General features: G+C 67.1%; 95 protein-coding genes, 1 tRNA gene and 1 riboswitch (2 of these 97 only partly in view). Of the genes, 57 read left to right on the forward strand and 39 right to left on the reverse strand.

All coding sequences use genetic code 11. From position 1 onward, the window contains the following. Positions 1-681, forward strand: partial view of an ion transporter gene (locus tag H7H34_RS04895; RefSeq protein ID WP_185924433.1) — the 3' portion only. Its footprint begins 114 nt before the window's first position; 681 of the gene's 795 nt are visible here — the last part of the coding sequence; its start codon lies beyond the left edge, outside the window; it ends in the stop codon at positions 679-681. Positions 682-690: 9 nt separating this feature from the next. On the opposite strand, the gene H7H34_RS04900 is transcribed toward H7H34_RS04895, so the two are convergent. The 4 genes from H7H34_RS04900 to H7H34_RS04915 all read right to left on the reverse strand — a co-directional run bounded on the left by H7H34_RS04900 (position 691) and on the right by H7H34_RS04915 (position 7,192). Next, the gene (locus tag H7H34_RS04900; RefSeq protein ID WP_371811356.1) at positions 691-2,664 is read right to left on the reverse strand and encodes an adenylate/guanylate cyclase domain-containing protein; all 1,974 of its coding nucleotides are present in this window, start codon (positions 2,662-2,664) and stop codon (positions 691-693) included. A 126-nt stretch (positions 2,665-2,790) separates the two neighbouring features. Further along, the gene (locus H7H34_RS04905; RefSeq protein WP_185924434.1) at positions 2,791-6,009 is read right to left on the reverse strand and encodes an efflux RND transporter permease subunit; all 3,219 of its coding nucleotides are present in this window, start codon (positions 6,007-6,009) and stop codon (positions 2,791-2,793) included. Continuing rightward, on the reverse strand, positions 6,006-6,980 hold the full coding sequence (locus H7H34_RS04910; RefSeq protein ID WP_371811357.1) for an efflux RND transporter periplasmic adaptor subunit: 975 nt from the start codon (positions 6,978-6,980) through the stop codon (positions 6,006-6,008). The genes H7H34_RS04905 and H7H34_RS04910 overlap by 4 nt, the downstream gene beginning before the upstream one ends. Positions 6,981-6,991: 11 nt before the next feature. Next, a complete protein-coding gene (locus H7H34_RS04915) occupies positions 6,992-7,192 on the reverse strand; it encodes a YgaP family membrane protein (RefSeq protein WP_067220985.1) in 201 nt (66 codons plus the stop codon). Between the two features lie 191 nt (positions 7,193-7,383). Between H7H34_RS04915 and H7H34_RS04920 the strand changes: the two genes are divergently transcribed. From H7H34_RS04920 to H7H34_RS04935, 4 genes are all read left to right on the forward strand, one after another. Further along, positions 7,384-8,475, forward strand: a complete 1,092-nt coding sequence (locus H7H34_RS04920) for a 2'-deoxycytidine 5'-triphosphate deaminase (RefSeq protein WP_120268796.1) — start codon at positions 7,384-7,386, stop codon at positions 8,473-8,475. A 119-nt stretch (positions 8,476-8,594) separates the two neighbouring features. Then, entirely contained in the window at positions 8,595-9,026 is a 432-nt protein-coding gene (locus tag H7H34_RS04925) for a MarR family winged helix-turn-helix transcriptional regulator (protein ID WP_120268797.1), read from the forward strand. A 308-nt stretch (positions 9,027-9,334) separates the two neighbouring features. Beyond that, the gene (locus H7H34_RS04930) at positions 9,335-9,721 is read left to right on the forward strand and encodes a hypothetical protein (RefSeq protein WP_185924436.1); all 387 of its coding nucleotides are present in this window, start codon (positions 9,335-9,337) and stop codon (positions 9,719-9,721) included. Between the two features lie 149 nt (positions 9,722-9,870). Beyond that, positions 9,871-9,950, forward strand: a riboswitch (SAM riboswitch). A gap of 42 nt (positions 9,951-9,992) precedes the next feature. After that, the gene (locus H7H34_RS04935) at positions 9,993-11,189 is read left to right on the forward strand and encodes an O-succinylhomoserine sulfhydrylase (protein WP_185924437.1); all 1,197 of its coding nucleotides are present in this window, start codon (positions 9,993-9,995) and stop codon (positions 11,187-11,189) included. Positions 11,190-11,196: 7 nt separating this feature from the next. On the opposite strand, the gene H7H34_RS04940 is transcribed toward H7H34_RS04935, so the two are convergent. After that, the gene (locus H7H34_RS04940; protein WP_120268799.1) at positions 11,197-11,799 is read right to left on the reverse strand and encodes a CDP-alcohol phosphatidyltransferase family protein; all 603 of its coding nucleotides are present in this window, start codon (positions 11,797-11,799) and stop codon (positions 11,197-11,199) included. 224 nt (positions 11,800-12,023) lie between these two features. Between H7H34_RS04940 and apaG the strand changes: the two genes are divergently transcribed. The 4 genes from apaG to H7H34_RS04960 all read left to right on the forward strand — a co-directional run bounded on the left by apaG (position 12,024) and on the right by H7H34_RS04960 (position 17,663). Next, positions 12,024-12,416: a Co2+/Mg2+ efflux protein ApaG gene (gene apaG / locus H7H34_RS04945; protein WP_120268800.1), complete on the forward strand. Its 393-nt coding sequence runs from the start codon at positions 12,024-12,026 to the stop codon at positions 12,414-12,416. A 180-nt stretch (positions 12,417-12,596) separates the two neighbouring features. Further along, positions 12,597-13,028: a PACE efflux transporter gene (locus H7H34_RS04950; RefSeq protein WP_120268801.1), complete on the forward strand. Its 432-nt coding sequence runs from the start codon at positions 12,597-12,599 to the stop codon at positions 13,026-13,028. Positions 13,029-13,344: 316 nt separating this feature from the next. Further along, positions 13,345-15,381, forward strand: coding sequence for a putative bifunctional diguanylate cyclase/phosphodiesterase (locus H7H34_RS04955; RefSeq protein ID WP_185924438.1), 2,037 nt, complete (start codon positions 13,345-13,347; stop codon positions 15,379-15,381). A gap of 143 nt (positions 15,382-15,524) precedes the next feature. Next, positions 15,525-17,663, forward strand: coding sequence for a putative bifunctional diguanylate cyclase/phosphodiesterase (locus H7H34_RS04960; RefSeq protein WP_185924439.1), 2,139 nt, complete (start codon positions 15,525-15,527; stop codon positions 17,661-17,663). A 47-nt stretch (positions 17,664-17,710) separates the two neighbouring features. On the opposite strand, the gene H7H34_RS04965 is transcribed toward H7H34_RS04960, so the two are convergent. Next, positions 17,711-18,124 (reverse strand): tellurite resistance TerB family protein, encoded by a 414-nt coding sequence (locus H7H34_RS04965; protein ID WP_245164980.1) that lies wholly within the window; start codon positions 18,122-18,124, stop codon positions 17,711-17,713. A gap of 248 nt (positions 18,125-18,372) precedes the next feature. Here H7H34_RS04965 and H7H34_RS04970 point away from each other — a divergent pair, with 248 nt between their 5' ends. Further along, complete coding sequence (locus H7H34_RS04970; protein WP_185924440.1) at positions 18,373-20,037, forward strand: lysine--tRNA ligase; 1,665 nt, start codon at positions 18,373-18,375, stop codon at positions 20,035-20,037. Positions 20,038-20,118: 81 nt separating this feature from the next. Here the strand turns inward: H7H34_RS04970 and H7H34_RS04975 are convergent, their stop codons facing one another. From H7H34_RS04975 to H7H34_RS04990, 4 genes are all read right to left on the reverse strand, one after another. Then, a complete protein-coding gene (locus H7H34_RS04975) occupies positions 20,119-21,828 on the reverse strand; it encodes a methyl-accepting chemotaxis protein (RefSeq protein ID WP_185924441.1) in 1,710 nt (569 codons plus the stop codon). Positions 21,829-22,323: 495 nt separating this feature from the next. Then, positions 22,324-24,033 carry a methyl-accepting chemotaxis protein gene (locus tag H7H34_RS23275; RefSeq protein WP_120268807.1) on the reverse strand — a complete coding sequence of 570 codons (1,710 nt, stop codon included), beginning with the start codon at positions 24,031-24,033 and terminating at the stop codon, positions 22,324-22,326. Between the two features lie 598 nt (positions 24,034-24,631). Then, the gene (locus H7H34_RS04985; RefSeq protein ID WP_185924442.1) at positions 24,632-25,615 is read right to left on the reverse strand and encodes a thermonuclease family protein; all 984 of its coding nucleotides are present in this window, start codon (positions 25,613-25,615) and stop codon (positions 24,632-24,634) included. Positions 25,616-25,651: 36 nt separating this feature from the next. Beyond that, positions 25,652-26,317 carry a S24 family peptidase gene (locus H7H34_RS04990; RefSeq protein WP_120268809.1) on the reverse strand — a complete coding sequence of 222 codons (666 nt, stop codon included), beginning with the start codon at positions 26,315-26,317 and terminating at the stop codon, positions 25,652-25,654. Positions 26,318-26,611: 294 nt separating this feature from the next. Between H7H34_RS04990 and H7H34_RS04995 the strand changes: the two genes are divergently transcribed. Together H7H34_RS04995 and H7H34_RS05000 are read left to right on the forward strand one after the other, a co-directional pair. Further along, positions 26,612-26,953 carry a DUF952 domain-containing protein gene (locus tag H7H34_RS04995; protein ID WP_185924443.1) on the forward strand — a complete coding sequence of 114 codons (342 nt, stop codon included), beginning with the start codon at positions 26,612-26,614 and terminating at the stop codon, positions 26,951-26,953. Continuing rightward, positions 26,953-28,065: a quinone-dependent dihydroorotate dehydrogenase gene (locus H7H34_RS05000; RefSeq protein ID WP_185924444.1), complete on the forward strand. Its 1,113-nt coding sequence runs from the start codon at positions 26,953-26,955 to the stop codon at positions 28,063-28,065. The genes H7H34_RS04995 and H7H34_RS05000 overlap by 1 nt, the downstream gene beginning before the upstream one ends. 7 nt (positions 28,066-28,072) lie before the next feature. Here H7H34_RS05000 and betB read toward each other — a convergent pair whose 3' ends face one another. From betB to betI, 3 genes are all read right to left on the reverse strand, one after another. Next, positions 28,073-29,536 (reverse strand): betaine-aldehyde dehydrogenase, encoded by a 1,464-nt coding sequence (gene betB, locus H7H34_RS05005; protein WP_185924445.1) that lies wholly within the window; start codon positions 29,534-29,536, stop codon positions 28,073-28,075. Positions 29,537-29,599: 63 nt separating this feature from the next. Next, entirely contained in the window at positions 29,600-31,255 is a 1,656-nt protein-coding gene (gene betA, locus H7H34_RS05010) for a choline dehydrogenase (RefSeq protein WP_209006159.1), read from the reverse strand. 4 nt (positions 31,256-31,259) lie between these two features. Beyond that, on the reverse strand, positions 31,260-31,880 hold the full coding sequence (gene betI, locus H7H34_RS05015; protein WP_120268814.1) for a transcriptional regulator BetI: 621 nt from the start codon (positions 31,878-31,880) through the stop codon (positions 31,260-31,262). 650 nt (positions 31,881-32,530) lie between these two features. Between betI and H7H34_RS05020 the strand changes: the two genes are divergently transcribed. From H7H34_RS05020 to choV, 3 genes are all read left to right on the forward strand, one after another. Beyond that, a complete protein-coding gene (locus H7H34_RS05020) occupies positions 32,531-33,478 on the forward strand; it encodes a choline ABC transporter substrate-binding protein (RefSeq protein WP_185924446.1) in 948 nt (315 codons plus the stop codon). Between the two features lie 121 nt (positions 33,479-33,599). Next, on the forward strand, positions 33,600-34,448 hold the full coding sequence (gene choW, locus H7H34_RS05025; RefSeq protein ID WP_067221049.1) for a choline ABC transporter permease subunit: 849 nt from the start codon (positions 33,600-33,602) through the stop codon (positions 34,446-34,448). Beyond that, on the forward strand, positions 34,445-35,476 hold the full coding sequence (gene choV, locus H7H34_RS05030) for a choline ABC transporter ATP-binding protein (RefSeq protein ID WP_120268817.1): 1,032 nt from the start codon (positions 34,445-34,447) through the stop codon (positions 35,474-35,476). The genes choW and choV overlap by 4 nt, the downstream gene beginning before the upstream one ends. 13 nt (positions 35,477-35,489) lie before the next feature. On the opposite strand, the gene H7H34_RS05035 is transcribed toward choV, so the two are convergent. The 3 genes from H7H34_RS05035 to bla all read right to left on the reverse strand — a co-directional run bounded on the left by H7H34_RS05035 (position 35,490) and on the right by bla (position 38,539). Continuing rightward, positions 35,490-36,836, reverse strand: a complete 1,347-nt coding sequence (locus H7H34_RS05035; RefSeq protein WP_120268818.1) for an MATE family efflux transporter — start codon at positions 36,834-36,836, stop codon at positions 35,490-35,492. 324 nt (positions 36,837-37,160) lie between these two features. Then, positions 37,161-37,526, reverse strand: coding sequence for a VOC family protein (locus tag H7H34_RS05040; protein ID WP_185924447.1), 366 nt, complete (start codon positions 37,524-37,526; stop codon positions 37,161-37,163). A gap of 110 nt (positions 37,527-37,636) precedes the next feature. Then, positions 37,637-38,539 carry a class A beta-lactamase gene (gene bla, locus H7H34_RS05045; RefSeq protein WP_185924448.1) on the reverse strand — a complete coding sequence of 301 codons (903 nt, stop codon included), beginning with the start codon at positions 38,537-38,539 and terminating at the stop codon, positions 37,637-37,639. A 172-nt stretch (positions 38,540-38,711) separates the two neighbouring features. Between bla and H7H34_RS05050 the strand changes: the two genes are divergently transcribed. Further along, positions 38,712-39,578: a LysR family transcriptional regulator gene (locus tag H7H34_RS05050; RefSeq protein ID WP_185924449.1), complete on the forward strand. Its 867-nt coding sequence runs from the start codon at positions 38,712-38,714 to the stop codon at positions 39,576-39,578. A gap of 21 nt (positions 39,579-39,599) precedes the next feature. Here H7H34_RS05050 and dmeF read toward each other — a convergent pair whose 3' ends face one another. Beyond that, positions 39,600-40,589, reverse strand: coding sequence for a CDF family Co(II)/Ni(II) efflux transporter DmeF (dmeF, locus tag H7H34_RS05055; protein ID WP_185924450.1), 990 nt, complete (start codon positions 40,587-40,589; stop codon positions 39,600-39,602). A gap of 43 nt (positions 40,590-40,632) precedes the next feature. Continuing rightward, positions 40,633-40,905, reverse strand: coding sequence for a metal/formaldehyde-sensitive transcriptional repressor (locus H7H34_RS05060; protein WP_120268823.1), 273 nt, complete (start codon positions 40,903-40,905; stop codon positions 40,633-40,635). A gap of 265 nt (positions 40,906-41,170) precedes the next feature. Between H7H34_RS05060 and H7H34_RS05065 the strand changes: the two genes are divergently transcribed. Together H7H34_RS05065 and H7H34_RS05070 are read left to right on the forward strand one after the other, a co-directional pair. After that, entirely contained in the window at positions 41,171-41,617 is a 447-nt protein-coding gene (locus tag H7H34_RS05065) for a MarR family winged helix-turn-helix transcriptional regulator (protein ID WP_120268824.1), read from the forward strand. 119 nt (positions 41,618-41,736) lie between these two features. Then, complete coding sequence (locus tag H7H34_RS05070; RefSeq protein WP_185924451.1) at positions 41,737-42,639, forward strand: histone deacetylase family protein; 903 nt, start codon at positions 41,737-41,739, stop codon at positions 42,637-42,639. A 22-nt stretch (positions 42,640-42,661) separates the two neighbouring features. Here the strand turns inward: H7H34_RS05070 and H7H34_RS05075 are convergent, their stop codons facing one another. Continuing rightward, positions 42,662-42,937, reverse strand: a complete 276-nt coding sequence (locus tag H7H34_RS05075; RefSeq protein WP_120268825.1) for a DUF6460 domain-containing protein — start codon at positions 42,935-42,937, stop codon at positions 42,662-42,664. 392 nt (positions 42,938-43,329) lie between these two features. Here H7H34_RS05075 and H7H34_RS05080 point away from each other — a divergent pair, with 392 nt between their 5' ends. Further along, a complete protein-coding gene (locus H7H34_RS05080) occupies positions 43,330-43,791 on the forward strand; it encodes an META domain-containing protein (protein ID WP_158592680.1) in 462 nt (153 codons plus the stop codon). Positions 43,792-43,899: 108 nt separating this feature from the next. On the opposite strand, the gene H7H34_RS05085 is transcribed toward H7H34_RS05080, so the two are convergent. After that, positions 43,900-46,119, reverse strand: coding sequence for a 3-hydroxyacyl-CoA dehydrogenase NAD-binding domain-containing protein (locus H7H34_RS05085; protein ID WP_185924452.1), 2,220 nt, complete (start codon positions 46,117-46,119; stop codon positions 43,900-43,902). Between the two features lie 141 nt (positions 46,120-46,260). Between H7H34_RS05085 and H7H34_RS05090 the strand changes: the two genes are divergently transcribed. Further along, on the forward strand, positions 46,261-47,022 hold the full coding sequence (locus H7H34_RS05090; protein WP_185924453.1) for an EAL domain-containing protein: 762 nt from the start codon (positions 46,261-46,263) through the stop codon (positions 47,020-47,022). A gap of 29 nt (positions 47,023-47,051) precedes the next feature. Here H7H34_RS05090 and H7H34_RS05095 read toward each other — a convergent pair whose 3' ends face one another. The 4 genes from H7H34_RS05095 to H7H34_RS05110 all read right to left on the reverse strand — a co-directional run bounded on the left by H7H34_RS05095 (position 47,052) and on the right by H7H34_RS05110 (position 52,165). Next, on the reverse strand, positions 47,052-48,260 hold the full coding sequence (locus tag H7H34_RS05095; RefSeq protein WP_185924454.1) for an acetyl-CoA C-acetyltransferase: 1,209 nt from the start codon (positions 48,258-48,260) through the stop codon (positions 47,052-47,054). A 66-nt stretch (positions 48,261-48,326) separates the two neighbouring features. Continuing rightward, on the reverse strand, positions 48,327-49,451 hold the full coding sequence (locus tag H7H34_RS05100; protein ID WP_245165249.1) for an acyl-CoA dehydrogenase family protein: 1,125 nt from the start codon (positions 49,449-49,451) through the stop codon (positions 48,327-48,329). A gap of 122 nt (positions 49,452-49,573) precedes the next feature. Further along, positions 49,574-51,370, reverse strand: a complete 1,797-nt coding sequence (locus tag H7H34_RS05105) for an acyl-CoA dehydrogenase C-terminal domain-containing protein (RefSeq protein WP_185924455.1) — start codon at positions 51,368-51,370, stop codon at positions 49,574-49,576. A 345-nt stretch (positions 51,371-51,715) separates the two neighbouring features. Next, the gene (locus H7H34_RS05110) at positions 51,716-52,165 is read right to left on the reverse strand and encodes a MerR family transcriptional regulator (protein ID WP_067221086.1); all 450 of its coding nucleotides are present in this window, start codon (positions 52,163-52,165) and stop codon (positions 51,716-51,718) included. A 346-nt stretch (positions 52,166-52,511) separates the two neighbouring features. Here H7H34_RS05110 and H7H34_RS05115 point away from each other — a divergent pair, with 346 nt between their 5' ends. The 4 genes from H7H34_RS05115 to H7H34_RS05130 all read left to right on the forward strand — a co-directional run bounded on the left by H7H34_RS05115 (position 52,512) and on the right by H7H34_RS05130 (position 59,332). Then, positions 52,512-56,825 carry an SEL1-like repeat protein gene (locus tag H7H34_RS05115; protein WP_185924456.1) on the forward strand — a complete coding sequence of 1,438 codons (4,314 nt, stop codon included), beginning with the start codon at positions 52,512-52,514 and terminating at the stop codon, positions 56,823-56,825. Positions 56,826-57,059: 234 nt separating this feature from the next. Beyond that, positions 57,060-57,995, forward strand: a complete 936-nt coding sequence (locus H7H34_RS05120; RefSeq protein ID WP_120268832.1) for a sulfite exporter TauE/SafE family protein — start codon at positions 57,060-57,062, stop codon at positions 57,993-57,995. Further along, the gene (locus tag H7H34_RS05125) at positions 57,992-58,780 is read left to right on the forward strand and encodes a TIGR02186 family protein (RefSeq protein WP_185924457.1); all 789 of its coding nucleotides are present in this window, start codon (positions 57,992-57,994) and stop codon (positions 58,778-58,780) included. Before H7H34_RS05120 ends, H7H34_RS05125 begins: the two co-directional genes overlap by 4 nt. Before the next feature lie 54 nt (positions 58,781-58,834). Further along, entirely contained in the window at positions 58,835-59,332 is a 498-nt protein-coding gene (locus H7H34_RS05130; RefSeq protein WP_185924458.1) for a DUF3429 domain-containing protein, read from the forward strand. Positions 59,333-59,338: 6 nt separating this feature from the next. On the opposite strand, the gene pdeM is transcribed toward H7H34_RS05130, so the two are convergent. Both pdeM and H7H34_RS05140 read right to left on the reverse strand, forming a co-directional pair. Beyond that, a complete protein-coding gene (gene pdeM, locus H7H34_RS05135; RefSeq protein ID WP_371811358.1) occupies positions 59,339-60,064 on the reverse strand; it encodes a ligase-associated DNA damage response endonuclease PdeM in 726 nt (241 codons plus the stop codon). Then, the gene (locus tag H7H34_RS05140; protein WP_185924459.1) at positions 60,061-62,580 is read right to left on the reverse strand and encodes a ligase-associated DNA damage response DEXH box helicase; all 2,520 of its coding nucleotides are present in this window, start codon (positions 62,578-62,580) and stop codon (positions 60,061-60,063) included. The genes pdeM and H7H34_RS05140 overlap by 4 nt, the downstream gene beginning before the upstream one ends. Before the next feature lie 87 nt (positions 62,581-62,667). Here H7H34_RS05140 and H7H34_RS05145 point away from each other — a divergent pair, with 87 nt between their 5' ends. The 5 genes from H7H34_RS05145 (at position 62,668) to H7H34_RS05165 (ending at position 67,137) form a co-directional block, all read left to right on the forward strand. After that, positions 62,668-63,762: a ligase-associated DNA damage response exonuclease gene (locus tag H7H34_RS05145; protein ID WP_185924460.1), complete on the forward strand. Its 1,095-nt coding sequence runs from the start codon at positions 62,668-62,670 to the stop codon at positions 63,760-63,762. Then, on the forward strand, positions 63,759-64,181 hold the full coding sequence (locus H7H34_RS05150) for a YybH family protein (RefSeq protein ID WP_185924461.1): 423 nt from the start codon (positions 63,759-63,761) through the stop codon (positions 64,179-64,181). Before H7H34_RS05145 ends, H7H34_RS05150 begins: the two co-directional genes overlap by 4 nt. Positions 64,182-64,199: 18 nt before the next feature. Continuing rightward, a complete protein-coding gene (locus tag H7H34_RS05155; protein ID WP_185924462.1) occupies positions 64,200-65,852 on the forward strand; it encodes a cisplatin damage response ATP-dependent DNA ligase in 1,653 nt (550 codons plus the stop codon). 91 nt (positions 65,853-65,943) lie between these two features. Next, the gene (locus H7H34_RS05160; RefSeq protein WP_120268838.1) at positions 65,944-66,564 is read left to right on the forward strand and encodes a 2-hydroxychromene-2-carboxylate isomerase; all 621 of its coding nucleotides are present in this window, start codon (positions 65,944-65,946) and stop codon (positions 66,562-66,564) included. Between the two features lie 78 nt (positions 66,565-66,642). After that, positions 66,643-67,137, forward strand: coding sequence for a hypothetical protein (locus H7H34_RS05165; RefSeq protein WP_158592681.1), 495 nt, complete (start codon positions 66,643-66,645; stop codon positions 67,135-67,137). Between the two features lie 50 nt (positions 67,138-67,187). Here the strand turns inward: H7H34_RS05165 and H7H34_RS05170 are convergent, their stop codons facing one another. After that, a complete protein-coding gene (locus H7H34_RS05170; protein ID WP_120268839.1) occupies positions 67,188-68,060 on the reverse strand; it encodes an acyl-CoA thioesterase in 873 nt (290 codons plus the stop codon). Between the two features lie 52 nt (positions 68,061-68,112). After that, positions 68,113-69,081 (reverse strand): alpha/beta hydrolase, encoded by a 969-nt coding sequence (locus tag H7H34_RS05175; protein WP_185924463.1) that lies wholly within the window; start codon positions 69,079-69,081, stop codon positions 68,113-68,115. Between the two features lie 214 nt (positions 69,082-69,295). On the opposite strand from H7H34_RS05175, the gene H7H34_RS05180 reads away from it, so the two are divergent. Then, the gene (locus tag H7H34_RS05180) at positions 69,296-69,775 is read left to right on the forward strand and encodes a secondary thiamine-phosphate synthase enzyme YjbQ (RefSeq protein ID WP_371811359.1); all 480 of its coding nucleotides are present in this window, start codon (positions 69,296-69,298) and stop codon (positions 69,773-69,775) included. A gap of 3 nt (positions 69,776-69,778) precedes the next feature. Here the strand turns inward: H7H34_RS05180 and pip are convergent, their stop codons facing one another. The 3 genes from pip to H7H34_RS05195 form a co-directional block, all read right to left on the reverse strand. After that, on the reverse strand, positions 69,779-70,744 hold the full coding sequence (gene pip, locus H7H34_RS05185; RefSeq protein WP_185924464.1) for a prolyl aminopeptidase: 966 nt from the start codon (positions 70,742-70,744) through the stop codon (positions 69,779-69,781). A 127-nt stretch (positions 70,745-70,871) separates the two neighbouring features. Continuing rightward, positions 70,872-72,695, reverse strand: coding sequence for a sodium:solute symporter family protein (locus H7H34_RS05190; RefSeq protein WP_185924465.1), 1,824 nt, complete (start codon positions 72,693-72,695; stop codon positions 70,872-70,874). Next, entirely contained in the window at positions 72,692-72,994 is a 303-nt protein-coding gene (locus H7H34_RS05195; protein WP_185924466.1) for a DUF4212 domain-containing protein, read from the reverse strand. Before H7H34_RS05195 ends, H7H34_RS05190 begins: the two co-directional genes overlap by 4 nt. 322 nt (positions 72,995-73,316) lie before the next feature. Here H7H34_RS05195 and H7H34_RS05200 point away from each other — a divergent pair, with 322 nt between their 5' ends. Next, positions 73,317-73,985 (forward strand): response regulator transcription factor, encoded by a 669-nt coding sequence (locus H7H34_RS05200; RefSeq protein ID WP_120268844.1) that lies wholly within the window; start codon positions 73,317-73,319, stop codon positions 73,983-73,985. 1 nt (position 73,986) lies between these two features. Here the strand turns inward: H7H34_RS05200 and H7H34_RS05205 are convergent, their stop codons facing one another. Next, on the reverse strand, positions 73,987-74,616 hold the full coding sequence (locus H7H34_RS05205; protein ID WP_185924467.1) for a hypothetical protein: 630 nt from the start codon (positions 74,614-74,616) through the stop codon (positions 73,987-73,989). Positions 74,617-74,760: 144 nt separating this feature from the next. Beyond that, positions 74,761-78,288, reverse strand: a complete 3,528-nt coding sequence (locus tag H7H34_RS05210) for a PAS domain-containing hybrid sensor histidine kinase/response regulator (protein ID WP_185924468.1) — start codon at positions 78,286-78,288, stop codon at positions 74,761-74,763. 202 nt (positions 78,289-78,490) lie between these two features. Between H7H34_RS05210 and mscL the strand changes: the two genes are divergently transcribed. The 6 genes from mscL (at position 78,491) to H7H34_RS05240 (ending at position 83,488) form a co-directional block, all read left to right on the forward strand. Next, positions 78,491-78,919 (forward strand): large-conductance mechanosensitive channel protein MscL, encoded by a 429-nt coding sequence (gene mscL, locus H7H34_RS05215; protein WP_120268847.1) that lies wholly within the window; start codon positions 78,491-78,493, stop codon positions 78,917-78,919. A gap of 105 nt (positions 78,920-79,024) precedes the next feature. Next, positions 79,025-80,191 (forward strand): pyridoxal phosphate-dependent aminotransferase, encoded by a 1,167-nt coding sequence (locus H7H34_RS05220; RefSeq protein WP_185926448.1) that lies wholly within the window; start codon positions 79,025-79,027, stop codon positions 80,189-80,191. Between the two features lie 108 nt (positions 80,192-80,299). After that, complete coding sequence (locus H7H34_RS05225) at positions 80,300-81,484, forward strand: two-component system sensor histidine kinase NtrB (protein WP_120268848.1); 1,185 nt, start codon at positions 80,300-80,302, stop codon at positions 81,482-81,484. After that, positions 81,481-82,098, forward strand: a complete 618-nt coding sequence (locus H7H34_RS05230) for a response regulator transcription factor (protein WP_120268849.1) — start codon at positions 81,481-81,483, stop codon at positions 82,096-82,098. Before H7H34_RS05225 ends, H7H34_RS05230 begins: the two co-directional genes overlap by 4 nt. A 130-nt stretch (positions 82,099-82,228) precedes the next feature. After that, positions 82,229-82,567: a response regulator gene (locus tag H7H34_RS05235; protein ID WP_208996693.1), complete on the forward strand. Its 339-nt coding sequence runs from the start codon at positions 82,229-82,231 to the stop codon at positions 82,565-82,567. Between the two features lie 222 nt (positions 82,568-82,789). Continuing rightward, on the forward strand, positions 82,790-83,488 hold the full coding sequence (locus H7H34_RS05240) for a Crp/Fnr family transcriptional regulator (RefSeq protein ID WP_120268850.1): 699 nt from the start codon (positions 82,790-82,792) through the stop codon (positions 83,486-83,488). A 113-nt stretch (positions 83,489-83,601) separates the two neighbouring features. Here H7H34_RS05240 and hemN read toward each other — a convergent pair whose 3' ends face one another. Continuing rightward, positions 83,602-84,951 carry an oxygen-independent coproporphyrinogen III oxidase gene (gene hemN / locus H7H34_RS05245; RefSeq protein ID WP_185924470.1) on the reverse strand — a complete coding sequence of 450 codons (1,350 nt, stop codon included), beginning with the start codon at positions 84,949-84,951 and terminating at the stop codon, positions 83,602-83,604. Positions 84,952-85,124: 173 nt separating this feature from the next. On the opposite strand from hemN, the gene H7H34_RS05250 reads away from it, so the two are divergent. Next, positions 85,125-86,162 (forward strand): AbrB family transcriptional regulator, encoded by a 1,038-nt coding sequence (locus H7H34_RS05250; protein WP_185924471.1) that lies wholly within the window; start codon positions 85,125-85,127, stop codon positions 86,160-86,162. 5 nt (positions 86,163-86,167) lie between these two features. On the opposite strand, the gene H7H34_RS05255 is transcribed toward H7H34_RS05250, so the two are convergent. After that, positions 86,168-86,731: a GNAT family N-acetyltransferase gene (locus H7H34_RS05255; protein WP_185924472.1), complete on the reverse strand. Its 564-nt coding sequence runs from the start codon at positions 86,729-86,731 to the stop codon at positions 86,168-86,170. Between the two features lie 306 nt (positions 86,732-87,037). Between H7H34_RS05255 and ccoN the strand changes: the two genes are divergently transcribed. The 8 genes from ccoN to H7H34_RS05295 all read left to right on the forward strand — a co-directional run bounded on the left by ccoN (position 87,038) and on the right by H7H34_RS05295 (position 95,596). Then, positions 87,038-88,690: a cytochrome-c oxidase, cbb3-type subunit I gene (gene ccoN, locus H7H34_RS05260; RefSeq protein ID WP_120268854.1), complete on the forward strand. Its 1,653-nt coding sequence runs from the start codon at positions 87,038-87,040 to the stop codon at positions 88,688-88,690. Positions 88,691-88,702: 12 nt separating this feature from the next. After that, positions 88,703-89,437, forward strand: a complete 735-nt coding sequence (ccoO, locus tag H7H34_RS05265; protein WP_120268855.1) for a cytochrome-c oxidase, cbb3-type subunit II — start codon at positions 88,703-88,705, stop codon at positions 89,435-89,437. 10 nt (positions 89,438-89,447) lie between these two features. Then, entirely contained in the window at positions 89,448-89,603 is a 156-nt protein-coding gene (locus H7H34_RS05270; protein ID WP_067221152.1) for a cbb3-type cytochrome c oxidase subunit 3, read from the forward strand. A 3-nt stretch (positions 89,604-89,606) separates the two neighbouring features. Further along, a complete protein-coding gene (gene ccoP, locus H7H34_RS05275; protein WP_120268856.1) occupies positions 89,607-90,485 on the forward strand; it encodes a cytochrome-c oxidase, cbb3-type subunit III in 879 nt (292 codons plus the stop codon). A 211-nt stretch (positions 90,486-90,696) separates the two neighbouring features. Continuing rightward, positions 90,697-91,194 carry a hypothetical protein gene (locus tag H7H34_RS05280; RefSeq protein ID WP_185924473.1) on the forward strand — a complete coding sequence of 166 codons (498 nt, stop codon included), beginning with the start codon at positions 90,697-90,699 and terminating at the stop codon, positions 91,192-91,194. Between the two features lie 7 nt (positions 91,195-91,201). Next, positions 91,202-91,624 carry an SH3 domain-containing protein gene (locus H7H34_RS23685; protein ID WP_185924474.1) on the forward strand — a complete coding sequence of 141 codons (423 nt, stop codon included), beginning with the start codon at positions 91,202-91,204 and terminating at the stop codon, positions 91,622-91,624. Positions 91,625-91,670: 46 nt separating this feature from the next. After that, on the forward strand, positions 91,671-93,386 hold the full coding sequence (locus H7H34_RS05290) for a peptidoglycan-binding domain-containing protein (protein WP_185924475.1): 1,716 nt from the start codon (positions 91,671-91,673) through the stop codon (positions 93,384-93,386). Between the two features lie 317 nt (positions 93,387-93,703). Beyond that, positions 93,704-95,596 carry an amidohydrolase gene (locus H7H34_RS05295; RefSeq protein WP_209006161.1) on the forward strand — a complete coding sequence of 631 codons (1,893 nt, stop codon included), beginning with the start codon at positions 93,704-93,706 and terminating at the stop codon, positions 95,594-95,596. An 87-nt stretch (positions 95,597-95,683) separates the two neighbouring features. Here H7H34_RS05295 and qhpR read toward each other — a convergent pair whose 3' ends face one another. Together qhpR and H7H34_RS05305 are read right to left on the reverse strand one after the other, a co-directional pair. Further along, the gene (qhpR, locus tag H7H34_RS05300; protein WP_185924477.1) at positions 95,684-96,742 is read right to left on the reverse strand and encodes an AraC-like transcriptional regulator QhpR; all 1,059 of its coding nucleotides are present in this window, start codon (positions 96,740-96,742) and stop codon (positions 95,684-95,686) included. Between the two features lie 76 nt (positions 96,743-96,818). Further along, entirely contained in the window at positions 96,819-98,813 is a 1,995-nt protein-coding gene (locus H7H34_RS05305; protein WP_185924478.1) for a copper amine oxidase, read from the reverse strand. A gap of 387 nt (positions 98,814-99,200) precedes the next feature. On the opposite strand from H7H34_RS05305, the gene ccoG reads away from it, so the two are divergent. From ccoG to H7H34_RS05330, 5 genes are all read left to right on the forward strand, one after another. Further along, a complete protein-coding gene (ccoG, locus tag H7H34_RS05310; protein ID WP_209006162.1) occupies positions 99,201-100,658 on the forward strand; it encodes a cytochrome c oxidase accessory protein CcoG in 1,458 nt (485 codons plus the stop codon). A 108-nt stretch (positions 100,659-100,766) separates the two neighbouring features. Then, on the forward strand, positions 100,767-101,288 hold the full coding sequence (locus H7H34_RS05315) for a FixH family protein (protein ID WP_185924479.1): 522 nt from the start codon (positions 100,767-100,769) through the stop codon (positions 101,286-101,288). 29 nt (positions 101,289-101,317) lie between these two features. After that, entirely contained in the window at positions 101,318-103,588 is a 2,271-nt protein-coding gene (locus H7H34_RS05320) for a heavy metal translocating P-type ATPase (RefSeq protein WP_185924480.1), read from the forward strand. Further along, positions 103,588-103,764 carry a cbb3-type cytochrome oxidase assembly protein CcoS gene (gene ccoS / locus H7H34_RS05325; RefSeq protein ID WP_120268865.1) on the forward strand — a complete coding sequence of 59 codons (177 nt, stop codon included), beginning with the start codon at positions 103,588-103,590 and terminating at the stop codon, positions 103,762-103,764. Before H7H34_RS05320 ends, ccoS begins: the two co-directional genes overlap by 1 nt. Before the next feature lie 26 nt (positions 103,765-103,790). Continuing rightward, on the forward strand, positions 103,791-104,315 hold the full coding sequence (locus H7H34_RS05330) for a response regulator (RefSeq protein WP_067221173.1): 525 nt from the start codon (positions 103,791-103,793) through the stop codon (positions 104,313-104,315). A 98-nt stretch (positions 104,316-104,413) separates the two neighbouring features. Here H7H34_RS05330 and H7H34_RS05335 read toward each other — a convergent pair whose 3' ends face one another. Next, positions 104,414-104,605, reverse strand: coding sequence for a hypothetical protein (locus tag H7H34_RS05335; protein ID WP_185926643.1), 192 nt, complete (start codon positions 104,603-104,605; stop codon positions 104,414-104,416). A gap of 203 nt (positions 104,606-104,808) precedes the next feature. On the opposite strand from H7H34_RS05335, the gene H7H34_RS05340 reads away from it, so the two are divergent. After that, a tRNA-Thr gene (locus H7H34_RS05340) sits at positions 104,809-104,883 on the forward strand. A gap of 89 nt (positions 104,884-104,972) precedes the next feature. Continuing rightward, complete coding sequence (locus H7H34_RS23690; protein WP_371811360.1) at positions 104,973-106,601, forward strand: tyrosine-type recombinase/integrase; 1,629 nt, start codon at positions 104,973-104,975, stop codon at positions 106,599-106,601. A 286-nt stretch (positions 106,602-106,887) separates the two neighbouring features. Here the strand turns inward: H7H34_RS23690 and H7H34_RS05350 are convergent, their stop codons facing one another. Continuing rightward, on the reverse strand, positions 106,888-107,943 hold the full coding sequence (locus tag H7H34_RS05350; RefSeq protein ID WP_185924482.1) for an endonuclease NucS domain-containing protein: 1,056 nt from the start codon (positions 107,941-107,943) through the stop codon (positions 106,888-106,890). A 197-nt stretch (positions 107,944-108,140) separates the two neighbouring features. Between H7H34_RS05350 and zorA the strand changes: the two genes are divergently transcribed. From zorA to H7H34_RS05370, 4 genes are all read left to right on the forward strand, one after another. Then, complete coding sequence (zorA, locus tag H7H34_RS05355) at positions 108,141-110,276, forward strand: anti-phage ZorAB system protein ZorA (protein WP_185924483.1); 2,136 nt, start codon at positions 108,141-108,143, stop codon at positions 110,274-110,276. Between the two features lie 81 nt (positions 110,277-110,357). After that, complete coding sequence (locus tag H7H34_RS05360; RefSeq protein WP_185924484.1) at positions 110,358-111,227, forward strand: OmpA family protein; 870 nt, start codon at positions 110,358-110,360, stop codon at positions 111,225-111,227. Positions 111,228-111,256: 29 nt separating this feature from the next. Then, positions 111,257-112,603 (forward strand): EH signature domain-containing protein, encoded by a 1,347-nt coding sequence (locus H7H34_RS05365; protein ID WP_185924485.1) that lies wholly within the window; start codon positions 111,257-111,259, stop codon positions 112,601-112,603. Between the two features lie 32 nt (positions 112,604-112,635). Then, on the forward strand, positions 112,636-114,032 hold the beginning of the coding sequence (locus H7H34_RS05370; RefSeq protein WP_185924486.1) for a DEAD/DEAH box helicase. 1,603 nt of this gene lie beyond the right edge of the window; 1,397 of the gene's 3,000 nt are visible here — the first part of the coding sequence; it begins with the start codon at positions 112,636-112,638; its stop codon lies off the right edge, out of view.

The raw sequence follows: 114,032 nt of genomic DNA on the forward strand, positions 1-114,032 counted from the left end.
GCCGCCTTCGGCCCGGCGCTCGTCGCCTTCGACGCGCTGATCCTGGCGATCTTCACCATCGAGATCGCCCTGCGGATCGTGGCGCACGGGCCGTCCTTCTTCCGCGATCCGTGGAACCTCTTCGACTTCGCGGTGGTGGGCGTCGCCTTGATGCCGTCGAGCGGGGCGTTCTCGGTGCTGCGCGCGCTGCGCATCCTGCGCGTGCTGCGGCTGATCTCGGTGGTGCCTTCGCTGCGCCGGGTGGTCGGCGGCCTCGTCGCCGCGCTCCCCGGAATGGGCTCCATCGTGCTGCTGCTCGGCCTCGTCTTCTACGTCTTCGCGGTGATGACGACGAAGCTCTACGGCGCCTCCTTCCCCGAATGGTTCGGCACCATCGCCGCCTCGCTCTACACGCTGTTCCAGATCATGACGCTGGAAAGCTGGTCGATGGGCATCGTGCGGCCGGTGATGGAGGTCTATCCGCTCTCCTGGCTGCTGTTCGTGCCCTTCATCCTGTGCACCGCCTTCACCGTGCTGAACCTTTTCATCGGTGTCATCGTCTCGGCCATGCAGCAGGAGCACGAGAGCACGGCCGAGGCCGACCGCCAGGCGATCCACGACGAGACCGGCCTGGTGCTGGCCGAGGTGCGGGCGCTGCGCGAGGAAGTGCGCGAGCTGCGCGGGCGCCTCGCGGAGCGCTGAGCGGGCGGCTTACGGCGCCAGCAGCTCGTAGACGGCGATTTCCGCCGCCCGGCCCTTGGCCCGCGCGCTGCCGAGCGGGCGGAAGGCGAAGGCTTCGTCGCCGGCTGCCCGGCGTACGGCCTCGCTGGTCAGGACGGTGGTGCCGAACTCTTTGTTCATGCCCTCCAGCCGCGAGGCGACATTGATCGTGTCGCCGATGGCGGTGTACTGGCGCCGGGTCGAGGCGCCGACGCTGCCGACGACGGCAATGCCGGTATGCAACCCGAAGCGGGTGGCGAGCTCCGCCCGCCCGGCGGCGCGGTTGCGGGCGTTGAGGGCATCGACGGCCGCGACCAGCGCCAGGGTGCAGCGGCAGGCATCCGCCACGTGGTCCGGGTTGCTCTCCGGCGCGTTCCACATGGCGTAGACGGAGTCTCCCAGATACTGGACGATCACCCCGTCATGCGCCTCGACGGTGCGGTTGAGCAGCTCGAAATAGTCGGACAGCAGCGCCACCACCTCTTCCGGCGCGTGCCGCTCCGACAGGCTGGTGAAGTCGCGGATGTCGGTGAACAGCACGGTGACGTCGCGCCGCTCGGCCGAGGCCGGGTCCTGCCGCCCGGCGGCGACGACCTTGCGCACCAGCTCGCGCGGGACATAGAGCGCGAAGCTGGCGATGGCGGTGCGGGCGGTGGCCAGCGCCCCGGCCAGCGTGTTGATCTCCGCAACCAGCGAGGAGACGGCGGGGCGGGTTTCAAGGTCGAGATCGCCGATGCGCGCGGCATCGTCCGCAAGCTGCGTCAGCGAGCGGCTGACCAGCCGCGCGACGAGCAGCGCCGACAGCACGCCCATGACGATGAGGCCGAAGGAAACGGCAAGTGCCCGGGCGACGAGCAGGCGGCTTTCGGCGGTGAAGTCCGACAGCGGCGCGGCGACGGCGACGACGGTGCCGGCAAGCTCCGCCGCCCCGCGCACCGGCTCCAGCGCCAGCAGGTAGGTCTCGCCGTCGGCCTCGATCCGGTGAAGGCCCGAGACGGTGCTCGGCCCGAGCAGCGGCAGGAGGCGCGGAAGCAGCGGGTCGTCGATGGCGATGGGCGCGCGGCGCGAGCGGGCGGAGAGCTGCGGCAGCAGCGCTGCCATCTGCGCCGGGTCGGAATGCACGATCAGCCGGCCGGCCTCGTCGAACACATAGCCGCTCGCCCGGGGCGAGACCGCCTCGCGCGACAGGAGGTCGCTCAAGGTCTCCAGCAGCACGTCGGCGCCGACCACCGCGCCGGGTTCGTCCGGCGCCTCGACGGCGACGGTCAGGCCGAGCTGCCCGGTGGTCGCCATGGTGTAGGGCCCGACGGTGACCGGCCGGCCGCGCGCGGCGATCGCCGCCCGGTACCAGGGGCGGCGGCGCGGGTCGAAGCGGGTGGGGCCGTCGTCGCGGCGGGCAAGCTCGCGCCCGTCGGAGGTGAGGAAGCGCCAGACGGACTGGCGGGTGCCGTCCTCGGCCGGCAGGATGAGGCGCACCGCATGGTCGGTGCCTTCCGGCGCGCCGAGCGCCTTGCGCCAGGCCTCGGTGTCGCCGACCCCGTGCAGGAAGCCGCCGTCGCCATGGGCGGCATAGAGCCCGTCGATATGGGGCGAGGTGTCGAGAACCCGGTCGAGAAACAGCGCCTTGCCGGCCATATCGCCGGTGGGATCCTCCAGCAGCGTATCGGCCGCGGCCGCCAGCATCACCGCCGTCAGCCCGTCGTTGAACACCGCCTCGTACTGGGTTGCGACCCGCTGGCCGAGCAGGCTCATGCGCTCGCTCGCCGCCGAGGTGGACAGGCGGGTGCCCTGGTCGTGGGCGAGCCAGGTGAGCGGCAGCGAGATGCCGAGCAGCAGCGCGACGATCACCGTGCTGAGATGGACGCGCAGCGGCCGCGCCCAGTCGCGCCGCCGTGCATCGCGCGCAGACAGTTCCTGCGCTGCCTGATCCGGTTGCCGGTCCAGGATGTGCTGTTCTCCCGTCACGCTACGTCAGTCTCCCCGCCCGCTTGCCGGGCCGCCGGAATCACCGGGCGGCCGCGCGCGCGATGCTAGCATGGCGCGCGCCGGGAGAGGCGCGGCGTTTGCAGGGTTGCGGGCCCGGGCGGCGGCTCACGTGCGCAGCACCCGGTAGATCGCCGGGATCACCAGAACGGTGAGCAGGGTGGAGGAGGCGAGGCCGAACAGCAGCGAGATCGCCAGGCCCTGGAAGATCGGGTCGGTCAGGATCACCGCCGCGCCGATCATCGCCGCCAGCGCGGTCAGCAGGATCGGCTTGAACCGCACGGCGCCGGCCGCCAGCAGCACCTCGGTCAGGGGCTGGCCGGGCTGGCGCGCATGGCGGATGAAGTCGACCAGCAGGATCGAGTTGCGCACGATGATGCCGGCAAGCGCGATGAAGCCGATCATCGAGGTGGCCGAGAACGGCGCGCCGAACAGCCAGTGGCCGCCGATGATGCCGATGAAGGTCAGCGGCACCGGCGTCAGGATCACCAAGGGCACGCGGAACGAGCCGAACTGCGCCACCACCAGGATATAGATGCCGAGCAGGGCGACGGCGAAGGCTGCGCCCATGTCGCGGAAGGTCACCCAGGTCACCTCCCACTCGCCGTCCCACAGGAGCGTCACCGTGCTCTCGTCCTCCGGCTGGCCGTTGAGGCGGATGACGGGCTTTGGCAGATCGCCCCAGTCCATCGCGTCGATGGCATCGCGTACCGCCAGCATGCCGTAGAGCGGGGCCTCGAAGTCGCCGGCAAGCTCCGCCGTCACCATGTCGGCAAAGCGGCCGTTGTGGCGGAAGATCTGCGGCGAGGAGAGTTCGTCGCGCACCTCGACCACATCGCCCAGCTCCACGACGCTGGTACTGCCGGGCAGCACGTCGGCCGGGATCGGCGTTGCCAGGAACCGTTCGTCCAGCACCTTGTCGCCGCGCGCCCGCTCCAGCCGGATAGGGATGGGCGCCCGCCCCTCGCCCCGATGCGAATAGCCGAGCGTGCGCCCGCCGCCGAGGATCGCCAGCGTGTCGAACACGTCGCTTTCCTGCACCCGGAAGAAGTCGAGTTCGTCGGTGGAGACGGTCACCCGCTTGCGCGGGGCCGGCACGCCGAAACTGTCGTCGACATCGACGATGAAGGGGACCGAGGCGAAGGCCTCGCGCACCTTGTCGGCCACCGCACGGCGCGTTTGCGCGTCCGGTCCGTAGATCTCGGCAAGCAGCGTCGCCAGAACCGGCGGGCCGGGGGGCGGCTCCACCACCTTCAGCACCGTGCCGGCCGGAACGTCGAGGGCGGCAAGCTGCCGGCGCAGGTCGAGCGCCACCGCGTGGCTGGCCCGCTCGCGCTCGCCCTTGGGCGCCAGCACCAGCGCGACGTCGCCGAGCTGCGCCTGCTGGCGCAGATAGGAGTGGCGCACCAGCCCGTTGAAGTCGAAGGGCGCGGCGGTGCCGGCATGGGTGGTCGCCGAGACGACCTCCGGCAGCGCCATCGCGGTGCGGGCAACGGCCTGCGCCACCGCATCCGTCTGCTCCACGGTACTGCCCTCGGGCAGGTCGATGGCGACGGAGAGCTCGGACTTGTTGTCGAAGGGCAGCAGCTTGACGGTCACGTCCCGGGTGGCGAACAGCACCATGGAGCCGAGGGTCGCAGCGCCGACGATCAGCAGGAAGGCCCAGCTGCGCGCCTTGGACGCGAGGAGCGGGCGGGCGACCGCCAGATAGGCGCGCCCGAGTCGGCCGCCGGAATTGGCGTCATGCCCTGTATCGTGACCACCGTGGACGGGCGCCTTGCCGGCGACTTTCAGCATCAGCCAGGGCGTCACCGTCACCGCGACGAAGAAGGAGAAGATCATCGCCGCCGAGGCATTGGCCGGGATCGGGCTCATGTAGGGGCCCATCATGCCGGAGACGAACAGCATCGGCAGCAGGGCGGTGACGACGGTCAGCGTCGCGACGATGGTCGGGTTGCCGACCTCGGCCACCGCCTCGATGGCGGCGGTCCGGCGATCGCGCCCGTCCGCCATCCCCCAGTGGCGGGCGATGTTCTCGATCACCACGATGGCGTCGTCGACAAGGATGCCGATGGAGAAGATCAGCGCGAACAGCGACACCCGGTTCAGCGTGTAGCCCATCACCCAGGCGGCAAAGAGCGTCAGCAGGATCGTCACCGGGATCACCACGGCAACGACCAGCGCCTCGCGCCGGCCGATGGCGGCCATCACCAGCGCGATGATGGAGAGCGTCGCCAGCCCCAGGTGGAACAGCAGCTCGTTGGCCTTCTCGTTGGCCGTCTCGCCGTAGTCGCGCGTCACCGTCACATGCATGGAGGCGGGAACGAGCGTTCCTTCCAGCGCCTCGACGCGGGCCAGCACCGCCTCGGCGACGGTGACCGCATTGGCCCCGGCGCGCTTGGCGACCGCCAGCGTCACCGCCGGCACGCGGCTCTCTTCGCCGCTTTGGTACATCGACGAGATCGCATCGCTTTCGGAGACGAAGGCGATGTCGGCGACGTCGCGCACATAGACCGGGCGGCCGTCGCGGGTGGTCAGGACCAGATTGCCGATCTCCTGCGGGCTGGACAGGGTCTCGCCGGCGACCAGCGTCACCTGGCGCGCCTCGCCCTCCTGCAGCGCACGCACCTGCCCGCTGGGGAACGCGCGGTTGGCGCCGCCGACCTTGCCGGCGAGCTGCTGCAGCGTGACTCCGTTCAGCGCCAGCCGCTCGGGATCGGGACTGATGCGCAGTTCCTCGCCGACCGCGCCGACCAGGTAGGTGAGGCCGACATTGTCGACCTTCGACACCTCCACCTGCAGCTCGCGGGCAATGCGCGTCAGCGCGGCCGGAGTGATCGTGTCTCCCATCCCTTGCGCCGGCGTGAGCGTCAGCGAGACGATGGCGACATCGTCGATGCCGCGCCCGACGACCAGCGGCTCGGGAATGCCGACCGGGATGCGGTCCATGTTGGCGCGGATCTTGTCATGGACGCGCAGCACCGCCGCATCCGACGAGGTGCCGACCAGGAAGCGCGCGGTCACCAGCACGCCGTCGTCGCGGGTCTGCGAATAGACGTGCTCGACCCCGTCGATGCCCTTGACGATGGTCTCCAGCGGCTCGGTGACGAGCTTCACCGCGTCGGCGGCGCGCAGCCCGCTCGCCTCGACATGGATGTCGACCATCGGCACGGAGATCTGCGGCTCTTCCTCGCGCGGCAGCGTGACGAGGGCGATCAGCCCGAGCGCCAGCGAGGCGAGCAGGAACAGCGGCGTCAGGGGCGAGGCGATGAACGCGCGGGTGAGCCCGCCGGCAATACCGAGCCCGCCACCGGAAGGCGTGGTCATGGCAGGAGAACCTCGTCGCCGGGCGCAAGGCCCGAGAGAATTTCGGTGTAGGCGGTGCCGTCGAGGCGGATGGTGCCGCCGGTCAGCACGGTGCGCTCCACCGGCCCGGCGCTGCCCGCCAGCGTCACGAAGTCGAGGCCGGCGCGGGTGGTCACGGCCGCGGGGGGAAGCAGGATCGCCTGCCGCTCGGCGACCGGCACACGCACCAGCACGCGGGCATTGACGAATTGCGTGTCGAGCCGCTCGACCTCAACATCGGCGATCACCCGCCCGCCCTGGATCTGCGGGTAGACCTTGGCGAGCCGGCCTGTCGTCGTCGCACCATTGGCGCCGATCTCGATATCCGCCCCGTCCTTGAGGTTTTCCGCGTGGCGCTCGGGGATGGCAAGACGCAGGAAGGTGCCGCCGCTGCCCAGCACGGCGACGGTCTCGCCGGCCATGATCACCGCGCCCCGGGTGACCGGGACGGTGAGCACGCGCCCGTCGGCCGGGGCCAGAACCTCGCCTTCCTCGCCCTGGCGCACGACGACGGAGCGCTCGGCGCGGGCGGCGGCGATCTGGTTGCGGGTGACATCGACGGACGTGGCCAACTGCTCCAGCCGCTGGCGGGTGACGACGCCGCGCTCGACCAGGGTCTGGGCGCGGGAAAGCTCGGCCTCGGCGTTTTCCAGCTGGCTCTGCAGGGCGCGCAGGCGCGCGTCGATGGCCGCCACCTGGAAGGCGATCTTCTCGTCGGTCACGCTGGCGATGCGCTCGCCGGCGCGCACGGTGTCGCCTTCCTCCACCGCGAGTTCCGCAATGGTGCCGCCGATGCGGGCGCGGGCGGGAACCTCGTCCCGCGCCTGGACCTGGCCGAACACGGCCTTCCACTCGGTCACCGCGCGGCTTTCCACGGTCAGGGTCTCCGCCGACAGCGCCGGCCCCGCAAGGGCGAGGGCCGAAACTGCCAGCACTGCGGCACGCAGGATCATCATGCTCTCCGTCAGAACGCCGTTCCCGGCGCGATGCCGAGGCGGCGGAAGATCATCGCCGCCGGGCAGAAGCCGGTAAAGGCGGCCTGCAGCATGTTGAGGCCGATGAAGACGGTGAACCAGACGAAAAGCGGCGACACGGTGAGCGTCAGCACCACCGAAAGAAGCGTCATGGCGCCGGCAAAGGCGAGAACGGCACGGTCGAGGGTCATGGCAAAACCTCCTGGGAGCTTAATGTGTTCAAATATTAGCATCTTCTAAAATTACGTCAATACGGGTCATCCCTGACGCATGCGGCAAGGGCGCGCATCCACCGTGCGCGGCGCCGGCGGCGCAAATCCCGTTGGCCAATCCGGGCGCGCTTTGTTAATCACGGCGAAACAGGCAAACGAGGAACCTGAGAATGACCGCAGCCGACCACGGCATTTTGCCGGCGCAGGCCGTCGCCGAGATGTTCGAGCGCGGCGAGATCGGTGCGCCGCGCCGTCCGGACGACGACCAGATCCAGCCGGCGAGCCTCGATTTGCGGCTCGGGCCGCTCGCCTACCGGGTGCGCGCCAGCTTCCTGCCGGGCGCAGGCGCCAGGGTGATGGAAAAGCTCGACCGGCTGAAGCTGCATGCCTTCGACCTGACCCGCGGTGCGGTGCTGGAGACGGGCTGCGTCTACATCGTGCCCCTGATGGAAACGCTGGCGCTGCCGCAGGATGTCGCCGCGACCACCAATCCGAAGAGCTCGACCGGCCGTCTCGATGTGTTCACCCGGGTGATCACCGACGAGGGCCGCGCCTTCGACACCGTGCCGGCCGGCTATCGCGGTCCGCTCTACGCGGAGATCAGCCCGCGCACCTTCCCGGTGCTGGTGCGCGAGGGCTCGCGCCTGTCGCAGATCCGCTTTCGCCGCGGCCAGCCGACGCTGGACGATGTCGCGCTGTCGCTGGTCCATGCGAACCACGGGCTGGTTTCGGGCGGCGAGGCGACCATCGGCGGCGGCGTGCATCTGACCATCGATCTGGAAGGGGCGGGCGAGGGCAGCCTGATCGGCTATCGCGGCAAGCGCCATACCGGCGTCATCGACATGGACCTGCGCGCAGGCCAGGACCCGCTCGACTTCTGGGAGCCGATCATCAATCGCGGCGGCCGCGACATGATCCTCGATCCCAACGAGTTCTACATCCTCGTCTCGCGCGAGGCGGTGCATGTGCCGCCGCTCTATGCCGCGGAGATGGTGCCCTTCGATCCGCTGGTCGGCGAGTTCCGCGTCCATTACGCGGGCTTCTTCGATCCCGGCTTCGGCCATTCGGAGATCGGCGGCGGCGGCTCGCGCGCCGTGCTGGAGGTGCGCTCGCACGAGGTGCCGTTCATCGTCGAGCACGGCCAGACGGTCGGCCGGCTGGTCTACGAGCACATGCTCGACCGCCCGACGACGCTCTACGGCGAGGGCATCGGCTCCAACTACCAGGGCCAGGGCCTGAAGCTGTCGAAGCACTTCCGCTGAGCGCCGCGCGCGGGACCGGGTAAGGAGCAAGGGGGGCATCGCGGCTTTTCCGCGTGCCCGCCGCCGACTTGACCGCCGTAGGTTGATTTAGTATGTCATCCTGACCAAATGGAGATGCGATGACGCCGACGGAAGCGCTCGAACGGCTGCACCGGCTCGCCCACCGACAATGGTCGATGCAGGCCGCCGAGGCAGGGCTCAGCCACAGCGAATTCGAGTACTTGCGCGCGATCCGTGCGCAGGAACGCCAGAAGGTGGACGAGAACGACCACGGCCAGCACCTGCAGGACGTGGTCGAGGCGATGGGCGTGCGCAAGGCTTCGGCCAGCGCCATGGTCCTGAAACTCGAGGAAAGGGGGCTCGTGCACCGGGTTCCCTGTCAGATGGATGCGCGGGCCCAGCACATCCTGATCACCGACGAGGGCGCGCATCTGCTGCGCCAGGGCGAGGAAGTCTATCGCGGGGCGCTGCGCCATCTCTATGAGGGGCTGGAGCCCTACGAGGCGGCAGCCTTCCGCCTGGCGTTGAAAACGCTGGCCGACCTGCCCTGACGGGCAGGTGCCTTGCCGCGCCGAACCGGCCTGGCGCGGGGGCGGCCCCAGAAACCCGACCAAAGCAGCCCGACAATAGAGGATCTGCCCGACATGCGACGAAACAGGTCTTGATCATATAGTCTGTCTTGCTAACTAACTTTATGCCAAACTCGGGCAACTGGCGGGTCGATGGAACGGGCCGGCAGGCCGCCTGGTCCCCGATGTCCACGATCCGCAAGCCGGATCAACTCCCCCCGGATCCGCAAGCGGATCCATCTCCCCGATCCGGTAACCGGATCCATTTCCCTGAAGAGCGGAGACACGTCATGTCCTTCGAAGCTGCCCTGATCGGCGCCGCCATCCATATCCTGTTCTGGCAGGCCCTGCCCAAGTGGGGCACATGGTTCAACCGCGTGATCGCGGCGCTGCCCTCGCCGCTACGCACGCTCTACAAGCAGTGGAACTGCCCGTATTGCGCGGGCTTCTGGATCGCGCTCGCCCTGCATGCGGGTGCGGGCCTCACCACGCTGGACGGCCTGCCGGAGCTGCCGGCCTTCTGGGGCCAGCTCGCCGTCCCGCTCGGCTGGTTCCTCGATGCGCTGGCGACCGCCGTGCTCCTTCTCGTCATCGTCGTCGCGATCAACGCCCTGCGCCTGCCGGCGATGCGCGCGGCCATGCTGCAGAAGGAGTTCGCCGCCTCGCAGGAGGGGTGAGGCGAGGCATGGTGCGGGGCGCGCCGACCGCGCGATGCGGACAGGCGGCGCGCGTGTTCTTGCAAGATCTCGCAAGATCTCGGCAGCCGTCGGACAAGTTCCTCCTGCAAGGAATGTTGACGCGCCCTGCGCCGTGGACTATCAGGATCGTCAAATTCCGTGGTGATTTGAGCCGGCCGGCTTGCAGCCACGTTAAACAAGTCGCTAAACAGGCCGGGTTGCAAAGACCCCGGCCCATTCACGGCCGGGGTTTTTGCGTTTGGAGAACGGCATGACGACGAACAGGCACGGCTGGCACCCCGAGACGACCTTGGTGCATGGCGGAACGACCCGCTCACCCTTCGGGGAAACCTCCGAGGCGATGTTCCTGACACAGGGCTTCGTCTACGCAACGGCCGAGGCGGCCGAGGCACGTTTCAACGGCGATGATCCCGGCTTCGTCTATTCGCGCTACTCCAACCCGACCGTGGCGATGTTCGAGAACCGCATCGCCGCCCTGGAAGGGGCGGAGGCCGCCCGCGGCACCGCCAGCGGCATGGCCGCCGTCAACCTGGCGCTGATGGCCTGCTGCAAGGCGGGCGACCATGTGGTCGCCGCCAAGGCGCTGTTCGGCTCCTGCCGCTACATCGTCGAGACCCTGCTGCCGCGCTTCGGCGTCTCCTCGACACTGGTCGACGGCACGGACCTCGACGCCTGGCGCGCCGCCATCCGCCCGGAGACGGTCGCCTGCTTCCTGGAAAGCCCGACCAACCCGACGCTGGAAGTGATCGACATCGCCGCCGTCGCCGAGATGGCCCATGCGGTCGGCGCCAAGCTGATCGTCGACAATGTCTTCGCCACTCCGATCTGGCAGTCGCCGCTGGCGCTGGGCGCGGACGTGGTCGTCTATTCCGCCACCAAGCATATCGACGGACAGGGCCGCTGCCTTGGCGGCGTCGTGCTGGGAACCGAGGAGTGGATCAACGACGAGGTGATGCCCTTCACCAAGCATACCGGCCCGTCGATGAGCCCGTTCAACGCCTGGGTGATGCTGAAGGGGCTGGAGACGCTGGCCCTGCGCGTGGAGCGCCAGACCCGCACCGCCGCGCGGCTGGCCGACGTGCTGGCCGAGCATCCGGCGGTGGCCCGGCTGATCTATCCCGGCCGTGCCGACCATCCGCAGGCCGAGGTGGTCCGCCGCCAGATGAAGGGCGGTTCGACCATGCTGGCGCTGGAGCTGAAGGGCGGCAAGGAAGCGGCCTTCCGCGCCTCCAACGCGCTCAAGATCGTCAAGATGTCCAACAATCTGGGCGATGCCCGCAGCCTGATCACCCATCCGGCGACGACGACGCACCAGTCGGTTGCCGAGGAGGCGAGGGCGGAGCTGGGCATCACCGACGGGCTGCTGCGCCTGTCGGTCGGCCTGGAGCACGAGGACGATCTGGCCGCCGACCTGCTGACCGCGCTGGACGTGGCCCAGAACGCCTGACGGGCGCCTAAAGCAACCGCGACACCATGACGAGACGCGCGGTCGCCGAGACCGCGCAGACCGCCGCGAAGGCCCAGGCGATGGGCGCGAAGGCGGCCGGAAACAGGCAGAAGGCGAGGAAGACGGCGATCGTCTCGGCGCCTTCCGCCAGCCCCCCGAGATAGTAGAGCGACTTGGACCCTTGCGCGCTGGTCGAGAGCCCGCGCTTTTCCGCCATGATCGCGAAGCCGAGAAAACTCGCCCCGTTCATGTAGAAGCTGAGCAGCAGCGCGCTGGCCGCCAGCGCGTTGGCCGAAGGGTCGGCGAGGGCGAAGGCGAAGGGGATCGCCCCGTAGAAGAAGAAATCCAGCACGATGTCGAGATAGCCGCCACGATCCGTGCGGACGCGGGCGCGCGCCACCGCGCCGTCGAGCCCGTCCGCCAGCCGGTTGGCAAGGATCAGCAGCGCGCCGAGCAAAGGGGCATGCCAGCAGATGGCGAACGCCGCGGCGATGCCGCAGGCAAAGCCGGCGAGCGTCACCGCATCGGCGCTGATCCCGGCGGCCGCAAGACGCCGGCCGGCTGCATTGAGCGGCGGATCGATGAGCGGCCTGAGGCGGGCGTCGAACATGGGCGGGTCCTTCGGACGGCGGAAAAGCCTTGGCCCAAGGCAATGCCGTGGACGGCCCCCGCGCGCAAGCGGCGCGCAGGTAAATTCGCTGTCACGGGACGGCGATCAGGCGCCCGCGCAAGGGGCTGGTAAAGCCGGCAAACCGGATTAGATTGCGGGAACATGAGCCGGAGCCGGACCCGCAGCGGGGCCGGCGGAACGGCGGGCGAGGCGGAAGGACAGGCATGTACCGGGCGGTGACGCGCGATATCCAGGTGACGGTCGAACCGCACTATCTCGCGGATGAATCCAGCCCGAACGACAATCGTTTCGTGTGGGCCTACTCCGTCGACATCGTCAATCTCGGCCTCGACACCGTGCGCCTGCGCGCCCGCCACTGGCGCATCGTCGACGCGCTTGGCCGGCTGGAGGAGGTGCGCGGCCTCGGCGTCGTCGGCGAGCAGCCGGTGCTCGCGCCCGGCGAACGCTTCGAATACACCTCCGGCTGCCCCTTGCGCACCAGCTCCGGCGTGATGCAGGGCAGCTACCAGATGGAAACCGTCGACGGCGAGCGTTTCGACGTGGCGATCCCGGCTTTCTCGCTCGACATTCCCGGCACCGCGCGCAGCATCAACTGACCGCCCGCTTCTCGTGCGAGGCCGGCGCCCGATGCAGCCCTGCCTTGCCCCGGCTGCCCTTGAACGGGGCGGGGGAGGAAGTATATCAAGGGCTCGAGGACGACCTCACCCGGCGGCGGCACGCTCCGCGACCGGGCAGATCGGCCGGGACGACCCGGTTTGCCAAACCGGGAGTTTCCCATGCGTTCGACCCTCGACCGTCTCCGCCACGCCCTTGCCTTCGAGATCCTCGGCCTTGCCATCATCACGCCGCTCGGCGCGCTTCTGTTCGGCCTTGCCATGGCCGACATGGGCGTGATCGGCGTTGCCGCGGCCACGCTCGCGACGGTGTGGACCTACATCTACAATCTCGGCTTCGACCATGCTCTGATGGCCCTGCGCGGCGACACGGCCAAGAGCCTGCGCCTGCGCGTCGGCCATGCGCTGCTGTTCGAACTCGGCCTGCTGGTGATCCTGGTGCCGCCGATCGCCTGGTATCTGGACATCGGCCTCATCGAGGCGCTGGTGATGGATGCGGCGCTGGCGCTGTTCTACGTGGTCTACGCCTTCGTCTTCAATCTGGCCTATGACGCGGTGTTTCCGGTGCCGCGGCCGGCCCTGCAGGACGGCTGACGCGCGTTCCGGGCGCGGCAGCGCCAGCATTCCCCAGTCATATATATGTATTTGTGATGGGAGGTGAGGAGCCTGTCGTCTTTTTTGTTGACAGTGGCGAGCAAAACCGCCGCCTGTAAACGACGTATAAACAGTAACAAGGTTATGTTCGGTCCCTTCCGCAGGCGAAGAGCGGCTTGTCTTTCGGGGTGAGCTATCTTTCGCGGTGTTCGGGGGGAGCTGAGGCTGCGTCGAACGGAGCGGGAACCGGTTGAGGGAAACGGGGATGCGCAACACGGTGATAGATCAAGGCACCTTGGCGCTGCCGCCATCGCAAATGCTTCTGCACGCGTACCGGTCGTCCTTCGATACCACCTCCATCCGCATCCTGGTCTGCGACCGCAATCTGACCGTTCGCGACGTCAATGCCGCCTGTCTGGAGACCGAAGGGCTCGCCAGGGCGGATTTCGTCGGCCGGCACCTGGCCGACGTCATGGGCCGCAAGGTCTACGAGCGCCGGCTGCCGCACATCGAGGCGGCGCTGGCGGGTGAAGCGCGGACCTCGGTGGAATGGGGCCTGCGTCGCGCGACCCGGGGTCAGCTGCTGCGCATCCGCCACGAGCCGGTGCGCGACGAGGCCGGCGAAGTGATCGGCATGCTGCTGACCATGGAGGACCGCACCGACCTGCACGAGCTGGAACAGCGCGTGTCGATGCAGGACGAGGTGATCAGCCAGACCTCCGACGCGCTGGCGGTGGTCGATACCGAATTCCGTTTCCTGTGGGCCAATCCCGCCTATGCGATGATCTGGAACCGCCTGCCGGAAGAGGTGGTCGGCCTGGCGGTGCCCGATGTCATCGGCATGAGCGGCTTCGAGGAGAGGGTGCTGCCGCACCTGACCCGCTGCTTTGCCGGCGAGGTGGTGCAATACGAACTGGTCAGCGCCCGCGCCGACGGCGAGGAGACCCATTTTTCCGTCCGCCTGGAGCCGCTGAAGGGCGAGGACGACGCCCTGATCGGCGCCATCGTCAACATGCGCGATGTCACCGAGACGGCGCTGCTCGACCGCCACATGCGCCGCCAGGCCCTGCTGGACACGCTGACGGAACTGGCCAATCGCCACGCGCTGGAAGGCGAAATCGCACAGCGCATCGAGATCTGCGCCAACCAGGAGGCGTGCGCGGAGGGCTGCCGAACGGCCTTGCTGCTGGTCGATCTCGACGACTTCAAGGTGGTCAACGACCTGGCCGGGCACACGGCGGGCGATGCGCTGCTGCGCCAGGTGGCGAGCCTGCTGAGGAGCCTCGATCCGAACGCTTTCGTCGCGCGCCTGGGGGGCGATGAATTCGCGCTGGTCGCCGAGGTGGTCGACGAGGCCGGGGCGGTGGCGCTGGGCGAGCGGGTGGTCCACTCGATCGAGGCGGTCGGGTTCTCGTGGAACAGCGAGTTGTTTTCGATCAGCGCCAGCGTCGGCGTCGCGTTGCTCGACCAGAAGGCCTTCGCCGCCTCGACCCCTTCGGTGCAGGATGTGCTGAACTGGGCCGACCGCGCGTGCCTCGTCGCCAAGGAGAAGGGCGGCGCCCGCCTGTCGGTTTTCCATGCCGACGACAACGAGATGCGCGCGCGCTTCGAGGAGATCGGCAATTTCCAGGTGGTGCAGAACGCGCTCCAGCATGACCGGTTCGAGTTGTTCGTGATGCCGGTCGCTCCGGTCGACGACACCGGCCGGCCCTGGCACGAAGTGCTGTTGCGGGTGCTGTCGGAAGACGGACGGCCGCTGCCGCCGGCCGGTTTCATCGCCGCAGCCGAACGCCATGGGCTGATGAACCGGGTCGACCGCTGGGTGGTGGAGACCGTGCTGCGTCGCCTGCCGGACCTGCCCGCCGATGCGTATCTTTCCATCAACCTGTCGGGCCAGTCGGTCGGCGACCCGATCTTCTGCACCTTCCTGCTGGCGGCCCTGGATGCGGCCGGTGTCGCCCCCGGCCGCCTTGCCTTCGAGATTACCGAGACCTCGGCCGTGCGCTCGATGGAGACGGCGCTGGAGCTGATCGCCGGGCTGAAGGCGCGGGGGCTCGGCGTGGTGCTCGACGATTTCGGCTCGGGGCTCTCCTCCTTCGGCTACCTGCGCCGCTTCGACGTGGACATGCTGAAGATCGACGGCAACATCATCGGCAATGTGCGCGAGGACAGGGTGCAGCAGACCATCGTCGCCGGCATCGTCGCCGTGGCGGATGTCATGGATGTGCGTGTCGTAGCGGAATATGTCGAGGACCGGGAGACGCTGGAGGTTCTGCGAGGGCTCGGCGTCAGTCTCGTCCAGGGCTTTTATATCGGAAAGCCCGTGTCATGGGGCGATGTCTTCGGCAAATGACAGTATGTCAATTCCCTCACTGCAATAGAAGTTCCCGCCGTGATAGAGGATATTAGTGTGTGCCGCGTCCGGCCGGAAGGTCATCGCGAGACATTCTCGGCCGGTGGTTGCGGAGGACTGCAATGTCGTATGGGCCCCGTGGCATGAGCGGAAGCTCTCTGGACTGTCTCGATGACGTGCCCGAGCTTCCCGCAGACACGGGGACGCCGCATCAGACCACAACGGCGAACGAGGGGTGGCCGATCCCGGTCGACCGCAGCTTCGTGCGCGCCGCGATCATCGAGCTGAATCGCGCCGGCATCTTCGTCTGCGACCGCGACTACCGGATCTGGGACGTCGATGGCGCCTTCCTCGACATGGAGAGCCTCGAGCGCGACCAGGTGATCGGCCGGCATGTCGCCGAGATCGTCGGGCCGGACGTTTTCTCCTTGCGAAAGCCCTATATCGACATGGCCTTTGCCGGCCAGTCCTGCCGCCTGCGCGTTCAGGGCGTGCGCAAGCACATGTGCGGCAGGCTGTTCGAGGTCGCCATCCAGCCGATCTCGGCGCCCGGCGCCGAGGTGGCCTGTGTCGTGGTGTCCGTGCGCGACATCAGCCAGTTCGAGGCGTTGCACGAGCGGCTGTCGCTGCACGAGGAGATCGTGCGCCAGACCACCGACCGCATCTCGGTGATCGGCACGGACTTCCGCTACAAGTTCACCAACGCGGCCAATGCCGCCTTCTACGGCATGCAGCCGGTAGAGTTCGAGGGCCTGCATGTCAGCGAACTGATCGGCAGCGAGCGGTTCGACGGGCGCGCGCGCAATCACTTCCTGAGCTGCTTTTCCGGCCAGTCGGTGGAATACGAGCACGATCTCGTCTCGACGAGCGGCGAAGTCCGGTTCCTGCGCGTGCGCATGGACCCGTATCGCGATGCCGACGGCACGATTTCCGCCGCCATCGTGGTGATGCGCGACATCACCGCGGCCAGCCTGATGGAAAAGGAACTGCGGCGACAGGCGCGCGAGGATGCGCTCACCGGGCTGGCCAATCGGCATGTGCTGCAGGCCGATCTGGAGGACGTGATCGCCCGCGCTGCCGCCGGCCGCGAGCGGGCGGCGCTCCTGACCATCGATCTCGATGACTTCAAGATCGTCAACGACATCTCCGGCCATAGCGGGGGCGATGCGCTGCTGTGCCAGATCGCCGGCCTGCTCAAGAGCCGCGAGGCGAACGAGCAGGTGCGCTGCGCGCGGCTCGGCGGCGACGAGTTCGCCGTGGTGCTGCGCGGCGCGGACGAGACGCAGGCCCTCGACTTCGGCAACCGCCTCGTCTCCGATCTGGCGACCATGCGCTTTGCCTGGGGCGGCATCACCCACGCCGTCACCGCCAGCGTCGGCATCGCGCTGGTCGATCCGCAGACGGAAGGCGGGTTGCCGCTGACCGTCTTCCAGCTGCTCAACCGGGCCGACCGCGCCTGCCTCTATGGCAAGGAGATCGGCGGCGCGCGCGCCGTGGTCTTCCGCCCCGACGCGGAAGAGATGATCGCCCGCCAGATAGATGTCGGCAATGTGCGGATCATCTCGGACGCGGCCGAGCACGAGCGGTTCCAGCTCTACACAATGCCGATCCTGCCGGTGGACGGGCGCAGCACGCCTCTCAGGGAAGTGCTGCTGCGCGTGATCGGCGAGGACGGACGGGTGCTGGCACCGGCCGCGCTGATCGGTTCGGCCGAGCGGCACGGGCTGATGCCGCGCATCGACCGCTGGGTGGTCACCACCGTTCTGGCCAATGTCGACAATGTGGAGGCCGGAACGCGGCTGTCCATCAACCTGTCGGGCCTGTCGGTCGGCGATCCGGAGTTCAAGGATTTCCTGCTTCGCGCGCTCGACCGGCACCCGGACGCGGCCTCGCGACTGTGCTTCGAGATCACCGAGACGGCGGCCGTGCGCAGCCTCGCCACCGCGCAGGCGCTGACCGGCGAGCTGCGCCGGCGCGGGTGCGGCGTCATTCTCGACGACTTCGGCTCGGGCCTGTCGTCCTTCGCCTATCTGCGGCACTTCCCCGTGGATGCACTGAAGATCGACGGCGCCATCATCGGCGACGTCGCCCATGACGGCTTCCAGCAGACGGTGGTCGCCGGCATCGTGGCCATCGCGGCGAAGCTCGGCGTCGGCGTCATCGCCGAATATGTCGAGACGGCGGAAATGCAGACCATGCTGCGCGACCTCGGGGTCTCGCAGGTGCAGGGCTTTCACGTAGGCAGGCCGACGCCGTGGGTCGGCTACGGCCTGACGGACTGAGAGCGCGGAAAGCCGAAGGGGCGAGGGGCGCGGAAGCGCCCGCCCGCTCAGGCGATGCGGTAGCGGGCCTGTGCGCCGCGCTCGATCGCCGCGACGGTCAGCTTGTCGAGGCCGAGCGCATCGCGCAGCAACTGCAGCACGCGCAGCTCTTCCTGGGCCACCGCCACGTCGGCAATGGCGATCTCCACACCCAGCGCATAGGCGGTGTCGCGGTAGTTCGGCGGGACGCTGGCGGCGATCACCGCGAAGGTGTTGGCCATGCCGTTCTCGGCCTGCAGGCGCTCGCCGCAGTCCTGCGACACGGCGACGATCTTCTCCTGGTCGAAGGTGGAGAAGACGGGCAGCGTCTTGATGATCTCGCCGATGGAATGCAGTTCCTTGTCGGTCATGCTGCTGTCGGAGGCCGACACCATCACCATCACGTAGATCAGGGCTTCCTGGAGGCTGACGCGTTCGCTCATCGGATCTGCGGACCTTTCTTGACCTTCCCTTGGCGGTTGCGTTTCCCCTAGCGGCATGAGGCGGCGAGCGCAAGACACCCATCGTCGCAGGCGGGCGGGTGCGGCGATTTTTTGCGATGCGAAGGTTCCGTTTCGCCCGGAAACGCTCTAGTGTCGCGCGCCGGCCGGCCCGTGCGCCCGCGCGCCATCCCGGCCGGTTTTGCGAATACCCCAATCCCGAAACACAAGACAAAGACAACGGTCCGCACATGACCACAGCTTCGCTGCCCGAACTCGATCTTTCCCCTGCCGTCGTCGAGGCCGCCCGGACCTCGAAGGCCTGGCCGTTCGAGGAGGCGCGCAAGCTGCTGAAACGCGTGGAGAAGGCGAAGATCGACCGCCCGGTGCTGTTCGAGACCGGCTACGGCCCCTCAGGCCTGCCGCATATCGGCACCTTCGGCGAGGTCGCCCGCACCACCATGGTGCGCACCGCCTTCCGCCTGCTGAGCGAGGACCGCATCCCGACCCGGCTGCTGTGCTTCTCCGACGACATGGACGGCATGCGCAAGATCCCGGAGAACGTGCCGGATCGCGCCGCGCTGGAGCCGTATCTGCACATGCCGCTGACGGCGGTGCCGAACCCGTTCGGCGGGGACTACGACAGCTTCGGCGCCCACAACAACGCCATGCTGCGCCGCTTCCTCGACCATTTCGGCTTCGAATACGAGTTCGCCAGCGCGACCGACTACTACAAGTCCGGCCGCTTCGACGCGATCCTCATCAAGGCCGCCGAGAAGTACCAGGACATCATGGACGTGATGCTGCCGACGCTCGGCGAGGAGCGGCAGGCGACCTACTCGCCCTTCCTGCCGATCTCGCCGATCTCGGGCCGCGTGCTCTACGTGCCGATGAGGGCGGTCGACGCCAAGGCCGGCACGATCACCTTCGAGGACGAGGACGGCACCGAGGTGACGCTCCCCGTCACCGGCGGCAACGTCAAGCTGCAGTGGAAGCCGGATTTCGGCGCCCGCTGGGCGGCGCTCGACGTCGACTTCGAGATGTTCGGCAAGGACCACCTGACCAACCAGCCGATCTACGACCGGATCTGCCAGGTTCTGGGCGGCACGCCGCCGGAGCATTTCGTCTACGAGCTGTTCCTCGACGAGGTGGGCCAGAAGATCTCCAAGTCGAAGGGCAACGGCCTGACCATCGACGAGTGGCTGACCTACGCCTCGCCGGAGAGCCTGGCGCTCTACATGTTCACCAAGCCGAAGACCGCCAAGAAGCTGTATTTCGACGTCATCCCGAAGGCGGTCGACGAGTATTTCGCCTTCGCGGAGAAATACGCCTCGATGCCGGTCGAGCAGCAGCTGGCCAACCCGGCCTGGCACATCCATTCCGGCAACCCGCCGAAGGTGGAGGTGCCGATCTCCTTCACCATGCTGCTCAACCTCGTCTCCGCCTCCAACGCGGAGAATAAGGACGTGCTGTGGGCGTTCATCTCGCGCCATGTGCCGGGCGTGACGCCGCAGAGCCACCCGAAGCTCGACGAGCTGGTCGGCTACGCGATCCGCTACTTCGAGGACTTCGTGAAGCCGGCCAAGGTCTTCCACGTGCCGGACGAGGTCGAGCTGGAGGCCTTGAGGGCGCTGGACGAAAAGCTCGCCAGCCTGCCCGAGGGCGCGGACGGTTCGGCGATCCAGGACGCGGTGCTGGACGTCGCCCGCGCCATCGAGCGCTACCAGGACCCGAACAAGAAGAGCCCGGACGGCGGACCCGGCGTCTCCGTCGTCTGGTTCTCGGCGCTCTACAAGCTGCTGCTGGGGCAGGAGAGGGGGCCGCGCTTCGGCTCCTTCGTCGCGCTCTACGGCATTCCGGAGACCCGCGCGCTGATCGCCAAGGCCATCGCCGGCGAACTCGTCTCCGCCGGCTGACCGGCCAGCACCTGCCAATGCAAGACGGGCCGCCCATCGGGCGGCCCGTTCGCGTTTGGCGGCGAGGGTTTCGTGCGAGCCTCAGGCGGCGCGCACGGTCCGCAGGAACTCGGCCATGCGCGAGCGCAGCACCTCCGACTGCTGCGCCAGCTCGCTGGCGGAGGCCAGAACCTGGGCCGAGGCGGAGCTTGCCTCCTGCGCGGCCTGGGTGACGCCGACGATGTTGGACGTCACTTCCTCCGCCCCTTGCGAGGCCTGCTGGACGTTGCGCGCAACCTCGGTCGTGGTGTTGCCCTGCTCGCCGACGGCCGAGAAGATCGCCGCCGAGATGTTGGACATGTCGTCGATGGTGCGGCCGATGCCCGAGATCGCCTCGCTCGCCTCCAGGGTCGAGCTCTGCATCGACTTGATCTGGGTCGAGATCTCGGCCGTTGCCTTGGCGGTCTGCTCGGCGAGCCCCTTGACCTCCTGCGCGACCACGGCAAAGCCGCGCCCGGCATCGCCCGCCCGCGCCGCCTCGATGGTGGCGTTGAGGGCAAGCAGGTTGGTCTTCTCGGCGATCTCGTCGATCAGGCTGATGATCGCGCCGATCTGGTCGGCATTGCTGCGCAGCTCGCCCATCCGGTCGGTGGTGCGCGTCGCCTCGCTGACGGCACGGCCGGCAACCTCGCGCGACTGCTCGGCCTGACGACCGATCTCCCCGGCCGAACTGGCAAGCTCTTCCACCGCCGAGGCGACGGTCTGCACATTCATCGCCGCCTGCTCGGCCGCCGCGGCGACGGAGGCCGACTGGGAGCTGGTTTCCTCGGCAGAGGCGGTCAGCGTGCTGGCCGCGGCCTGCAGCTCGGTCGCCGCCGACGAGACGATGTTGACGATCTCGCCGACCGCATTTTCGAAGTCGTCGGCCATCCGGTTCATCTCGGTCCGGCGCTTCTCGGCAAGCTCGCGATCGGCGACGATCTTCTCCTCCGCCTCCTGGCGCGCTTCGTCGGCCAGCTTGACCTTGAAGGCCTCGACCGCCTGGGCGATCTCGCCGACTTCGTCCTTGCGCTCGCGGCCGTCGATCTCGATGTCGAACTCGCCGCCGGCCAGGCGCTGCACCATCGCCACGAGGCGGCGCAGCGGATCGGCGATGCCGAATTTGGCAATGGCGAAGCCGACGCCGATGCCCAGGAGGATGCCGGCGAAGGTGACGATCAGCAGCAGGCGGGAACTCGCCTCATATTGCGCCGTTGCCTCGTTCTTGAGGTCGCCGACGCGGTTTTCGAGATCCTTGGAGACGTCGATCAGGGTCTGGCGCAGGGCATTGGCCTTCTGGTTGCTGAGCTCCAGCTGTTCGCGCAGATCGGCCGTGGCCCCGGTCATCTCGAAGCCCTTCACGCCCTCGGCAGCGGCGACGGTCTTGTCGACGCTGACGAGGAAGGCGTCCCATTCGCTGGCGACCTGCTCCGCACTGGCGGCGATCTCGCCGGTTGCGGCCTCGCGCACCCGGGCCAGCCGGTCGGCGAAGCGCGTGCGCTCCGTGTCGATCAGCCCACGGATGTGCTCGACGGCTTCGGGGCGGGGATCGGTGCCGAGCTGGGCTTCGGCGCGGCCGATGGCCAGCACGTTCGCCCCGAGCGAGGCAACGAGGCGCGCATTGGTGGCCGCCTGGTCCATGCGTTCGCTGGACGCGTTCATTTCGTCCATGCCGGTGATGGCGATATAGCTCAGCCCGCCGGCGATGGAGCCGAGAAACCCGATGACGATGAGGATCTTGGTGATGATCTTCAGATTCGAAAGAAAGGGCATGGATTGTCTCCGGTATTTGACACCCCGACAGGGCAGAAAATGGGCTGTCGGCGCTGACTACCTTTGGAGGGTCGCGTGGTTCTCTTCTTCCAGAGATGGCTTATGGCTATCTGGATGAGATACTTATATTTTCGGTTTTTGCTCAAATATAACGAGCGTTGTTATTGCCTTTGTTGACTCAAAGTTTTGAGTTGCGTTTATGAATCTGTGGTTAATGCTGCTCGTGCAGCGTATCTCATCGGTTGCGGCAGGCCGGTCAAAGCCTCGGAATCCCGGTAGATGCTTGGTAGTATCTACAAGTGGATGCGATTCGTTTGTGGATATTCTTGGGAAAATTTACAGTGCGGTGACCCCGTATGTAAAACTCGACGCCTGGGCGGGGTTTATTGGCGACATCTTGAAAACAAACACAAAAAGGGCCGCCCGAGGGCGGCCCTTCTCTGTCTTGTGCCCGCCGGCGCGGGCCGGGAGCGGTGGAGGCGCCTGAAAGGAGCCTCAGGAGGCGCGGACCTTGTCCAGGAACTGCGACATCTGCATGCGCAGGTTGGAGGACTGCTCGGCCAGTTCGTTGGCCGAGGACAGCACCTGCGCCGAGGCGGAGCTCGCTTCCTGCGCGGCCTGGGTGACGCCGCCGATATTGTCCGTGACTTCCTGCGTGCCCTGAGCGGTCTGCTGGATGTTGCGGGCGACCTCGGACGTGGTGCTGGTCTGCTCGCCGATGGCACCGAAAATCGCGTCGGCAATCGAGTTCATGTCGCGGATGGTCTCGCCGATGGAGACGATGGCCTCGCCCGCTTCCGTGGTCGAGCTCTGCATCGACTTGATCTGCGTGGAGATCTCGGCCGTCGCCTTTGCGGTCTGCTCGGCGAGCCCCTTGACCTCGTTGGCAACGACCGCGAACCCGCGGCCCGCTTCGCCCGCGCGCGCCGCCTCGATGGTGGCGTTGAGGGCGAGGAGGTTGGTCTTCTCGGCGATCTCGTCGATCAGGCTGATGATCGCGCCGATCTTGTCGGCGTTCTCGCGCAGGTTCCGCATCCGCACATTCGTGCGCTCGGCTTCTTCCACCGCCCGCACCGCGACGTTCTTGGACTGGTCGGCCTGGCGGCCGATTTCGGTCGCCGAACTCGACAGTTCCTCGATGGAGGCAGCGACGGTCTGCACGTTCATCGCCGCCTGCTGTGCGGCGCTGGCAACGGAGGCGGACTGGGAGCTGGTCTCCTCGGCACTGGAGGTGAGGGTGGCGGCGGCCGCCTGCAGCTCGGTCGAGGCGGAGGAGACGACGGTGACGATCTCGCCCACCGCATTCTCGAAATCGTCAGCCATGCGGATCATCTCGGCCTTGCGCTGCTCGGCGGCCTTGAGATCGCGCTCGATCTTGGCCTCGGCCTCGCGCCGGGCTTCCTCTGCGAGCTTGATCTTGAAGGCCTCGACGGCCTGGGCGATCTCGCCGACCTCGTCCTTGCGATCTCGCCCGGCCACCTCGATGTCGAAATGGCCATCGGCCAGCTGGCGGACGCTGCCCATCAGCGCGCGGATCGGATTGACGATGCCGAAGCGGGTGATCAGGAAACCGACGAAGACGCCGCCGAGAATGCCGGCGATCGCCAGCGTGATCATGCTGGTCTCGCTCTGGCGATAGGCTTCGTTGGCCTCGAGCTTCAGCCGCTCGACCTCGTCGTTCAGCTTGCCGGACAGGTCGACGAAGGACTGGCGCACGGTCAGGCTCGCCTCGAGCGTGGCATCCATCGAGTCGCTGAGGGTTGCCGATTGTTCGGGGGTGCGATCGCCGCCCATCGTGTTGACCAGGTCGACATCTTCATCGATTTCGATCTGAAACTTGTCCCAGCGGGCCTGGATCTGGTCGAGGTCGGCGGTGATCCAGCTGGAATCGCCGGCGCGCACTTCCGCCATGCCTTTTGCAAAGCTCTCGCGCTCCCGGCTGATCGACTGGTTCGCCTCCTTGAAGGTGGCAGGGCGAGGATCGGCTGCCATGCGATAGTTGGCGCGGCTGATCGCCATCAGGTTGGCGCTGAGCTGGGCGACGAGCCGCGAATTGGTGGCCTGTGCGGACATGCGCGCGCTCGCGCTGTCCATCACGGTCATGGCGGAAATCGCCTGATAGGTCAGGGCGCCGGCAATCGCGCTGAGCAAGGCGATGACCAGGAGGATCTTGTAGAGGATTCGGATGTTGGAAAGCCGCAGCATGGGGGGCTCGCAGAGTTCGAGATCGACTGGGATGGGCGCAGCGGGGGTGCGAGCTCGGCAATATTTCGAGAGATTTTATTTATGGTTCTTCGAATATTGCAGGTTTTCTGTTCTTGAAGCTCAAGTCGTGGTGCGCTGGTACGTGCAGGTTGGCCGAGATTTGCTCGGTCACAACTTGATTGCGCTCCCATTCTTAAATTTGTGTTAAAGACCCTAGAAAGCGCATGTGAGTTTCAAGAATTTGGCTTGTCTTCGAATATTGATCCACGTTTGAGGGGCAAATTTTTCGAGGATACTGCTATCGAATATTTTGGTATTTTCTTTCTGTGAGCGGTTCGTCTGGAAATGCAGCGATGGCCATGGCGGGCGGTTGAGCGGGGATTGTGGTATTTTCGTAAGGGTTTACTTGAGGGAGGCGAGACTTGCGCAGGATCCGCAACGCGCTTTTCCTCAAGGGAAAGGCGGCGGGCCATCTTTTCTAGGGTTGGCCTTGCGAGCCCTGAGGTGCCGCAACGTTCGTCCGAAGAATATCGGTTTTGGGGAAAATTTCTCCGGTCGGGCGGCTCCAGGGTCTGCGAGCCGTCGCGGCGGCCCGCCGTCAGTTCCGGTTGCCCGGATGCCAGGGCGTTTCGGTGATTTCCACCGGGGGCAGGTCCAGCGATAGGGCGCGTGCAGGATCCGCATCCGCACCGGGCTGGCGGTCCGGGTCGAGCGGCGAAGGGGCGCCGGCCGTAGCCTCCGGCGTGCCCTCGTCAGCGGGCGTGTCGTCGTCCTGCGCTTCACCGGCCGAGAGGGAGGGGAAGTGGGACAGCGGCGCCGGGCCGTCGAGTTGCCAGATGCCGCGGCGCGCCTCGCGGGCAGCCTCGGACGCGGCGACAAGGTCCTCGCCCGCGCCTTCGCCGGGCCGTGCCCATCCCTGCGCCACCATCCATGCGGCGAGGTCCGTTCCCTGCTTGCGGCACTGGGCCAGCACCACGCCGGCCGGCGTGTCCTGCATGTCGTCGCAGGTAATGGCGTGCCGGCGCACGAGCCCGCGCAGGGCCGTGCGCGCCCGCATGCCGCAGGGCCAGGTGCCGCCAAGGCGCGAGGGGCAGGTTTCCTCGAGCAGCGGTGCGTCGATGCCGGCAAGGCGGATCGTCAGCTGCTTGGTGCGGAAGCTCCCGGCATCGATCACCAGCGGCTGGTGGAAGGTGATCTCTGTCGGGATCTCGCGCTCTGGCAGCTTCGGTACCTGCGAGGCGACGCGCTTGAGAGGACCGGAGACGCGCGGCGGCGGCAGGATGTCGGACGGCGTAACATTGCGGATGCTGGAGGGGTTGGGCGCATCGGGAAGCTGCACGACCTGCGGGGGTGCTAAGGGCACGACGGGAGATGCGGCCTGCGGGAGGGGGCGGGCTGGGCTTGGGGCTCGGGCTCGGTCGCCGCGTTGGCCGTTGCGCCGGGGGCGGCGGCAGGCGCCGGGGAGGGCGCCGTCGCCGTTCTCGCTGCTCACCAAGCCCCGCAGCATGCCGCCGCTGCCATAGTCGGCCGCGACCGCGAGCGTGCCGGCGATCAGCAATGCGATGAGGAAAGTGCGTCCCATATCCGTTCCCGTTTGCCGCGCTTTTGCGGCTCGTAGCTACTGGCTCGCCCAGATGATGCGGGCCATCCAGGCGATCTCCGCCATCGCCAGCCGCTCCGGTGCGGCCTCCGCATCCAGCGCCGACAGCTCGATGCGGCCGCGCAGACGCCGGGTGAAGATGCGGGCGCGGAGTTCGCCCGAGGCAAGGCGCAGCGCCACGCGGTCGCCGCGCTGGATCGGCCGCTTCGGCGAGATGACGATGATGTCGCCCTCCCGGTAGAAGGGCAGCATGTCCCCCCCGGTGACACGGATGGCGCAGTCCTCGCAAGGAATCTCTGCAAGGGCGGTGGGGCCGCCGCCCTCCAGCACCGCCGGCAGGTCGCCGTCATGGAAGAAGCCGCCTGCAGCGGCATGGGCGCCGGTGGCGGAGCTGAGCTGCGGCAGAGGCAAGCGGTCGCTGTCGGCCATGTCGGCGGACGCGGCGTCCTGTTCCGGTCCGTTGACCAGCGCGACGAAGTCGGCAAGGTCGGAACGGGTGGCGCCGAGGATCTTGGCGATCGATTCCATCGACGGCCAGCGCGGCCGCCCGTCTGCGGCGGTGCGCTTCGACGGGTTGAAGGTGGTGGGGTCGAGCCCCGCGCGCCGGGCAAGGCCGGAGGGCGTCAGCCCGTTGCGCCGGGCAAGCAGGTCGATGGCCGACCAGACCGTCTCGTGCGAAAGCATGGTTTGGCTCCGCTGCCGCCTGCCAGGGAATGGTCCTGGCCGGGCGGCCTGTTGCTGCGGCCGCCGCCGGGACGGCCGGACGCCGGGGGTGGTCGAGGCCGCCCGTCCCGCGCTTCCTGTCCGGGTTATCCCCGTTACGGGTATATATTCCTAATGGCAGTCGAGTGCCAGTCTGGCCCGGCAACGAGGCGCCCGCTTTCCTCCCCAATTGCCTTCCTCTTGGCCTTGTGCGGCCGGCCCTCAGCCTGTAATCCGGCGCGCAAGCCTTTTTCACGCACAGGGACGGGCCGCCTCATGACGTTGATCTACAAGATTTCTCCGGGCAAGGACTGGCAACAGGCCGAGGCACGGGGGCGGTTTTCCGGTGCGCCGGTGGACCTGGCCGACGGGTTCATCCATTTTTCTGCGGCCGATCAGGTGCGCGAGACCGCGGCGAAGCACTTCGCCGGACAGGAGGGACTTGTCCTCGTCGCGATCGAGGCCGAGGCGCTGGGCGAGGGCCTGAAATGGGAGCCCTCGCGCGGCGGGGCGCTGTTCCCGCATCTTTACGGCGAGCTGGACATGTCGGCGGTGCGCTGGGTGCGCGCGTTGCCGCTGGGAGCGGACGGCGCCCACCTCTTCCCGGAGGCGCTGTGATGTTTTCCTCCGCCGTCGATGCGCTCGCCCGCAAGGCGCTCTTCTCGCTGGATGCGGAAACCGCCCACGGGCTGACCGTCAAGGCGCTGGCAAGCGGCCTGACGCCGGCCTGCAAGGTGCCGAGCGACGGCCGGCTGGCGGTGACGCTCGGCGATCTGACCTTTCCCAACCCGCTCGGCATGGCTGCCGGGTTCGACAAGAACGGCGAGGTGCCCGACGCGCTGCTGGCGCTCGGCTTCGGCTTCACCGAGGCCGGCACGGTGACGCCGCTGGCCCAGGCCGGCAATCCGCGCCCACGCGTCTTTCGCCTGCCTGCGGATCGGGGTGTCGTCAATCGCCTCGGCTTCAACAATGAAGGCCATGCGGCGCTGCGCGCGCGGCTGGCGGCGCGGCGCCATCGCGGCGGCATCGTCGGGGTGAATGTCGGGGCCAACAAGGACGCGGCCGACCGCATCGCCGACTATGTGGCCGGGATCGAGACCTTCGCCGATCTCGCGTCCTATTTCGCGGTGAACATCTCGTCGCCGAACACGCCGGGCCTGCGCGACCTGCAGGCGCGCGAGGCGCTGAAGGAGCTGCTCGGCCGGGTGATGGAGGCGCGGGAAGCGGCTGCCTCCCGCCACGGGCGTTCGGTGCCGGTGCTGCTGAAGATTGCGCCGGACGTGGACGAGGCGGGGCTCGACGACATCGCCGCCGAGGTGCTGGCCGCCGGCATCGAGGGGCTGATCGTCTCCAACACGACGCTGGCGCGAAATGGCCTCACCGACCGCAAGGGCGCGGCCGAGGCCGGCGGATTGTCGGGGCGGCCGCTGTTTCGCCGCGCGACCATCGCGCTTGCCCGCATGCGCCTGCGCGTCGGCCCGCGCCTGCCCATCGTCGGCGTCGGCGGCATCGACAGCGGCGAGGCGGCGTGGACCAAGATCACGGCCGGCGCCAACCTGCTGCAGCTCTATACGGGCCTTGTCTACGAGGGACCCGGGCTGGTCGGCCGCATCCTGACGCATCTGTCCGCCTGCCTCGACCGGCACGGCCTTGCCGACCTTAGCGAGGCGAGCGGCCGCAATGCGGAAGCCTGGGCCAAGGCCGACCCGGACGGGCAGGGGAACGTCTGAGGCGCCCTCAATAGGCGCTAGCGACGTCCCCGAGTTCCACGTAGACGGACTTCACCTGGCTGTAGTGCTCGATGGCGGCATGGCCGTTCTCGCGGCCGATGCCGGACTTCTTGTAGCCGCCGAACGGCATTTCGATCGGCGTCAGGTTGTAGGTGTTGATCCAGCAGGTGCCGGCATGCAGCGCGCCGATCACCCGGTGCGCGCGGGCGATGTCGCGGGTGAAGACGCCGGCGGCAAGGCCGAACTCGGTCGCATTGGCCCGCGCCACCGCTTCTTCCTCGCTCTCGAAGTCGAGCACGCACATGACGGGGCCGAAGATCTCTTCGCGGGCGATCGTCATGTGGTCGGCGACGTCGGCAAACACCGTCGGCTCGACGAACAGCCCGTCCGGAAAGCCCTGCACGGTGGCGCGGTTGCCGCCGCATACAAGTCGCGCGCCCTCGCGCCGTCCCGCCTCGATATAGCCGAGCACCTTGTCGAGCTGGGCTTGCGAGACCAGCGGGCCGGTGTCGACGCTCTCGTCCATCGGATCGCCGAGCCTTGCGCGGGCGGTGCGCTCGGTCAGCCTCTCGAGGAAGGCCTCCTTCAGTCCCTTCTGCACGAAGACGCGGGTGCCGTTCGAGCAGATCTGGCCGGAGGAGTAGAAATTGGCGTTGATCGCCGCCGACACTGCATTGTCGAGATGGGCATCGTCGAAGACGATCAGCGGCGACTTGCCGCCGAGCTCCAGCGTCACATGCTTGAGCGTGCGGGAGGCAATCTCGGCGACCTTCGTGCCGGTGGGGACCGAGCCGGTCAGCGAGACCTTGGCGACGTCCGGATGCTCGACCAGGTGCGCGCCGGTCTCGCCATAGCCCTGCACCACGTTGAACACCCCGTCCGGCAGGCCGGCTTCCTTGAAGATTTCGGCAAGCTTGAGCGCGCTGAGCGGGGTCAGCTCCGACGGCTTGAACACGACCGCATTGCCGCAGGCGAGTGCGGGTGCCGCCTTCCAGCAGGCGATCTGGATGGGATAGTTCCACGCACCGATGGCGCCGACGACGCCGAGCGGCTCGCGGCGGGTGTAAGCGAAGGACCCGCCGAGATCGATGTGCTCGCCGGTGAGGGTTGCGGCAAGGCCGCCGTAATATTCCAGGCAATCGGCGCCGGAGGCCGCGTCCGCCACAAGCGTTTCCTGCAGCGGCTTGCCGGTGTCCAGGGTCTCCAGCTCGGAGAGCTCCCGGTTGCGCTCGCGCAGCAGGTCCGCCGCGCGCCGCAGCACCCGACCGCGCTCGGCCGCCGGCGTTGCCGCCCAAACGCGGAAGCCGGAGCGGGCCGCAGCAACGGCCGCATTGACCGTCTCGGAGCCGGCCGCGCAGAGCCTGGCGATCACCTCGCCGGTCGCCGGATAGCGGTTCTCGATCGGCCGCCCATGCGGGTCTTCCTGATAGCTGCCGTTGATGAAATGCGAAGCGGGGGGCTGGGCACGCATGAACTCTCTCCTGGCGGACGCGAACCGGAACTTTACGAATGAGTGTGAGGCAAGTCTAAGGCGTCAACGCTGCGCTGTCCGCCAGTTCGGATGGATCCAAGGCTCCTTGTTGGAGCGCGGCAGCGGCTCGCGTCCCATGACTTGGTCGGCGATCTTCTCGCCGGCCATGATCGAGGGGGCGTTGAGATTGCCGTTGGTGATCTGCGGGAAGATCGAGCTGTCGGCAACGCGCAAGCCCTCGACGCCGATCACCCGGCCTTGCGGGTCGACCACCGCCATCGGATCGTCGGGCGCGCCCATGCGGCAAGTGCCGCAGGGGTGGTAGGCGCTCTCGGCGTGCTCGCGGATGAAGGCATCGAGCTCGGCATCGGACTGCACCTCGGCGCCCGGCTGGATCTCGCGGCCGCGATAGGGCGCGAAGGCTTCCTGGCCGAAGATCTCCCGCGTCAGGCGGATGGCGGCGCGGAAGTCCTCCCAATCCTCGGGGTGCGACATGTAGTTGAACAGGATCGAGGGATCGGCCATCGGGTCGGGCGAGGTCAGGGCCACGCGTCCGCGCGACTTCGAGCGCATCGGCCCGACATGCGCCTGGAAGCCGTGCCCCTCCGCCGCCGCCTTGCCGTCGTAGCGCACGGCGAAGGGCAGGAAGTGGTACTGGATATCCGGATACTCGATGCCGGCGCGCGAGCGGATGAAGGCGCAGGCCTCGAAATGGTTGGAGGCGCCGAGCCCGGTGCCGGTGAACAGCCACTGTGCCCCGATGATGGCCTTGGAGATCAGGTTCCAGTGCTTGTAGAGGGTGATCGGCTGGGTGCAGGCCTGCTGGATATAGAGCTCCAGATGGTCCTGCAGGTTGCCGCCGACGCCCGGACGGTTGGCAAGGACCGGCAGGCCGAGCGCGCTGAGCGCGGCGCCGTCGCCGATACCGGACAGCATCAGGATCTTCGGCGAGTTGATGGACGAGGCGGCAAGGATCACCTCGGCCGAGGCGCTCACCCGTTCGATGCGTCCGCCCTGCCGGTATTCAACGCCGGTCGCGCGCGCGCCCTCGAACAGCACGCGGGTGACGGTGACGCCCGTGAACAGGTGGATGTTGGGTCGCTTCAGCGCCGGACGCAGATACGCGTTGGCGGTGGACCAGCGCCGGCCCCGCCACACGGTCATCTCCATGTCGCCGAAGCCTTCCTGCTTCAGCCCGTTATAGTCCGGCGTCGTCTCGTAGCCGGCCTGACGCCCGGCCTCTACGAAGGCGGCATAGAGCGGATTCCACTTGGTGCCGCGGGTGACGTGCAGCGGACCGGAGGTGCCGCGCACGCCGGCCTCGCCGCCATGGCTCGTCTCCATCCGCTCGAAATAGGGGGCGACATCGGCATGGGACCAGCCGCGTGCGCCCATCTCCTCCCAGGTGTCGAAGTCGCGCGCATGGCCGCGCACATAGACCATGCCGTTGATCGAGGAGGAGCCGCCGATGACGCGTCCGCGCGGGGTCGCGAGCCGGCGCCCGCCGAGATGCGGCTCCGGCTCGCTCTGATAGCCCCAGTCGTAGCGGGACATGTTCATCGGGTAGCTGAGCGCAGCCGGCATCTGGATGAAGGGGCCGATATCCGATCCGCCGGCCTCCAGCACCAGAACCTTGTTGGCCGGGTCTTCCGACAGGCGATAGGCGAGGGCGGCGCCGGCCGAGCCGGAGCCGACGACGATATGTGTCGCGTCCTGCATGGGTCTATCCGTTCCCCTTGTGTGCGATGTCCGTGGCGGCCGGGGGGAGCGTGCCGAGCTGCCGCTCGACATAGTCCTCGACCCGGCGGATGGCGCTGCGCGGCTGCGGCGGGCCGTCCGCGAAGATGCGCTGCAGCCAGAGCCCGTCGATCATCGCCGCCGTACCCTCGGCCGCATGGCGGGCGCGCTCGCCGGGAATGAGCGCGGAAAAGGCATGGGCGAGGTTGGAGACGAGCCGCCGGTGGTAGATGCGCAGCAGGCGGCGCGTCTCGGCGTCGGTGCGCGCCTGCAGGTAGAAGGCGAGCCAGGCCGAGATCAGCGCCGGCTGGAACTGGGTCGGCGCGAAGCTGGCCGAGATCATCGCCGAGATGCGCGCGCGCGGACCCTCCGCCCCGGCCATACGCTCGCGCGTCTCGCGCGACAGGTCGGTGAGCAGGAATCGCATGGTGGCGTTGAGCAGCCCGGCCTTGGAGCCGAAATAGTGATGCGCGAGCCCGCCCGAGACACCGGCACGCCGCGCGATCTCCGCCATCGTCGCATCGCCGAAGCCGCGCTCGTGGATCGTCGCGACGGTCGCGTCGATCAAGGCCTTGCGGCGATGGGTTTCCATTCCGATTCGCGGCATGTCCGCTCCGTTTCCAGCCCGCCCCGTTCGTTCTGAAGGTTGCGATCCGCCCCGCCCGAGGCCGGGCGGCGTGTGCGGTCCTGTCCCTGAGATGCGCCGCCGGTCGAGGGGAGGGCAGGCCGCCGGCGGCAGCCGCTGCGTTGGTCCTCGGCGGCAGCCCGTCCACAGGGGCGTGCTGCGCGGCGGATGCGCTTTCCGGTCGGTGTCGGCCGGCGCGCCTTGCTCTTCAAGGAATAATTTTGATTGGCCGTTCAATCAATGAAAAAACGAAAAACGTGCGGGGAATTGCCTATTCCGCTCAAAAATGTTTTGATGCGCATCGAAACGGGCAGGGAGGTCCGGTTCGTTCGTGCCGGGCCCTTGCTGCCTGGCTGCAGCATTCGGCGAGCGCGTATCGCGCCCCGGTGCCGCGCCCTGGCGACCCCGTCGCCTCTGGCCGCCGGCCTTCGCTGCCGGTGTGCGGGACCTCCCGCCCCGCCCTTCGAACCCCTGCGCGCCGCGCTTGCCGCGGATCGCGCGTCGGGACCTCGTGCCGCCGCGCCCCTTGCGGCCGGCCCACCATCGGCGCAGGCGGACCTGCCGCTGCGCTGCAACCCCGCATGCGGGCCGGCCCTTCCGGTCGTCCCGCTCCGTCAGGAGGACACAAGCTGATGAAAACCCTTGCCCTGCGCTTCGGCGCCGCAGCCCTTGCCCTGGGCCTTGCCGCCCCCGCCGCCATGGCGGCGGAAGCCGAAGCCTGCAAGACCGTCCGCTTCTCCGATGTCGGCTGGACCGATATCACCGCCACCACCGCCACTGCCTCGGTCGTGCTGGGCGCGCTCGGCTACGAGCCCGACGTTAAGATCCTCTCGGTGCCGGTCACCTATGCCTCGCTGAAGAACAAGGACATCGACGTCTTCCTCGGCAACTGGATGCCGACCATGGAGGGCGACATCAAGGCCTATCGCGAGGACGGTTCGGTGGAGACCGTGCGCGCCAATCTGGAAGGCGCCAAGTACACGCTCGCCGTGCCGCAATACACCTATGACAAGGGCCTGAAGTCCTTCGCCGACATCGCCAAGTTCAAGGACGATCTCGACGGCAAGATCTACGGCATCGAGGCCGGCAACGACGGCAACCGCCTGATCATCGACATGATCGAGAAGGACATGTTCGGCCTGAAGGACTTCGACATCGTCGAGAGCTCGGAAGCCGGCATGCTGTCGCAGGTCTCGCGCGCGGTGCCGCGCAAGCAGGACGTGGTCTTCCTGGGCTGGGAGCCGCATCCGATGAACGCCAATATCGACATGGCCTATCTTGAGGGCGGCGACGAGGTGTTCGGCCCCAATCTCGGCGGTGCGACGATCTACACCAACGTGCGCGCCGGCTATGTGGAAGAGTGCCCGAATGTCGGCAAGTTCCTCCAGAACCTGGAGTTCTCGCTCCAGATGGAGAACGAGATCATGGGCGCGATCCTCAATGACGGCACCGAGCCGAACGCGGCCGCGACCGCCTGGCTGAAGGCCAACCCGGGCGTTGCCGATGCCTGGCTCGAGGGTGTGACCACCTTCGACGGCGGCGATGCCAAGGCGGCCCTGAAGGGCGCCCTCGGCCTCTGACCCATCCCGTTCGCCCGCGCGTGAGGCCTGAGGGCCTGCGCGCGCGGGCGGACCGCATTCGCCCTGCGGGCAGGCGGCAAGCTCCCGCACAAAATCACAAGAACGGACGGCGAGGCTGCGCGTGGACTGGCTCACCCAACACAAGATTCCCATCGGCTCCTGGGCCAAGGCCCTGGTCGACTGGCTCACCGCCAACGCCTATTGGGTGTTCGACGGCATCTCGGCGGTGCTCGAGACCCTGATCGACGGCATCTTATGGCTCCTGCAGGCCCCCGGCCCGGTCGCGGTCGTGATCGCCGCAACGGTGCTGGCCTATGTCGTGCAGCGGCGCGTCTCCTTCGCGCTGTTCGTCGCGGCGAGCCTGCTGCTGATCATCAACCAGGGCTACTGGACGCAGACGACCGAAACCCTGTCGCTGGTCATCGCCGCCTCCGCCGTGTGCATGGCGATCGGCGTGCCGCTCGGCGTTGCCGCCGCGCACCGGCCCAAGCTCTATGCCGCGATGCGCCCCGTCCTCGACCTGATGCAGACAATCCCGACCTTCGTCTATCTGATCCCGGCGCTGATCCTCTTCGGTCTCGGCATGGTGCCGGGCCTCATCGCCACGGTGATCTTTGCCATTCCTGCGCCCATCCGCCTGACCCAGCTCGGCGTTTCCTCCACCCCGCGCCAGCTGATCGAGGCGGGCGAGGCCTTCGGCGCCACCGGCTGGCAGCTGTTGTGGAAGGTGGAGCTGCCTTACGCGCTGCCGCAGATCATGGCCGGCCTGACCCAGACCATCATGCTGTCGCTGTCGATGGTGGTGATCGCCGCGCTCGTCGGCGCCGACGGGCTCGGCGTGCCGACCTTGCGCGCGCTCAACACCGTCAACATCGCGCAGGGCTTCGAGGTCGGCATCGCCATCGTGCTGGTGGCGATCGTGCTCGACCGCTTCTTCCGCAACCGCAACGAAGGGGAGGGCAGCCGATGACCGCCGCCGTTTCGTTCCGCAATGTCGACATCGTCTTCGGCAAGCGCCCCGAGACGGCGCTGCCGCTGATCGATGCCGGCCGCAGCCGCGCCGAGATCCAGACGGAGACCGGCCAGATCCTCGGCGTGGCCGGCGCCAGCTTCGACATCGAGGAGGGCGAGCTGATCGTGCTGATGGGCCTGTCGGGCTCCGGCAAGTCGACGCTGCTGCGCGCCGTCAACGGGCTGAACCAGATCACCCGGGGCGAGGTTCTGGTGCACAATGGCGAGGGCTCGGTGAACCCGTCCGCCTGCGCGCCGCAGGAGCTGCGCGCGCTGCGCCGCGGCCGCATCGCCATGGTGTTCCAGCAATTCGCGCTGCTGCCCTGGCGCACGGTGCGCGAAAATGTCGGCTTCGGGCTGGAGCTGGCCGGATTGCCGACGCGCGAGCGCCGGCGGAAGGTCGACGAGCAGCTGGAGCTGGTCGGCCTTGCCCAGTGGGGCGACAAGTATGTGCACGAGCTGTCCGGCGGCATGCAGCAGCGTGTCGGGCTGGCCCGCGCCTTTGCCACCGACGCGCCAATCCTCTTGATGGACGAGCCGTTCTCAGCGCTCGATCCGCTGATCCGCGGCCATTTGCAGGACGAGCTGCTGGCGCTGCAGGACAAGCTCAACAAGACCATCGTCTTCGTCAGCCACGATCTCGACGAGGCGGCCAAGATCGGCAACCGCATCGCCATCATGGAGGGCGGGCGGGTGATCCAGCTCGGCACGCCGCAGCAGATCGTGCGCAAGCCGGCGAGCGACTATGTGGCGGAGTTCGTGGCGCACATGAACCCGCTCGGGGTGCTGCGCGCCCGCGACATCATGCGTCCGCTGGGCGAGGGCGAGGCGAGCGGGCTGGACGGCGCGCCGCGCTGCGCGCCGAAGACGCCGGTGCGCGAGGTGATCGCCCTGAAGCGCTCCGCCGAGGCGCCGGTGCTGGTCTGCGACGGCGACACCCCGCTGGGGCTGGTCGGCGAGGGCGAGATCCTCGATTGCCTGCGCTAGAAGGTACTGCCGGCTAGGCCGGGAGCGCGGGAAAGGTCTCCCGCGCGCGCCGGCCGGTGATCGCCAGCAGCGAGAAGCCGCGCGCGGCAAGCAGGATGGTGAAGGCGAGCCACAGGCCGTGATTGCCGAGTATGGGGAAGGCGATCGCATAGGCGGCGAAGTAGAGCACCAGCGACAGCAGCATCATGTTGCGCATGTCGCGCGACCAGGTGGCGCCGATGAACACGCCGTCCATCTGGAACGCCAGCACGCCGAACAACGGCGTCGCCGCCGCCCAGCTTAAGTATGTGATCGCGACCTGGCGCACGTCCTCCGCCGTCGTCATCGCATGGATGAGCACCGGGCCGGCGAAGAAGAAGACCAGCGAAATCAGCCCGGCGAGCACATAGCCCCAGACGAGGCTGAGCTTGAGCGAGCGGTCGAAGGCCGGGCGGTAGCGCGCCCCGACCGCGCGGCCCGCAAGCTGCTCGGCCGCCGTTGCAAGGCCGTCGAGGAAGAAGCTCGCCACCATGAAGAGCTTCTCCAGGATGGCATTGGCCGCCAGCACGGTGTCGCCTTGCGCTGCCGAGCGCGACATGAAGAAGGCGAAGGCGGTAATCAACGCGAAGGAGCGGATCAGGATGTCGCCGTTGAGCGCCATCATCCGCTTGAAGCGCACCTTGTCGAAAACCTGCGCGCGGGTCGGGAGCGGCCGGCCCGACAGGGCGCGGGCGGCCAGCACCGTACCGGCCAGCGCGGTCAGCGCCTCGGCCGCGACGGTGGCAGCGGCAACGCCCGCGACGCCCCACTCGAAATACAGCACGAACAGCACGGACAGGGCGATGTTGAAGCCGTTCAGCCAGGTCTGCAGGCCGAGCGCGGTCATGGCCCGGCCGCGGCCGATGAACCAGCCCAGAAACGCGTAATTGGCGAGCGCCAGCGGCGCGGAGAAGGCGCGGATGGCGAAATAGCTGGTGGTCGCGGCCTGCACCTCGGGGCTGCCGCCCATCAGCCACAGGCCGGCGGAGAGCGCGGGCTGCTGCAGAACGATCACTACCGACCCGAGCACCACTGCCAGCAGCACGGCACGGAACAGCACGGCGCGCTCCTCCTCGCCGTCGCCCGCACCGGCGGCCTGCGCTGTGAGGCCCGTGGTGCCGGCGCGCAGGAAGTTGAAGCTGGTGAAGACGATGTCGAACAGCACGCCGCCGAGCGCGATGCCGCCGAGAAGCGCGGCATCGCCGAGCTGGCCGATCACCGCCGTGTCGACCAGACCGAGCAGCGGCGTCGACAGATAGGCGAGCGTCATCGGCACCGCGATGGCAAGCACGCTGCGGCTGGTCACGTCGAACGGGCGCACGGCGCCGGGCTGGCTCGTCATCTGGCTTGGCTCAAAATGTGGGGTGCAGGCGGGCAGGAGAGTCGTTTGGCCGGACGCTAGCGAACAGAGGTGGAACGGTCAAACGGGATGTGGCGGGCGGGCCCGTGCCGTGCTCGATCGTTCTGTCATACTCCTGCACGACGCTCTCCCGGCGTCTTCCCGGGCGAGCATCGCGAGACCCGGGATCGGGGAGGCAGGGCGCTGGTGGATCATCCGGGAGTGCATCCGAGACGCCCTGGCTCGCCGGTTCCGGGTCGCGGCTTCGCCTTGCCCGGAATGACGAAGGAGAGGGAGGAGGGGGTTACGGCGCGCTGTGCTCTCGTCTCAGCTTTCCCCCGCATGCTCCAGGATGTTGAGCAGACGTCCGTTCGGATCGCGCAGGAACAGGCGGCGCACGCCCCAGGGCTCAACGGCCGGCCCGTATTCGGGGCGAAGTCCGGCGCGTTCGATGCGGACGATCACCTCGTCGAGATCGTCCACCTCGATGGAGAGGTCCGGCACCGGCGTGCCCGAACCTCCTTGCGTGGCGATGCCGATCTGCGGGCGTGCCGGGCTCGGGGCTTCGGCGGCAAGGGTGACGAACCAGCCGTGGTCCATCACCGGCTCGAGATCGAGAATGTCCCGGTAGAAGGCCGTGGACGGCCCGGTATCGGTGACGGCGATATTCGCGACGATGCGCCTGACGGTCATGCGGTGCTCCCGTGATTGCTGCGGGAGAGGGTAGGCGATGGGGCGGCCCGTGCCTTGAAGAAATGTCGGATGGGGCGGGACAGCAGCAAGGCCATCCCGCCCGGGCTGCCTCAGATGGAGGCGGCGATGCGGGCGATCTCTGCCATGGTGGCGTCGCGCGTCTTGGCCTCGGCCTTGGGCATCTCGCAATAGGCGGTGACGATCAGCGCGCCGCGCCCGCTCGGCCAGGCGACGCCGATGTCGTTGGCGTGACCCTTGCCGCTGGTGCCGGTCTTGTCGCCGACCAGCCAGTCGGCGGGAAAGCCGGCGCGCAGGCGCGCATCGCCGGTCCGGTTGGTGACCATCCACGCGGTCAGCCGGTCGCGCGAGCGGCGCGACAGCGCATCCCCGAACAGCAGCTTGCGCAGGGTCTCCGCCATCGCTGCCGGCGTGGTGGTGTCGCGCTCGTCGTCGGGCCCGTCATGGGCATTGAGTGCCGGCTCCGTCCGGTCGTGACGGGTGGTCTCGTCGCCGAGCGAGCGGGCGAAGCCCGTCAGTGCGGCCGGGCCGCCGAAGCTTGCCAGCAGCAGATTGGCGGCGGTGTTGTCCGACAGCGTCATCGTCGCCTCGCACAGTTCGGCGACCGTCAGGCCGGGACCGCCGGCGTGCTTTTCCGTGCCCGGCGACCAGGACACCAGATCGCGCTTGGTGAAGGGAATGCGCCGGTCGAGCTGCTCCTCCTCCCGGTCGACGCGGGCGAGCACGAAGGCGGTGAGCATCAGCTTGAAAGTGGAGGCCATCAGAAACCGCTCATTCAGCCGATTGCCGAAGGTCTGCCCGCTGGCAACGTCATGGATGGCGATGCCGAGGCGGCCGCCCTGCTTGCTTTCCAGCGCGGCAAGGCGCCCCTCGATATCGGCGATATCGGCCGTGCCGGCGCGGGCGGGCATGGTCACGAGAGTGGTGCCGGCAGCCAGCGTCGGGGCGAGCAGAAGCGAGCCGGCAAGCGCCTGCCGGCGAGACAGTTTGAACATGGATTTCGTCTCCGTGGTGAAAGCGTGCGACCCGCGCCGGTCGGTGCCGGCGGCAGGTGGCGCTGGATGGCCTCCCAGCCTGCGGGAGCGATCATGCGCAAACACGAGACCCTCGCCAAACGATCAATTCTGGGATTAGACATGAGAAAATATTGGTCTTGGAGAAAAGCCCATGGACGTCTCGCAACTGCCGCTCAATGCGCTGCGCGCCTTCGAGGCTTCGGCCCGGCTCGGCAGCTTCACCCGTGCCGGGCTGGAGCTGCGGGTGACCCAGACCGCGATCAGCCATCAGGTGAAGGCGCTTGAGGACACGCTCGGCCTGACCCTGTTCAAGCGCCTGCCGCGGGGGCTCGCGCTCACCGACGAGGCGCAGGCCCTGCTGCCCGTGCTGACCGACGCCTTCCGCCGGATGAGCGCGACGCTGAGCCAGTTCGAGCAGGGCAATTTCCGCGAGATCCTGACCATCGGCGTCGTCGGCACCTTCGCCATCGGCTGGCTGCTGCCGCGTCTGGCGGGCTTTCGCGAGCGTAACCCCCATGTCGATCTACGGCTGAAGACCAACAACAACCGGGCCGACATGCTGCTCGACGGGCTCGACCTGTTCATCCGCTTCGGGGATGGCGCCTGGCACGCGACGGATGCGGTGCGGCTGATGGAGGCTCCGTTCTCGCCGGTCTGCGCGCCGCAGGTCGCGGCGCGGCTCCGGCAGCCCGCCGATCTGGCCGGCGAGGATCTGCTGCGTTCCTATCGGCAGGACGAATGGGCGGCCTGGTTCCGCATGGCCGGGCTCGAGCCGTTGCCGGCGCGCGGCTTCATGTTCGATTCCTCCAGAGCCCTGGTGGAGGCGGCATCGCTGGGGGCCGGCGTTGCCCTGGTGCCGGTCGCGATGTTTGCGCGCGAGATCGAGGAGGGACGGGTGATCCGCCCCTTCGCGGTGGACGCCTCGCTCGGCGCCTACTGGCTGACCTGGCTGAAATCGCGCCGGCAGACGCCGGCCATGCGCGCCTTTCACCAGTGGATCGCGGACGAGGCGGGCTGAGGACGCAGGCGTAGCTCCGGCTCAGGCCGAGTGCGGTCCCGGCTGAACCTCGACCGTGATGTGGGACAGCGCCGCGATCCGCGCGAGCCTTGCCTTGTAATGCGCCGGGTCCCTCGGCGCGTTCGACACCAAGGACACGATGGCGGCGTGGTGGCCGGGCCCGACCTGCCAGACATGCAGGTCGCAGATGCGGTCGCCTGTGGTCTCGATCGCCTTGCGGATCTCCTCCGGCAAGTGCTCGTCCTCGGGTGTGCGGTCCAGCAGCACCGCGCCGGTCGCGCGGATCAGGCCCCACGACCAGCGCGCGATGATCAGCGCACCGACGACACCCATCAGCGGATCGGCCCAGAGCCAGCCCTGGCTGCGTCCGAGCAGCAATGCGGCAATCGCGAGAACCGATGTCAGGGCGTCGGCCAGCACATGCAGGTAGGCGGCGCGCAGGTTGTTGTCGCGCGCCGGGCCGTGGCCGGAATGGTCGTGCGCGTCATGGTGGGCGTGGTCGTGATGATGATGGCCGTGATGGGAATGATGATGGCCGTGATGATGGTGACCATGATCGTCCCTGAGCAGCCAGGCGCAGGCGAGGTTCACCACCAGCCCGATGACGGCGACGGCAATCGCCTGCTCGAAGCTGATCGCCACCGGGTTGGCGAGGCGCAGCAGGCTTTCCCATCCGATCAGCAGCGCGACGAGCGCCAGCACGATGGCACTGGCGAAGCCGCCGAGATCGCCGAGCTTTCCGGTGCCGAAGCTGAAGCGCGGATCGTTGCGATGCCGGCGTGCGAACAGATAGGCAAGGGCGGTGATGAGCAGGGCGGCTGCGTGGGTGGACATGTGCCAGCCGTCGGCGAGCAGCGCCATCGAGCCGAAGAGCGTGCCGGCGGCGATCTCGACGACCATCATTGTTGCCGTGAGGGCAATGACCAGCCAGACACGCCGCTCGTTGCGCCGATGCTGCGAGCCGAGAAAGTCGTGTCCGTGCGTGTAGGTGGAGATGGTTTCGGGTGCCATTGCACTCTCCCGTCGCCGGCTGCCCGGCCTATTTGATGCCGGCCTATTTCATGTAGGTGCGGATGACCTCGAGCAGCTCCTCGCTGCCCTGCCGGCGCTCGGCCTCGGTCTGCGCGTGAAGAACATGCTCGTGAAGGTGGCCTTCCATCACTTCCGCGGTGAGGCCGCTCAGGGCGCCTCTGGCGGAGGCGAGCTGACGCAGGATTTCGGCGCAGGGCTTTTGGGCCTCCAGCGCGCGCTCGATGCCTTCGAGCTGCCCCTTGAGACGGCGAACCCGGGCAATCAGCTTCTGCCCGTCGCGAACGGTATGGGACATCGTGCCTGTCCGTGCCTTCCCTGTATAGTATAGGGGACTATATTATACGCGATCCGAAATGGGAAGTCCGGCCGCGCCTCGTGGTGTCTGACGCGTCATGCGGGGCAGAGGCGCACCGGTGAGGTCGGCTTTCGGGCGTGGCTGGACGGTGCGGGAGATCGAGGGTTGGCGCCGGATTTCCCTGCCTGAACCGATTGTCTCTTGAAATACGTGAGGACTCACGTATATAGACTGCAACAATCACGCAAATGGAAGGTTTCGTGTCATGAACGCGCTTGTCTTCACCCTTCTCGACATTGCCGGCCTCATCGAGAAGCGGCTCGACCGCCCGCTTGCCGGCGCTCGCGGCGTCAGCTTCCGCGAGTATCGCCTGCTCAAGAGCCTGTCGGACTTTCCCGGCAGCCGCGCCATGCGGGTGGAACTGGCCCAGTCCGTCGGCCTGACGCCCTCGGCGGTGACCCGCGCACTGAAGCCGCTCGAGAAGCTCGGCTACGTCGTCACGGAAAAGGGCGAGCGCGATGCCCGCCAGAGCCTGGCGCGGCTGACGCAGGCCGGCGAGGTCCTGCTTGCCGATGCCGATGCCATCGTTGCCGACGTGGTGGCCGGTCTGCCGGCCATGTCGATCAGCGAGGGCCAACTGGCCGAGTTGCATCGCGGCCTGGCCGGTCCGGCGGCGAGCCGGACGGTCCCCTTGAGGGCGGCCATCGTCTGAGACCCTGCAAGGTGCGGGGGCGTTCCGCCACGGGATGCCCCCGCACTGGTCTCCTGCGTCCTGCGGAGCGTATAAGCGTCTGTCCCCACTTGGTCTTGCAACCGGGTTCCGAGTTCCGCATGTCGCTCGCCATCGTCCATCATCCGGCCTATTGCGCCGATATCCCCGCCGCCCACCGCTTTCCGATGAACAAGTTCCGCCGCGTGGCGGAAGTGCTCGTCGAGGACGGGCTGGTCGCGCCGGACGGCTTTCACCGGCCGGCGCCCGCACCGGCGGAATGGATCGCGCTCGCCCATGACCGGGCCTATGTCGACCAGGTTTTCGCCGCCGATGTGCCGGCGCCCATCGCCCGCGAGATCGGCCTGCCGATGAGCGAGAGCGTCGGCTTCCGCGCCCGCTGCGCCACCGCCGGCACGGTGCTGACCGCGCTTCTGGCGCTGGACCGGGGCATCGCCTGCAACACTGCCGGCGGCAGCCATCACGCCCGCAGCTCGCACGGGGCGGGGTTCTGCGTCTTCAACGATGTCGCGGTCGCGATCCGCCTGCTGATGGCGGACCGGGCGATCCGGCGCGCCATGGTCGTCGATCTAGATGTGCATCAGGGCGACGGCACCGCGCAGATCTTTGCCGGCGACGAGGCGGTCTTCACGCTGTCGCTGCATGCGGCCCGCAACTATCCCGTCCGCAAGGTGCCCTCGACCCTCGACGTGCCGCTGGAGGACGGGCTGCGCGATGCGGCTTATCTTCAAGCGCTGGCGGATGTGCTGCCGGCAGCGCTTGCCGCCTTCCGCCCCGACATCGTCTTCTACAATGCCGGCGTCGACCCGCACGAGGAGGACCGGCTGGGCCGGCTGTCGCTGAGCGACGAGGGACTGGCCGCCCGCGACCGCTATGTCGTGGAACAGGTGCGCAAGGCCGGGGTCCCGCTCGCCGGGGTCATCGGCGGCGGCTATCTGGAGGATATCGACAGGCTGGCGCGCCGCCACACGATCCTGCACCGGGCAGCGGCAGAGGTCGCCTGAAGCCGCAAGGGGAGGGGCCGGCTCAGCTGCGCCGGCCGAGACTCATCAGCCGCAGCACCACCCACACCGGGATCACCACCATGGCGCCGAGCACGAAATAACCGCCGAGCTGGCCGAGCGCTTCGAAGCCGAGATCCCACAAGCGTCGGATGAAGGAGACGATCCCGTCGAAGATGTCGAGCGGGTACAGGCCGAGCGCCGACATCAGCACGCCGACGACGAAGGACAGGAACAACAGCTTGAGGATCACCCGGGCGGGAGAGTCTCCGAGAAAGCGGCTGATCGGGCTGTTGGACATGCGCTGGTTCCTGCAAAGGCTGCCGGGGGCTCGCAAGGCCTGCGCGCCATCCCGTGTCCCTGAGATGTAGGCGGGCGGGTGGCTCGGATCAAACGCAAAATCGTCTCCGCTCCTTTCGCGGCGCCCTATGTGATAATGTCAATATGATGCCACATTGGAGCGTGACATCTCGTGTCGCGGGATGCGGGCGATTCATGCGGCATTTGTCCGGATCGCTCAGGCTCGGGAGGCGGCGAGCCCAGATGCGTCCTCATTGCCGGCGGTCCTTTTCGGAGCGCCCGGACACGGCTCCAGCCCCGGTCAGGCGGAGCCGGAAAGCGAACCGACCGTCGAAGCCGAAGGCTCCGTGCCGCTGCGGCGCGGGGCCCGACAAGCCAGGAATGCCCGTCGACATGCCACTTCAGACCCTTGCCCTCTTGCGAAAGATCGCCGTCCTTGCGCTCGCCGCAGCGCCGCTGGTCGGCCTTTCCGCCCACCCCTCGAGTGCCGAGGCGCAGGACCTTTCCGTGACCGGTACATGGCGGATCGAGGCGCTTGCCGCGCCGGGCGGCGCGCTGGTCGATGTCGACCAGGGCCTGTCCAGCCGCACGGAAGTGACCATCGACCGCCACGGCATGTGGCTGGCCTCGGCCGGCTGCAACCGCCTGCGCGGCACGCTGCAGCAGATGGGGCACGCGCTCTCCGTCTCGACCCGCGTGATGGCCACGGAAATGGCTTGCGAGGGCCCGTCCGGCGATCTCGAGCGCCGGTTCCTGCATTTCTTCCCGGCCGTGACCCAGGTCGACGGCATCCCCGGACGCGTGCTGCTGCGCGACCAGTCCGGCGCGGCCGTGCTGCTGCTGGTCAACAAGTAGCATCGCCTGCCCGCAAGGACGCGGGGACAGGGCACTGCCCTGTTCGAAAAACGCAAAAGGGCGGCCGAGGCCGCCCTTCGCATTTGTGGTGAGGCGGAAAGCGGCGCCCTATGCCGCCTCGCGCTCGCCGGCATCCGGTCCCTTCTCGGGAGCGAAGCGCTCGTAGAAGCGGGCGTCGGTCTTGGCCATCTCCTTGAGCAGGCGGTTCGGCTTGAACCGCGGCCCCCACTTCTTGGTGAACTTGCGGCACAGCTCGGTAAAGGCGGCGGTGCCCATGCCGTCGATATAGGACAGGGTGCCGCCGGTGAACGGCGCGAAGCCGAAGCCGAGGATCGATCCGACATCCGCCTCGCGCACGTCCGTCAGGCAGTTCTCCTCGAAGATCCGCGCCGTCTCCAGCGCCTGCATGACGAGGAAGCGCTGCTTCAGCTCCTCCACGTCGAAGGCATCGGCGGGCTTGGGCTTGCCGACCACCTCGGGAATGCCGGGCCACAGCTTCTTGTCGCGGCCCTGATAGTCGTAGAAGCCCTTGCCGTTCTTGCGCCCGAACCGCTCGCGCTTCACCACCATCTCTTCCAGGATGTTGTCGAGCGGGCCTTCCACATACTTGACGCCGAGGTCCTTGCGCGTTGCCGAGACGATCTTCCAGGCAAGGTCCAGCGCCACCTCGTCGCCGAGCGACAGCGGGCCGACCGGCATGCCGGCCATGCGGCCGCAGTTCTCGATCATCGCGGCCGGAACCCCGTCGGCCAGCATCATCAGGCCTTCGCGGATATAGGTCATGACGACGCGCGAGGTGTAGAAGCCGCGCGAGTCGTTGACGACGATCGGCGTCTTCTTGATCGCCTTGATGTAGTCGAGCGCCATGGCCAGCGCCTTGTCGCCGGTCTTCTTGCCGAGGATCACCTCGACCAGCATCATCTTGTCGACCGGCGAGAAGAAGTGGATGCCGATGAAGTTCTTCGGCCGCTTCGAGGCCTCGGCGAGCGAGGTGATCGGCAGGGTCGAGGTGTTGGAGGCGTAGATCGCCTTCGACTTCAGCACCGCCTCGGCCTTCTCCGTGACGACGCGCTTGACCTCGCGGTCCTCGAACACCGCCTCGATGACCAGGTCGCAATCCGCCAGTGCCTCGTAGTCGGACGTTGCTGTGATGCGCGACAGCAGCGCCACCTTGTCGGCCTCGCTGGCCCGTCCGCGCTTGATCGCCTTGGAGACCAGCTCGTCGGAATGGGCCTTGCCCTTGTCTGCCGCCGCCTGGTCGCGGTCGATCAGCACCACGTCGATGCCGGCCTTGGCGGTGACATAGGCAATGCCGGCGCCCATGAAGCCGGCGCCGAGAATGCCCACCTTCCTAATGCGGTTCGGCTTGACCGAGGTCGGCCGGCGGGCGCCCTTGTTCAGCTCCTGCATGGAGACGAACAGCGAGCGGATCATGTTCGCCGCTTCCGGCGTCTGCAGCACATGGGCGAAGTAGCGGCTTTCCACCGTCAGCGCCTGGTCCATCGGCATCAAGAGGCCTTCGTAGACCGCCTGCAGCAGGGCCCGGGCACCGGGATAGTTGTCATGGGTCTCGCGCCGGTAGATGGCGTTGGCCGCCGGCCAGAACTGGAAGCCGGCCGGCGAGTAGATCCCCCCGCCCGGCAGGCGGAAGCCCTTCTGGTCCCACGGCTTGACCGGATCGACACCCGCTTTCAGCATCTTCACGGCCGCCGCCATCAGCTTCTTTGCAGGCGCGGTCTCGTCGATCAGCTTCATCGCCTTGGCCTGGGCAGCGTTCAGCGTCTTGCCCTGCAGCAGGAACTGCAGGCCCTGCTGGCTGTCGGCCATGCGCATGACGCGCTGTGTGCCGCCGGCGCCGGGGAAGAGGCCGACCTTGACCTCCGGCAGGGCCATCTTGAAGGCATCGTCCTCGGCCGCCACCCGCGCATGGCAGGCCAGAGCCAGTTCCGTCGCCCCGCCCATGCAGGTGCCGTTGATCGCCGCGACGAACGGCTTGCCGCAGGTCTCCAGCTTGCGGAAGATCTGCGACAGGCGCCGGGAGCCGTCGAACAGCATCCGCGCCGCCCCTTCCGGATCCTTCGCCCGCTTGGCATGGAAGTCGCGCAGCAGCCCTTCCAGCATGGTGAGGTCGGCGCCGCCGGAAAAGGCGGCCTTGCCCGAGGTGATGACGGCGCCCTTGACGGTCGCATCGCCCGCCACCGCATCGACGATGGCGTCCAGCTCGTCCATCACCGACATGTCGATGACGTTCATGCTCTTGCCCGGCATGTCCCAGACGATGTGGGCGATGCCGGCGTCGGTGGTCAGGGTGAAGTTCCTGTAAGCCATGTCGGCCTCCTGATGTCAGTGGCGCGTGCCGTTGTTGCGTTGGAAAAATGCGCTGCCGTGCGGGTGCGCCGGGTAAGCAAATGGCAATTTGGGGCTGGTAGAACGCGTTGAGGTAACAGGCTGCCAGCAGGAGAGTGCCGGATGAGCGGACAGTGCGAAGGATGCCGCGACGGCGCTCGCCTGGATTTCGACTTCACGATGGCGTTCCAGCCGATCATCGACCTCAACCGGAACCGGATATGGGGCTATGAGGCCCTGGTGCGCGGCATCGACGGGGAGTCCGCCGGGGCGATCCTCGGACGGGTCACTCCGGAAAACCGCTACCGTTTCGATCAGGCCTGCCGGGTCAAGGCGATCGAGCTTGCCGCCGAGCTTTTCGGCGACGGCGATACGCGGCTGTCCATCAACTTCATGCCCAACGCGGTCTACGATCCGGCCGCCTGCATCCGCACGACGTTGCTTGCCGCCGGCCGCGCCGGATTTGCGCTCGACCGGATCATGTTCGAGTTCACCGAAAACGAACCGATGATCGACACCGGGCATGTGAAGGGCATCATCGCGGAGTACAAGCGGCGCGGCTTCATCACGGCCATCGACGATTTCGGCGCCGGCTATGCCGGCCTGAAGCTTCTCGCCAATTTCCAGCCCGACCTGGTCAAGATCGACATGGACCTGGTGCGCGATATCGACACCAGCCCGGCCCGCCAGGCGATCGTTGCCGGCATCATCGGCATCTGCCGCCAGCTCGACATCACGGTGCTTGCCGAAGGTATCGAGACCGAGGCCGAGCTGACGGTGCTGCGAGCGGCGGGAATCTCGCTTGTGCAGGGCTACTACCTGGCACGTCCGACCCTGGCCGCGCTGCCCGCCTTCGACCGTGCAAAGGCCGTGCAGGTCGCCTAGCTCCGCCATTTCGCCGGGCCCCGTCACGCTCACACCCGCTCGATGATCGTTGCCGTGCCCATGCCGGCGCCGATGCACAGCGTCACCAGCGCGGTGTTGAGGTCCTGCCGCTCCAGCTCGTCGAGCACCGTGCCGAGGATCATCGCGCCGGTCGCTCCCAGCGGATGGCCCATGGCGATGGCCCCGCCGTTGACGTTGACGATGGCCGGGTCGAGGTCGAAGGCCTGCCGGTAGCGCAGCACCACCGAGGCGAAGGCCTCGTTGATCTCGAACAGGTCGATGTCCTTCAGCGACATCTTCGCGCTGGCGAGCAGCTTCTCGGTGACGTCCACCGGCCCGGTCAGCATCAGGGCGGGCTCCGAGCCGATATTGGCGAAGGCGCGGATGCGCGCGCGCGCCGTCAGGCCGGCCTTGCGCCCGGCCTTGCGGTTGCCGATGAGAACAGCGGCGGCCCCATCTACGATGCCCGACGAGTTGCCCGCGTGGTGCACATGGGTGAGCGAGGCGAGTTCGGGATGGGCCTGGATCGCCACCGCATCGAAGCCGCCCATCTGGCCCATCATCTCGAAGGACGGGTTCAGGGCGGCCAGCGACTGCATGTCGGTCTCGGGCCGCATGTGCTCGTCGCGGCCGAGGATGGTCAAGCCGTTGATGTCGCGCACCGGCACGACGGAGCGGGAGAAATAGCCCTTGTCCCAGGCGTTGGCGGCGCGCTTCTGGCTTTCCACCGCGTAGCCGTCGACGTCATCGCGGGAGAAGCCGTACTTGCTGGCGATGAGGTCGGCCGAAACGCCCTGCGGCATGAAGTAGGAGGGCAGGGCGACCTGCGGATCGACCGGCCAGGCGCCGCCCGAGGCGCCGATGCCGATGCGGCTCATGGACTCCGCGCCGCCCGCGACGACGAGATCGTGCTGGCCGGCCATGACCTGCGCCGCGCCGAAGTTCACGGCATCGAGACCGGAGGCGCAGAAGCGATTGAGCTGGACGCCCGGGACCGCGTGGTCGTAGCCGGCTGCGAAGACCGCGGCGCGGGCGATGTCGCCGCCGGCCTCGCCGACCGGATCGACGCAGCCAAGGACCACATCGTCGACGAGCTTCGTGTCGAGCCCGTTGCGCTCGCGCAGCGCCTTGAGCGGTTCGGCCGCCAGCCGCACCGCCGGCACCTCATAGAGGGAGCCGTCCTTCTTGCCGCGCCCGCGCGGCGTGCGAACATGGTCGAAAATCAGTGCGTCGGCCATCAATGCCTCCTTGATCCGTCCTGCCGTTCGGCCCCTTCAAGGGGCGGCGAATGCGTACCCGCAGCCCTAGAGGCTGCGGGCGATCAGAACCTTCATGATCTCGTTTGTCCCGGCGTAGATCCGCTGCACGCGGGCATCGGCGTAGAGCCGGGAGATCGGATATTCGTTCATGTAGCCATAGCCGCCGAAGAACTGCAGGCACTCGTCCATGACCTTGGACTGCAGGTCCGTGGTCCAGTATTTCGCCATCGAGGCGGTGGCCCCGTCGAGTTCGCCGGCCACGTGCCGGGCGATGCAGTCGTTGACGAAGACCTGGCCGATGGTTGCCTCGGTCTTCAGCTCGGCAAGCTTGAACTGGGTGTTCTGGAAGTCGAGGATGCGCTTGCCGAAGGCCTGCCGTTCCTTGACGTAGTCGAGGGTGAGGGCGAGCGCGCGCTCGATCGCCGCCATCGCCTGCACCGCCACCAGAAGCCGCTCCTGCGGCAATTGTTCCATCAGCTGATAGAAGCCGCGCCCCTCTTCCGGGCCAAGCAGCGCATCTGCCGGTACGCGCACGTCGTCGAAGAACAGCTCCGACGTGTCGTTACCCTTGAAGCCGAGCTTGTCGAGGTTGCGGCCCCGCCGGAAGCCTTCCGCCCCGTCCGTCTCCAGCACGAAAAGCGACACGCCCTTGGACCCTGCCGCCGGATCGGTCTTGGCGACGACGATGATCAGGTTCGCCAGCTGCCCGTTGGTGATGAAGGTCTTGGCGCCGGAAATCCGGTAGTGGTTGCCGTCGCGCACCGCGCTGGTGCGGATCGACTGCAGGTCGGAGCCCGCGCCCGGCTCGGTCATGGCGATGGCGCCGATCATCTCGCCGGTGGCGAGCTTCGGCAGCCAGCGTTCCTTCTGCTCCGGCGAGCCGTAATGCTTGATGTAGGGCGCGACGATAGCCGAATGCAGCGCGATGCCGAAATGGTCGAAGCCGGCAAGGCCGAGGCGGCGGATGATCACGGATTCATGCGCGAAGGTGCCGCCGGCCGCACCGTACTCCTCCGGCATGCCGGAGCACAGGAACCCGCCGGCGCCGGTCTTTTCCCATGCCTCGCGCGTGACGCAGCCGTCCTCCACCCAGGTCTCGTAGTCCGGGGCGATCTCCCGCTCGAGAAAACGCGTGAAGGCGTCGTCGAGCATCGTCAGTTCATCGCTCATCCATGCCGGCGTTCCGGCGTTCAGCACGTTCAAGCCGCTTTCCTCCCTGCGACGGTTTTGTCGTTGTGCGGGGCGGCGCGCGAGGTGCGCCGCTCCCTTTCGTTCGGGCCTTCGCGCTGCCTTCAGAAGGCGGCGGCGTCGAGGCCCATCATCGTGTCGGCGCCGGCCGAGACCCGGGCGAGGCGCAGCCCCGTCTCGGGCATGTGCCGTTCCATGAAGTAGCGGGCGAGCGTCAGCTTGGTCTCGTAGAAGGTCTTGTCGCCGTCCGCTCCCGAGGCGAGGGCGGCCTGCGCGCTCTTCGCCATGCGCGCCCACATGTAGCCGAGCGCGACGATGCCGAAGAGATGCATGTAGTCGGTCGAGCCGGCGCCGGCATTGTCCGGCTTGGTCATGGCATTGCTCATGAACCACATGGTCGCCTTCTGCAGGTCGTCGAGACCCACCTTGAGCGGCCCGGCGAGCGGGGCGAGGGTCTCGTCGCCGGAGATCTCCTTGAGGAAGGTGCCGACCTCGTTGAAGAAGGCCATCACCGCCCGGCCGCCGTCGCGCGGCAGCTTGCGTCCGACGAGATCCAGCGCCTGGATGCCGTTGGCGCCCTCGTAGATCATGGTGATGCGGGCATCGCGCACGAACTGCGACATGCCCCATTCCTCGATATAGCCGTGGCCGCCCAGCATCTGCTGCGCTGCCACCGCGTTCTCGAACCCCTTGTCCGTGAGCACGCCCTTGATGACCGGCGTCATCAGGCCCATGTGGTCGTCCGCCGCCTGGGCCTCGCCCTTGTCCGAGGAACGGTGCGAGATGTCCGACTGCAGTGCGGTCCACAGGACCAGCGCGCGGGCCGCCTCGTTGAAGGCGCGGATCGACAGCAGCGTGCGGCGCACGTCCGGATGCACGATGATCGGGTCGGCCTTGCCGTCCGGGTTCTTCGGGCCGGTCAGCGCCCGGCCCTGCAGCCGCTCGCGGGCATAGGCCAGGGCGTTCTGATAGGCGACCTCCGACTGGGCGAGACCCTGCACGCCGACGGCAAGGCGCGCCTCGTTCATCATCACGAACATCGCGTTGAGGCCGCGGTTTTCCTCGCCGATCAGCCAGCCGGTCGCCTCGTCGTAGTTCATGACGCAGGTGGCGTTGCCGTGAATGCCCATCTTTTCTTCCAGCGAGCCGCAGGACACCGCGTTGCGCGCGTCCGGCTTGCCGTCGGCATCGGGCAGGAACTTCGGCACGATGAACAGCGAGATGCCCTTGGTGCCCTCCGGTGCGCCCTCGATGCGGGCCAGCACCAGGTGCACGATGTTCTCCGTCAGGTCGTGCTCGCCGGCGGAGATGAAGATCTTCTGGCCCGAGATGCGGTAGGTGCCGTCGCCCTGCGGCACGGCCTTGGTCTTGATGAGGCCAAGATCGGTGCCGCAATGCGGCTCGGTCAGGTTCATGGTGCCCGACCATTCGCCGGTGGCAAGCTTCGGCAGGTAGAGCGCCTTCTGTTCCGCGCTGCCATGCACCTGGATGGCGGCGGCCGCGCCCTGCGACAGGCCCGGATACATGCCCCAGGCAAGGTTGGCGCCGGAAATGAACTCCTGCATCACCGAGTTGAGCGTGGTCGGCAGGCCCTGGCCGCCATACTCCTCCGGCATCGACAGGGCGATCCAACCGTTCTCGCGGTAGGTGTCGTAGGCGGCGCGGAAGCCCTTGGGCGTCGTCACGCTGCCGTCGTCGTGACGGGTGCAGCCCTCGCGGTCGCCGGTGGCGTTGAGCGGAGCCAACTCCTCCTGGCAGAAGCGCGCGCCCTCGTTCAGGATCGCCTCGAGAAGATCGGGCGTCGCATCGGCAAAGCCCGGCAGGTTGCCGTGGCGGTCGAAGCCCAGCACCTCGTTCAGCAGGAACATCACATCCCGGACGGGGGCGGTGTAGCTCGGCATGGTCATCCTCCCGGTAGGTCGGCCCGGCTGGGATGCCGGTTGCGACGGGCAGTCCGCATCATGGACCTGACGTTTCCGTAAACGTCACCTTGAGCTGGTTATATGGCTGCCGGCCGGGCCTCGCAAGGGATGTCCCAACGGCAGGGGGCTGAAAAAAGTCCCGCAGGCATCAATCTCGGCCGTCTTCGGGGCGAAATCACGGAGATTCGGAACAAAATCGTACCGGCGCGGCAAAATTCGGAGGCCGGAACGCAAAAACCCGCGCCGCGGTGGCGGCACGGGTTCGGAAACTGCTGCAAGGTGCCGGGCGGCGAGGCCGCCCCTGTTGCAATCGGAAGGCGCGACTCAGTCGCTCTCCTTTTCCTTCAGCATGCCGGAGACGATCTCCACCGTCCGGCCGAGCTCCTCGATGGCCTGATCGATGTCGCGGCGCTGCTTCACCAGCACGTCGATCTGGCCCTGGAAGCGCGACAGAGCCACCTTGAGTTGGGTCACCTGGCCGTCGCGCAGGTCGTAGAGATCGAGCATGTCGAGGATCTCGGCCAGCGAGAAGCCGACGCGCTTGCCCATCAGCACCAGCTTCAGCCGGGCCCGGTCGCGCCGGGTGTAGATGCGGGTCATGCCGTCACGGCGAGGATTCAGAAGGCCCTTGTCCTCGTAGAAGCGAAGAGTACGCAAGGTGACATCGAATTCCTTGGCAAGGTCTCCGATGGTGAAGAGCGTCTTCTTCGTCGTTTCGTCCTTTGCGGCGACTGCCTCGACGATATCGTTGTTGACCGAGAGCGCTTCGCTCATGGCATTTTCCTTGAGTATCCCGAAAGACGAGGGGCAGGAGCGGGCATCGCTCCGCGCGGGTCCGGCGGGTGTGTGGGAGCGTGACACTACGTCACCTGCCTCCGGGATACATTCCGTGGACGTAAGCGTCAAGCTTCCTGGCGAACGCGTGCGGGAGGCAGGCTTGCGATCCGCAAGGCGCGTTTACCAGTCGTTAAGCATGTAAATCCCGGACTTAACGGCCTGTTTACCATAAGCGGCGACAGTTTACGGCAAGCTCGTCCGGGTCCTGTGTAGCCGTGTTCCGACCTGGGGCGAAGAAGATTGCTGGCGCGCACGCGCCCCACATGGGTTTGAGAGGCAGTTCATGTCCTGGAACGCGCGACATCGCAGTGAACGCGGCCTTCCGCAGGAAGACGGCTACGGGCGCGAAGCGCATGGCGATCCGGAAAGCTGGTACGAGCCGCGGCGCCGGGCGCCGGCTGCCGATCCGCAGCGCGGTGAACGGGCGAGGGCGCGCGAGCAGCTCAACGATGTCGCAGATGCCCTGGGCCGTCTCATGGACACGCCGCAGCCCGCCCCCGCAGGCAACCGGCAGACACGCCGCGCGGCTGCCGCTCGGGCCCGCAACGAACGTCCCGCAGCGCCCGCCGCCGCCCCGGCGCGTGCGCCCGCCGGATCGCGCAGCGGCCGCATCGAGGCGGTGCTGAACGCGCTCGACCGGCTGGACCGCCGGGTCGAGGATCTCTCCAACGAGGCCGACGCCGAGGAGCGGACGATGCGCCCGGTCCGTGCGAGCGCTCCGGCTCGCGCTGCCGCCCCGGCGCGTGCCCCGCGCCGCGCCGCGCCGCCGCAGGCCCGCGAGACGTGGAGCGAGGACTGGCAGGACGAGGGCTTCGACGCCCCGCGCGATCCCCGCCGCACCGCCCGTTACGACACCCGTCAGCCCGCCGCCTATGACGACAGCGAGGCGGCTTACGACGATCTGGCGGACGACGGTTATGGCGAGCCCCGCGAGGCTGTGTCGCCGGCGCGCAGCACCTGGCGCGAGGCGCGCGAGGACGGCTATCGCCAGCCGGCGGACTGGCGCGAGGACCGGTCCGAGGAGGACCTGCGCCCGCTCATCCGCGATCTTGCCCACCGGGTTGACCGCGCCACCGGCGCGCGGGACGACCAGCTGGGCGTGCTGCGGCGCGAGATTGCCGACCTGCGTGGTTTCCTCACCCAGAGCCTGCGCGCCGAGCGCGAGCGGACCGTCTCCCGCGACACCGGCGAGATGCGCCGCCTGTCGGATGCGGTGGAGCGGCTGCGTGCCGACCGGGGCGACATGCGGATCGTGCGTGAGGTCCGTGCCGAGATTTCCGATCTGCGGTCGATGATCGACCAGTCCAATGTCGAGGGCATGCTGCAGACGCTGGAAAGCGGCTATGCACACCTCGTCCAGCGCCTCGACGAGATGTCCCGCGACCAGCTGGAGCCCCGGCTCGTCGCCGATCTCGGCCGTCGTCTCGCCGATATCGAGGAAGCGTTCCGCATCGTGCCGCGCGGCGACCAGATCGCCGCGCTCGACGACCGGGTGGCCGATATCGGCCACCGGGTGGAGGAACTCGTGCGTCGCAGCGGCGGTGCCGATCTCGACCTGCTGCGCGGCGAGATCCGCGCGGTGCGCGATCTTGTCGAGCGCTTCGACGTCGGCGACCTGCTCGCGGGCATCGACGAGCGCATGACCGCGCTGGCCCAGCGGTTCGATACGATCGACCGGCTGGTCGACGAGCAGCGCCACCTGTCCGAGCGGATGGGCGCCATCGAGCACCGGCTGCCCCAGTCGGGCGCGGTCGACCGGCTGCAGGATCGCCTGGAAGAGATCGCCAGCATGCTGGCCGATGATCGCAACACCCGCACCGATCCGCAGCTCGACGAGAAGCTGGGCGAGATCGCCGGCCGGCTGAAGCGGATCGAGACCGCGCGGCAGATGCCGCCGAGCTATGACGCGGCCTTCACGCTGCTGGAAAAGCGCCTTGCCGCCATCGACGGCAAGATCAATGCCCTCGACCGGCCGGACCGGGTGACGCTCGTCGCCGAGGGCCAGCAGGGCAGCATCGAGGCGGACCTGATCGCCCGCCTGGAGGCCGGCATCTCCAATCTCAACGAGCGCTTCGAGGCGGGCCGCGCGTCCGCCGGCGCCGACGAGTTCGAGAGCCTGCGCCGCGAGATCGTCTCGCTGCGCGACAGCGTGTCCCAGCCGGTCTCCGTGGTCGAGCTGGAAGCGCAGCTGCGCGATCTTGCCGAGGCCGTGAACCGCGGCGCGTCGAGCGACGACGTGGCGGTGCTGTCGCAGGTCGAGGACAAGATCGCGGCGCTTGCCGCGAAGCTGGATGCAGCCGACAGCGGCTTTGCCCGTCTCGGCGAGATCCAGAGCGCGCTGCAGTCGGGCGGGGCAGGGGGCGGCGATGTCGCCCAGGCCCTGCGCGGCGACCTGCACCGCCTGATGGAGGCGGCGACCAGTTCTGAGCGGCGTGCCCGCGAATCCATGGACAGCGTCCAGGACGTACTGGCGTCGATCAACAACCGTCTGATGGCGCTGGAGCAGGACACCCGCGTCGCCACGATGCCGCCTCCGGGTCCGGAAGACGACCGGCCGCTGGAGCCGGGCTCCGGCAAGCCGCGCGTGCGCCAGCAGGCGCAGCCGCGCATGGAAGCGCCGATCATGCCGCGTGCCGAGATGCCGGCCGCCGCCGCTGCCGATGGCTCCGTGCCGCCGCAGCGCTCGGCTGCCCGCCCGGCCGGCGCGCGTCCCTCCTCGCCGATGGGTGCGGGGCGCACCGGTGCGCAGCCGCAGGACGGGCGCGACCGCAAGGCCGACTTCATCGCCGCAGCCCGCCGTGCCGCCCAGGCGGCGAGCGAGGAAGCCAACGCGTCCGGCTCGGGTCTGTCCTTCGGGAGCCTCACGTCCTCCTCATCCGACGACAAGCCGCGCGCCAGCGCCGCCGGCTGGCTGCGCTCCAAGCTCGCGCGCGGCAAGGCAAAGAGCAAGGATGCGCCGGAAGCCGAGACCGCCGAGGTCGTGGAGCCGCGGCCGCTTGCCGGCGATCGCCGCGACGGGCCGCGCTCGGATGCCGCGCGCAGCCGCCGCGAGGAGCTCGCCGATGAGCTGCGTGCCGACATGCGCGCTGCGGCGTCCGTCGACGCGCAAGAGGTGGAGACCGAAGACAAGGGCGGCCGCAGGCTGTTCTCCGCAGGCGGTCGCCGCGCGGTGATGCTGGCCGCCGCCGCCGTGATCATCGCGGTCGGTGCGCTGCAGATCTTCAAGCTGGTCTCGCCGGCCGAGCGCAACATCGCTTCGCTTGAGACCCCGCCGACCATCGAGGCGACGACCAATGTGCCGCCTGTCGCGACCGCAGACACGGGCGTGGCCGAAGCCGGCGCCAAGGCGCGCGTACCCGAGGCACGGCAGCTCGCGAGCGAAGCCCCGCCCGAGCCGGTCTCGCCGCCGCCAGCGGCCGTGTCGACGGCGGATGCGGGGATGAGCGGCATGGACATGCCGGACCTGGTGCAGGACCGCCCGGCCGCGACCGGGGGCGACGTTCCGCTGGCCGGGCCGCAGAGCGCGCCTGCCTCCGAGCCGGGATCCGATCTCGCCTTCGCGCCGCCGGCCGTGTCCGGCAACGCCTTCTCGACCGCTCCGGGCGCCATTCCCGGCACCATCCCCGGTGCGCAGTTCCAGACGCCGGGCAGCGCGCCTGCCTCGCTCGACTTTGCGTCTCGCACCACGGCGATGGCGCCGGCCGGCCCCGCAGCAGGTGCGGCCATCGGCGGCATCCCGGCCGAGGCCGGTCCCGTCTCCCTGCGCCAGGCAGCCGCCGGGGGCGACCCGGCCGCGCTGTTCGCGATCGCGGTGAACTATACCGAAGGCACCGGCGTCCAGCCGGACCTGAAGCAGGCCGCCAGCTATTATCGCAAGGCCGCCGATGCCGGTCTTGCACCCGCCCAGTACCGTCTCGGCAGCCTCTACGAGAAGGGCCGCGGCGTGGAGAAGAACCTGGAGACGGCGCGCGACTGGTATCGCCGCGCCGCCGAGCAGGGCAACGCCAAGGCCGCGCACAATCTCGCGGTGCTGTATGCGGAAGGCCTGTCCGGCACGCCGGAGTTCAACGACGCCTCCTACTGGTTCAAGAAGGCTGCCAATTTCGGCCTCGCCGACAGCCAGTACAATCTCGGCATTCTCTATGCTCGCGGGCTCGGCCTGGAGAAGAACCTGGTCGAGAGCTACAAGTGGTTCGCCCTTGCCGCCCGCCAGGGCGACCGGGATGCCGGCAACAAGCGCGATGAGCTTGCCAACATGCTCTCGCGCGAGCAACTGGCCGAAGCGCGCATCGCGGTGGAAACCTGGAAGGAAGCCCCGCGCGCGCTGGCGGCCAACCAGGTGGAGTTCAACCCGGCCTGGTCCGTGCCGGCGGAGGTCGAAGCACCGCGCGCAAGCGCGTCTGCGGACCCGCGCGAACTGGTGATGAATGCGCAAAAGCTGCTGGCCCAGCGGGGATTCGATCCGGGCACGCCGGACGGTCAGATCGGGCCGCGGACCCGCGAGGCGGTGCGCGCCTTCCAGCAGGCCAACGGCCTGCCGGTGACCGGCGCGATCTCGCCGGATCTGGTCAAGGCGCTGGCCGGCGAGAACATCTGATCCGGCCCTGTGCAAGGCCTTGGCCGGATCCGTTGACGCAAAGGAGCGGGCGCAGCCGCAAATGCGCCCGTTTCACGTTGACATAAGGGAAGCTGGCAGGCTTTATCCTTAGGAAAAGCATGGGCTTCCGGGGGCTGCGAACCTCAATCGCCACAGGCGGAGAGCGCAGCGGGCCATTTCATCAACCTCCACGCCGCCCGTCGGGGACGAGCGGCCACAAGCCGCCGGTGTGCCGTGCAAGTTTACCTCCCCATCGCCGAACTGCCGATCAACATGTTCATGGTGTTCGGGATGGGTGGTGCCGTGGGCTTCCTGTCGGGCCTGTTCGGCATCGGCGGCGGCTTCCTGCTGACACCGCTGCTGATCTTCTCCGGCATCCCGCCGGCCATCTCCGTCGCCACCGTCACCACCCAGGTCGTCGCGTCCTCGACATCCGGCGTCGTCGCCTATTGGCGGCGCAAGATGATCGACTTCAAGCTCGCCTGGATGCTGCTGGTCGGCGGTGTCGTCGGCTCGGCGGTGGGCGTGTGGCTGTTCGGCATCCTGCAGACGCTCGGCCAGCTCGACCTCGTCATTTCGCTGTCCTACGTGACCTTCCTCAGCGCCATTGGCGGGCTGATGCTGTTCGAGTCCCTGCGCGCGATGGCGCGGCGACGCTCCGGCGCCAAGGTGACGGCGCGCCGGCCCGGGCAACACAACTGGGTCCACGGCCTGCCGCTGAAGGTGCGGTTCTACCGCTCGCGGCTGTACGTCAGCATCATTCCGATCATCGGGCTGGGCGCCATCATCGGTTTTCTCGGCACGATCCTGGGTATCGGCGGCGGCTTCATGATGGTGCCGGCGCTGATCTATCTCCTGCGGGTGCCGACCAACATCGTCATCGGCACGTCGCTGCTGCAGATCCTGGTGACCATGGCCGCCGCCACCGTGCTGCATGCCATGTCCACGCAGTCGGTCGATATCGTGCTTGCCATGCTCCTGATGGTGGGTGGCGTCATCGGCGCCCAGTTCGGGGCGCGCATGGGGCAGAAGCTGCGCGGCGACCAGCTGCGGCTGCTGCTGGCACTGCTGGTGCTGGGCGTCGGCGTCCGCTTCGCGGTGAACCTGCTGATGCAGCCGGACGAGCTCTACGCCGTCGATCCCACCTTGATCCTGGAGCCGGCGCAATGACCGGCCGCCGTCTCCTCCTGCCGGTCCTCGGCCTGCTCGCCATCGTGTTCACGCAAGCGGGAGCGCCCGCGCGGGCCGAGAGCCTGACCGCGGCGCTGTCGGCGGATGTGGTGCGGATCGAGTCCAACTATACGGGCACCAACATCGTCGTCTTCGGCGAGATCGCCCGCGATGCGGGCACGGTCGGCCGGCCCGATCCGTACGACATCGCGGTGGTTGTCTCGGGGCCGGAAAGCGATGTGACCACGCGGCGCAAGGGCCGCTTTCTCGGCATCTGGGTGAACCGGGACGCGGAAGTCTTTGCCGAGGTGCCGAGCTTCCTGGCGGTGCACACGACCCGGCCTCCGCACGAGCTTTCCTCGCGCGCCATTCTGGAAGAGCATCGGATCGGGCTGCATTTCCTCAATCTCCGGATCGCCCGCGCCTCGCAGGTGCCGATCAGCGACCGGGACAACTTCCGCGCAGCGTTCCTGCGCCTGCGCCAGGCGAGCGGCCTTTATTCCGAGCGCCACGACGTCATCGATTTCCTAGGCAACTCGCTGTTCCGCACCTCGGTGGCGCTGCCGGCGAACATTCCCGTGGGCGACTACAAGGTGACCGTCTACCTGCTGCAGGGAGGCACGTTGCTGGCCGAAACGCAGATGCCTCTGCGCGTCGCCAAGACCGGCTTCGAGCAATACACCTATTGGTTCGCTCACCAGTATTCGGCAGCCTATGGCCTTCTCGCCGTGCTGCTGGCGGTGTTCACCGGCTGGCTCGCCGGAGTGATCTTCCGCCGCGACTAGGACGTATCCGCGCAAAACACCCGTCACGGACGGCACAAAGGCGCGGAGGTACATATGGCGGCGGCCAAACCCGATCTCACCCGTTTTGCAGCCCAGCCGGGCCCGGCTGGCGCCGTGCGGCTCGGCTATGCCGGGCTGCTCCCTTTCGTCTTCGCCGCGCTGTATCTGTGTTATGCCGCGCTGCAGGCGAGCCAGCCGTCATTCGTCGAGCCGATAGCCCGTGCGGCAGCGATCTACGGCGCGGCGATCCTGTCGTTTCTGGGCGGGGTGCGCTGGGGCGTCGCCATGGCCGGGCGCCAGCGGGGCATGCGCGAGTTCGCCTTGTCGGTATTGCCGTCGCTGCTGGGCTGGGGTGCCGCGCTGTTGCCGCCGGTCGCAGCAATGGTGGTACTTGCGGGCGGCTTCCTGATGCAGGCGGGCTGGGATCAACGGGCCGCGGTCAAGGGCTCGCTGCCGCTGTGGTACGCGACATTGTGGCGGCGGCTCAGCGTGGTGGTCACCGTGGCTTTGCTTGTCTCGGCCGCCGGGTTGCTGCTCGGCCGTGCCGCGTGAGCGGGCTCAGTCGGAAACGAGGCGGGTCGCGGTAAAGGGATAGAGTCGGCCATCGCCGAGCATGAAGACGGAAAACTCGCGCGCGGGAAAATACGGGCCCCATGCCTCGTCCAGCACATTGAGCCCGCCGGTAAACACCCCGAAGGCGGGCAGCACCAGCCGGGTTCCGTCGGTGGCAAAGCACGGGCGTCGCACGCTACGGCCATAGCGGCGGATGCGGGCGGCCGGATGCAGGTGGCCGGCGATCTCGCCCGGAGGCGCGCCGTCCTCCGGCTCATGGCGGAACAGGAGGCCGCCGAGGGCGATTTCGTCCACCGTTTCGCCGCATAGTCCGACCGGCGCGATGGGGTCATGGTTGCCGGTCACCCAGATCCACTCGCGGCCGAGCTGCAGCGTGGTCAGCATCGCCCGGTAGGAGGCGGGCAGGCGGTCGGACCCCTCGCCGTCGTGGAAACTGTCGCCGAGCGCGATCACGCGGGTCGGCTGGAAGGCGTCGATGGCCTCCGCCAGCTTTTCCAGCGTCGCGGCGGTGTCGTAGGGCGGAAGCATCAAGCCCTTGCGGGCGAAGGACGAGCCTTTTTCGAAGTGCAGGTCGGCGACGACGAGCGTGTTCTCGTCCGGCCACCACATGGCACCGCTGTCGTGAAGGCCGACGATTTCGCCCGCGATGGAAATGTCATGGCAAACGGGCGCGAAGCGTCGCACCTCGTTGCGGGCAAGAAACGGCCTCACTCCATAGCCTCCTTGACCAGATCGCCTGCGGCCCCTGCGAGAAGCGCTTCCTGCGCCTCGCCGAACACGGGTTCCTTGCCGATTTCCAGCATCACCGGAACGGCAAGTGGCGAAACCCGCGCCAGGGAAGTATGCGCGATTCGCCCCCGAATTCGGGCAAGAAGTTCGCCCAATCTGGAGATATCCAGAAGTCCTGTCGCCGCATCCGCGAAAGTCGCCTGCAGCAGAATATGGTCCGGCTCATGCCGGCGCAGAACGTCATAGATCAGATCGGCGGAGACCGTAACCTGCCGACCGCTTTTTTCCTGACCCGGATGCCGGCGCTCGATGAGACCGGCGATCACCGCGCAGGTGCGGAAGGTGCGCTTCATCAAGCTGGATTCCGCCAGCCAGGCGTCGAGATCGTCGCCCAGCATGTCCTCGTCGAACAGCTCGTCGAGTGACAATTGGCCGCGTGCGATCAGCGCGTCGAGATCGCTCAGCCCCCATACGGCCAGCGCGTAGTCGTTGGCGACGAAGCCCATCGGATGGGCTCCCAGCCGCTCCAGCCGCCGCGTCAGCAACATGCCGAGCGTCTGGTGGGCAAGGCGCCCCTCGAACGGGTAGCAGACGAGGTAATGCTTGTCCGAACGCGGGAAGGTCTCGACCAGCAGGCCCTCCGGCTGCGGCAGGGAGGAGCGCAGCTTCTGGATCTCCAGCCACTCGCGGACCTGGTGGGGCAGGGCCTGCCAACTGGCCGGGTCGGCGAGCATCGCCCGCACGCCGGCGGCAAGATAGGTGGACAGCGGAAACTTGCCGCCTTGATACGAAGGGATCTTCGGCGCCTCTGCGCGGGCACGCGAGACATAGGCCTCGTTTTCCCGCAGCCCCTCGAAGCGCAGGATCTCGCCGGAGAACAGGAACGTGTCGCCGAGCGTCAGCTGCTCGACGAACCATTCCTCGATCTCGCCGAGCATGCGCCCGCCGCGCCCGATCGGCGTGCGCCGACCTTCCGACTTGGAGCGGACCAGCCGCACCTTGAGCATAGGCGCCTCGACGATGGTGCCGACATTGAGCCTGTACTGCTGGGCGACTTTGGGATGCGACAGGCGGAAGCGTCCGTCCGGCTGTCGCTTCAACCGCGCATATCGGTCGTAGGTCCGCAGCGCATATCCGCCGGTCGCCACGAAATCGATCACCTGTTCGAACCGCTCCCAGGCGAGGTCGCGATAGGTCTCGGCGGAGCGGATCTCGTCGAACAGCTCGAGCGGATCGAAGGGGCCGGCGCAGGCGCAGCCGAGCACGTGCTGGGCCAGCACGTCGAGCGCGCCCTTGCGCAGCGGCGGCGTGTCCTGCTGGCCGGCGCGCGAGGCATCGAGCGCGGCCTTGCATTCCAGCACCTCGAAACGGTTGGCCGGCACCAGGATGGCGCGCGAGGGCTCGTCCATGCGGTGGTTGGCGCGGCCTATGCGCTGGGCGAGGCGGCTTGCTCCCTTCGGCGCGCCGACATTGATGACGAGGTCAACATCGCCCCAGTCGATGCCAAGGTCGAGCGAGGAGGTGCAGACGATGGCGCGCAAGGCGCCCGAAGCCATCGCCGCCTCGACCTTGCGCCGCTGGCCGACGTCGAGGGAGCCGTGATGCAGGGCGATCGGCAGGTTGTCCTCGTTCGCGTGCCACAGCGCCTGGAACAGCATCTCGGCCTGCGAGCGCGTGTTGACGAAGACCAGCGAGGTCCGGTGCTGCGAGATGATCCGGTAGATGTCGGGCACCGCATGACGGGCCGAGTGTCCCGACCAGGGCAGCCGCTCGTCGCTGTCGAGGATGGTGATGTCCGGCTCCGCGCCGCCGGCGACCGTGACGACATCGGCAAGGGCACGGGGGGCGTCCTCGCTCTGAGGCACCAGCCAGGCGCGCAACTCGTCCGGTTCGGCGACCGTTGCCGACAGGCCGATGGTGCGAAGCGAGGGCGCGATCCGGCGCAGCGCGGCAAGGCCGAGGGCGAGCAGATCGCCGCGCTTGGAGGTCACCAGCGCGTGCAACTCGTCGAGGATCACCGTGTCGACGTCGGCGAGCATCTCGCGCCCCTGCGCATCCGACAGGAGCAGGGCAATCTGCTCCGGCGTCGTCAGCAGGATGTCCGGCGGGACCTGCTTCTGCCGTTGCCGCTTGTGGGCGGGCGTGTCGCCGGTGCGGGTCTCGATGCGGATGTCGAGGCCGATCTCCGCGACCGGCGCCTCCAGGTTGCGGGCGATGTCCACAGCCAGCGCCTTCAGCGGCGAAATGTACAGCGTGTGGACGCCCCGGCGCGCTCCGGCCGAACCGGGCTTGCGGCGCGGGCGCTCGGACAATGCGACGAGGCTGGGCAGGAAGCCGGCCAGCGTCTTGCCCGCGCCCGTCGGAGCGATCAGGAGCACCGAGTGGCGCGAGCGGGCCGTCTCCAGCAGCTCAAGCTGATGCGCGCGCGGGCTCCAGCCGCGGCTTTCGAACCAGCGGGAGAAGCGTTCCGGCAGAAGGGGCGAGGCTGCGGCATCCATCGGCTTCAGAGATAGTTGTTCCTTGTCTGTTCGTCGAGCCGGGGATGCATTTCCAATCCGCCCGAACACTCCTACATAGGGAGGATGATGCGTGAGGCCTCCCCTTCAGCCGGAACGACCGGCGGCGATGTGCTGACCCTGACGGCGGAAGGGCTCTACTGTCCCGCCGGCGGGTTTCACATCGATCCCGTGCGTCCCGTCGAGCGCGCGCTGGTGACCCATGGCCATGCTGATCACGCGCGCCCCGGCAACGGCGCGGTCATGGCCTCGCGCGAGACGCTCGACATCATGGCGATCCGCTACGGCGAGGATTTCACCGGCGCCCGCCAGGAGGCCGTTCCCGGCGAGGTCATCCGCATCGGCGAAGTGCGCGTCTCCTTCCATCCGGCCGGCCATGTGCTCGGCTCCATGCAGGTGAAGATCGAGACCGCGAAGGGCACGCGCGTCGTGGTGTCCGGCGATTACAAGCGCCAGCCGGACCCGACCTGCGCGCCCTTCGAGCCGCTGGCCTGCGAGGTCTTCGTCACCGAGGCGACCTTCGGCCTGCCGGTCTTCCGCCATCCGCCGGCCGCCGGCGAGATCGGCAAGCTGCTCAAAAGCCTGGCGCTGTTCGACGGTCGCACGCATCTCGTCGGCGCCTATTCGCTCGGCAAGGCGCAGCGGGTGATCGCGGAGCTGCGCGCCGCCGGGTACGAGCGCACGATCTACCTGCACGGCGCGTTGGAGCGGCTTTGCAGCTATTATCAGGCGCAAGGGATCGACCTCGGGGCCTTGGAGCCGGTCGGACAGAGGGCGAAGGAGCTTGCCGGCGAGATCGTGCTGTGCCCGCCGGGCCAGCTCGCCGACCGTTGGGCCCGGCGCTTCGGCGATCCGGTGACGGCGGTTGCCAGCGGCTGGGTGCGGGTGCGGGCCCGGGCGAGGCAGCGCGGCGCCGAGCTGCCGCTGGTCATCTCCGACCATGCCGACTGGGATGACTTGCGGGAAACCGTGGCGGAGACTGGGGCCGGCGAGATATGGGTTACGCATGGCGCCGAGGAGGCCCTCGTCCACTGGTGCCGGCAGCAGGGACTGGCCGCCCGTCCGCTCAACCTCATCGGCTATGGCGACGAGGGGGATGCGGCCGAGCCGGCGGGTAAAGTCGAAACGGCGGAAACGGCCGCCGGGATCGGGAGCAAGACATGAGCGAAGAGCATCGGGAACCGGAAGGTCTGGCGGAGCCGGACGAGGGCTATGACGAGGAGCTTCTCGACCTGTTCGACGATTACCGCGAGGCCTTCGAGGACTACGACGCGGAGGCCGTGGCCGACTGCTTCGCCTATCCGGCAGTGATCTGGCAGTTCGGCAAGGGCAACGTGTTCCAGGACGAGGAGGAGCTGCTCGAGAATATCGAGACGCTGTTCGCCGCGCTGGAGAAGGAAGGCGTGGTGACCTCGGCTTTCGACATCCTCTCCGCCCATGTGGAAGGCGATGCGGCCATGGCAACGCTCACCTGGGTCCAGTCGGACGCGGACGGCGAGCCGGTGATCGAGTTCACCTGTCACTACCACCTGATCTACGACGGCGATGCCTGGCGTATCGCCATGATCGTCAACGAGCCCTGAGGGACGCCCAGAGGGACAATGCAGCGTTTCGCCGCCCTGCTGGACAGGCTGTCCTTCGAGCCGCGCCGGTCCGCCAAACTCGCTTTGATGACGGAGTATTTCCGTAGCGAGAACGACCCGGCGCGGGGGCTGGCGCTTGCTGCGCTGACCGGCGGTCTCGGCTTTCGCCACGCCAAGCCGGCGATGCTGCGGGCGCTGGTCGCGGAGCGGGTCGATCCGCACCTGTTCGAACTCTCCTACGACTTCGTCGGAGATCTGTCCGAGACGATCGCGCTGATCTGGCCGGCTGACGCGAGCGGGGAGGCGGCCGCGCCGGACCTGCCCGAGGTGGTGGAGCGGCTGCAGCAGGCAGGGCGCGGAGAGGCGCCCAGCATGATCGCGGGGTGGCTCGACACACTCGACGAGACCGGCCGCTGGGCTCTGCTGAAGCTGGTCACCGGAGGCCTGCGCGTCGGCGTCTCCGCGCGCCTTGCCAAGACCGCGGTCGCCGCACTCGGCACACTGCAGCCGGATGATATCGAACAGGTCTGGCACGGGATGTCGCCGCCCTATGACGGGCTGTTCGCCTGGGCGCTGGGCGAGGGCGAGCAGCCGCAAACCGACGATCCGGTACCGTTTCGCCCGGCCATGCTGGCGCATCCGCTGGAAGCGCGCGACATGGAGGTTCTGGACACGGCCGACTTTGCGGCCGAGTGGAAATGGGACGGCATCCGCGTGCAGGCCGCCGTGTCGACGGGGCGTGACGGACGGCTGCGCCGGCGGCTCTACAGCCGGACGGGAGACGACATATCGGGCGCTTTTCCCGATCTGGTGGAGACGCTCGACTTTGACGCGTCCCTCGACGGCGAGTTGCTGGTGGTGATCGACGGCAAGGTGCAGAGCTTCAACGCCCTGCAGCAGCGCCTCAATCGCAAGACCGTCCCGGCCAAGATGATGCGCGAGCTGCCGGCGGCGATCCGCGCCTACGACCTGCTGGCGCTGGGCGGCGAGGACCTGCGCGAGCGCCCCTTTCGCGAGCGCCGGGCGAAGCTGGAGGACTTTCTCAAGGCGCTCGATCATCCGCGTATCGACCTGTCGCCGCTGGTGCCCTCGCCGGATTGGGCGGCGCTGGCCCGCGCGCGCGAGGCGCCTGCCGATCATCACGAGGGCGAGGACGCGGCGGCCATCGAAGGCCTGATGCTGAAGCGCTGGGACGCGCCCTATGTGCCCGGCCGGCCCAAGGGCCAGTGGTACAAGTGGAAGCGTGATCCCTACCGTGTCGATGCCGTGCTGATGTATGCCCAGCGCGGTCATGGCAAGCGGTCCTCCTACTATTCCGACTACACGTTCGGCGTCTGGAGGGAGGGTCAGGAGGGGACCGAACTCGTGCCCGTCGGCAAGGCCTATTTCGGTTTCACCGACGAGGAGCTGCTGGAGATCGACCGCTTCGTGCGCCAGAACACGATCAACCGTTTCGGCCCGGTGCGCGAAGTCCGCCACGAACCGCAAATCGGACTGGTGATCGAGGTCGCCTTCGAGGGGCTCAACCGCTCGACGCGGCACAAATCCGGGGTCGCCATGCGCTTTCCTCGCGTCGCCCGGCTGCGCTGGGACAAGCCGCCGGCGGAGGCGGACCGGATAGAGGCGCTGCTGGCGTTGCTACCGCAGGATGAGGCCGCGGCCTTGCGGTGATATTCGCGTGCGGCTGCCCGAGGTCACTTGATTGCCGGGCCGTCCCGTCGCAGGGTGCCTCGCGACGATTACCGAGCGAGGTCCGCACTGCATGCAACGTGTCATCGACTACTACTACACCCACGCGTCCCCCTGGGCCTATCTGGGCCATGCCGCCTTCCTGCAAATGGCGGACGAGCAGGGCTACGCCGTGCGCTTCCGCCCGGTATCGCTGGCAGCCGTATTCCCGGAGACCGGCGGCCTGCCGCTGGCCCGGCGCCATCCGGTGCGTCAGGCCTATCGCCTCATCGAGTTGCAGCGCTGGCGTGCGCACCGCAAGGTGCCGCTGACGCTCCAGCCCGCGTATTTTCCGGTAAACCCGGACCTCGCCGACAGGATCGCTCTGGCGCTGGCCATCGATGGCGGCCCGGTGGCAGCCTACACACAGGCGGTGTTCGAGGCCTTGTGGGTGAACGAACAGGATATCGCCGATGAGGCGGTGCATGTCGCGATCCTGACGGGCCTGGGCCTCGATCCGGCCGCGGTGATCGCCCATGCCGGCGAGAAGGCCATTGTCGAGCGCTACGAAGAGCATCAGTCGGAAGCGATTGCCGGCGGCGTGTTCGGCTCGCCGAGCTATGTGCTCAATGGCGAGGTGTTCTGGGGGCAGGACCGGCTGGCGCTGCTGGAAGAGGCTCTGGCGAGCGGGCGTCCGCCCTACGAGCAGCCGTAGGGCCAGACGGCCCGCTGCCGTGCTTTTGCCATGCCGGAGCGCCATGATGGCGCCCGGCCCTGACCTTCGGAGAGCGACATGAAGCGGATAGCGATTTGCCTTGCCCTGATCGGCGCGATGGCGCCGGTTTCCGGGCTGGCCCAGACCGGGGCACAATCGGGCGACCGGCCCGACGCGGATCCCGAGCGCTATGTACTGTCGCCCGCCGGAGAGAGCTTCCTGCGCCTCGACCGCCAGACCGGCCGCATCTCTCAGTGCCTCAAGCGCGACGAGACCTGGCGCTGCGTGCTGGTGCCGGACGTCCAGATCGTTCTGGAGGAAGAGGTCGCCCGGCTGTCCGAGGAAGTGGCCAGCTTGCGCGCGGAAAACCGCAGGCTGGCAGCAAAGGCCGGCGAGCCGCCGGCGGCCGAGGAGCGCGCGCCCGCTGCCCCCAAGGGCGGCGAGCGGCACAGCCTGACGCCGGAGGAGGAAAAGGAAATCGATCGCGCGATGGACTTTACCGAGAAGGCGATGCGCCGCTTCTTCGGCATGATGAGAACGTTGCGCCAGGAGTATGACAGCTTCGCCGAGTAGGGCGCCCCGCTCGGGGGCACCCGCCGTCAGATGGCGAAAGCGGCAAGGCTTCAGTGCTTCATCGCGGCCTTGATGATGGCGCTGCGAACATCCTCTTCCAGCTTCGTCGCCTTGCGGGTCTTCAGGTTCATCGCCAGTGCCGTAACGTCGCAGATTGCCGCCAGCCGCAGGGTGCGCGCCTCGAACAGGTAGTGGCGGAACGAGAAGGTCGAGGTCGAAGCCCCGGTCAGTCCGCTCATCGTCACCGCCGGATCGCCCATTTTCAGCGGGCTGGCCCACACGAGCTTCATCTCAACAGCAACCCGTCCAAGGTCGCGCGCCTCCAGCCAGCTTTCGGTCATCGGCGTGCGGTTCCACAGGTGCGGGGCCGCCTCGCTGAAGCAGCCGACGGCGAAGCCGTCCTCCGCCCGTCCATCCGGCCCGGCGTGGCGCGGCAGAACGGTCGCCCTGTGGGTGATGGCAGCCCCCGCCGTCTCGATCTGGCGTGCCGTGATCGACAGGGTCTCGGGCGTCGTCGGCAGGCTGCGCGGCAGCGCGGCGTCCGGCATCGGTGCGGCTGCATCCTCGAAGCGGCGGCGCAGCTCGCGTGCCACCTGATCCGACGGGGCATACCCATCCACGGCGGTGGCCGCGATGGCTCCGTCGATGGTGCGCCGCAGCTGATGCACGACCGTCAGCATATACGGGCCGTCGAAGGCGATGTGGCTGGTCATCACCAGCGTGTCGCCGGAATAAAGCTCTGCGTGATAGCGGATGTGGCGGGCGCGGCGGACGCCGGCAACCGCGTCGCTCAGGCCGGTGAGCAGCCGAAACTGGCGGTCGGCCTCGTCGAAGCGCGACAGGTAGAACTGGACGTTGAGATGGTCGTTCTCATCGCATTCCCAGCAATTGACGAAAGACAGCAATGTCTCGAAGGCGGGCATGGTCGGCGTCTCGGTGGCTTTATGATGGGAGGGGGCCGGACAGGGAAGTGGGTCAGGCGGCGGCCAGGCTGCGGTTCAGGAAAGCGTCGATAGCCCGGTTGCTGGCCCGGGCGATCTCGAGGTCGAAATGCTGGAAGACGTGGCACCCGCCGGGATGGACAGCAATCTCGGCGGCGTTGCCGGCAGCCACCCAGCGGGCTTGCATGAAAAGCGTATCGTCGAGCAACGGATCGGCACTGCCGACAACGAAATGTGCCGGCACCAGCCCGCGCAGGTCGGCAAGCAGCGGCGAGATGTCGGGATCGGCCGCGTCATGGCCGTGCGACAGATAGTGACGCACGAACATCTTCAGGTCGCGGGTGTTAAGCACCAGCTTGTCGCTGCCCCAGTTGCGCGCACTCGGGGTCAGCCGGAGATCGAAGCAGCCGCAGGTGAAGACGGCGGCGCCGAAGCGCGAGGGCAGGTCCGTGCGCCCGCGCAAGCGCAGCAGCACCGAGGCTGCGAGATTGGCGCCCGCCGATTCGCCGCCGATGGCGAAGCGATTGCCGCCGAACAACTTTTCGCCCTCGCTCAACAGCCAGGCAGCTGCCGCTTCGCAATCGTCGGGACCTTGCGGATAGGGATGCTCGGGCGCAAGCCGGTAGTCGCAGGAGATGGCCGTCAGGCCGGTCGCCTCCGCAAGCTCGGCAAGGCGCGGATCCTGCTCGTCGGCCGCGCCCAGCGTCCAGCCGCCGCCATGCAGGTGCAGGTAGGCACCGGTGGAGGGGCGCGTCCTGGGAGCAAGGATGCGCAGGCGCACGTCGCCATGAGGCCCCGCCACGGTGAGCTCGCGTGCGTCGGCGGAGCGGGGCGCGAGCGGGAAGGGGCCGAGCCCCTGCGCGCGCCTTTCGCGCACCACGGACGGAGGGTAGGACCACTGGTCCGGCAACAGGGTCAGTCGCCGCAACAGCTCCTTGTTGAAGGCCTGTGTTTCCGCGGAAGCCGAACCGAAGGGCGTGTGTGAAGATTCGTCTTCGGCCATGTCGCCGGGGGCCTCGTCTGCCAGTCGTGCCTGAAGGGAAGATACTCCGGGACAAGGCTAGTCGTATGACAACCTCCTGCCAAGCCCCAACCCGTTAAACTGATTGATCTATCGGCAAAAAGTCGCCTCGCGTCGGGGCAGGCGCGGTCTGCGCGTCTTGCGTGCACGGTCGCCCGGCGGCATACTTCGCCGCCGTGGCGAGGCGGATGGAACCATGCGGCAGAGCTATCGCAACCCGATCTTCGAGACTTGGACCTTCGAGGACGACGGCCTGGACCTGCGCCAGCGCATGGGCCGGCTGATGGTCGCGACCTCCGGCCAGCGCTTCTATGGCATCGGCCGCAGCCTTGGCGGATGGCTTGCCGAGCAGAATGCCCGCGATGGCGAGCTTTCCGTATTCCTCCGGCACACCTCGGCGTCGCTGACGATCCAGGAAAACGCCGACCCGGACGTGCAGGCGGACTTGCTCGATGCACTGGCGCGGCTTGCCCCGGAGGATGCCGGCTGGCGCCATCGCTCGGAAGGGCCGGACGACATGCCGGCGCATGTGAAGACGATGCTGACGGGTGTCAGCCTGCGCGTGCCTGTGGTGGCCGGACGGCTCGATCTCGGCACTTGGCAGGAAATCTACCTGGTGGAGCATCGGCGCGAGGCCCAGCAGCGCAGCCTGACGCTGCGCTATCTGGGCACCTGAGCATCAGCCTCCGGCCTTGAGATCGTCCGCGAACCTGCGGCAAGCCTCGACGAGAGCGGCGACGATGCCCGGCTCGCTTGCCGCATGGCCCGCATCCTCGATGATCTTCAGCTCAGCCTCCGGCCAGGCCGCCGCAAGATCGACAGCGTTCTTTGCCGGCGTGACCACGTCGTGCCGGCCGTGCACGATCACCGCCGGGATGTGGCGGATCCGCCCGATATTGCGCAGCAACTCGTCGTCATGGGTGAAGAAGCCGCCATTGACGAAATAGTGCGTCTCGATGCGCGCGAAGGCATGGGCGTAGTGCGGGTCGGAGAAGGAGGCCTCGCGCGCCGGGTCGCGCAGCACCGAGAGGGTGGAACCCTCCCACCGCGCCCAGCGTGTCGCCGCCTCGAACTGCATCGCCTCGTCCGGGCCGGTCAGGCGCCGGTGATAGGCGGAGATCATGTCGCTGCGCTCGTCTTCCGGGATCAGGTCGAGGAACGGGGCGAAAAGGTCGGGATAGAGCCAGCTGGCGCCTTCCTGGTAGAACCACAACAGCTCGGCCCGCCGCAGCAGGAAGATGCCGCGCAGGATGAGCGAGGTGACGCGCTCGGGGTGGGTCTGCGCATAGGCGAGCGCGAGCGTCGACCCCCAGGACCCGCCGAACACCTGCCACCGGTCGACGCCCATGTGCTCGCGCAGCTTCTCGATATCGCCGACCAGATCCCAGGTGGTGTTCTCGCGCAGCTCCGAATGCGGCGTGGAGCGGCCGCAGCCGCGCTGGTCGAACAGCACGATCCGGTAGCGTTCGGGATCGTGGAACCGGCGCAGGATCTCGCCCGCGCCCCCGCCCGGTCCGCCATGCAGCATCACCGCGGGGATGCCCTGCGGATTGCCGCATTCCTCGAAGTAGATCGTGTGCAGGTCGCTGACCGCGAGCTGTCCGGTGCGGTACGGCTCGATCAGTGGGAAAAGCGCGTCTGTCATGGTCGGTTCCCTCTAGCGCGGGAGCGTGTGTCGCGCGCACGGTAACCCGAAGTGCCGTGCCTGTCGCCTGTCCGCTGGGGGGCGGTCGCAATGTCCCCGGACTGCGTTTCTGCAGGGCCGTGACGGCTCAGGACGCTCCGTCGATCATCACCGGCTTGCCGGCAGGCTTGCGGATCTCCTCGACCATCGCCTGCACATGGCGCGAGGGCGCGCGAGTGACCAGGCTGACGAGGATGGCAACGGCAAAGCCGAGCGGCACGCCGAAGATCGCCGCGGAGGTGTTGCGGATGCCGTACCACTCGGCCATGCCGCCATACTGGGTCATCACCAGATAGGCGAGGGTCAGGCCGAACCCGGCCAGCATGCCGCAGACGGCACCTGCCGCCGTGCAGCGCTTCCACCAGATGCCCAGCACCAGCGCCGGGAAGAAGCCGGATGCGGCGAGGGAAAAGGCCCAGGCCACCATCGACAGGATGTCGGACGGCCGGCTCGATGCGACGACAGCCGCTACTGCCGCGGTTGCAAGCAGGAAGAGGCGCGCGACCAGCAGGCGCCGGCTCGCCGGAGCGCGGCTGTCGAGCGTGCGGTAGTAGACGTCATGCCCCAGCGCATTGGCGACGGCCAGCAGCAGGCCGTTGGCCGTCGATAGGGTCGCTGCAAGACCACCGGCCGCGACCAGCCCGGCGATCACGTAAGGGAGGCCCGCGATCTCCGGCAGGGCGAGTACTATGACGTCGCGATCGATGGACAGATCCGAAAGGCGTAGGACGCCGGCGTTTTCCGGCACGGCAGCGCAGGCCTCGCGTACTGCCTCGGCGGAACCGGCCGCCTTGCCGCAGATCTCGACCAGTCCGAGCCGGCCGTAGGTGTAGATCCAGTCGGGCAGCGCCTGCAGGCTGGCGCCGATGACGTTCTGGTAGACTTCCAGCTTGGCGAAGGCGGCATAGGCCGGAACGGTGGCGTAGAGCAGCAGGACGAAGAACAGCGTCCAGCCGGCCGAACGACGCGCATCGCGCACGCTGGAGGTAGTCAGGAAGCGCATCAGAAGGTGCGGCAGCGACGCGGTGCCGATGATCAGGCAGACGATCAGCGCCGTGAAGTTCAGCGGATCGAGCGCTTCTCCGGGAACGAGGTGCCGGACGAGCGTTTCGGGATCGGCAAGGCCGGAGGCGAGCATCTGCTGCTCCAGCGCCGCGATCTGCTCCAGCGCCTCGCCATAGGCGAACTGGGCGAGCGGCATGCCGAAATGCTGCGCCGACAGGATCGCCACCGGCAGCATGAAGGCGACGATCAGAACCAGATACTGGGCGACCTGCGTCCAGGTGACCGAGCGCATGCCGCCGAGCAGGGAGCAGAAAAGCACCGTCCCGAGCCCGACATAGACGGCGGTGCCGAAGGGAATGCCGAGGAAGCGCGAGGCGATGAGGCCGGTGGCATAGAACTGTGCCACCACATAGGTGAAGGAGCAGGCGAAGAGCACGATCGCCCCGGTCAGCCGGGCGGCATGGCCGCCGAACCGCGCGGCCAGGAAATCGGGCAGGGTGAAAGCGCCGAACTTGCGCAGATACGGCGCGATGAGCACGGCGACGAGCACGAAGCCGCCGGTCCAGCCGAGCAGATAGGCGAGCCCGTCGAAGCCGAGCATGTAGAGCGTTCCGGCAAGGCCGATGAAGGACGCGCCGCTCAACCAGTCGGCAGCCGTCGCCATGCCGTTGAAGACGCCCGGCACCTGCCGCCCGGCGACATAGTAGTCGGTGACATGGACCGTGCGGCTGGCGATGCCGATGCCGGCATAAAGGACCAGCGTTGCTGCCACGAACAAATAGCCCAGGACCTGCTGGGGCACGCCGATCTGCTCGAGGATGACAAGGCCTGCGATAAAGGCGGCGAGGAGGCCCGCGACAGTGCCGTAAAGCTGGCCCGCGCGGCCCGCGACCTTGTCCTTCCTCATCGCAGCTCTTCTCCTGAATCGAACGGTTCGGGCTCGGCAACGCCGGCTTCGCGGTCGAGGCGCTCCTGGCGGCGGATGAACCAGACGGTCAGCAGCAGGAAGGCAACCAGAGAGCCCTGCGCGGCCATGTAGTAGCCGAGCGGGAAGCCGGCGAAGCGGGTGCCGTTGAGCTGGCCGGCGAACAGAGGCACGACCACGGCGAAAACCGCCAGAATAGCGATGGTCGCGATGGCGAGGCCGACCGTGCGGCGCCAGCGTCGCGCCTGCGGGGTGTCGCCCTGCTTTGCGTCAAGGGTCATCCAAGTCCTCCGGCATGCCTGGCCGAGCCATCGATCTGGTTATGCGATTCGCTCGATGGTCAGTATGCCCCGTGTGGCCAGCTTGCACGATCCTTGCCCGTTCCCGTAAGAGCTTGCCGGTCACCGCCTGCAAGCCGCCGCTTGATGCCGGACGGGCCTGTAGCGATAATGCCGCGGATTGCCGGTCTGCCGGGGGCACCGGCTTGGGGGGAGCGAAGCCGCGATCTCGCAAGAGAAGAAGCGACGTCCCTTGGGGTTCTGGGAGGGGCCTGCGAGGGAAGCGCGCGATCGATCGCGGTCAGCGTCGAAGGAGGGAACCGGCGTGCCTGACAGCGCGACGTATCATTTCGTTGTGGCGGACGATCATCCGTTGTTTCGCGGCGCTCTGCGCCAGACGATCGAACGTCTCTATCCGGGGGCGGGCATCGTCGAGGTCGGGACGCTCGAGGATGCGGCCGCCGAACTGGAGCGCCACGGCGAGGTCGACCTGCTCTTGCTCGATCTTTCGATGCCGGGCATGCGCGGCTTTTCCGGGTTGATGTACCTGCGGGCCCAGTATCAGAGCGTGCCGGTGGTGATCGTGTCGGCGAGCGAGGATGTGGGAACGATCCGCCGCTGCATGGAGCTGGGCGCTTCCGGCTTCATCCCGAAGTCGCTCGGCATCGAGGTCATTCGCGAGGCCGTGTCCCAGGTGATGGCCGGCGGCAGCTGGACCCCGCCCGATGTCGACCTGGGCGAGGCCGATGGCGATGCAAGCGCCATGGCTCAGCGGCTTGCAACGCTCACGCCGCAACAGGTGCGGGTGCTGATGATGCTGTCGGAAGGTCTGCTCAACAAGCAGATTGCCTATGAGCTCAGCGTTTCCGAGGCGACCGTGAAGGCGCATGTCTCGGCGATCCTGCAAAAGCTCGGCGTTGAAAGCCGCACGCAGGCGGTCATCGCCGCCGCCAAGATCGAGCAGGGGCAGTGGCTGACAGCGGAGGCGCGCTGAGCTATTCGGGCTGGCCGCCGGACGCGGGAACCGGTACGGCGCGCGCCTCGACCGGCGGATAGCCGAGCCCGCCGCGCTGGCCGAACCGGCCCTGGTGGCAGGCGCTGCAGGCGGAGATCACGTCCATCACCATGGGCGAACCGTTCGGCGCAACAGCCATGTAGAACCAGTCGTCGGTCTGCGGCGAGCGGCCCGGCTCGACCTTCTCCATCAGGAACAGCGGGCCTGGCTGGGCGCGTCCCCGCTCGTCGACGGAAAAGGACTCCGCCGCGATCAGTGTACCGACCGGCATCGTCACGTCGCTGTCGCTGAAGCGCAGGTAGTCCCGCGCACCCGCCGCGTTGACATAGGTGAGGAGATGGCGTCCGCCATGGGCGGGGGAAAACGCCGGATTGCGGCTCGCACGCTCCCAGAGCCGGAAGCTGTCGACATAGTCGCCCGGGATCCACCGCTTATCGCCCTGCCGGTAGCCGTCCAGGAGCGCATCCTTGAGGCAGTCGTAGACGGCGCTTGCCTCGTCTGCCGAAAGACCGGTGCCAGGCTTTGACGCGATACAGCCGGAGGCCTGTGCAGCGGAGGTAACAAGGAGCAGGGCAAGCGTGGCACCCGCCATTGGCAGCAGTCGTCTCATTTTCGTCTCTCTGGCCCGTCCCGGCGATGCGATCCGGCATCCGGCATGTTTGCGCGAGCGTGACGAGCCGGACCCTGCAAACAGGGCGGCTTCATGGCAGGAGAAGCGTTTACACGCAGGCTTGAGCGCGTGTCGTGATGCGGATCACTCCGCCGCGGCGGCGCTGCCGCTGCGCACACGGGAGAGATAGGCCCGGAGCGCTGCCGGTTTCACCGGCTTGTTGAGAATCTCGATCTCCTTGGCCGCAGCTTCCGCACGCACCCCCTGGCTGCGGTCGGCGGTGACGAGCAGCGCCGGGATTTCGATGCCGAAGCGCCAGCGCAGCTGAACCACGGCCTCCACGCCGGTTCCCTCGTCCAGATGATAGTCGGCGATCAGCACGTCGGGCCGTTCGCCCGCCTCGAAGGTCTTGCGCGCCGCTTCGAGCGGGTCCAGCGCCGTCGTCACCTTGCAGCCCCAGCCGGTCAGCAGCACCCGCATGCCGTCGAGGATCTGAGGTTCGTTGTCGATGGCCAGCACATGCAGGCCCTTGAGCGGCGCATCGTGCGGTGCCGCCGGCGCTGGCGCGACGAGGGCCGGCACGGAGGCGGCCATCGGCAGTTCGATGGCAAAGCGCGAGCCGCGCCCCGTGCGCGATTCCAGCGTGACCGGATGGTCGAGCACCCGCGCGATGCGCTCGACGATCGACAGTCCGAGGCCGAGGCCGCGCGCCTCGCGGGCGCCGTCGTCCAGCCGGTGGAACTCCATGAAGATCAGCTTCTGCTTCGATTGCGGAATGCCGATGCCGGTGTCGAACACCTCCATCACCACCTTGCCGCGGCGGCGCCTGACCCCCACCAGCACCCGGCCGCTGCGCGTGTATTTGATCGCGTTGGAGATGAGGTTCTGCAGCAGCCGGCGCAGCAGGCGGCGGTCGGAGCGCACACTGAGGCTGGTCGGCAGGATTGCGAGGCGCAGGTTCTTTTCCTCCGCCACCGGCTCGAACTCGGTGCGCAGCGGATTGAGGATCTCTTCCAGCCGGAAGACGGTGATTTCCGGTTTCAGCGCGCCGGTGTCGAGGCGGGAAATGTCGAGCACCGCGCCGATGATCTCCTCCACCGATTCCAGCGAGGCGCCGACATTCTGCACCAGATGCTTCAGCTCGCCTTCCGTGAAGCGCTCGGTCAGGCTGGAGGCATAGAGCCGGGCGGCATTGAGCGGCTGCAGGATGTCATGGCCGGCGGCGGCCAGGAAGCGGGTCTTGCCGATATTCGCCTCTTCCGCCAGCGCCTTGGCGTCGGTCAGCTCCTCGTTGACGCGGGTGAGCTCCAGCGTGCGCTCGCGCACCCGGCGCTCCAGCGTCTCGTTGGCCCGCGCCAGCGCCTCCTCGCCGAGCACCCGCTCGGTGATGTCGGTATAGGTCGTGACGATGCCCCCGTCCGGCATCGGGCTGGTCCGCACCTCCAGGACGAGGCCGCTGCCGGCCATGTGCTCCTGAAAGGTCTCGTGACGCACCACCAGCTTGTCCAGGCGGTCGCCGACGATCACCTCCACCGGATCGGCGCCCAGTTCCCCGCGTTTTGCATTGAACCGGATGATGGCATCAAGCGGCGTTCCGACCTGGCCGTACTCGGCCGGCAGGCCGAGCAACTCGCGGAACTGCCGGTTCCAGCAGATCAGCCTGAGGTCTCGGTCGAAGACCGAAATGCCCTGGCGCACTTGGTCGAGCGCGGTCTGCAGCAGGTCGCGGTTGTACTGGATCGCGACCGTGGCGTCGTCCAGCAGCTTCAGCGCGCCCTTGCCGCTGGGGTCGCGGCGCTTGACCAGCAGCGACAGAACCAGCCGCGACGAGGCGGCGCCGATGGCGCTGGCCAGCAGCTGCTCGGAAAAGCGCAGGATCTGGGCATCCGCGGTGGCGCTCGGGTCGAAGTCGCGCCCGCGCTCGCGGGCAAAGCTCTGGAACGAGCGGTCGGTGCGCTCCTCGCCGAGATAGCGCGCGATGGTCGACTTGAGGTCGCCGACGGTCACCGAGGTTCGCCAAAGGCGCAGGCCCGGCGTCGGCGACAGCTCGGACGGCACGAAGATATTGGCCTGCAGCCGTTCCACGGGCTCGGGCACGCGAGACAGCGAGAACATGATGTAGGCGCTGATATTGGCAGCAAGGCTCCAGAAGACGCCGTGAGTGAGCGGATCGAAGGCGAGCGAGAACAGCGCCTGGGGCCGCAACAGCCAGATGCCGAAGGGGCCGTTCTCGATCAGCGTGATCGGGATCAGGCCCGATTGCGCGAAGGTCGGCAGCAGCAGGGTGTAGACCCAGATGGCGAAGCCGATCAGCATGCCGGCGATGGCGCCGCGCGCCGTGCCGCGCCGCCAGACGAGGCCACCGAAAAAGGCCGGGGCGAATTGCGCGATGGCGGCGAAGGACAGCAGGCCGATGGAGGTGAGCGCCGCCGTGTCCCCGGCCGCCCGGTAATACGCATAGGCGAGCAGCAGCGTGACGAAGATGGCCGCCCGCCGCGTCAGCAGCAGGATCCGGCTCATGTCCTCGCCATGGGAGGCGATGATCGCATCCTCGCTGGAGCGGCGCAGCACCAGCGGCATCACCAGATCGTTCGAGATCATGATGGCAAGGGCGACGCTGGCCACGATCACCATGGCGGTGGCCGCCGACAGTCCGCCGATGAAGGCGACGAGCGCAAGCCATGGGTGATTGGCGGCCAGCGGCAGGGCGAGCACATAGGAGTCCGGGTTGATCGCCGGATCCAGCATGATCATGCCTGCCGCCGCGATCGGGACGACGAACAGGTTGATCGCCACCAGATACATCGGGAACAGCCAGGTCGCGCGCCGCAGCTCTGCGCCCGAATTGTTCTCCGTTACCGTGACGTGGAACTGGCGCGGCAGCAGGATGACGGCGATGCCCGACAGCAGCGTCATCACCACCCAGTTGCCGCCCGATAGCTCGCCGGCCATGGCGTTGACGACCCTGGGTTCCGCGGCCATGGCGGCGAACAGGTCGCCCGGACCGTTGTAGAGCGAGTAGGTGACCCAGATGCCGACGGTGAGGAAGGCCACAAGCTTGACCACCGCTTCCGCGGCGATGGCCAGCATCAGCCCTTCCTGGTGCTCCGTCGCATCGATATGGCGGGTACCGAAGGCCCAGGCGAAGATCACCATGCCGATGGCGATCATCAAGGTGATGTCGTCGAAGAAGGGCAGGCCGGTCTCGCCGGGCTTGAGGTCGAGATGCGAGATCAGCGTCGTGACCGAGAGCGAGACTGCCTTCAGCTGCAGCGCGATATAGGGGACGATGCCGACGACGGCGATGATCGCGACGACCGCGGCCACCGGCTGGCTCTTGCCGTAGCGCGCGCCGATGAAGTCGGCGACCGAGGTGATGCGCTCGCTCTTGGATAGGCGAATGATCCGCCGCAGCAGGGGATAGCCGAGGGCGAAGACCAGGATCGGCCCGATATAGATCGTCAGGAACTCCAGCCCGCTATGCGTTGCCGTGCCGACGGAGCCGAAAAAGGTCCAGGACGTGCAGTAGACCGAGATCGACAGCGCATAGATCAGCGGCCGGCCATGGCCGGACGCGGTGAAGCGCGCCTTGCGGTCGCCGTAGCTGGCAATGGCGAACAGCAGAAGCACGTAGCCGAGCGCCGCGACGACGACGACCCACCCTTCGACCATGCGTTGCGTTCCTCCCGACCCTGATGCGGAGATCGGACCATGTTTGCCGGCTCCTGTCCATTCGACGCTTGGCGATAAGGGGGTGGTGCGAAAGGGGAATAGGGAGATTCCCGGATGCGCCGGCCCGTGCTAAACCCGAAGCTGCAACCAGACACGCCCCGGTCACCGACCGCGGTGCCGGCAGCCACGGGATGGAGCCAGCATGCTGAAGGAATTCAAGGAGTTTGCCGTCAAGGGCAACATGGTCGACATGGCCGTCGGCATTGTCATCGGCGCAGCTTTCAGCGCCATCGTATCCTCGCTCGTCGACGACGTGATCATGCCTCCCATCGGCCTGCTGATCGGCGGCGTCGATTTCTCCCAGCTCTTCCTGGTGCTGAGCGAGGGCACGGCGCCCGGGCCCTATCTCACCGTCGAGGCGGCAACGGCCGCCGGCGCGGTGACCTGGAACATCGGCCTGTTCATCAATGCGGTGATCAAGTTCCTGATCATCGCCTTCGCGCTGTTCGTAGTGGTCAAGGGGATCAACCGGCTGCGCAACGAGAAGCCGGCCGCGCCTCCCGCACCGCCCGCGCCCAGCCGCGAGGAAGTGCTGCTGGCCGAGATTCGCGATTTGCTGAAGACGCGCTGAGGCGCGTCCCGCCCGAACGAACGACAGGCAGGGCCCGCCAACGGGGACAAGACCCCGGCGGGCCTCGCAATCCCCCCTTTGCCAACAGAGACAGATCCTCCCATGATCGATGTGATGTCCGCGCTGCGGCCGGAGGCGCGCCAGGCGCCCGAAAGCGGCATTGTCGAGGTCGTGAATTTCGCGCGCGAGCGCTCCGACCTGATCCCGCTCTGGGTCGGGGAGGGCGACCTGTCGACGCCGGACTTCATCCGCGCAGCGGCCGAGGCGTCGCTGGAAAAGGGCGAGACCTTCTACACCTATCAGCGCGGCATCCCGGACCTGCGTGAGGCGCTGGCGCGCTATCACCTGCGCCATTTCGGCCGCGACTGGGGCGCGGAGCGCTATTTCGTCACCGGCTCGGGCATGCAGGCGATCCAGCTTGCGGTCCAGGCGATCGCCGGTGCCGGCGACGAGGTGATCTATCCTTCGCCTGCCTGGCCGAATTTCCCTGCCGCCATCGGCATCATGGGCGCGCAGGCCATTCCGGTGCCGCTCGATTTCTCGCCCAACGGCTGGACGCTCGATCTCGACCGCCTGTTTGCCGCCGTGACCCCGCGCACCCGGGCCATCTACCTGAATTCGCCGTCCAACCCGACCGGCTGGATGGCCGACCGGGAGACGCTGGCGGCAATCCTCGATGAAGCCCGCCGGCGGGGACTTTGGATCGTCGCCGACGAGGTCTACAGCCGCTTCGTTGAGGGAGAGACGGCCCGCGCGCCTTCCTTCATGGATGTGGCCGAGCCGGACGACCTGATCCTGTACGTCAACACCTTTTCGAAGAACTGGGCGATGACCGGCTGGCGCATCGGCTGGCTTTCGGCCCCGCCCGCGCTCGGGCAGGTGATCGAGAACCTGATCCAGTATTCGACCTCGGGTGTTGCGCAGTTCATGCAGCGCGCTGCCGTTGCCGCGCTCGATGAGGGAGAGGCGTTCATGGCGCTGCAGCGCAGCCGGGCGAGCGCCGGGCGCGCCATCATCGAAGGACGCCTGGCGGCCACCGGCCGGATCCGCTATGCGCCGCCGCAAGGTGCCTTCTACCTGTTCTTCGGTGTCGAGGGCTTTTCCGACAGCCGTGAACTGGCCAAGCGGATCGTCGCGGAGACGGGCGTCGGGCTTGCGCCCGGCAGTGCTTTCGGCGAGGCCGGAGAGGGGTTCCTGCGCCTGTGTTTCGCCCGTTCCGCGGAGCATCTGGAGACGGCAGCGCAGCGCCTTGCCGACTGGATAGCGCGTTGACGAAGCACGCGAGTCTAAGTTACGGATTTTTGCGTAGAGGATTGGAAGCGGATACATTTTGTTCGTTTCCCGACGGCGGGTCGCTCCCCGCATCGTATCGGGCCCAAAATGCGCGAAGATCAGACCCGTAGCGTTTCAGCATTGCCCAGCGTGTCGGAGGCGCGGCTCGAAAGCGTGCTTGGTACCGCGGTCGATGGCATCGTCGTGATGGACGACCGGGCGCGCATCCTGCTGTTCAACAAGGCGTGCGAGACCCTGTTCGGCTATACGGCCGAGGAGGTCAGGGGGCGCAACGTCAAGGTGCTGATGCCCTCCGAATATGCCGAGGCGCATGACGGCTATCTGAACAATTATCTGGAAACCGGCGAGAAGCGCATCATCGGCATCGGCCGCGAGGTGCGCGGCATGCACCGCGACGGCACCGAATTCCCGATCGAGCTTTCGGTCGGCGAGGCGGCGACGCCGGAGGGGCGCCAGTTCATCGGCATCATCCGCGACCTGCGTCAGCGAAAGGCGGTCGAGCGGCGTCTCGCGGAAGCCCAGGCGCAGCTTGTCAGCGTCACCCGCATCAGCGCGCTGGACGAGATGGGCGCGGCCATCGCGCACGAACTGAACCAGCCGCTGACGGCGATCATGCTTTACCTGCAGGCGGCCAAGCGCAAGGTCGGCGACGACAACCGCGACGGCAAGCTGGTCGAGATTGTCGACAAGGGCGTGCGCGAGGCCGAGCGGGCCAGCCAGATCATCCAGCGGATGCGGAGGTTCGTGGAAAAGCGTGATCCCGAGCGGCGTTCGGTCAATGTGGCGCGGCTTGTCGGCGAGTGTCTCGAGCTGGTGACCATGGGCACCGACTGCCGCGACATCGAGATCGTCAACGACGTCCATGACAGTTTGCCGGACATCGCCGTCGATCCTGTGCAGATCCAGCAGATCCTGATCAATCTGATCCGCAATGCGCTCGACGCGGTGCGCCAGGCTCCGGTAAAGCGTGTCGGGCTGACTGCGGCGGTAAGCGGCGAGGATATGCTGATCCGTATCACCGATTCAGGTGGCGGAGTTCCGCCGGAAGTCGTACCGACATTGTTCAGAGCATTCTCGGGCGCGAAGAAGGGCGGCCTTGGCCTTGGCCTCACGATCTCCCGTTCGATCGCGCAGAATCATGGCGGCGATCTCGCCGTCGAACCCAACGGTGGGGAAGGGGGAGCTGCCTTCGTGCTGCGCCTGCCGGTCGACACGCCCGAGCGTGCCGACCAGGCGGCCGCGCCCCCTGGCAGAAAAGGACCGACGGCATGAGCGCGACCGCGCATCTGATCCACATCGTCGATGACGACCCGGCAATTCGTGACGCTTTGACCGTCGTCTTCGAGCTGGAAGGCTATGACGTCGACTCGTTCGAGACCGGCGAAGCTTTCCTGGAGCGGGCCGCACGACCGGACAAGCTGCCGGGATGCGTCATCCTCGATGTGCATATGCCGGGTCAGTCGGGCATCGAGATCCTGCGCCGCCTTCATGCCGATCGGTTTGCCGCGCCGGTTTTCGTCATTTCCGGTCAGGGCGATATCCCGATGGCCGTAGAGGCGATCAAGCAGGGCGCCCACGATTTCATCGAAAAGCCCTTCGACGCAGAAACCGTGGTGACGCGGGTGCGCGAGGCCATCGAGGCGAGCGAGCGCAAGAACGTCGAGAGCGTCACCCCGCCGGCCCGCAGTTTCCCGGGCAGCGAGACGCTGACCCCGCGCGAGCGTGAAGTGCTGGAGGAAATCACCGCCGGTGCCTCCAACAAGGAGGCGGGACGCACGCTGGGGATCAGCCCGCGCACCATCGAGGTGCACCGCGCCCGCATCATGGAAAAACTCGGCGCGCGCAACGCCGCCGACCTGGTCCGTATCGTCCTCTCGCACGAATAGAGGTCCGGCCCCGCACGCGGCGCTTCCGTATTCCGCCGTAGTTTCGTCGCCGCCCCAAGGGTCTATAGTCGCGCGACTGCGGCCCATGGGGGACGCGCTTCGGGGCTGCCAGGGCGGCGGGATTAAGACGGTGACTATCCATATCGTCGAAGACGATCCGGGAGTGGGCGATTCGCTTGCCCTGCTGCTTGGGGAAATCGGGCATCAGGTCGAGGTGTATCCTGACGCCGAGAGTTTCTTCGAGCATGTGCCTCCCGGGTCTCAGGATATTGTGATCGTTGACCTCGGCCTGCCGGGAGTGAGCGGGGTCCAGCTTATCCGCTGGGTCGCCCGTCTGACGTCGCCTCCGCGTGTCATCGCCATCACCGGCCAGTCGCGCCGCGCCATCGCAGAGCTGTTCGGCGATGATCTGCCGCCTGTACTTTTACGCAAGCCACTGACCGAAGAAGCTCTCGTCGCGCTTTTGTAAAGTTGCCGAGGCGCTTGTTTTTGTGCGCGCTGATGCGTTGTTTTGCCACGCTAGGTAATAGGTCGTACGAAGACCACCGAATTTCGGTCCCCCAACTTCGCTTCTAGACTTTGCGGCGTTGACGGAGAGGCGCATCGGACGGGATGCGGCTCCGGTTCGCAGGGCCAGGGGCCCGCGGCCGATTTTCATCCGCCAATGCCGAATTGGCAGGAGGAGGGGGCAATGGCCTACCTGGAACGTACGTCCGAGACGATGGGGCATGGAGCGGTCGCGGCGCGCAGCACGCGCGAAGCCGTGGAGACCCCGCAGGCGCGCACCCAGCGCCATGACCAGCATCACGTGATCTTCTACGAGGGCGATGCCGCCGAGCGGATCTACGAGCTGCAGGACGGCATCATCATGCTCTACAAGCTCCTGCCCGACGGGCGTCGCCAGGTCGTGGAGATCCTGACCCGCGGCATGATCTTCGGGACCGCCGGCGGACCGCGCTATGACGTCTCCGCCGAGACGCTGACGCCCGTGCGCCTTCTGGTCCACGAGCGCCGCGAGGTCGATGCCTCCGCCGTTCTTCAGGGCCACGTCGCCAGGTGCCTGATGGCCCAGATGGAAGGCCTGCACGAGCACGCCATGCTGCTCGGCCGCAAGTCGGCGATGGAGCGTGTCGCCAGCTACTTCATGCGCATGGTGCCGAACCGCGGCGGCGAGGGCTGCGCGGGTCCGGCTTCCGATACCTGCGACCCGCACAATCTGGTGCTGAACATGACCCGCCAGGAGATCGCCGACTATCTTGGCCTCACCATCGAGACCGTAAGCCGGGTGATTTCCGAACTGAAGCGGCGCGGTGTGATCCGTCTGGAGCGTCAGGACCGTATTCATGTGACGCGCGTCTGCGGTCTCTGCCAGCTGACGGGCATTCACTGAGCTGCGGTTTGCCGGCGGGAAATGGTCCCGCCGCCAGGCATTCCCTTTACTTCTGCATCAACCTTCCGACCCCGGGCCATATCGGTCCGGGGTTTCTTTTTGCCCTTGCTGCCTCACACGGCAACGGAATGGCGGGCAACGCCGCGTTGCAGATAGATGTCGAAGGCGGCGGCTGCGATACGTGCATAGGGGGCCCCGCGCGGGGTGACCTCGATCCGGCTGCCGTCCATCGTCACGAGCCCGTCGCCGATCATCTCGGCAAGGTCGGCAATGCTGGCGGAAAAATGCGCCAGCGGCAGCCCGTGGGCGGCGGCGATGGCGCCGACGTCGGCCGCGTGCTCCGTCATCAGCTGTTCGATGATCTCGGCCCGTGCCCGGTCGTCGGCATCCAGTGCGATGCCGCGCGCGACCGGCAGCAAGCCGTCGCTGATCGCCCGGCTCCAGCCGCCGGTATCGGGCATGTTCTGCACATAGCCCTGCGGCAGCTTGCCGATGGAGGAGGCACCGAACCCGATCAGCGTGTCGGCCGTGTCGGTCGTATAGCCCTGGAAGTTGCGCCGCAGCCGCCCGGCATCGAGCGCCAGCGCCATGTCGTCATCCGGCATGGCGAAATGATCGAGGCCGATGGCCCGGTAGCCGGCATCCAGCAGCTTCTCGCGCGCATGGTCCGCCATGGCGATCCGCTCGGCCGCATTGGGCAGCCGGCTTTCATCGATCAGCCGCTGGTGCTTCTTCATCCAGGGCACATGGGCATAGCCGAACAGGGCGATGCGTCCGGGCGCGAGCGCCTGCGTCAACCGGATTGTCTCGGTTATCGTTTCCAGCGTCTGGAAGGGCAGGCCGTACATCAGGTCGAAATTGAGCGCATCGATGCCAACGGCACGCAGCCGCTCCACCGCCTGCGCCACCTGCTCGTAGGGCTGCACCCGGCCGATGGCCTTCTGCACCACCGGATCGAAATCCTGCACGCCGAGGCTCGCACGGGTGATCCCGGCCTCGCGCAGCGTCTCGGCAAGGTCCGGTGTCACCGTGCGCGGATCCAGCTCGATGGCATGTTCATGCGCAGGCGAGAAGGAGAAGTGCTTGTGCAGCCGCTCGACCACGGACAGGAATTGCGGCCGCGGCAGGAGGCTCGGTGTGCCCCCGCCCCAGTGGATGTGCACCGCCTGCATGCGGTCCGGCAGCCTGGCCGCGACCAGGTCGATTTCTGCCAGCAGCGCATCCGTATAGTCGAGCAGCGGCTCGTCGCGGCGCGCCGCCTTGGTGTGGCAGCCGCAATAGTTGCAGATCACCCGGCAATAGGGGACGTGCAGGTAGAGCGAGAGCGGCTCATCTGCGGGCAGTCCCGCCAGCCAGTTGCCATAGGTCGCCCCTGTCACGCCAGCATGGAAATGCGGCGCAGTCGGGTAGCTGGTGTAGCGCGGCACGGAGCGTGTCGCATAGCGTTGGTCGAGATCGGTCATGAGGCGAGAATGCCTACTTTGCCGATCACGAACCTTGATCCTGCTCAACCTCCGCAAAATCAGCCGCTGCATAGCAGATCCCCGTAAAATGCATGGCAGATCGCCGCTTTTCTTGATCTATTGCCTTGGCAACCCACCTCTTTCCGGCCCTTTGGGGGCTTCGGCGGATCTTCATGCCCTCACTCAGGCAAGCTCTTTTGACGCTGGCGATCGGTGCCCTCGGCGGCGGTGTGTTCCAGTTGGCCGGGCTGCCTGCGGCCTGGCTCGCGGGAGCAATGGTCGCGACGGCCATCGCGGTCCTGTCCGGTGTCTCCTGTGCGATTCCCGACCGCTTGCGCGACATGCTGTTCGTCGTGCTCGGCCTGACCATGGGCGCGGGCGTCACGCCGGAGACGGTGGAGCGGATCGGCGAATGGCCAGTCACCATGCTGCTGGTGCTGGTCTCGGTCGCCGCCGTGCTCGGCGCGACCTTCCTGTTCCAGCGCAAGGTTGCCGGCTGGGACCGCGACACCGCCTATTTCGCTGCGATACCTGGCGCCTTGTCCTACGTGATGATCCTGTCGCTGTCCTATCCGCGCGCGGACACGATGCGGGTGGCCGTGGCCCAGACGCTGCGGGTGTTCATTCTGGTCTCCCTGCTGCCGCCGATCATCGCCGGCAGCGAGCCGGAGGTCGTCGCAGTGGTTCCGGCCGTGCCGATCGAACTCCTGCCGCTGGCTCTCGTCGCCGCGGCCGGGCTTGTCTCGGGCTACCTGTTCCAGCGCGCCGGCGTTCCCGCCGGATGGCTCACCGGCCCCTTCTTCGTCAGCGCCGCTCTCAATGCCAGCGGCATCGTCGCGGTCCACTTGCCCGAATGGCTGACGATCCCCGCCCTTGTCGGGCTCGGCTGCATTATCGGTTGCCGGTTCACCAACATTTCGCTGCGCGACATGCTGCGGCTTCTTCTGGTCAGTCTGGGGGCCTTTGCCGTGGGCATGAGCATCGCCGTGGCGATCTCGCTGTTCGCCTCGAGCCTGCTCGGCCTGCCGCTCGGACAGCTGCTGCTGGCCTATGCGCCGGGCGGGCTGGAGGCGATGACGCTGCTCGCCTACCTGCTCGACCTCGACCCGGCTTTCGTTGCCGCGCACCAGCTAGCCCGTTATTTCGGGATGGTTCTGCTTCTTCCCTTCGCGACCCGGCAAATCCTGGGGCCGCCCAAACGGGTGGTCTGACGCCGTCAGCCGCTCGCCGGGCACTCTTCGGCCAGCAGCGCGTAGACGAACTCGTCGCCCCATCGCCCGTCGTGCCGGTCGTTCTGCCGGAAATGCGCTTCGCGCCTCAGCCCGAGCCGCTCGGCCACCTTCACCGAGCCGTGGTTCTGCGCGTCGATCCGCGCGAAGATCCGGTGAAAGCCGATGTTCTCGAAACCGGCCCGCAGCACCTCGCCGGCCGCTTCCGTCGCATAGCCCGCTCCCGCGTGGGCAGGATCGAAGATATAGCCGAGCTCGCCCTGCAGCGCGGCGGTGCTTGCGACCTTCAGAAGAACTTCGCCGAGCACGCAGCCGTCCTGGCTGCGCTCCACCGCCAGCGTCATCGTCGCTCCGTCCTTCGACAGATCCGGCTGCTGTGCCCCTTCGAACTGCTGCCGCAGCTCATCTGCCTCCGGCGGGAAGCTGTAGAGGAAGCGGTAAACGTCGCTGCGCCCGTGATAGGCGGCATAGGCATCGTAGTCGCGGTCTTCGAAAGGTCTCAGGATCAGGCGGGCGGTGCGAAGGGGAAGCGAAGGCAGGGAAAGCGTCATTGCAACCTGGGGTGAATCAGGGGGGAGGGCGCGTGTAAAGGCGAGTCGGAAGCGGGGAAGTGGGGAGCGCGATCGCACTCTTCAAGAGCGCCAGGCTGTGGGGAAGTCGCGAAAAGGCGCCTGAAGGCCGGTTAAACTCAGAAAAAGCCAAAACAAATCGTCGCAGCCGTGCTTTTGCGGATGTTCCCGACCGCGCTTTGCCGCAAGCTGTCTTGACCTGGATCAAGGCGTCGAACAGCCGATCGGCCATACCTGCGCCTTGACCCTGCGGGGTTTGGATCACCAAGAGACTCGGGGCGCCCACCAATGGCTCAAGCTCAAGCCAAGTACATTACGATGGAGGAAGGCTTCTTCGCCGTATTCCTCGTCGTGATCGCCTTCGCCTGCCTCATCATCGCCGGTAAGACGTATGATCAGGTCATGGCTTTTCACACCGCTATCGGCTCGCTCGCTGCGGCTGCCGGCGCCTTCATCATCTTCCGGAACTATTTCGAGGACCGGGTCCCGGCGCCGCAGGAAATCGACGGCAAGCCGAACTACAACCTGGGTCCGATCAAGTTCGGCGCCTGGGCGGCCGTGTTCTGGGGCGTCGCCGGCTTCACGGTCGGCCTGATCATCGCCCTGCAGCTCGCCTATCCGGCGCTGAACTTCGACCTGCCCTGGACGAGTTTCGGCCGGCTGCGCCCGCTGCACACTTCGGCCGTGATCTTCGCCTTCGGCGGCAACGTGCTGCTCGCCACGTCCTTCTACGTGGTCCAGCGCACCAGCCGCGCCCGCATGCCGGGCACGATCGCTCCCTGGTTCGTCATCCTCGGATACAACCTCTTCATCGTCATCGCCGGTACGGGCTACCTGCTCGGCGCGACGCAGTCGAAGGAGTATGCGGAGCCGGAGTGGTACGCCGATCTGTGGCTGACCATCGTCTGGGTGGCGTATCTCCTCGTCTTCCTCGGCACGCTGTGGAAGCGCAAGGAGCCGCACATCTACGTGGCGAACTGGTTCTACCTCGCCTTCATCATCACCATCGCGATGCTGCACATCATCAACAACCTGACGGTGCCGGTATCGGTGTTCGGGACCAAGTCCTACATCCTGTGGGCGGGCGTTCAGGACGCGATGGTGCAGTGGTGGTACGGCCATAACGCGGTCGGCTTCTTCCTGACCGCCGGCTTCCTGGCCATCATGTACTACTTCGTGCCCAAGCGCGCCGAGCGGCCGGTCTACTCATACCGCCTGTCGATCGTGCACTTCTGGGCGCTGATCTTCCTGTACATCTGGGCCGGTCCCCACCACCTCCACTACACGGCTCTGCCGCAGTGGGCCTCGACGCTGGGTGCCACCTTCTCGATCATCCTGTGGATGCCTTCCTGGGGCGGCATGATCAACGGCCTGATGACCCTGTCGGGTGCATGGGACAAGCTGCGGACCGATCCGGTGCTGCGCATGATGGTCGTCTCCATCGCCTTCTACGGCATGTCGACCTTCGAAGGCCCGCTGATGAGCCTGCGTTCCGTCAACTCGCTGTCGCACTACACGGACTGGACCATCGGTCACGTCCACTCGGGTGCGCTCGGCTGGGTCGGCTACATCTCCTTCGGCGCCCTCTACTGCCTGATCCCCTGGCTGTGGAACAAGAAGCAGGTCTACTCGCTGAAGCTGGTGAACTGGCACTTCTGGATCTCCACCATCGGCATCGTGCTCTACATCTGCGCGATGTGGGTGTCGGGCATCATGCAGGGCCTGATGTGGCGCGCCTATGATGCCATGGGTTTCCTCGAGTACTCGTTCATCGAGACCGTCGAAGCCATGCATCCCTTCTATGTCATCCGTGCCCTGGGCGGCGCCCTGTTCGTCGCAGGCTCGCTGATCATGGCCTACAACCTTTGGATGACCGTGCGGCATGGCGAGGCTGAAGAAGCCGAAGCCCTTCCCGCCGGCGCCATGGCTCCGGCCGAGTAAGGGGAGAGCAAAATGTCCCTTTGGAACAAACACGAAATCTTCGAGAAGCACTCCCTGATTCTCGTCATCGGCATCCTGATCGTGGTCTCCATCGGCGGCCTGGTCGAGATCGCCCCGCTCTTCTACCTGAAGAGCACGATCGAGAAGGTGGAGGGCATGCGTCCCTACACCCCGCTGGAACTGGCGGGCCGCAACATCTACATCCGCGAGGGCTGCTATCTCTGCCACTCGCAGATGGTGCGCCCGATGCGCGACGAACTGGAGCGTTACGGCCACTTCAGCCTGGCGGCCGAGAGCATGTATGACCACCCCTTCCAGTGGGGCTCCAAGCGTACCGGTCCGGACCTTGCCCGCGTCGGCGGAAAGTACTCCGACGAGTGGCATCGCGACCACCTGGCCGATCCGCGCTCGGTGGTGCCGGAATCGATCATGCCCGGCTATCCGTTCCTGCTCGAGGCGAAGGTGGAGACCCGCGGCATCGCGGATCACCTGAAGGCGAACCGTGCCGTCGGCGTTCCCTATGACGAGACCCAGGTCTCCGAGGCCGCCGCCGACATGATCGCCCAGGCTTCGCCCGACAGTGCGGCCGTGGACGGGTTCCTGGAGCGCTATCCGAACGCGATCGTCCGCGATTTCGACGGCGATCCGAGCAAGGTGACGGAGATGGACGCGCTGGTCGCCTATCTCCAGATGCTCGGCACGCTGGTCGACTTCTCGATCTACGACAACAAGGCCAACCTGCGCTGAGGAGGCGGTGATGAACGAGAGTTACGAGGCCGCCGCCAGCTTCGCCCAGACGTGGGGACTGGTCTATTTCGTGGTGCTTTTCGCAGGCGTGGTCGCCTATGCGCTCTGGCCGAGAAACGCCAAGCGCTTCGACGACGCGGCACAGATCCCCTTGCGGGAGGATTGAGACATGGCTGACGGGTACAAGAAGGAGGTCGACCACATCTCCGGCGTCGAGACGACCGGACACGAGTGGGACGGCCTGAAGGAACTGAACAATCCGCTGCCGAAGTGGTGGCTCTACATCTTCTACGCCACGATCGTGTGGTCCATCGGCTACTGGGTGGTCTATCCGTCCTGGCCGCTGGTCTCCAGCTACACGGCCGGCGTTCTCGGCGACAGCCAGCGCGCCAATGCGCTGGCCGCGTACGAGGCCGGGATGGCGGAGCGGGCGCAGATCGGCGAGACGCTGGTCAATGCCTCGCTCGAGGAGATCGAGTCCACCCAGTCGCTGCTGGAGTTCGCCATGGCCAACGGCCGTGCCGCCTTCGGCGACAACTGCGCCGCCTGCCACGGCACCGGCGCGCTGGGTGCGACCGGCTATCCGAACCTGCAGGACGACAACTGGATCTGGGGCGGCTCGCTGGAGGAAATCCACCAGACGCTGCAATACGGCATCCGCTCGGGTCATGACGAGACGCGCATGGGCGACATGCCCTCCTTCGGCGCCGACGGCATGCTCGACAAGGAGCAGATCACCCAGGTGGCAAACTTCGTCGGCAGCCGTGCGGGCCTCGAGCCGGAAGCGGGCGTCGACCTTGCCGCCGGCGAGCAGGTCTATGTCGAGAACTGCGCCGCCTGTCACGGCGACGACCTGAAGGGGATGAAGGAGGTCGGTGCTCCCAATCTGACCGCCAACAACTACCTCTATGGCAAGTCGGTCGACGCGATCCGCGCGCAGGTGACCAACGCCCGCAACAGCGTCATGCCGGCCTGGGCCCCGCGCCTCGATCCGGCGACGGTGAAGTCGCTGGCGGTCTACGTCCACGCCCTGGGCGGCGGCAATTGATCCGCTGACCGACCGGAAGACACACGGAAAGGCGCCCTTCGGGGCGCCTTTTTTCGTTTACGACGCGGATTCAGCGCTTTTCTGCCTCCGGCGGGTTGCACCTGCCTTGCATCTTTGCCCAACATGGCGGGTGTCCCGCTACCACAGTCGCTGTCAGGCGGGACGACGGGGTGGGGGACTGATGCGATATTCGTGTGCCGGGCTTGCGGCATTGGCGATGCTTGCCCCGGCTGGACAGGCGCAGGCAACGGACCAGCTCGCCGTCTTCCAGGAGCAGTGGCGCACCTTTGTCGCCCAGTGCAGCAGGGTGTTCTCAGGACGCGACGATCACCTTTCGGACGACTTCGACCCTCGTCCCATGCGCCGGAAGATCAGTGCGGACGGTACGGCGATTGCGATTTCCGCCGGATCCACACCGGACTATCTGTCCATCTACATCGACACGCTTCCAGACAGGGAGCTGCGGAGCTGCGCCGTATACCGCGAGGAGTACGGAGCGTTCGACGCTGCAGTGCTGTTTCCCAGGGTTCTCGACTGGCTGCGCGAACAGGGGCTGACAGCGGCTGGCGGGTCCATACCGCTCGATGACAGATCCCATCATCAACTCGGCGTTCATGGAGCTTTCCCCGAACAGGACCTGACGATCCGGGTCCGGCTCTTCGACTGGGGCATCCAGTTGCTCGGCGAACGAACGATATTGAGAAAGTGAGACGACAGTGAAGACATCTATACTCTTCTCCTCTCGTTTGCGCGGCGGCGCTGCCGCGGCTGCGCTCGGTCTGGTGCTCGGGCCTTTGCTCGCCGCATATCCCCTCCGTGCCGACGGTCTCGACGTGCCGATCTACGAATATGGCGGGGACGACCTGCCGACCTGCGCGACAAGTGTCGTTGCCGGGTTGAAGGCAGATGGCGACGGGTTCCTTGCGGTGCGTTCCGGTCCGGGCTCGAACTATCGCGAAATCGGCCGGCTGAGGAACGGCGACAAGGTTTTCACCTTCGACCACAAGGGCAAATGGTTCGGGGTCGTCTACGGCGGCTCGCAGCCGAGCTGTATCTCGCCAGACAAAAAGCGGCTTCTGCCCTATCGCGGCAAGAAGGGCTGGATCCACAGCAACTGGCTGGCGGACCTTGCCGGCTGACAGCGTCCTGGCCGTCGATCCCGTATGCACCGAAGGACCGAACCCAATGCGCTTCTCCTCGTGGCTTGCCTTGTGGTCCGTTGTCGTCTGGGGACTGTGCAGTCCCGCGGCGGCGCAGGGCTGGTTCTCCGAACGTCTCGATGGCGACACCCTCGTCGGCGTTTCAGCAGACGGCAGCGAACTCGTCGTGTTCTGCGGTCGTCCGCTTCTTTCCCTGGAGATCGTGATTGCCGGCATGACGCCGACCGGCCCCGCCTCGGTCTTGGTCGACGATGGCGCGCCCGTCGGCTTTATGTTCGCGAACGGACGCTTCGAGGCGCAAACAGCGGCCCAGACGGAATTGGTACGCAGTCTGATGGACCGGCTCGCGCAGGGGAGCGCGGTGACGCTGTCCACACCCGGCGGAGCCCAGGCCCGGCTGTCGCTCAACGGCTCGTCGCAAGCGCTTTCCGCATGCCCCGCAGCCCGGTTCGCGGCCCCGGTCGCGGGTGCACCCGGGGCGGCAGCTCATGCTGCGCCGGTAGGCGTCGCAAGCACTGCGGGGCAGGGACCTGCCAGCATGGGCTTGCTTGCCGAGCGCTATCTAGCGGCCCTCGGTTTCGATCCCGGCACGGTCGACGGCATCAGCGATGCGGCGACACGCTCCGCGGTCCGGCGGTTCCAGGAACGCTACGGCCTCCCGGCGAACGAGGAACTGCCAGCAGCCCATTTCGCCGTCCTGGAAGCGCTTGCAAAGGCGGGAGCGATGAGCGTCGCATCTACGCCCGCCCCGGTCGCCCCGGCGCCGACGGCAGCGCCTGCCGCTTCGCGACCGCAGCCTCCCGCCGCCGGTAGCGCGCCGGCCGGCGCCGCAATGGCAGGCGGTGGCTCCTATCCCTATCACCGGCTGGCCGGTTGCGAGGGAGAGATCGGCCGGGCCATCGCATGGTACAATTTCACCGGAGAGGGGACGCGCCGCGTGCTGGAAATGACTGACCTCTGCTTCAACCGGGAAACTGGAAGGCTGAGCGGCTCGGAGTGGGAGGACAATCTGCAACTGGTCAGGAGCGAAGGGCCCACGGAATTCTACGAGGTGATCGAGACCGGAAAGAAGTCCTACCAGCGCGCCAAAGCCAGCGTGGGCCGCTACGACGCAGAGGGGCCATTTTCGACAGGCTGGGTCAGCTTCGGATACAGCTCGCCGTCCGGATGGCCGGTCGCGCGCTTCAGCCGCCGTTTCGGCAACGCGGTGGCTCATCTCCACGGCGCGCTTTTCAAGCCGCACAACGGACGGGGACTGACGGAAAACGGCGAATTCAAGATTCACATAAGCGGCAACGACATCCGCGCGCATGACAAGCGCCAGTACAACACGCCGCGATCCGGCAGCGAGGTGCCGTACGTTGCCTTCGAGGGCAAGGCCGTTTTCACAGGAGGCATGGGTAAGGTCACACTTGCCAATACCGAGACCGGCAATGGTACCGGGTCCGGCGAGCTTGATCTTCGCGTTTCGCCAGATGGTGAAATCTCCGGCTCCGGCGTGTTGCGCCTGCAGAGCGCCCGTCTCGCCGGAGCAAATCCGCAGGACTGGAAGACGACCGAGTGGCATATTCGCCTGCTTGCCGGGAATGTCGCCGGCGATACCGGCGAGATACTGATGATGCACGCCATTGCCGAGGGGCAGACCGTCGATCACGACGGGGTTGTGAATCCGGTGCTCGGCAGCCTGACCATCAACGGTTACAGCCGCCGAATTGCCGAACTGACGGAGCATTGGAACTGACAGGGCGCCCAGCCTTCCGTCCGTCGATCTGCATCCGGCGGTGGCGCGAGAACAGCGGCAATCGATCCGCTGACCGACCGCAAGACACACGCAAAGGCGCCCTTCGAGGCGCCTTTGCGTTCTGCAGATGACGTTGCGGCGCCGCAGCGTCGGGGCATCTGCGGGAGGACTTGTCCCCATCCGGAAAGCGAAGAGGGGCGCTGTCTTCAGCTTCTCGAAAGAATCTCGCGTCCAAGGTGTAGCTGGAATTTTCGAGCCCGATGGTCGCGTGCATCGCTTTGCGAACGTCGGCAACACACGCGTTTGTGGAGTATATCGTGAAAGCCTTGTCCAGCCCTCTCGTTGCCGTTCTGATTGCGGGCGTCAGTTCCTTGCCTGCCCTCGCTGCCGAACAGGTGGCCGACCGGATCTGGTCCGGTGGTCCGATCCTGACCATGAACGACGGCGCACCGCGAGCGGAAGCGGTTGCCGAGAAGGATGGCAAGATCATCGCGGTCGGTTCTGCCGACGAGGTGATGAAGCACAAGGGCGAGGGCACCGAGCTCGTCGACCTCAAGGGCCGGGCTATGCTGCCGGGCTTCGTCGATGCCCACGGCCATGCCTTCATGATCGGCGTGCAGGCCGTGTCGGCCAATACCCAGCCCGCCCCTGACGGCAAGGTCAACGACATCGCCGCGCTGCAGGAGACCCTGCGCGAGTGGAAGGGAGCCTATCCGGAGCGCATCAAGCGGCTCGGCACGGTACTCGGCTTCGGCTACGACGACGCGCAGCTCAAGGAGCAGCGCCATCCCACGCGCGAGGATCTGGACGCGGTATCGACCGACGTGCCGATCGTGATCATCCACCAGTCCGCGCATATCGGTGTCTTCAATTCCAAGGCGCTTGAGGCGGTGGGCATCACCGCCGACACCAAGAACCCGGACGGCGGCGTGATCCGGCGCGAGGACGGCAGCAGCGAGCCCAATGGCGTGCTTGAGGAAGCTGCTTTCTTCCCGGCCCTGATGAAGCTGGTCTCCGGTCTCGACAAGGCGGGCGGCGAGGAGCTGTTCGTCGCCGGCACCGAGCTGCTTGCGAGCTACGGCTACACGACCGGCCAGGAAGGCCGCTCCACGCCCAATGTCGTCAGGCTGATGCAGGGGGCCTCCGATGCCGGCCGCATCAAGATCGATGTCGTCACCTATCCGGACGTTCTCGTCGATCGCGACTTCATCGCGGCCAACGTGTCGCAGACCTATACCAACGGGTTCCGTGTCGGCGGCGCCAAGCTGACCATCGACGGCTCGCCGCAGGGTTTCACGGCCCTGCGCGACCGCCCCTACTACAATCCGCCTTCGCATTTCCGTGCGGACTATGCCGGCTATGCGGCCGCTAGCAGCGACCAGGTGTTCGATGCCATCGACTGGGCGTTTGCGAACAACGTCCAGGTCATCACCCATTCCAACGGCGAGGGCGCCTCGGACATGCTGATCGCGGCGATCAAGTCCGCGACCGAGAAGCACGGCAACGACGACCGTCGCCCGGTGCTGATCCACGGCCAGTTCCTGCGCCAGGATCAGGTTGGTGCTCTCGATGAGCTCGACATCTTCCCCTCGTTGTTCCCCATGCACACCTTCTACTGGGGCGACTGGCACCGCGATCGTACCGTCGGTCCGGTCAATGCTGACAATATCTCGCCGACCGGCTGGGTGCGCGAGCGCGGCATGATGTTCTCCACCCACCACGATGCGCCGGTGGCGTTCCCCGACAGCATGCGCATTCTGGACGCCACCGTGACCCGGCGCTCGCGGTCTGGCGATATCCTCGGTCCCAACCAGCGGGTCGATGTGATGACCGCGCTGAAGGCGATGACGATCTGGCCGGCCTATCAGCACTTCGAAGAGGGGCAGAAGGGATCGATCGAGACCGGCAAGGTCGCCGATCTCATCATCCTGAGCCAGGACCCGACGGCGATCGATCCCGAGACGCTGGACACGCTGAAGGTTCAGGAGACGATCAAGCACGGCGAGACCATCTACAGCCGCAGGGACGAAGAGAAGCAGGGCAACCTGCGGATGCGCCCGGGGCCTGACGGCAGCGACGCCCTCGGCAACTTCCTGCGCAACGCCTCGGCCAGCGTCGAGGCTGCCGGCGGCCATGCGCATGGGCCCGATCTTCTATACCAGGCCTTTGCGGCCGGCTTTGGCGCACAGGCGCCTGCCAGCACCCGCTGACCGCAACACCCTTGCCGAACTGAAAGAACGCCCGGGATCGGATGGTCCCGGGCGTTTTGCATCGTGAAAGGGGGGGGCAGCCCCGCGCTAGTCGGGGGCGCCCGCGTCCTTGCGCAGACTGCTCGGCGGGGCGCCAGTCGCCTTCCTGAAGGCGCGCGCGAAGGCGCCCTGATCGGTGTAGCCGAGCCGCCAGGCGATCTCCCCGACCGGCAGCCGCGTGCGCTGCAAGGCCCACAGCGCATAGTCGAGCCGTGCGTCGTCGGTCATCGCGCGAAAACTCGGCCCGTCCGCATCCAGCAGGCGGCGCAGGCTGCGTCCCGATACTCCGAGGTCCGCGGCAATGTCGCCTTGCGAGAACGGCCCCTGTCCGACGCGCCGGCGGATCGCCTCGCCGACGCGCTGCCGGGGGTCGCCGTCCGAGCGTTCCCGTTGCAGGTGATCGGGCGGATGGCCGGGAACGGGAAAGTCGTCGGCCGCAATGGCAAGGTCGAGCAGCCGGGCCGGGAAGGCCAGCATGTTGAGCCGCTGGCCGTAGAGCGGCACGCAGCCGGCTTGCCGGGCAAGCGCCGCGCGGCAGCCGTCCTGCTCGTGTTCCAGCGCCAGTTCCACCGTCGGAACGGTGCCGGCGAACCGCTCGGTCACCGCATGCAGGAAGCCGAGGGTGAACTCGGCATCGCGCGAGCGCGGCCAGATCCGCGGGTCGTGGATGCGATAGGCGAGGGTGCAGGTGTCGCCCTCGACCTGCAGCTCGAAGGTCGTGCCCTCCTGCAGTGCCTGCAGGTCGGCCAGAAGCCGGGACAGGAGCCCGCCGAGCCGCGTTTCGACAAGGCCCGAGGGAAACAGCGTTGCCAGTGCGGGGGCCGCGATCCGTCGGCCGCAGGACCACAGGCAGGCCTGGGTACCGGCCTGGCGCCCGGCGTTTTCCAGCAAGGTCGTGAACCGGTCGAGGGGGATCGCGTGCGAGGGAGCGAGCTTGATGCTGAGACCCGTCTCGGCAAAGGCACGGGGCGCGTCGAGCCCGGCGCCTGCCATCACGTCGCTGATCAGCGGCAGCGCGGCGGCGGAGATCGTCGCCCGAAAGGCGGGCGAGGCGGGAGGCAAGGCGTTGGACGATGCGTGGCGCAAGGGATGTTGCGAGGCGTGCATGGCCGGCTCCGGATCCGTCGCCCGATGGTGGGCGGCGGATCCGGGACTGTCAATCATGGCGCGTGGCCGTTCCGTGCTACTCCGGCAGGCGGATGGTCAGCGCCGGGTTGTGGGGGAAGAAGTTGAAGGGCCGCAGCGTGAATCCCTTCCACATGGTCGACATCACCGGCCAATCCTCGGTATGGGGCACGTGGTGGAAGCCCATCGTGTACCAGGTGACGATGTCGGTGTTGTCGATGGGCCGGTCCTGCTGCGTCCAGGTGGCCAGCGTGTCCGAGCCGTCGCTCTGGAAGGCGAAGCGCCCGCCAGCATAACGCTCGGTCGTGCTGTAGGGCGTGTTCCATAGCGTGTACTCGACATAGGCGTTGCGCTTCATCGGCATGTCGCCGGAGTAGTCGAACGGCGAGTAGGCGACGCTGTTGCCCGGTACGATCATGTAGCCCGGATGATGGCCGAGCGGCCCGTCGGCGCCCATGTTCATGACGTGATACATGGCCGGCGTGTCCGGGTTGACCTTGTAGCGCCCGCCGAGTTCGCTCATCGCCATCTTCGTCTCGGTCACCCAGAACGAACGGCGCGGCGCTCCGTCTTCCGGCTTGCCCGGCACCAGCCCCGTGCGCATGAAGCTGTTGGCCTGGCCGTCGATGTCGAAGTCGAGGCGGAAGTTGAAGTAGTGGTCGTGATTGGGCGCAATCAGGTTCGGCGCAATCAAGGTGCCGTAGCGGGTTTCCTCGGCTGCTCCCTCGTCGCGCATCGACTTGATGACCGCGCCCTTCACCGCGTCGAGACCGGTGGAGCCGACCATCACGTCGAGCCGGCCGTCCTGATGGAAGACGTAGTCGACCAGATAGTCGTAGTTGCCGACCTCGGAAGCCGAGCGGACCACCAGCTGCGTCGCGGGGCGTCCTTCCGCCGGCACCTGCTCGCTCTCGCTCTGCGCGAAGATCTCGAAGTGCCGCCAGGCCGGGTCGCCGATATTGCGCTCGAAGATGCAGATCGCATCGGGAATGGAGAGCGGCGTGCCCTGGTCGGTATGCACCACCGCCGGCAGGAAAGTGGCGTGGGCCGGACAGTCGACGCCGGCCCTGAGCGGAGTGAGGAAGATGCCGAAGCCGTACTCGCCGCTGTCCATGTAGGTGCGCCAGTACCAGCCCTCGTCCGGATCCATATAGGGCACGAAGACCTCGGACAGATGCGCCTGGTAAAGCACGGAGCGCCAGCGCTCGCCGTCACGGGCCTCGATGTTCGACAGCACAACGCCGGGGCGCTTGTCGACACGGGCGCGGAACCGCCAGATGTCCCAGGAGATCAGGCCGTTCTCGATGGTGACGTTGGAGCCGCCCGGCTGCGACAGGGTGACCGGATTGCCGCGCGGACGAAGAGCGCCGGTGCGTGCCTCCACTTCCGCTTCCGTGTAGCCCCAACCGTCCTCCGGCACGGGCCTCACACCGGTATCGAACACCTCGACCACAGATCCGGCGTTGAGATCGACCACGGCATAGAGGCCTTCCACCGGCTTGGCGTAGAAATTTGAACCCTCCGGCAGGACGTAGCACGGCACCTTCATCAGGCGCCGGCCGTCTTCCTCCGGCATGCCGAAGAGGCCGGCGGTCAGCGGCAGGCAGAACAGCTGCTCGGGCTTGAGCCCGCGCTTGGCCAGACCCTCGATGAACTGCGGGTTGGAGGTCGCAAGCTCCATCGCGGTCATGAACTCGGCAACCAGGATCATCGTCTCGGCGGGCGCCGGTTCGACCGAGACTACGCGGTCGCCCGCAAGGTCCACCTCGGCGACGAAGATGCCCTCGGTGGTCTTGAAATGCACCTCGACGGCACGCGGTTCCGGATCGCCCTCGCTCCAGCCGAGCACTACGGACTTTTCCGGCTCCTTCAGAGAGATATAGGGATAGAGCGTGCCTTCGCCCGTCCGTCCGGCGGCGGTCAGCAGGGCGACGGCCTCGGTGATCTCCGCCTCGCTCAAGGCGTCGAGCGGATGGCTTGCCGCCGGCAGCGCGGTCGACGCAAGCAGTCCCGCAGCCATGAAGCCGGCTGCGAAGCGATGAATATGCGGCATGGGGAATGCCCCTCCTCAAAAATTATCCCGTCTGGATAGGCGGTGCCGGATCTGTCGTCCGGTCGTTGCCGCCCTGGAGGCAAAATAGGGCCGGACAGAAGGATGGGTTGTGCAATTGTGGCCAGAAGCGCAGGATTGCTCTGGATCTCCGGCGCAGCGTGCGCCTGTCCGGCTTGATGCCGATCAAGGCGGGCAGGGGCTCGAAATGCTAGTCACGCGGAAAGACGGGGTGGCTGATGCCGGCTGTCGGCGGCGGATTGTCGCGGAGTTGACGTGTCGCAATCCGATCGCTCGTGCTCGGCGCTAGTGTCGCCCTGATCGGGTGAACCGCAGCTTCCAAGGGTGTCCCGAGACGGGATAGCGGAGCCCAGTGACATGGACGGAACAATGCGCGCAGAAACGGACACCACCGGTGCCGGCGGCCAGCCGGACGAATGGTTTGCCTCGGCCAAGAAGATCTATCCGATGGCGGTGCACGGCACCTTCCGGAAGATCAAGTGGGCGGTGCTCTTCGCCACGCTCGGCATCTACTATTTTCTGCCCTTCGTGCGCTGGGACCGGGGTCCCGACGCGCCGGATCAGGCCGTCCTCATCGATCTTGCCGGCCGGCGCGCCTATTTCTTCTTCATCGAGATCTGGCCGCAGGAGGTCTACTACCTCACCGGCTTGCTGATCCTCGCGGCGATGGCGCTGTTCCTGATGAACGCCGTCGCCGGCCGGATCTGGTGTGGCTACCTGTGCCCTCAGACCGTGTGGACCGACCTGTTCCTGTGGGTCGAACGCCAGATCGAGGGCGACCGGCGCGAGCGGATGTTGCTCGATGCCGAGCGCTGGAGCGTCGCCAAGGTCCTGCAGAAGTTTTCCAAGCACACCTTGTGGCTGATGATCGCCTGGTGGACGGGCGGTGCCTGGGTACTCTACTTCGCCGACGCGCCGACCTTGGTTAAATCGCTGGCGACCGGCGAGGCGCCGTTCTCGGCCTATCTGTGGATCGGCATTCTCACCTTCACCACCTACGCGCTGGCCGGTCACATGCGCGAGCAGGTCTGCATCTTCCTGTGCCCCTGGCCGCGCATCCAGGCAGCGCTCACGGACGAGGACGCGCTCAACGTCACCTACCGCTATGACCGCGGCGAGCCGCGCGGCTCGCTGAAGCAGAGCCGCAAGCGCGTCGACGAGGGGCTGCCCGCCGGCGACTGCATCGACTGCTACCAGTGCGTCCATGCCTGTCCGACCGGCGTCGACATCCGCAACGGAACCCAGCTCGGCTGCATCCAGTGCGGACTGTGCATCGATGCCTGCGACACGGTCATGGACAAGATCGGCAAGCCGCACGGCCTGATCGCCTACGACACCGACGACAACATCAAGCGCCGGATGGCGGGCGAGGAGACCGTCGTGCGGATGGTCCGTCCGCGTACCGTCATCTATGCCGCGATCATCGTGCTGGTCGGCGCGATCATGGCATATGCGCTGGCCATGCGTCAGCACGAGGGCATGAGCGTTCTGCACGACCGCAACCCGATCTACGTGGAGCTGTCCGACGGCGGTGTGCGCAACGGCTACACCATCCGCATGCTCAACAAGCGGCTGAGCGCGCGCGAGTTCGCCCTGTCTGTGGAAGGCATGCCTGAGGGCACCCGCGTAGAGGTCGTCGGCATCAGCGAGCATGTCGACGGTGCGCCGATCATCACCGTCGGGGTCGACACCACGCGCGAGCTGCGCGTGCTGGTCTTCTCGCCGGGTGATGCGCAGCTCGACAAGTCGACGCCGATCGTCTTCCGCCTGCGCGACATGGCAAGCGGCGACACGGCGACGGCGAGCGACTTCTTCAAGGCACCCTAAGTCGCGGCCGGCACGTACTAATCCTGACCGGAGGCTTGCGTCTGTCGCAAGCCTCCCCCATCCGGTAGGATCGCCCGCATGGAAAATTGCATCGATCAGAGGCTCGACATGACCGCATCCCGCGCTGTAACGACGCACCCCGCCGAGCGCAAGGTAACGGGCCGGACCGTGCTGATCTGGCTCGGCAGCTTCTTCTTCGTGATGCTCGTTGCCAACATCTTCTTCGTCTATTTCGCGCTGTCCTCCTTCCCTGGCGTGGTGACCGACCGGGCCTATGAGGCAGGGCAGGCCTATAACGGCGAGATCGCCGCATCGCGCGCGCAAGGCGAGCTGAACTGGAACGTCAGCGGCGAAGTCACACGCAACAGCGACGGTATCGCCCGCATCCAGGTCTCCGCGCTCGATGCCGCCGGCAATCCTCTGACCGGCCTGTCGGTCGAGGCAACGCTGCAGCGCCCTGCAAGCCCCGAGCCGGCCCGCAAGCTGGTGCTGAGCGAGGGCGAACTCGGCCGCTATTCGGCCGAGGCCGAAGACGTTGCGGCCGGCCGCTGGATCCTGCAGCTCGATGCGAGTTCCGGCGCCGAAGGCGAGACCTTCCGCTCGCAGAACCGCGTCTTCTTTTCCGAATAGACGGCCGGCTAGGAAAGGCGGCAGGCGACATGACCGTGCATGAGCGCGACTGGGACGCATTCGTCACGCTGAAGGACGACGGCAAGGCGCATATGGACCTCGCCGTCGAAGGGGTGACCTGTGCCGCCTGCATGGCCGAGATCGAGCATGGCCTCGCGCTCGTGCCCGGCGTCGAAAAGGCCCGCCTCAACCTGACCAGCCACCGCCTTGCCGTCGACTGGCGGCAGGAGGAGACGGATGCCGAGCGGATCATCGACGTCCTGTCGCGGCTCGGCTATCGGGCCCATCCCTTCGATCCGGCGGATGTGCGCGAGCGCTCCGACGCAGCAGGGCGCGAGTTGCTGCGCGCGCTTGCCGTTTCCGGCTTCGCCATGATGAACATCATGCTGCTGTCTGTCTCGGTCTGGTCGGGCAACGCCAGCGGCATCGATCCGGAAACCCGCGACTTCTTCCACTGGGTATCGGCGCTAATCGCGTTGCCGGCCGCCGTCTATGCCGGACGGCCGTTCCTGCGCTCGGCCTTCGCAGCGCTGGCTGCGCGCCGGCTCAACATGGATGTGCCGATCGTCATCGGCGTCAGCCTCGCGTTATTCCTTTCAGTCATGCAGACCGTCCAGTCGGCTCATCACGCCTATTTCGAATCCGCCGTGATGCTATTGTTCTTCCTGCTGATCGGCCGCTATCTCGACCACACGATGCGCCGGCGGACGCGGGCTTTTGCCGAAAACATCGCCGCGCTCAAGGCAGAGACAGCGGTGATCCAGCGGCCCGACGGCTCCTTGCGCGAGGTGCCGCTGTCGCGGGTCGATCCGGGCGCATTGATCCATGTGCGCGCCGGCGAGCGCGTGCCGCTGGACGGGCGCGTCGTCGCCGGCCGCTCGGAGATCGACCAGAGCCTTGTCACCGGCGAGACGGCGCTTGCCTCCGTCGGCCCGGGCGATGCGGTCTATGCCGGCACCACCAACGCCTCCGCCAGTCTCACCGTGCAGGTCACGGTTGCCTCCGGCGCGACGTTGCTCGACGAGGTGACGCGCCTGCTGGAAACCGCCGCGCAGGCCCGCTCGCGCTATGTCCAGCTCGCCGACCGGGTGGCGCGCCTTTATTCGCCGGTCGTGCATCTTGCCGCGCTTCTCACCTTCGCCGGCTGGTATCTGGTCGGTGCCGACTGGCAGCATGCGCTGGTCATTGCGATTTCCGTGCTGATCATCACCTGCCCCTGCGCGCTCGGCCTCGCCGTTCCGGCGGTCCAGGTGGTCACGTCCGGTCTCCTGTTCCGCGCCGGCGTGCTGCTGCATTCGGGCGATGCGATCGAGCGGCTGGCCGAGGCGGACACCATCGTCTTCGACAAGACCGGTACGCTGACGCTGCCGCTGCCGGCGGTCGCGGCCACTGGGGATATCGATCCGCAGGTCCTGCAACTGGCGGGCCGGCTGGCACTGGCGAGCCGCCACCCGCTTGCCGGCGCGCTTGCGCGCGCCTCCGGCGCGTCCATCCCGCTCGAGAACGTCCGCGAGACGCCGGGCGAGGGCATCGGGGCCACGTTCGAGGGGCGGGAGCTTCGGCTCGGCAGCGCCCGCTTCTGCGGCATGCAGGAGGGCGCCGTAGCGGAGTTCGTCCACCGGCATCCGGGCAGCTCGCTGATCGCCTTCCGCGACGGGGATGCCCCGGCCGTGCCGTTTGCCGTCGGCCAGCGGCTGCGCCCGGACGCGGTGGAGACCGTGGAACGCCTGCGCCGCGAGGGCTACCGGATGGCGATCCTGTCCGGCGACCGCACAGCGCCGGTAGAGGAAGTGGCGCGCGAACTCGGTATCGACGACTGGGCGGGCGAACTCACCCCGACGGCGAAGATCGCGCGGCTGGAACAGCTGGCCGGCGAGGGGCGCAAGGTGCTGATGGTCGGAGATGGGCTCAATGACGCCCCGGCGCTTGCCGCCGCCCATGTCTCGATCTCGCCGGTGACGGCGGTCCATGTGGCGCAGGCCGCCGCGGATGCGGTTTTCCTCGGCGACAGGCTCGCCCCCGTCGCCGAGGCGCTGGGGCACTCCCGCCGCGCGCACAAGGCGATGGTGCAGAACCTGCGCTTTTCCATGCTCTACAATTTCGTGGCCGTACCGTTCGCCGTGGCCGGCTTCGTCACACCGCTCTGGGCGGCGCTTGCCATGTCCTCCTCATCCCTGGTGGTGACGCTGAACGCGCTTCGGCTGCGCCTGTCGCGCCAGCCCGATATCGCTGCCCCGCCCGAGGCGGTGCCGGTGGCCGCCGGGCCGGCAACGTCGGGCCTTGAAGGGAAGGCTGCCTGATGGACGTCCTGGTCTATCTCATTCCCGTCGCCCTGGTGCTCGGCCTGCTCGGCCTTGCCGGGTTTCTGTGGTCGCTCAAGTCCGGCCAGTACGAGGACCTGGAGGGGGCCAAGTACCGGATCCTGCAGGATGACGACCTGCCGGAGGGAGATGGCAAAAACGACGGGCGGGGATAACCGTTATTTCAGATTTCCCGTGCCATATGGTCTGGCATCGGAGGTTGAACGTGTCGCTTGATCTGGCATCCCTGACCTTTCTTCTCGTCGAAGACAGCGCTTACATGCGTACGATCCTGCGCACGATGCTGCAGGGATTCGGCGCGCGGCGGATCGTCGAGGCGGAAGATGGCGCGTCCGGCCTGGAGGCCATGGAACGCGCCAATCCGGACATCCTGATTCTGGATTGGGTGATGCCGATCCTCGACGGCGCCGACATGGTGCGCATGATCCGCAATCCTCACAATCCCTTCGCCTATATTCCGATCATCATGGTGACGGGCCATACCGAGCGCAGCCGCATCATCGAGGCGCGGCGTCTCGGCGTGCATGAGCTGCTCTCCAAGCCGATCTCGGCCAAGGCGCTCTATCAGCGCGTCAACAGCGTGATCATGCAGCCGCGGGATTTCGTGAAGACGCCCAGTTACTTCGGCCCCGCTCCCCGTGAGATCCGCAACCGGCAAAAGATCTGGCAGGGCATGGAAAACGGCGAGGACGGGCAGGCAGCCTGAACCACACGGTCGACGTTTCCAGTCCCAGTCAACGAACGCAGAAGACGTATGCGTCTGCCCGCCCGGCCGCCGGCTGGGCGGCGATCAACCGCGCGCGTTCAGCTCTCGTCCTGGGACGAGCTGTCCGTGTCGCGTTGCCCGGCCGCCTTGCGCCGGCGCAGGTTGGCGCGCAGCGCCGCCGCGAGCCGCGCCTCGCGGGCCTCGTCGCGGCCGCCGGGCCGACGGCCGGCCGGTTTTCCCCCGGTTCCGGTTTTCGCCTTGTCGTCCGTCTGTCGTGTGCGGTCTGTCACGCAGCGTCTCGCGTCGTTTTTCCTGAAGTCTTGCCCGTCAGGATATGCCGGAAAAGCCGTCATTTTGGCAAGGCCGGCGGCCCCGCGCGCCCGCTGCGCGTCGCGCTTTGTACCTGTCGGGTGGATGGGGCGTGGATTGCGGTGTCAAAACCCGTGAACCCCTCTTGACCATGCCGGAATTTGCGCATAAACCCGCGCTCATCGCTGCCGTAGCTCAGGGGTAGAGCACTCCCTTGGTAAGGGAGAGGTCGAGAGTTCAAATCTCTCCGGCAGCACCATTCATCCCCTTGAAATCGTTATTGTCTCTTGCTTTTCAGCCGCTTGCATACATGCTGCGCCTACAAAGACGCATACAAACGAGCATGTCGTGGCAGGCAGAGTCAGGCACCTTCATCAGGATTCTCGCGGTCGATTCTACGCGAGAGTGAGCGTCCCGGCTGAACTCCGCGCCGCGCTCGGCAAGCGTGAACTGTTGAAAGCCCTGGGAGGTGATCGCCAGGTCGCACTTCGCGCACTGCCGGAGGTGATTGCCGGATTCAATCGGCAGATCGAGAGTGCGCGCACTCGCCTGGGCAGCGTTGAGACCGCGGGGTTGGCTGAGAAGCCCGTCACACCACTCACAGTCGAGGAGATTAGCGCGCTTCACTATGCCGACCGACTTCGTGCAGATGAGGAACTGCGCGATCTCACGCCGGGCTACGCACGCATCGGGATCGACGACGGTTACGTCGCCGACGTGAAGCAGATCGTCGCGGGCGCGGCCAGCAACGCTCTCATTCACCGCATTTTCGGTCGGGAAATCGAGACACATCTGCGGAACGGCTCTTATTCGTGCTCGCACGGTGGGGCGGACTGGCGGCGTCTGGCGCGCCACCTCGCTTACGCCGAGATCGAGGTCTTGAAGCGGATGTTCGAGCGTGACGAAGGTCAGTTAGTCACTGAACACCCCCAATGGGCCCTGGATCATGCGCCCAAGCCGGCGTCGGAGGCGGTTATCGACGACTCGGAGGAGGGCGATGACCACGAAACATCGATCCGGGCGCTGTTCGAGGCGTGTCGTAAGGCGAAGGCCGGTGGTCAGGGAGGTGAACGCACCACCAAGGCCTATACTGGGCCGGTCGAGAGCCTGATCGCGTTCCTTGGCGCCGACAACGTGACGCTGTTGACGAACAGAAGGATTAGCGACTGGCTTTCGCATCTTCAGTTCGAAAGGGGCCTCGCAGCGAAGACCGTTAACAGCCGCTATCTCACAATGGTGAAGTCGACGCTGAAATGGGCCAGCAACCACGGTTATATCGAACCAATCGCGATAACCGCCTCGGTGAGCGTCCCCAAGAAGCGGCTCAATCGCGAAAAGGGATACACGGACGAAGAGGCAAGACGCGCGCTTGAGTTCGCCTACAGTTACGTGCGGCCCGCCGACACGCGCGAGAGCGACCAGCTTTCGGCAGCCAAACGATGGGCTCCCTGGCTTGCCCACTTCACCGGAGCCCGGATCGGGGAGATCACGCAGCTTCGCAAGCAGGACATCAGCGAACGAGACGGCGTCGCCGTCATGCGGATCACGCCAGATGCAGGAACGACGAAAACCGGCCTCTATCGCGACGTTCCCTTGCATCGCCAGCTGATCGAGCAGGGCTTTCTCGAGTTCGTGAAGGATGCCACGGATGACCCCCTGTTCTACCCGAAGCGCGACGGTGAGCAGGAGGCGGTCAAGTCTGCCGAGACGATCTCCAACCGCGTCGCCAAATGGCTCAAGGACGCTGACATGGTTCCCACAGGCGTCGCTCCCCTTCACGGCTTCCGTCACGCATTCAAGACGAACGCGAGGATCCATGGCCTGTCAGACCGCGTCTCCGACGCCATTCAAGGACATGCCAGCCGCACGGCGGGCGACGACTACGGAGACGTCACGATCGACGTGAAGAAACGCGAGATCGAGAAGCAGCCTGATGTCCGGCTTGACGATGCCATAGATGACGGCGGACGACATTGAGGCTTGGTTCCCCCGCGGCTCGCTAGAAGCTGGCATATTGGGTGATCGTCCGTTCACGTCGCACGGGCATGCGCAAAATTTGCGAATGCCGCACCAAGTCGCGCGAGAACTGCCAATTCGGATTGAAAACTTCCTCAAATCCCAAAACATCTGGTCGATGAGCCGGCTATGCCGCTGGGATGTTCCGTAAGGTGGCTCTAATCAGAGTCGCCAAGCCTTGGCGTCCGGCCGCTTCGTCCCATTGGTGTCATTCCCCCGCTGTCTGTGCAAAGCGCGGAACAGATTCTCAATCTTCGCCCTCGCCGCTCAGGCCGAATTCCCGGACCAGGAACTCGATGGTCTTCTCGTCGTAGATCTTGCAGGCAATGTTCTGGTTGGCGAAGATACCGGAATAGGTCTTGGCATTGGATCGGTCGACGGTCTTCTTCCAGTCGATGCCGATCACATATGCCCGCTTTTCCGGATCGTCGCCGAACTCGGTGAAGTAGCCGCGCGGGACGGCCTCGATGAGGCGCCGCCCGTCCGCGATCAGGAAGTCGTCGGCGGGCTGCATCTCGGAGCGCACCACGCCATGCCCGAGATAGCCGGTGTTCTTCTGGTAGAAGAAGACCCGGTCGCCGACCGAAAGCCGGGCCAGCCCGTCCGAATACCACTTGCCGCCCGAGGCGACGACATAGCCATGGCGGCGCAGGTCCTCCCAGGGCACGTCGTTTTCGGCGCCGGCAGTCAGGTACCAGTAGCCGCTCCAGGGGGCGCGGGTGTTGCGGGTGGCGCGCTCGGCGACCTCCTCCTGCTCCAGCAGCGTGTCGGTCGACAGCCACTGGACGCCCTGGTCCTCGAAGACGTTGAAGAAGGCGACATTGATGCCGACCCCGTGCACCTCGGACAGGTATTCGATGATGCGCGTAGTCGTCTCATCCATGCTGCCGGCGACGATCATCATCTGGTGCGACGCGTTGAGCGTGTCGGGGGGCGGCACTGAGAAGCGCTCGCGATAGACCTCGTCCAGGGTGCGGCCGGTCTTTTCCAAGCAGAGCGCGTGCACATCGCGCGTCGACAGGGACACCACCCAGGAGGCGTAGTCGAGCACCTGTGCGACGATCTCGCGCGGCGTCCGGTCCCGCTTCAGCTCGATGATGATGAGCGAGCCGTCCTTGTCCATCGCCAGCAGGTCGATGCGGCCGCGATTGGCGATGGTCACTTCGCGTCCGATGATGACGCCATTGATCCCGACAAGGCCGAGATTGTCGCGCACCCATTCTTGGATCATCACCTCGTTGGCGAGCCTGGAGCGCGCGGCGCGCACCAAGGCGCCATTCTCGATCCGGAAAAGTTCGCTCATGTGTTCTCAAAAGCCCCTTGTCGCAAATACCTGACATCAAATCGTCCCGGCGCCAAAAACAGGTGGCGCGGAGCCTTCGTCAGGTTGCGCAAGGGACGTGCGGAACACAAGCCTTTCGATCCGGCAGACGGCAGCCCGCATAAGGATTTCTTACTAGCCACAAGGAGACTTGTGTTCCTCCCTGCAACCCATCAGAATTGTCCGGCTTTCAGGGGTGGGCAGTTATGTTTTTGTTTATTCAGGGCGTATTCCGCCTGGTCGCGTTCTGGGCGATTGCCATGGCGGTGCTCGGTTTGGCGGCCTCCTTTTTCAGCTGGCTGGATCCCTGGCATGTCTATCATGTGGTGCATGACGCCGTGCGCGCCGGCGACATCGGCCCGGTCAGCAGTCCCGCCTTCGCGTTCGCGCTTGCCGGCTCGATCTTCTTCCTGGGCTGCGGCATGGCTGTCGCCTTCGGCATCTGCCATGTGCTGCCGGTAGCTGTGCACCTGCGCATCGCCAGAGGGCAGTTGAACCGGCACGCAAGGCCCGGGAGCAGCCGCGGGGACGTGCGGCGAGGCTTTGCGGCCGGGTTCGAGGACATCCGCCAGAGGCTGGAGCGCAACCGTCTGATCGGCCATGCCTGGGCGGAGTTCGAGGAGACGCTCTACGATACCGACAGTGACAGGGCGATTGGAAACACCGTTCGTCCGCAGGCCTTCTTCAACGCGGCACTGGCCCGAGAGAAGCTGGGCGGGCTGAAGCTGATGAACGCCGTGCCTGGCTACTTCGTGGGTGTCGGACTGCTGCTGACCTTCATCGGTCTGGTGCTGGCCCTGTACAAGGCGGGTTCGGCGGCGACAGCCGGTAGCGCCGAACAGATGGTAAAGGAGATGGGCAGTCTCCTCCAGATCGCGACATTCAAGTTCTCGACCTCCATCGCCGGCCTTGGAATTTCCATTCTGCTCTCTGTCGTGTTTCGCCTCTATTCGATCTGGATCGAGGGGCTGTTCGACCGGTTCAATGCGGTTCTGGAGCGCTGCCTTCTCTATGCGGCACCGCAGACGATCTCGCTGGAGATGAAGCGAACCCTGCAGGATCAACTGACGCAGTTGAAGGATATCACCCAAGGGCAGTTCTTCACGCGTATGGGCGAAGAGATCGCGCCGCGCCTCAACGCTGCGATTTCCGAGGCCATGCGGCCTGTTACCGAGCATATCGGCTCTGCGGTCGGCAGCCTCACCGAAAGCAGCCGGGACGGAGTTCAGGATCTGCTCCAGCGCTTCTCCGACTCGGTCAGCCACGGTGCAGGCACCGAGCTGCGTGAGCTTGCCGCCTCACTGAAGCAATTGCAGATGTCGATGGTGGAGGCCCAGGGCGGGCTGCGCGGCAGCGGCGAAGAGTTCGCACGCAAGCTGTCGGAGGCAGCCGACAATCTCAACAGTATGGTCGAACGGGCGGGCGAGAGCTTCGAAAAGAGTTCCGGCGAAAGCCGGGACGCGCTTGCCGGGGTGGTCGAGGCGCTGCGACAGACATTGGAGAAGGCGAACTCCGAGATGGATCAGGCCCTCGGTGGCGCCGCCAAGGGGGCGTCCGACAAGCTCGAGGCCGCAATGGGCGTGGTGCTCGGCAAGCTGGAGCAGCAAATTGGCCAGCTCGGCGCGCACAGCGAGCAGACGCGCGCCGGCCTGGAAGCCTCGGTCTCCCGGTCCTCGGAGATGCAGCAGACGGTGCTCGCGGGCCTGGAGAGCACTGTGGAGTCGATCTCCGCCCAGTTGCGCGGTGCAATCGAAACCGCGACGGCTTCGGTCGACGAGCGGTTCCGCGACCTCGGACTGTCCATGCGCGCAGTGGAGGATGCGCTGCGCAACCAGAAGGTTGCTCTGGAGGGCGCCTCTGCGGAAGCCGGCAAGACGGCGGAGGCCTTCGGGCAGAGTGCGCAGAGCGTGCGGACGGCGACAGCGCCACTGACCACCGTCGGCACCCAGTTCTCCAAGGCGACCGAAACCCTTGCCGAGAGCGTTGCCGAGACGCTCAAGGTCCTTTCCACCACACAGGAGCAGATTTCCGCCCTGGCTGCCGGATTGTCGCAGACCAACGAAACCTCGGGGGCCTTCTGGAGCGCGTTCGCAGCCAAGTTCGATGACGTCGACACCGCGCTCGGCAAGTCCGTGTCGGCACTGTCGGAGTCTACGCTCAACCAGCAGCAGTTGCTTGAGCGGCACGTCCAGGGCGTCGACACCGCGCTGGCCTCGGCCGTCGGCAAACTGGCCGCGACCCTTGCCCAGATCCAGGACAGCGCGGACTCTATGGCGGACAGTCTCGAAGGCTGGAAACAAGCGCTGAGTAAATAAGCGGGGAGCGGGATGGTTCTGTCCGACGACGACAGCCGGCGCGAGGAACAGCTCGAGGAAGACGAGAACTACTTCGTCTCGATGACCGACATGATGGTCGGCATCCTGTTCATCTTCATCATCATGCTGATGGTTTTCGCGCTCAACTTCCGGACGCAGACGGATGCGACCGAGCAGTTGACGGCCGAGGCCGAACAGTTGACGGCCGAGCAGAAAGAACAACTGCAGCGTGCGGATGAATTGGCGAAGCAGATCGCGGATCTCCGCAACCAGATTTCGCAGGAGATCGGCGAACTCAACAAGGCCGACCAGGCGCGAAATCTGTTGTTGGAAGCGATCGAGGAGCGTCTCGACCAGGTCGGCCTTTCCGTGACCATCGACAAGAACACCGGCGTGTTGCGCCTGACGGAGGAGGCGATCCGGTTCGCGCCCGAGGAGTCCAGCCTGGACAGCCGGGCGCAGCAGAACGTCTTCGCCGTGGCCAGGGTGCTGCGGGACATCCTGCCGGCCTATACGGCCTGTCCTGATGGCAGGGCCTGCCCAGGCTCTTCCGGCTATGTGGTCGAGACCGTCTTCATCGAAGGTCATACCGACAAGACCGGGTCCGACAACCTGAACTGGAAGCTCTCGACGGAGCGCGCGGTCAACACCTACCGGCGGATGGTGGACGATTTTCCGGAGCTGAGAGGGTTGCTCAACTCGCAAGGCAAGGAGATCCTGTCCGTCTCCGGATATGCCTATACGCGCCCAGTGATCGAGCAGGACGACGCGGAAGGCTACGGGAAAAACCGCCGGATCGACCTGCGGTTCGTAATGGAGGCGGACCGGCGCGAGCGCCTGACCCAGGTGCTGTCCCTGCTCGACGAGATGCAGCGGAAGGTCGAGCAATTGCGCTCGTCCCCCGAACAACCGGACCGGCGCAGCGGCGACCCGCGGGACGGTGCGCCGTGAAGACGGCATTCAAGGATGCGATTGCGGATGTGCTGCTGCGCCACGGCGGACGGGTGGGCCGGGAGCCGGTTGTGAGGATTACCGAGGTCGTCGACAAGCTGCCCGACGATATCGGTGCGCTGCGAGCGCCCAAGGATTACGACGCGCTCTCACGGCATCTGGCGGCGCTATTGCGCGGCGGCCATGCCCTGAAGCCGCGTCAGGCGCGCGATACGGCTTGGTGCCTTTGGGGAACGGCGGAGGAAATCGCAGCAGATCCTGCAGCGCTGGAGCCTTTCCTTCAGCAGATGCGCGAGCTGAAGAACAAGTCGGCGACGCGCGCGCTTGTTCTTTCCTATCTCGTCAGCTTCCACGAGGATAGGCCCGGGCTTTCGGCGGTAGCGGCAGCCTTGCAGGATCTGGCCAGCGTTGCCGGCGCGCCGTTCGACGACCTTGCCGAGCGGCTACGTCTGTTTGACGTCGCCGAAGGCCCGGCGATGCTGGGCGAGGCGGCGGTGGCCGAGCGCCGCTCGCCGCGCGCTCTGCTCGAGGTTCAGAGGGTGCAGATGGAACTGGTTCTCGCCGGGGGCTTCGTGGAGGCGAGCACCCGAAGGGCACTGGAGCGTGTGGCGGGGGATGCGCGGCTGTCGCCGGCCGAACGGCTCGATTTCGTGGGTCGCATCTCGTTGCGCCCCCAGACGCAGACATTGCTCTACCTGGAGCACAAGAGCCTTGTCGCCAACGCGTTACTGCTGCCGTTCGAAGCCGAGCGACCGGAAAAGGAGCATCGCGACCGCATTCTCAACTTCCTCGTCTCGGTGCAGGGCATCGGCGATCCGCGGACGCGCAGCGGCAACTGGGTGAACATGCCGCGTGCCCGCGAGATCGCGATCTCCTGGCTGACGGAGCAGGCCTTGCGCCAGTTCCTCGATGTGGTGGAGGCGGTCAACCCCAACGAGAATTGGCCGTATCGGCGGCGGTTCTGGGAGGGGATGCATGGCAATGGCGTCATCTCCGCCGCCTGGGTCGTTCTCGACAGCCAGGGCACCCGGGAAGCACGGCGCCGTTTCGGCCGCAACACGTCGTTCGCCGAATTTGAGACGGGCGGAACCCAGGCCGGACACGCGGTGCTGATGCTGCGGATCGGCACGGGCGTGTGTGTGGAATGGAGCTTTAACGGTCAATGTCGCTTCTGGAACGACCATTCGCGCGAGGGGGCTCCGCAGCTTTTCAAGGACCGCTATGACGCGGAATTCCTGCGCACCGGCAAACGCTACGCCCCTGTGCTGGAGGTCCGGCATATGCCGCACACCGGTCCGAATGCCTGGCAGCACAAGGTCGCCCAGCACATCACACGGATAACGGGCATCCGCTTTTCTCCGAAGGACTACATGTGATGCGGTTTCGTTGCACGGAGCGGCCGGAGGGCATGCTGGTTTCTGCGTCGCGGCGAAGGCTGCTGGGGTCGCGGGAGGTACCTCCCGCCGAGTGGCCTGCCGTTGCCGGCACCGGGCATGCTGCCGGGCGATATCTTCTCGCCCTGGCGGAGAGCGGCGAGGCCCGATTCGACGAGAACGGCGTGCTGCTGCCTCATGCCGCGGTTGCGGCCTTGCCGTCCTCCGTTGCCGAGGCCGTCGGCCTGCCGCCGCTTGCCAACCTGTCGGTGACCTTGTCGTTCGAGGGCATCATGACGGACCCGGCCGCCAGGATCCGGACGCGCTGGTACGATGCCGATACGCGTTGGGTGCGCATGGAGCGTGAGGGTGCCGTCGCCAAATGGGGCCCGCGGGGAGGGCGGCTGTCGCAGGCCCTGTTCGAGCTGAGCGAAGCGGTCGATGCCTATAACGCCACCCAAGGCAGGGACGCCGAGGAGCGCATCGCGGCCTGGGCGCCGGTGCAGGCGGCTCTGCGCAAGACGACCGGAACGGAGCTGGAGACCGGGGACGATTATCTCACGAGCCTCACCATCTATCAGGCCGGGGCCGTCGCGCTCGATGTGTTCGAGACGTCCTACGGCCTTGACTTCCTGCCCGTGGTCATGGCGAAGGACAAGGTGGAGAGCGGTCCCGACGACGGCCCCGACCTGCCGGCTGACGAAGAGGCCGTCGCCTCGGCCCAGCGAGACCTGGTGGCGGACGCATTGCTTCCTCCCGATCTCCAGAGGCGGTTTGCGCGCGAGCTCTTTTCTGGCGAGGCGCGCAGCCATGACGCCTATGTGCTGGACCGAGGGAGCTATCTGGTCCTGGAGCCCGACCTGAAGACCGCACTGGATGTGGTCCGTCGCAAGCGGGCGGCGCCCAGGGAAGAGAGGGTGGCGTTCCTGAGGAACCCGCGCCCGGCGCTCGCCGCCGCTCTCGGCGAAGATGCCGAGGATCGGGCCGGCGCCTTGCTGGTCGAAACCTGGCAGTATTCGCAGCGTGTTCTCGGTCTCGGGCTCTGGACGCCTCCGGCCATGCCCTGGCTGAAGAACCAGGCGGGTCAATGGCTGCCGGAACGCTTTCCCCTGACGGTCGGCAAACGCACGATCGAGGTCGATCAATCGTCGTTCGGGGAGTTGAAGACCGGCCTTGCAGAAGCAAGGGCGGAGGGCGAGGAAGCACTCGACTTTCAGGGAGAGGCCCTGCGCTGCGCGGATGTCGAGGAGGCCTTTGTGCGCGTCGGCCTGGACGCGGCCGGCAACGAGATTGCCGAAGCGCCCGGCGAGGAGGCCGGGGGAGACGGCGGCGACCAGCAGCAGCTCGGCGACACCGGCACGGGTGAGGATCCGACGGAGTCTCATCGCCTGGTCATCTACCAGAACCTGGAAGGCCAGGAGTTCGAGATCTC

The organism is Stappia sp. 28M-7, from assembly GCF_014252955.1.
Classification (GTDB): Bacteria; Pseudomonadota; Alphaproteobacteria; order Rhizobiales; family Stappiaceae; genus Stappia.

What these genes read in the sequence shown, in the direction of transcription:
- H7H34_RS04905 (WP_185924434.1), bottom strand. Translation starts at nt 6,009, where the DNA reads ATGACCACGCCTTCCGGTGGCGGGCTCGGTATTGCCGGCGGGCTCACC.
- H7H34_RS04910 (WP_371811357.1), bottom strand. Translation starts at nt 6,980, where the DNA reads ATGATCCTGCGTGCCGCAGTGCTGGCAGTTTCGGCCCTCGCCCTTGCG.
- H7H34_RS04915 (WP_067220985.1), bottom strand. Translation starts at nt 7,192, where the DNA reads ATGACCCTCGACCGTGCCGTTCTCGCCTTTGCCGGCGCCATGACGCTT.
- H7H34_RS04920 (WP_120268796.1), top strand. Translation starts at nt 7,384, where the DNA reads ATGACCGCAGCCGACCACGGCATTTTGCCGGCGCAGGCCGTCGCCGAG.
- H7H34_RS04925 (WP_120268797.1), top strand. Translation starts at nt 8,595, where the DNA reads ATGACGCCGACGGAAGCGCTCGAACGGCTGCACCGGCTCGCCCACCGA.
- H7H34_RS04930 (WP_185924436.1), top strand. Translation starts at nt 9,335, where the DNA reads ATGTCCTTCGAAGCTGCCCTGATCGGCGCCGCCATCCATATCCTGTTC.
- H7H34_RS04935 (WP_185924437.1), top strand. Translation starts at nt 9,993, where the DNA reads ATGACGACGAACAGGCACGGCTGGCACCCCGAGACGACCTTGGTGCAT.
- H7H34_RS04940 (WP_120268799.1), bottom strand. Translation starts at nt 11,799, where the DNA reads ATGTTCGACGCCCGCCTCAGGCCGCTCATCGATCCGCCGCTCAATGCA.
- apaG (WP_120268800.1), top strand. Translation starts at nt 12,024, where the DNA reads ATGTACCGGGCGGTGACGCGCGATATCCAGGTGACGGTCGAACCGCAC.
- H7H34_RS04950 (WP_120268801.1), top strand. Translation starts at nt 12,597, where the DNA reads ATGCGTTCGACCCTCGACCGTCTCCGCCACGCCCTTGCCTTCGAGATC.
- H7H34_RS04955 (WP_185924438.1), top strand. Translation starts at nt 13,345, where the DNA reads ATGCTTCTGCACGCGTACCGGTCGTCCTTCGATACCACCTCCATCCGC.
- H7H34_RS04960 (WP_185924439.1), top strand. Translation starts at nt 15,525, where the DNA reads ATGAGCGGAAGCTCTCTGGACTGTCTCGATGACGTGCCCGAGCTTCCC.
- H7H34_RS04965 (WP_245164980.1), bottom strand. Translation starts at nt 18,124, where the DNA reads ATGAGCGAACGCGTCAGCCTCCAGGAAGCCCTGATCTACGTGATGGTG.
- H7H34_RS04970 (WP_185924440.1), top strand. Translation starts at nt 18,373, where the DNA reads ATGACCACAGCTTCGCTGCCCGAACTCGATCTTTCCCCTGCCGTCGTC.
- H7H34_RS04975 (WP_185924441.1), bottom strand. Translation starts at nt 21,828, where the DNA reads ATGCCCTTTCTTTCGAATCTGAAGATCATCACCAAGATCCTCATCGTC.
- H7H34_RS23275 (WP_120268807.1), bottom strand. Translation starts at nt 24,033, where the DNA reads ATGCTGCGGCTTTCCAACATCCGAATCCTCTACAAGATCCTCCTGGTC.
- H7H34_RS04985 (WP_185924442.1), bottom strand. Translation starts at nt 25,615, where the DNA reads ATGGGACGCACTTTCCTCATCGCATTGCTGATCGCCGGCACGCTCGCG.
- H7H34_RS04990 (WP_120268809.1), bottom strand. Translation starts at nt 26,317, where the DNA reads ATGCTTTCGCACGAGACGGTCTGGTCGGCCATCGACCTGCTTGCCCGG.
- H7H34_RS04995 (WP_185924443.1), top strand. Translation starts at nt 26,612, where the DNA reads ATGACGTTGATCTACAAGATTTCTCCGGGCAAGGACTGGCAACAGGCC.
- H7H34_RS05000 (WP_185924444.1), top strand. Translation starts at nt 26,953, where the DNA reads ATGTTTTCCTCCGCCGTCGATGCGCTCGCCCGCAAGGCGCTCTTCTCG.
- betB (WP_185924445.1), bottom strand. Translation starts at nt 29,536, where the DNA reads ATGCGTGCCCAGCCCCCCGCTTCGCATTTCATCAACGGCAGCTATCAG.
- betA (WP_209006159.1), bottom strand. Translation starts at nt 31,255, where the DNA reads ATGCAGGACGCGACACATATCGTCGTCGGCTCCGGCTCGGCCGGCGCC.
- betI (WP_120268814.1), bottom strand. Translation starts at nt 31,880, where the DNA reads ATGCCGCGAATCGGAATGGAAACCCATCGCCGCAAGGCCTTGATCGAC.
- H7H34_RS05020 (WP_185924446.1), top strand. Translation starts at nt 32,531, where the DNA reads ATGAAAACCCTTGCCCTGCGCTTCGGCGCCGCAGCCCTTGCCCTGGGC.
- choV (WP_120268817.1), top strand. Translation starts at nt 34,445, where the DNA reads ATGACCGCCGCCGTTTCGTTCCGCAATGTCGACATCGTCTTCGGCAAG.
- H7H34_RS05035 (WP_120268818.1), bottom strand. Translation starts at nt 36,836, where the DNA reads ATGACGAGCCAGCCCGGCGCCGTGCGCCCGTTCGACGTGACCAGCCGC.
- H7H34_RS05040 (WP_185924447.1), bottom strand. Translation starts at nt 37,526, where the DNA reads ATGACCGTCAGGCGCATCGTCGCGAATATCGCCGTCACCGATACCGGG.
- bla (WP_185924448.1), bottom strand. Translation starts at nt 38,539, where the DNA reads ATGTTCAAACTGTCTCGCCGGCAGGCGCTTGCCGGCTCGCTTCTGCTC.
- H7H34_RS05050 (WP_185924449.1), top strand. Translation starts at nt 38,712, where the DNA reads ATGGACGTCTCGCAACTGCCGCTCAATGCGCTGCGCGCCTTCGAGGCT.
- dmeF (WP_185924450.1), bottom strand. Translation starts at nt 40,589, where the DNA reads ATGGCACCCGAAACCATCTCCACCTACACGCACGGACACGACTTTCTC.
- H7H34_RS05060 (WP_120268823.1), bottom strand. Translation starts at nt 40,905, where the DNA reads ATGTCCCATACCGTTCGCGACGGGCAGAAGCTGATTGCCCGGGTTCGC.
- H7H34_RS05065 (WP_120268824.1), top strand. Translation starts at nt 41,171, where the DNA reads ATGAACGCGCTTGTCTTCACCCTTCTCGACATTGCCGGCCTCATCGAG.
- H7H34_RS05070 (WP_185924451.1), top strand. Translation starts at nt 41,737, where the DNA reads ATGTCGCTCGCCATCGTCCATCATCCGGCCTATTGCGCCGATATCCCC.
- H7H34_RS05075 (WP_120268825.1), bottom strand. Translation starts at nt 42,937, where the DNA reads ATGTCCAACAGCCCGATCAGCCGCTTTCTCGGAGACTCTCCCGCCCGG.
- H7H34_RS05080 (WP_158592680.1), top strand. Translation starts at nt 43,330, where the DNA reads ATGCCACTTCAGACCCTTGCCCTCTTGCGAAAGATCGCCGTCCTTGCG.
- H7H34_RS05085 (WP_185924452.1), bottom strand. Translation starts at nt 46,119, where the DNA reads ATGGCTTACAGGAACTTCACCCTGACCACCGACGCCGGCATCGCCCAC.
- H7H34_RS05090 (WP_185924453.1), top strand. Translation starts at nt 46,261, where the DNA reads ATGAGCGGACAGTGCGAAGGATGCCGCGACGGCGCTCGCCTGGATTTC.
- H7H34_RS05095 (WP_185924454.1), bottom strand. Translation starts at nt 48,260, where the DNA reads ATGGCCGACGCACTGATTTTCGACCATGTTCGCACGCCGCGCGGGCGC.
- H7H34_RS05100 (WP_245165249.1), bottom strand. Translation starts at nt 49,451, where the DNA reads ATGAGCGATGAACTGACGATGCTCGACGACGCCTTCACGCGTTTTCTC.
- H7H34_RS05105 (WP_185924455.1), bottom strand. Translation starts at nt 51,370, where the DNA reads ATGCCGAGCTACACCGCCCCCGTCCGGGATGTGATGTTCCTGCTGAAC.
- H7H34_RS05110 (WP_067221086.1), bottom strand. Translation starts at nt 52,165, where the DNA reads ATGAGCGAAGCGCTCTCGGTCAACAACGATATCGTCGAGGCAGTCGCC.
- H7H34_RS05115 (WP_185924456.1), top strand. Translation starts at nt 52,512, where the DNA reads ATGTCCTGGAACGCGCGACATCGCAGTGAACGCGGCCTTCCGCAGGAA.
- H7H34_RS05125 (WP_185924457.1), top strand. Translation starts at nt 57,992, where the DNA reads ATGACCGGCCGCCGTCTCCTCCTGCCGGTCCTCGGCCTGCTCGCCATC.
- H7H34_RS05130 (WP_185924458.1), top strand. Translation starts at nt 58,835, where the DNA reads ATGGCGGCGGCCAAACCCGATCTCACCCGTTTTGCAGCCCAGCCGGGC.
- H7H34_RS05140 (WP_185924459.1), bottom strand. Translation starts at nt 62,580, where the DNA reads ATGGATGCCGCAGCCTCGCCCCTTCTGCCGGAACGCTTCTCCCGCTGG.
- H7H34_RS05145 (WP_185924460.1), top strand. Translation starts at nt 62,668, where the DNA reads ATGCGTGAGGCCTCCCCTTCAGCCGGAACGACCGGCGGCGATGTGCTG.
- H7H34_RS05150 (WP_185924461.1), top strand. Translation starts at nt 63,759, where the DNA reads ATGAGCGAAGAGCATCGGGAACCGGAAGGTCTGGCGGAGCCGGACGAG.
- H7H34_RS05155 (WP_185924462.1), top strand. Translation starts at nt 64,200, where the DNA reads ATGCAGCGTTTCGCCGCCCTGCTGGACAGGCTGTCCTTCGAGCCGCGC.
- H7H34_RS05160 (WP_120268838.1), top strand. Translation starts at nt 65,944, where the DNA reads ATGCAACGTGTCATCGACTACTACTACACCCACGCGTCCCCCTGGGCC.
- H7H34_RS05165 (WP_158592681.1), top strand. Translation starts at nt 66,643, where the DNA reads ATGAAGCGGATAGCGATTTGCCTTGCCCTGATCGGCGCGATGGCGCCG.
- H7H34_RS05170 (WP_120268839.1), bottom strand. Translation starts at nt 68,060, where the DNA reads ATGCCCGCCTTCGAGACATTGCTGTCTTTCGTCAATTGCTGGGAATGC.
- H7H34_RS05175 (WP_185924463.1), bottom strand. Translation starts at nt 69,081, where the DNA reads ATGGCCGAAGACGAATCTTCACACACGCCCTTCGGTTCGGCTTCCGCG.
- H7H34_RS05180 (WP_371811359.1), top strand. Translation starts at nt 69,296, where the DNA reads ATGCGGCAGAGCTATCGCAACCCGATCTTCGAGACTTGGACCTTCGAG.
- pip (WP_185924464.1), bottom strand. Translation starts at nt 70,744, where the DNA reads ATGACAGACGCGCTTTTCCCACTGATCGAGCCGTACCGCACCGGACAG.
- H7H34_RS05190 (WP_185924465.1), bottom strand. Translation starts at nt 72,695, where the DNA reads ATGAGGAAGGACAAGGTCGCGGGCCGCGCGGGCCAGCTTTACGGCACT.
- H7H34_RS05195 (WP_185924466.1), bottom strand. Translation starts at nt 72,994, where the DNA reads ATGACCCTTGACGCAAAGCAGGGCGACACCCCGCAGGCGCGACGCTGG.
- H7H34_RS05205 (WP_185924467.1), bottom strand. Translation starts at nt 74,616, where the DNA reads ATGAGACGACTGCTGCCAATGGCGGGTGCCACGCTTGCCCTGCTCCTT.
- H7H34_RS05210 (WP_185924468.1), bottom strand. Translation starts at nt 78,288, where the DNA reads ATGGTCGAAGGGTGGGTCGTCGTCGTCGCGGCGCTCGGCTACGTGCTT.
- mscL (WP_120268847.1), top strand. Translation starts at nt 78,491, where the DNA reads ATGCTGAAGGAATTCAAGGAGTTTGCCGTCAAGGGCAACATGGTCGAC.
- H7H34_RS05225 (WP_120268848.1), top strand. Translation starts at nt 80,300, where the DNA reads ATGCGCGAAGATCAGACCCGTAGCGTTTCAGCATTGCCCAGCGTGTCG.
- H7H34_RS05230 (WP_120268849.1), top strand. Translation starts at nt 81,481, where the DNA reads ATGAGCGCGACCGCGCATCTGATCCACATCGTCGATGACGACCCGGCA.
- H7H34_RS05240 (WP_120268850.1), top strand. Translation starts at nt 82,790, where the DNA reads ATGGCCTACCTGGAACGTACGTCCGAGACGATGGGGCATGGAGCGGTC.
- hemN (WP_185924470.1), bottom strand. Translation starts at nt 84,951, where the DNA reads ATGACCGATCTCGACCAACGCTATGCGACACGCTCCGTGCCGCGCTAC.
- H7H34_RS05250 (WP_185924471.1), top strand. Translation starts at nt 85,125, where the DNA reads ATGCCCTCACTCAGGCAAGCTCTTTTGACGCTGGCGATCGGTGCCCTC.
- H7H34_RS05255 (WP_185924472.1), bottom strand. Translation starts at nt 86,731, where the DNA reads ATGACGCTTTCCCTGCCTTCGCTTCCCCTTCGCACCGCCCGCCTGATC.
- ccoN (WP_120268854.1), top strand. Translation starts at nt 87,038, where the DNA reads ATGGCTCAAGCTCAAGCCAAGTACATTACGATGGAGGAAGGCTTCTTC.
- ccoO (WP_120268855.1), top strand. Translation starts at nt 88,703, where the DNA reads ATGTCCCTTTGGAACAAACACGAAATCTTCGAGAAGCACTCCCTGATT.
- H7H34_RS05270 (WP_067221152.1), top strand. Translation starts at nt 89,448, where the DNA reads ATGAACGAGAGTTACGAGGCCGCCGCCAGCTTCGCCCAGACGTGGGGA.
- ccoP (WP_120268856.1), top strand. Translation starts at nt 89,607, where the DNA reads ATGGCTGACGGGTACAAGAAGGAGGTCGACCACATCTCCGGCGTCGAG.
- H7H34_RS05290 (WP_185924475.1), top strand. Translation starts at nt 91,671, where the DNA reads ATGCGCTTCTCCTCGTGGCTTGCCTTGTGGTCCGTTGTCGTCTGGGGA.
- qhpR (WP_185924477.1), bottom strand. Translation starts at nt 96,742, where the DNA reads ATGCACGCCTCGCAACATCCCTTGCGCCACGCATCGTCCAACGCCTTG.
- H7H34_RS05305 (WP_185924478.1), bottom strand. Translation starts at nt 98,813, where the DNA reads ATGCCGCATATTCATCGCTTCGCAGCCGGCTTCATGGCTGCGGGACTG.
- ccoG (WP_209006162.1), top strand. Translation starts at nt 99,201, where the DNA reads ATGCGCGCAGAAACGGACACCACCGGTGCCGGCGGCCAGCCGGACGAA.
- H7H34_RS05315 (WP_185924479.1), top strand. Translation starts at nt 100,767, where the DNA reads ATGACCGCATCCCGCGCTGTAACGACGCACCCCGCCGAGCGCAAGGTA.
- H7H34_RS05320 (WP_185924480.1), top strand. Translation starts at nt 101,318, where the DNA reads ATGACCGTGCATGAGCGCGACTGGGACGCATTCGTCACGCTGAAGGAC.
- ccoS (WP_120268865.1), top strand. Translation starts at nt 103,588, where the DNA reads ATGGACGTCCTGGTCTATCTCATTCCCGTCGCCCTGGTGCTCGGCCTG.
- H7H34_RS05330 (WP_067221173.1), top strand. Translation starts at nt 103,791, where the DNA reads ATGGTCTGGCATCGGAGGTTGAACGTGTCGCTTGATCTGGCATCCCTG.
- H7H34_RS05350 (WP_185924482.1), bottom strand. Translation starts at nt 107,943, where the DNA reads ATGAGCGAACTTTTCCGGATCGAGAATGGCGCCTTGGTGCGCGCCGCG.
- H7H34_RS05360 (WP_185924484.1), top strand. Translation starts at nt 110,358, where the DNA reads ATGACCGACATGATGGTCGGCATCCTGTTCATCTTCATCATCATGCTG.